General features: G+C 71.2%; 97 protein-coding genes and 1 tRNA gene (2 of these 98 cut by a window edge). 59 read left to right on the forward strand and 39 right to left on the reverse strand.

The features are described from left to right. The 5 genes in view from KAF39_RS14825 to KAF39_RS14845 are tightly spaced (at most 40 nt apart) and all read left to right on the forward strand, a layout consistent with a single transcriptional unit that may run on beyond the window. On the forward strand, positions 1-1,132 hold the 3' portion of the coding sequence (locus KAF39_RS14825; RefSeq protein WP_210678155.1) for an ABC transporter ATP-binding protein. The gene continues 497 nt to the left of window position 1, outside the view; only the last 1,132 of its 1,629 coding nucleotides appear in the window; its start codon lies off the left edge, out of view; its stop codon occupies positions 1,130-1,132. After that, on the forward strand, positions 1,129-2,202 hold the full coding sequence (locus KAF39_RS14830; protein ID WP_210678157.1) for a putative FMN-dependent luciferase-like monooxygenase: 1,074 nt from the start codon (positions 1,129-1,131) through the stop codon (positions 2,200-2,202). Before KAF39_RS14825 ends, KAF39_RS14830 begins: the two co-directional genes overlap by 4 nt. Beyond that, positions 2,199-2,891: a CMD domain protein gene (locus KAF39_RS14835; RefSeq protein WP_210678159.1), complete on the forward strand. Its 693-nt coding sequence runs from the start codon at positions 2,199-2,201 to the stop codon at positions 2,889-2,891. The genes KAF39_RS14830 and KAF39_RS14835 overlap by 4 nt, the downstream gene beginning before the upstream one ends. Further along, positions 2,888-3,496, forward strand: coding sequence for an alkylhydroperoxidase domain protein (locus KAF39_RS14840; RefSeq protein WP_210678161.1), 609 nt, complete (start codon positions 2,888-2,890; stop codon positions 3,494-3,496). Before KAF39_RS14835 ends, KAF39_RS14840 begins: the two co-directional genes overlap by 4 nt. 40 nt (positions 3,497-3,536) lie before the next feature. Continuing rightward, positions 3,537-4,103 carry a hypothetical protein gene (locus KAF39_RS14845; protein ID WP_210678163.1) on the forward strand — a complete coding sequence of 189 codons (567 nt, stop codon included), beginning with the start codon at positions 3,537-3,539 and terminating at the stop codon, positions 4,101-4,103. Positions 4,104-4,160: 57 nt separating this feature from the next. On the opposite strand, the gene KAF39_RS14850 is transcribed toward KAF39_RS14845, so the two are convergent. Then, positions 4,161-5,105 carry an NADP-dependent oxidoreductase gene (locus KAF39_RS14850; protein ID WP_210678164.1) on the reverse strand — a complete coding sequence of 315 codons (945 nt, stop codon included), beginning with the start codon at positions 5,103-5,105 and terminating at the stop codon, positions 4,161-4,163. A gap of 23 nt (positions 5,106-5,128) precedes the next feature. After that, entirely contained in the window at positions 5,129-9,124 is a 3,996-nt protein-coding gene (gene hrpA, locus KAF39_RS14855) for an ATP-dependent RNA helicase HrpA (protein ID WP_210678166.1), read from the reverse strand. Between the two features lie 66 nt (positions 9,125-9,190). Here hrpA and KAF39_RS14860 point away from each other — a divergent pair, with 66 nt between their 5' ends. The 8 genes from KAF39_RS14860 (at position 9,191) to KAF39_RS14895 (ending at position 20,575) form a co-directional block, all read left to right on the forward strand. Then, positions 9,191-10,396, forward strand: coding sequence for a heparan-alpha-glucosaminide N-acetyltransferase domain-containing protein (locus KAF39_RS14860; protein ID WP_246878774.1), 1,206 nt, complete (start codon positions 9,191-9,193; stop codon positions 10,394-10,396). 229 nt (positions 10,397-10,625) lie between these two features. After that, positions 10,626-13,883, forward strand: coding sequence for a LamG-like jellyroll fold domain-containing protein (locus tag KAF39_RS14865; RefSeq protein WP_307805228.1), 3,258 nt, complete (start codon positions 10,626-10,628; stop codon positions 13,881-13,883). 94 nt (positions 13,884-13,977) lie between these two features. Continuing rightward, on the forward strand, positions 13,978-14,814 hold the full coding sequence (locus KAF39_RS14870; protein ID WP_210678170.1) for an aldo/keto reductase: 837 nt from the start codon (positions 13,978-13,980) through the stop codon (positions 14,812-14,814). A gap of 107 nt (positions 14,815-14,921) precedes the next feature. Further along, positions 14,922-15,491, forward strand: coding sequence for an FMN reductase (gene msuE / locus KAF39_RS14875; RefSeq protein WP_210678172.1), 570 nt, complete (start codon positions 14,922-14,924; stop codon positions 15,489-15,491). Positions 15,492-15,634: 143 nt separating this feature from the next. Continuing rightward, positions 15,635-17,437: a thioredoxin domain-containing protein gene (locus KAF39_RS14880; protein ID WP_210678174.1), complete on the forward strand. Its 1,803-nt coding sequence runs from the start codon at positions 15,635-15,637 to the stop codon at positions 17,435-17,437. 165 nt (positions 17,438-17,602) lie between these two features. Then, the gene (hisC, locus tag KAF39_RS14885) at positions 17,603-18,706 is read left to right on the forward strand and encodes a histidinol-phosphate transaminase (protein WP_210678176.1); all 1,104 of its coding nucleotides are present in this window, start codon (positions 17,603-17,605) and stop codon (positions 18,704-18,706) included. Continuing rightward, positions 18,703-20,094 (forward strand): amino acid permease, encoded by a 1,392-nt coding sequence (locus KAF39_RS14890; RefSeq protein WP_210678178.1) that lies wholly within the window; start codon positions 18,703-18,705, stop codon positions 20,092-20,094. Before hisC ends, KAF39_RS14890 begins: the two co-directional genes overlap by 4 nt. Position 20,095: 1 nt before the next feature. After that, on the forward strand, positions 20,096-20,575 hold the full coding sequence (locus tag KAF39_RS14895; RefSeq protein ID WP_210678180.1) for an Lrp/AsnC family transcriptional regulator: 480 nt from the start codon (positions 20,096-20,098) through the stop codon (positions 20,573-20,575). Between the two features lie 37 nt (positions 20,576-20,612). Here KAF39_RS14895 and KAF39_RS14900 read toward each other — a convergent pair whose 3' ends face one another. Beyond that, on the reverse strand, positions 20,613-22,166 hold the full coding sequence (locus KAF39_RS14900) for a dolichyl-phosphate-mannose--protein mannosyltransferase (protein WP_210678182.1): 1,554 nt from the start codon (positions 22,164-22,166) through the stop codon (positions 20,613-20,615). 176 nt (positions 22,167-22,342) lie between these two features. Between KAF39_RS14900 and KAF39_RS14905 the strand changes: the two genes are divergently transcribed. From KAF39_RS14905 to KAF39_RS14955, 11 genes are all read left to right on the forward strand, one after another. Then, positions 22,343-22,657, forward strand: coding sequence for a hypothetical protein (locus tag KAF39_RS14905; RefSeq protein WP_210678184.1), 315 nt, complete (start codon positions 22,343-22,345; stop codon positions 22,655-22,657). A gap of 275 nt (positions 22,658-22,932) precedes the next feature. Beyond that, positions 22,933-23,754: a 16S rRNA (cytidine(1402)-2'-O)-methyltransferase gene (gene rsmI / locus KAF39_RS14910; protein WP_210678185.1), complete on the forward strand. Its 822-nt coding sequence runs from the start codon at positions 22,933-22,935 to the stop codon at positions 23,752-23,754. Beyond that, entirely contained in the window at positions 23,751-24,464 is a 714-nt protein-coding gene (locus KAF39_RS14915; RefSeq protein ID WP_210678188.1) for a class I SAM-dependent methyltransferase, read from the forward strand. The genes rsmI and KAF39_RS14915 overlap by 4 nt, the downstream gene beginning before the upstream one ends. Before the next feature lie 156 nt (positions 24,465-24,620). After that, the gene (locus tag KAF39_RS14920) at positions 24,621-25,721 is read left to right on the forward strand and encodes a LacI family DNA-binding transcriptional regulator (protein WP_210678190.1); all 1,101 of its coding nucleotides are present in this window, start codon (positions 24,621-24,623) and stop codon (positions 25,719-25,721) included. A gap of 155 nt (positions 25,722-25,876) precedes the next feature. Then, entirely contained in the window at positions 25,877-27,541 is a 1,665-nt protein-coding gene (locus KAF39_RS14925) for an ABC transporter substrate-binding protein (protein ID WP_210678192.1), read from the forward strand. Continuing rightward, the gene (locus KAF39_RS14930; RefSeq protein ID WP_210678194.1) at positions 27,538-28,518 is read left to right on the forward strand and encodes an ABC transporter permease; all 981 of its coding nucleotides are present in this window, start codon (positions 27,538-27,540) and stop codon (positions 28,516-28,518) included. The genes KAF39_RS14925 and KAF39_RS14930 overlap by 4 nt, the downstream gene beginning before the upstream one ends. Beyond that, positions 28,515-29,429, forward strand: a complete 915-nt coding sequence (locus KAF39_RS14935) for an ABC transporter permease (RefSeq protein ID WP_210678196.1) — start codon at positions 28,515-28,517, stop codon at positions 29,427-29,429. The genes KAF39_RS14930 and KAF39_RS14935 overlap by 4 nt, the downstream gene beginning before the upstream one ends. A 5-nt stretch (positions 29,430-29,434) precedes the next feature. Then, positions 29,435-31,135: an ABC transporter ATP-binding protein gene (locus tag KAF39_RS14940; protein WP_210678488.1), complete on the forward strand. Its 1,701-nt coding sequence runs from the start codon at positions 29,435-29,437 to the stop codon at positions 31,133-31,135. Between the two features lie 41 nt (positions 31,136-31,176). Further along, on the forward strand, positions 31,177-32,346 hold the full coding sequence (locus KAF39_RS14945; RefSeq protein ID WP_210678198.1) for a glycoside hydrolase family 1 protein: 1,170 nt from the start codon (positions 31,177-31,179) through the stop codon (positions 32,344-32,346). 49 nt (positions 32,347-32,395) lie between these two features. Then, positions 32,396-33,973, forward strand: a complete 1,578-nt coding sequence (metG, locus tag KAF39_RS14950) for a methionine--tRNA ligase (RefSeq protein ID WP_085606099.1) — start codon at positions 32,396-32,398, stop codon at positions 33,971-33,973. A gap of 17 nt (positions 33,974-33,990) precedes the next feature. Continuing rightward, complete coding sequence (locus KAF39_RS14955; RefSeq protein ID WP_210678200.1) at positions 33,991-34,869, forward strand: TatD family hydrolase; 879 nt, start codon at positions 33,991-33,993, stop codon at positions 34,867-34,869. On the opposite strand, the gene KAF39_RS14960 is transcribed toward KAF39_RS14955, so the two are convergent. Next, positions 34,848-36,134 (reverse strand): MFS transporter, encoded by a 1,287-nt coding sequence (locus KAF39_RS14960; protein ID WP_210678201.1) that lies wholly within the window; start codon positions 36,132-36,134, stop codon positions 34,848-34,850. The two genes, KAF39_RS14955 and KAF39_RS14960, sit on opposite strands and share 22 nt — an antisense overlap. Before the next feature lie 98 nt (positions 36,135-36,232). Between KAF39_RS14960 and rsmA the strand changes: the two genes are divergently transcribed. The 3 genes from rsmA to KAF39_RS14975 are packed head-to-tail and all read left to right on the forward strand — an operon-like array spanning position 36,233 to position 39,119. Then, positions 36,233-37,102 (forward strand): 16S rRNA (adenine(1518)-N(6)/adenine(1519)-N(6))-dimethyltransferase RsmA, encoded by an 870-nt coding sequence (rsmA, locus tag KAF39_RS14965; RefSeq protein ID WP_210678203.1) that lies wholly within the window; start codon positions 36,233-36,235, stop codon positions 37,100-37,102. Between the two features lie 9 nt (positions 37,103-37,111). Next, the gene (gene mgrA / locus KAF39_RS14970) at positions 37,112-38,179 is read left to right on the forward strand and encodes an L-glyceraldehyde 3-phosphate reductase (RefSeq protein ID WP_210678205.1); all 1,068 of its coding nucleotides are present in this window, start codon (positions 37,112-37,114) and stop codon (positions 38,177-38,179) included. A gap of 7 nt (positions 38,180-38,186) precedes the next feature. Next, positions 38,187-39,119 (forward strand): 4-(cytidine 5'-diphospho)-2-C-methyl-D-erythritol kinase, encoded by a 933-nt coding sequence (locus KAF39_RS14975; RefSeq protein ID WP_210678207.1) that lies wholly within the window; start codon positions 38,187-38,189, stop codon positions 39,117-39,119. A 30-nt stretch (positions 39,120-39,149) separates the two neighbouring features. On the opposite strand, the gene KAF39_RS14980 is transcribed toward KAF39_RS14975, so the two are convergent. The 13 genes from KAF39_RS14980 to KAF39_RS15040 form a co-directional block, all read right to left on the reverse strand. After that, positions 39,150-39,614, reverse strand: a complete 465-nt coding sequence (locus KAF39_RS14980; RefSeq protein ID WP_210678490.1) for an Lrp/AsnC family transcriptional regulator — start codon at positions 39,612-39,614, stop codon at positions 39,150-39,152. A gap of 268 nt (positions 39,615-39,882) precedes the next feature. Further along, positions 39,883-41,547: a helix-turn-helix domain-containing protein gene (locus KAF39_RS14985; protein ID WP_246878805.1), complete on the reverse strand. Its 1,665-nt coding sequence runs from the start codon at positions 41,545-41,547 to the stop codon at positions 39,883-39,885. Between the two features lie 111 nt (positions 41,548-41,658). Then, complete coding sequence (gene menC, locus KAF39_RS14990) at positions 41,659-42,765, reverse strand: o-succinylbenzoate synthase (protein ID WP_210678211.1); 1,107 nt, start codon at positions 42,763-42,765, stop codon at positions 41,659-41,661. Continuing rightward, the gene (locus KAF39_RS14995; RefSeq protein ID WP_210678213.1) at positions 42,762-43,670 is read right to left on the reverse strand and encodes a GNAT family N-acetyltransferase; all 909 of its coding nucleotides are present in this window, start codon (positions 43,668-43,670) and stop codon (positions 42,762-42,764) included. The genes menC and KAF39_RS14995 overlap by 4 nt, the downstream gene beginning before the upstream one ends. A gap of 2 nt (positions 43,671-43,672) precedes the next feature. Then, positions 43,673-44,806 carry a M20/M25/M40 family metallo-hydrolase gene (locus tag KAF39_RS15000; protein WP_210678214.1) on the reverse strand — a complete coding sequence of 378 codons (1,134 nt, stop codon included), beginning with the start codon at positions 44,804-44,806 and terminating at the stop codon, positions 43,673-43,675. Continuing rightward, on the reverse strand, positions 44,806-48,141 hold the full coding sequence (locus tag KAF39_RS15005; protein ID WP_210678216.1) for a serine hydrolase: 3,336 nt from the start codon (positions 48,139-48,141) through the stop codon (positions 44,806-44,808). The genes KAF39_RS15000 and KAF39_RS15005 overlap by 1 nt, the downstream gene beginning before the upstream one ends. Positions 48,142-48,160: 19 nt before the next feature. Further along, the gene (locus tag KAF39_RS15010; RefSeq protein WP_210678218.1) at positions 48,161-49,180 is read right to left on the reverse strand and encodes an ABC transporter ATP-binding protein; all 1,020 of its coding nucleotides are present in this window, start codon (positions 49,178-49,180) and stop codon (positions 48,161-48,163) included. Next, entirely contained in the window at positions 49,177-51,099 is a 1,923-nt protein-coding gene (locus KAF39_RS15015) for a dipeptide/oligopeptide/nickel ABC transporter permease/ATP-binding protein (protein WP_210678220.1), read from the reverse strand. Before KAF39_RS15015 ends, KAF39_RS15010 begins: the two co-directional genes overlap by 4 nt. Beyond that, positions 51,096-52,094 (reverse strand): ABC transporter permease, encoded by a 999-nt coding sequence (locus KAF39_RS15020; protein ID WP_210678222.1) that lies wholly within the window; start codon positions 52,092-52,094, stop codon positions 51,096-51,098. The genes KAF39_RS15015 and KAF39_RS15020 overlap by 4 nt, the downstream gene beginning before the upstream one ends. A gap of 12 nt (positions 52,095-52,106) precedes the next feature. Then, a complete protein-coding gene (locus KAF39_RS15025) occupies positions 52,107-53,699 on the reverse strand; it encodes an ABC transporter substrate-binding protein (protein WP_210678224.1) in 1,593 nt (530 codons plus the stop codon). Positions 53,700-53,898: 199 nt separating this feature from the next. Next, positions 53,899-54,825 carry a serine hydrolase gene (locus KAF39_RS15030; RefSeq protein WP_210678226.1) on the reverse strand — a complete coding sequence of 309 codons (927 nt, stop codon included), beginning with the start codon at positions 54,823-54,825 and terminating at the stop codon, positions 53,899-53,901. Beyond that, entirely contained in the window at positions 54,822-56,210 is a 1,389-nt protein-coding gene (locus KAF39_RS15035) for a serine hydrolase (RefSeq protein WP_210678227.1), read from the reverse strand. Before KAF39_RS15035 ends, KAF39_RS15030 begins: the two co-directional genes overlap by 4 nt. A gap of 157 nt (positions 56,211-56,367) precedes the next feature. Beyond that, a complete protein-coding gene (locus tag KAF39_RS15040) occupies positions 56,368-57,852 on the reverse strand; it encodes an amidohydrolase family protein (RefSeq protein WP_210678229.1) in 1,485 nt (494 codons plus the stop codon). A gap of 166 nt (positions 57,853-58,018) precedes the next feature. Between KAF39_RS15040 and KAF39_RS15045 the strand changes: the two genes are divergently transcribed. From KAF39_RS15045 to KAF39_RS15060, 4 genes are all read left to right on the forward strand, one after another. Beyond that, positions 58,019-59,032 (forward strand): LacI family DNA-binding transcriptional regulator, encoded by a 1,014-nt coding sequence (locus tag KAF39_RS15045; RefSeq protein ID WP_210678231.1) that lies wholly within the window; start codon positions 58,019-58,021, stop codon positions 59,030-59,032. Between the two features lie 153 nt (positions 59,033-59,185). After that, the gene (mmsA, locus tag KAF39_RS15050; protein ID WP_246878808.1) at positions 59,186-60,706 is read left to right on the forward strand and encodes a multiple monosaccharide ABC transporter ATP-binding protein; all 1,521 of its coding nucleotides are present in this window, start codon (positions 59,186-59,188) and stop codon (positions 60,704-60,706) included. Next, positions 60,703-62,076 carry a multiple monosaccharide ABC transporter permease gene (gene mmsB / locus KAF39_RS15055; protein WP_210678233.1) on the forward strand — a complete coding sequence of 458 codons (1,374 nt, stop codon included), beginning with the start codon at positions 60,703-60,705 and terminating at the stop codon, positions 62,074-62,076. Before mmsA ends, mmsB begins: the two co-directional genes overlap by 4 nt. Before the next feature lie 59 nt (positions 62,077-62,135). Continuing rightward, on the forward strand, positions 62,136-63,254 hold the full coding sequence (locus KAF39_RS15060) for a sugar-binding protein (RefSeq protein ID WP_210678235.1): 1,119 nt from the start codon (positions 62,136-62,138) through the stop codon (positions 63,252-63,254). Positions 63,255-63,413: 159 nt separating this feature from the next. Here KAF39_RS15060 and KAF39_RS15065 read toward each other — a convergent pair whose 3' ends face one another. Both KAF39_RS15065 and KAF39_RS15070 read right to left on the reverse strand, forming a co-directional pair. Next, the gene (locus KAF39_RS15065) at positions 63,414-64,673 is read right to left on the reverse strand and encodes a Cmx/CmrA family chloramphenicol efflux MFS transporter (protein WP_210678237.1); all 1,260 of its coding nucleotides are present in this window, start codon (positions 64,671-64,673) and stop codon (positions 63,414-63,416) included. Positions 64,674-65,056: 383 nt separating this feature from the next. Then, positions 65,057-66,574 (reverse strand): HNH endonuclease signature motif containing protein, encoded by a 1,518-nt coding sequence (locus KAF39_RS15070; RefSeq protein ID WP_210678239.1) that lies wholly within the window; start codon positions 66,572-66,574, stop codon positions 65,057-65,059. 102 nt (positions 66,575-66,676) lie between these two features. Here KAF39_RS15070 and KAF39_RS15075 point away from each other — a divergent pair, with 102 nt between their 5' ends. The 6 genes from KAF39_RS15075 to KAF39_RS15100 all read left to right on the forward strand — a co-directional run bounded on the left by KAF39_RS15075 (position 66,677) and on the right by KAF39_RS15100 (position 73,969). Continuing rightward, positions 66,677-67,432: an alpha/beta fold hydrolase gene (locus KAF39_RS15075; protein ID WP_210678240.1), complete on the forward strand. Its 756-nt coding sequence runs from the start codon at positions 66,677-66,679 to the stop codon at positions 67,430-67,432. A 42-nt stretch (positions 67,433-67,474) separates the two neighbouring features. Then, positions 67,475-69,352: an ABC-F family ATP-binding cassette domain-containing protein gene (locus tag KAF39_RS15080; protein ID WP_210678242.1), complete on the forward strand. Its 1,878-nt coding sequence runs from the start codon at positions 67,475-67,477 to the stop codon at positions 69,350-69,352. A 40-nt stretch (positions 69,353-69,392) separates the two neighbouring features. Continuing rightward, a complete protein-coding gene (locus tag KAF39_RS15085) occupies positions 69,393-71,165 on the forward strand; it encodes a Na+/H+ antiporter (RefSeq protein WP_210678244.1) in 1,773 nt (590 codons plus the stop codon). 103 nt (positions 71,166-71,268) lie between these two features. Continuing rightward, entirely contained in the window at positions 71,269-72,162 is an 894-nt protein-coding gene (locus tag KAF39_RS15090) for a MetQ/NlpA family ABC transporter substrate-binding protein (protein ID WP_210678246.1), read from the forward strand. 104 nt (positions 72,163-72,266) lie between these two features. Then, on the forward strand, positions 72,267-73,310 hold the full coding sequence (locus KAF39_RS15095) for a methionine ABC transporter ATP-binding protein (RefSeq protein ID WP_210678247.1): 1,044 nt from the start codon (positions 72,267-72,269) through the stop codon (positions 73,308-73,310). Further along, complete coding sequence (locus KAF39_RS15100) at positions 73,310-73,969, forward strand: methionine ABC transporter permease (protein ID WP_210678249.1); 660 nt, start codon at positions 73,310-73,312, stop codon at positions 73,967-73,969. The genes KAF39_RS15095 and KAF39_RS15100 overlap by 1 nt, the downstream gene beginning before the upstream one ends. On the opposite strand, the gene KAF39_RS15105 is transcribed toward KAF39_RS15100, so the two are convergent. The 3 genes from KAF39_RS15105 to KAF39_RS15115 all read right to left on the reverse strand — a co-directional run bounded on the left by KAF39_RS15105 (position 73,956) and on the right by KAF39_RS15115 (position 76,097). Next, positions 73,956-74,897: a pseudouridine synthase gene (locus tag KAF39_RS15105; RefSeq protein WP_246878776.1), complete on the reverse strand. Its 942-nt coding sequence runs from the start codon at positions 74,895-74,897 to the stop codon at positions 73,956-73,958. The two genes, KAF39_RS15100 and KAF39_RS15105, sit on opposite strands and share 14 nt — an antisense overlap. 199 nt (positions 74,898-75,096) lie before the next feature. Continuing rightward, the gene (locus tag KAF39_RS15110) at positions 75,097-75,591 is read right to left on the reverse strand and encodes a MarR family winged helix-turn-helix transcriptional regulator (protein WP_210678251.1); all 495 of its coding nucleotides are present in this window, start codon (positions 75,589-75,591) and stop codon (positions 75,097-75,099) included. Beyond that, positions 75,588-76,097: a GNAT family N-acetyltransferase gene (locus KAF39_RS15115; protein WP_210678252.1), complete on the reverse strand. Its 510-nt coding sequence runs from the start codon at positions 76,095-76,097 to the stop codon at positions 75,588-75,590. Before KAF39_RS15115 ends, KAF39_RS15110 begins: the two co-directional genes overlap by 4 nt. 113 nt (positions 76,098-76,210) lie before the next feature. Between KAF39_RS15115 and KAF39_RS15120 the strand changes: the two genes are divergently transcribed. The 6 genes from KAF39_RS15120 to KAF39_RS15145 all read left to right on the forward strand — a co-directional run bounded on the left by KAF39_RS15120 (position 76,211) and on the right by KAF39_RS15145 (position 81,800). Continuing rightward, positions 76,211-76,282 (forward strand) — tRNA-Gln (locus tag KAF39_RS15120). A gap of 1 nt (position 76,283) precedes the next feature. Next, the gene (gene glmU / locus KAF39_RS15125; protein ID WP_210678254.1) at positions 76,284-77,714 is read left to right on the forward strand and encodes a bifunctional UDP-N-acetylglucosamine diphosphorylase/glucosamine-1-phosphate N-acetyltransferase GlmU; all 1,431 of its coding nucleotides are present in this window, start codon (positions 76,284-76,286) and stop codon (positions 77,712-77,714) included. 7 nt (positions 77,715-77,721) lie between these two features. Next, positions 77,722-78,756 (forward strand): ribose-phosphate diphosphokinase, encoded by a 1,035-nt coding sequence (locus KAF39_RS15130; RefSeq protein WP_210678256.1) that lies wholly within the window; start codon positions 77,722-77,724, stop codon positions 78,754-78,756. 93 nt (positions 78,757-78,849) lie between these two features. Next, the gene (locus KAF39_RS15135; RefSeq protein ID WP_210678258.1) at positions 78,850-79,323 is read left to right on the forward strand and encodes an FMN-binding protein; all 474 of its coding nucleotides are present in this window, start codon (positions 78,850-78,852) and stop codon (positions 79,321-79,323) included. 15 nt (positions 79,324-79,338) lie between these two features. After that, entirely contained in the window at positions 79,339-80,229 is an 891-nt protein-coding gene (locus KAF39_RS15140; protein ID WP_210678260.1) for an FAD:protein FMN transferase, read from the forward strand. Continuing rightward, on the forward strand, positions 80,226-81,800 hold the full coding sequence (locus KAF39_RS15145) for an FAD-dependent oxidoreductase (RefSeq protein WP_210678262.1): 1,575 nt from the start codon (positions 80,226-80,228) through the stop codon (positions 81,798-81,800). The genes KAF39_RS15140 and KAF39_RS15145 overlap by 4 nt, the downstream gene beginning before the upstream one ends. A 532-nt stretch (positions 81,801-82,332) precedes the next feature. Here KAF39_RS15145 and KAF39_RS15150 read toward each other — a convergent pair. Then, positions 82,333-83,826, reverse strand: coding sequence for a cell wall metabolism sensor histidine kinase WalK (locus KAF39_RS15150; protein WP_210678264.1), 1,494 nt, complete (start codon positions 83,824-83,826; stop codon positions 82,333-82,335). Between the two features lie 26 nt (positions 83,827-83,852). Beyond that, positions 83,853-84,581, reverse strand: a complete 729-nt coding sequence (locus KAF39_RS15155) for a response regulator transcription factor (RefSeq protein WP_210678266.1) — start codon at positions 84,579-84,581, stop codon at positions 83,853-83,855. A gap of 103 nt (positions 84,582-84,684) precedes the next feature. Between KAF39_RS15155 and KAF39_RS15160 the strand changes: the two genes are divergently transcribed. After that, complete coding sequence (locus KAF39_RS15160) at positions 84,685-85,935, forward strand: FAD-binding oxidoreductase (protein ID WP_210678268.1); 1,251 nt, start codon at positions 84,685-84,687, stop codon at positions 85,933-85,935. A 55-nt stretch (positions 85,936-85,990) separates the two neighbouring features. On the opposite strand, the gene gndA is transcribed toward KAF39_RS15160, so the two are convergent. Beyond that, on the reverse strand, positions 85,991-87,445 hold the full coding sequence (gene gndA / locus KAF39_RS15165; RefSeq protein WP_210678270.1) for an NADP-dependent phosphogluconate dehydrogenase: 1,455 nt from the start codon (positions 87,443-87,445) through the stop codon (positions 85,991-85,993). 162 nt (positions 87,446-87,607) lie between these two features. Between gndA and KAF39_RS15170 the strand changes: the two genes are divergently transcribed. Then, the gene (locus KAF39_RS15170) at positions 87,608-88,666 is read left to right on the forward strand and encodes a D-2-hydroxyacid dehydrogenase (RefSeq protein ID WP_210678271.1); all 1,059 of its coding nucleotides are present in this window, start codon (positions 87,608-87,610) and stop codon (positions 88,664-88,666) included. 19 nt (positions 88,667-88,685) lie between these two features. After that, positions 88,686-89,210, forward strand: coding sequence for a gluconokinase (locus tag KAF39_RS15175; RefSeq protein WP_210678273.1), 525 nt, complete (start codon positions 88,686-88,688; stop codon positions 89,208-89,210). Here the strand turns inward: KAF39_RS15175 and KAF39_RS16195 are convergent. After that, entirely contained in the window at positions 89,195-89,320 is a 126-nt protein-coding gene (locus tag KAF39_RS16195) for a hypothetical protein (protein ID WP_282595539.1), read from the reverse strand. The genes KAF39_RS15175 and KAF39_RS16195 overlap by 16 nt on opposite strands. A 225-nt stretch (positions 89,321-89,545) precedes the next feature. Here KAF39_RS16195 and KAF39_RS15180 point away from each other — a divergent pair, with 225 nt between their 5' ends. Next, a complete protein-coding gene (locus tag KAF39_RS15180) occupies positions 89,546-90,157 on the forward strand; it encodes a 50S ribosomal protein L25/general stress protein Ctc (protein WP_210678275.1) in 612 nt (203 codons plus the stop codon). Between the two features lie 96 nt (positions 90,158-90,253). After that, positions 90,254-90,835 carry an aminoacyl-tRNA hydrolase gene (gene pth, locus KAF39_RS15185; RefSeq protein WP_210678277.1) on the forward strand — a complete coding sequence of 194 codons (582 nt, stop codon included), beginning with the start codon at positions 90,254-90,256 and terminating at the stop codon, positions 90,833-90,835. Positions 90,836-90,854: 19 nt separating this feature from the next. Here the strand turns inward: pth and KAF39_RS15190 are convergent, their stop codons facing one another. Both KAF39_RS15190 and trpS read right to left on the reverse strand, forming a co-directional pair. After that, complete coding sequence (locus KAF39_RS15190) at positions 90,855-91,487, reverse strand: hypothetical protein (RefSeq protein ID WP_210678278.1); 633 nt, start codon at positions 91,485-91,487, stop codon at positions 90,855-90,857. Positions 91,488-91,513: 26 nt separating this feature from the next. Continuing rightward, positions 91,514-92,518, reverse strand: a complete 1,005-nt coding sequence (trpS, locus tag KAF39_RS15195) for a tryptophan--tRNA ligase (RefSeq protein WP_210678280.1) — start codon at positions 92,516-92,518, stop codon at positions 91,514-91,516. Positions 92,519-92,580: 62 nt separating this feature from the next. Between trpS and KAF39_RS15200 the strand changes: the two genes are divergently transcribed. Continuing rightward, positions 92,581-93,246 (forward strand): DUF4166 domain-containing protein, encoded by a 666-nt coding sequence (locus KAF39_RS15200; RefSeq protein WP_246878777.1) that lies wholly within the window; start codon positions 92,581-92,583, stop codon positions 93,244-93,246. Here KAF39_RS15200 and KAF39_RS15205 read toward each other — a convergent pair. The 7 genes from KAF39_RS15205 to KAF39_RS15235 form a co-directional block, all read right to left on the reverse strand. Further along, on the reverse strand, positions 93,240-94,079 hold the full coding sequence (locus tag KAF39_RS15205; protein WP_210678285.1) for an exodeoxyribonuclease III: 840 nt from the start codon (positions 94,077-94,079) through the stop codon (positions 93,240-93,242). The two genes, KAF39_RS15200 and KAF39_RS15205, sit on opposite strands and share 7 nt — an antisense overlap. Before the next feature lie 9 nt (positions 94,080-94,088). Next, positions 94,089-95,294, reverse strand: coding sequence for a YihY/virulence factor BrkB family protein (locus KAF39_RS15210; RefSeq protein WP_210678286.1), 1,206 nt, complete (start codon positions 95,292-95,294; stop codon positions 94,089-94,091). Positions 95,295-95,453: 159 nt separating this feature from the next. Further along, positions 95,454-96,221 carry a succinate dehydrogenase iron-sulfur subunit gene (locus tag KAF39_RS15215; protein WP_210678288.1) on the reverse strand — a complete coding sequence of 256 codons (768 nt, stop codon included), beginning with the start codon at positions 96,219-96,221 and terminating at the stop codon, positions 95,454-95,456. Between the two features lie 2 nt (positions 96,222-96,223). Continuing rightward, a complete protein-coding gene (sdhA, locus tag KAF39_RS15220) occupies positions 96,224-98,050 on the reverse strand; it encodes a succinate dehydrogenase flavoprotein subunit (protein ID WP_210678290.1) in 1,827 nt (608 codons plus the stop codon). 19 nt (positions 98,051-98,069) lie between these two features. After that, positions 98,070-98,510 carry a succinate dehydrogenase hydrophobic membrane anchor subunit gene (locus tag KAF39_RS15225; RefSeq protein ID WP_210678292.1) on the reverse strand — a complete coding sequence of 147 codons (441 nt, stop codon included), beginning with the start codon at positions 98,508-98,510 and terminating at the stop codon, positions 98,070-98,072. After that, positions 98,510-98,944 (reverse strand): succinate dehydrogenase, cytochrome b556 subunit, encoded by a 435-nt coding sequence (sdhC, locus tag KAF39_RS15230; RefSeq protein ID WP_149085819.1) that lies wholly within the window; start codon positions 98,942-98,944, stop codon positions 98,510-98,512. The genes KAF39_RS15225 and sdhC overlap by 1 nt, the downstream gene beginning before the upstream one ends. 153 nt (positions 98,945-99,097) lie before the next feature. Beyond that, entirely contained in the window at positions 99,098-100,357 is a 1,260-nt protein-coding gene (locus KAF39_RS15235; protein ID WP_210678294.1) for an FG-GAP-like repeat-containing protein, read from the reverse strand. Positions 100,358-100,392: 35 nt separating this feature from the next. Between KAF39_RS15235 and KAF39_RS15240 the strand changes: the two genes are divergently transcribed. The 10 genes from KAF39_RS15240 (at position 100,393) to KAF39_RS15285 (ending at position 111,896) form a co-directional block, all read left to right on the forward strand. Next, positions 100,393-101,508 carry a mannose-1-phosphate guanylyltransferase gene (locus KAF39_RS15240; protein WP_210678296.1) on the forward strand — a complete coding sequence of 372 codons (1,116 nt, stop codon included), beginning with the start codon at positions 100,393-100,395 and terminating at the stop codon, positions 101,506-101,508. A 147-nt stretch (positions 101,509-101,655) separates the two neighbouring features. Continuing rightward, entirely contained in the window at positions 101,656-102,774 is a 1,119-nt protein-coding gene (locus KAF39_RS15245) for a BMP family protein (protein WP_210678298.1), read from the forward strand. Positions 102,775-102,879: 105 nt separating this feature from the next. Then, positions 102,880-104,394 carry an ABC transporter ATP-binding protein gene (locus KAF39_RS15250; protein WP_210678300.1) on the forward strand — a complete coding sequence of 505 codons (1,515 nt, stop codon included), beginning with the start codon at positions 102,880-102,882 and terminating at the stop codon, positions 104,392-104,394. Then, on the forward strand, positions 104,391-105,698 hold the full coding sequence (locus KAF39_RS15255; RefSeq protein ID WP_210678302.1) for an ABC transporter permease: 1,308 nt from the start codon (positions 104,391-104,393) through the stop codon (positions 105,696-105,698). Before KAF39_RS15250 ends, KAF39_RS15255 begins: the two co-directional genes overlap by 4 nt. After that, positions 105,698-106,981, forward strand: a complete 1,284-nt coding sequence (locus KAF39_RS15260) for an ABC transporter permease (protein WP_210678496.1) — start codon at positions 105,698-105,700, stop codon at positions 106,979-106,981. The genes KAF39_RS15255 and KAF39_RS15260 overlap by 1 nt, the downstream gene beginning before the upstream one ends. Positions 106,982-107,009: 28 nt before the next feature. Further along, positions 107,010-107,429 (forward strand): cytidine deaminase, encoded by a 420-nt coding sequence (locus KAF39_RS15265; protein WP_210678304.1) that lies wholly within the window; start codon positions 107,010-107,012, stop codon positions 107,427-107,429. Beyond that, positions 107,426-108,718: a thymidine phosphorylase gene (locus tag KAF39_RS15270; protein WP_210678306.1), complete on the forward strand. Its 1,293-nt coding sequence runs from the start codon at positions 107,426-107,428 to the stop codon at positions 108,716-108,718. Before KAF39_RS15265 ends, KAF39_RS15270 begins: the two co-directional genes overlap by 4 nt. A gap of 48 nt (positions 108,719-108,766) precedes the next feature. Continuing rightward, positions 108,767-109,882: an adenosine deaminase gene (locus KAF39_RS15275; RefSeq protein WP_210678308.1), complete on the forward strand. Its 1,116-nt coding sequence runs from the start codon at positions 108,767-108,769 to the stop codon at positions 109,880-109,882. A 46-nt stretch (positions 109,883-109,928) separates the two neighbouring features. Beyond that, positions 109,929-110,999, forward strand: coding sequence for a polysaccharide deacetylase family protein (locus tag KAF39_RS15280; RefSeq protein WP_307805229.1), 1,071 nt, complete (start codon positions 109,929-109,931; stop codon positions 110,997-110,999). A 27-nt stretch (positions 111,000-111,026) separates the two neighbouring features. Continuing rightward, a complete protein-coding gene (locus tag KAF39_RS15285; RefSeq protein WP_210678310.1) occupies positions 111,027-111,896 on the forward strand; it encodes a carbohydrate kinase family protein in 870 nt (289 codons plus the stop codon). On the opposite strand, the gene KAF39_RS15290 is transcribed toward KAF39_RS15285, so the two are convergent. The 4 genes in view from KAF39_RS15290 to KAF39_RS15305 are tightly spaced (at most 37 nt apart) and all read right to left on the reverse strand, a layout consistent with a single transcriptional unit that may run on beyond the window. Further along, positions 111,893-112,639: an alpha/beta hydrolase gene (locus KAF39_RS15290; protein WP_210678312.1), complete on the reverse strand. Its 747-nt coding sequence runs from the start codon at positions 112,637-112,639 to the stop codon at positions 111,893-111,895. The genes KAF39_RS15285 and KAF39_RS15290 overlap by 4 nt on opposite strands. Positions 112,640-112,676: 37 nt before the next feature. Beyond that, positions 112,677-113,831 (reverse strand): mannitol-1-phosphate 5-dehydrogenase, encoded by a 1,155-nt coding sequence (locus tag KAF39_RS15295; RefSeq protein WP_210678314.1) that lies wholly within the window; start codon positions 113,829-113,831, stop codon positions 112,677-112,679. After that, positions 113,828-114,262: a PTS sugar transporter subunit IIA gene (locus KAF39_RS15300; protein WP_210678316.1), complete on the reverse strand. Its 435-nt coding sequence runs from the start codon at positions 114,260-114,262 to the stop codon at positions 113,828-113,830. The genes KAF39_RS15295 and KAF39_RS15300 overlap by 4 nt, the downstream gene beginning before the upstream one ends. Beyond that, a protein-coding gene (locus KAF39_RS15305; protein ID WP_210678318.1) for a PTS mannitol transporter subunit IICB crosses the window boundary here: on the reverse strand, positions 114,259-115,343 show its 3' portion. Its footprint extends 541 nt past the window's final position; the window shows 1,085 of its 1,626 coding nt (coding positions 542-1,626); its start codon lies beyond the right edge, outside the window; its stop codon occupies positions 114,259-114,261. Before KAF39_RS15305 ends, KAF39_RS15300 begins: the two co-directional genes overlap by 4 nt.

Genomic DNA, 115,343 nt, shown 5'->3' on the forward strand with positions numbered 1-115,343 from the left:
CGCGATCGCGCTCCGCCCCCGGCTGCTCATCGCCGACGAGCCCACCAGCGCTCTCGACGCCACCGTGCAGCGCCGGGTGCTCGATCTGCTGGACGAGCTGCAGCGCGAGGACGGCACGAGCATTTTGCTCGTCACCCACGACCTCGGCGTGGCCGCGGACCGCGCGGCACGGATCGCGGTCCTCAAGGACGGCCGGATCGTGGAGGAGGGGCCGAGCGCCCGGGTGCTCTCCGACCCGGCGGACCCGTACACGCGGCAGCTGCTCGCCGATGCGCCCGCGTTCACGACGGGCTTCCGCCGTCCGGACGCCCCGCCGTTCCTGCGGGACGCCGCGGCGGTGGCCGCCGAGAAGCCGTACGAGATCGTCGCCACGGGACTCGTGAAGGAGTTCCGGGTGGCCGGGCGTGAGCGCTTCCGGGCGGTCGACGACGTCTCCTTCCGGGTGCGGCGCGGGACGACCCATGCGCTGGTCGGCGAGTCCGGATCGGGCAAGTCCACGACCGCGCGCCTGGTCACCCGCTTCCTGCGTCCGGACGCCGGTGCCGTGGAGCTCGCGGGCGAGGACGCCACCGCTGTCGAGGGCGCCCGGCTCCGCGCGTTGCGCCGGCGGATCCAGCTCGTGTACCAGAACCCCTTCGCCTCCCTGGACCCGCGGCAGCGGATCGCCGACATCGTGGCCGAGCCGCTGCACAACTTCCGTATCGGTGGCCGGTCCGAGCGTCGGGATCGTGCGGTCGCCCTGCTCGAGCGCGTGGCGCTGCCCGCGGACGTCGCCCGTCGCACGCCCGGTGAGCTGTCCGGCGGGCAGCGGCAGCGGGTCGCGATCGCGCGGGCGCTCGCCGTCGATCCCGAGATCCTCGTGCTCGACGAGGCCGTGTCGGCGCTGGATGTGACGGTGCAGGCGCGCATCCTCGAACTGCTCACGGGGCTGCAGGCCGAACTCGGCCTCACCTACCTCTTCATCTCGCACGACCTCGCCGTGGTGCGCCGCATCAGCCACACCGTCTCGGTCATGCACCGCGGACGCGTCGTGGAGGACGGGCCGACCGAAGAGCTGTTCCACGACCCGCAGCACGAGAACACCCGGGAGCTGCTGGCCGCGGTCCCCGGCCGAACGGAGATCATCGCATGACCACGCCCACCGCCGCTCGTCCCACCGTCGCGTTCTTCACCCGGCTCCTCGACGACGCCTCCCCGGCGGACCGCTACCGCCTCGCGCTGGCGCAGATCCAGCACGCCGAGGTGCACGGCGTGGGGAGGGCCTGGGTGGCGCAGCACCACTTCCGGGCGGCGGAAGGCGGGCTGCCCTCGCCGCTCGTCTTCCTCGCGCACGCGGCGGCCCGCACGGCGCGGATCCGCCTCGGCACCGGGATCATCACCCTGCCTCTCGAAGACCCGGTCCGCGTGGCCGAGGACGCGGTGGTGGCCGATCTGCTCGCGGACGGGCGGATCGACCTCGGGCTCGGCAGCGGCGGCACCCCGTCATCCTTCGCGCCCTTCGGGGCGGACGTGCGCGACAAGGGGCCCACCTACGACCGCAAGCTCGGCGTCCTGCTGGACGCTCTCGCAGGCCGGGACATCGGGGCGGGGAACACGCTGTATCCCGATGCGGGGACGCTGGCCTCGCGCATCTGGCAGGCGACGTTCTCGGCACCCGGCGGTCATCGGGCGGGCATCCACGGTCACGGGCTGCTGCTGTCCCGCACGCAGCCTCGCCCCGCCGACCGCCTGCACGCGCCGCTGTCCGCGCTGCAGGACCCCGTCATCGACGCCTACCTCGACGCGCTGCCCGCCGGCGCGACGCCGCGCATCACCGCCTCCCGCACGGTGTTCGTGGCGGACGACCGCGCCGAGGCGCTCCGGTTCGCCGAGGTCGGGTTGCGGCGAGCGGCCGAGGGCTTCCGCCGGCAGGGTCAGACGATCCCCGGCGACGGCCTCGACGACCTCATCGCCGCGCTCGACACGCACGTCGGCACCCCCGACGAGGTCGTCGCCTCGCTCGCCGCCGACACGACCCTGCACCGTGCGACCGAAGTGGCGTTCCAGGTGCACTCGGTCGATGCGCCGCACGCCCACGTCCTGCGGTCGATCGAGCTGTTCGCGACGGAGGTCGCTCCGGCCCTCGGCTACGCGCTGACCCCGCACGACCCCGAGGACACCCGTACGTCCGCCACCACCCCCACCGTGAAGGAGAACGCATGACCGCCGACATCGTCGACCAGCTGACGGGGGTGACGCCGAAGCTGGATGCGCTGCGGCGCCGCCGTCCCGTGACCAGGGAGCAGCTCCAGGCGAGCTTCGATGCGCTGTTCCACCCGGTCTCCGCGGAGGACGTGTCGCTCGCGGAGCGCGCGCTCATCGCCGCGTTCGCGACCGCGCTCGCCGGTGCCGACGACCCGACGGCGGCGTTCTGCGCCGGGAGGGCCGGCGAGATCGACCCGGGGCGCGCCGCGATCGTCGCCCGGGAGGCCGGAGCCGCCGCGACCACGGGACCGTTCGGCGCCTACACCGAGCGCGGGCTGGAGGCCGAGAGCACCGACGGGACCCGCTACCTTCCGGACGAGGCGGCGTCGACGGCCCTGGGGGAGCGCCTCGCGGCCGCTCTCGCACACACGCACCTGCTGGTGTTCCGCCCCCGCGAGGCATCCGGCGCCGACCTCGGTCGCCTGCACGACGCCGGCTGGTCGACGGACGGCATCGTGACACTGTCGCAGCTCGTGTCGTTCCTCGCCTTTCAGCAGCGGGTGGTCACCGGCCTGCGGGTGCTCCAGGACGCCGGACTCACCAGCAGTACCACCACCACGGACACCGCCACCACCACCACGGACACCGCCACCACCATAACCACGGACACAACCACCACCACAACCACCGACGAGGAAGCCGCATGACCGCCGCCGACACCGTGCTCCGCCACGACGACGCCCCCTATCCGGACGCCTTCACCCGCGCGGAGGTCGGCTGGACGCCGCACCTCGCGCCGCTGGCGGAGGAGGATCTCACCCCGCGGCACCTCGAGGGCCTCGTCGACGCCGCCCGCGCGAAGAACGAGTATTTCCGGCTGCTCGCCCGCGACCCGGAGGTGCTCCGCGCCCGCACCCTCGTCGACAAGGACATCTTCTACAACACCGCGGAGGGGCTGCCCCGCGCGGAGCGGGAGCTCGCGGCCACCGCCGCCTCCCGCCGCAACGGCTGCGTGTTCTGCGCGTCGGTGCACTCCCGGTTCGCGGCGCACCACGGCAAGCGGCCGGAGGACGTCGACGCGCTCCTCGCCGAGGGCGTGGACGCGGACCTCGGGGAGCGCTGGAACGCGATCGTCGCCGCCGCGGTCGCGCTGACCGACACGCCTCGCGCGTTCGGTCCCGCGCACATCGCGCGCCTCCGTGCGGCCGGACTGGACGACCTCGAGATCGCGGACGTCGTGCACGGCGCGGCCTTCTTCAACTGGGCGAACCGGCTGATGCTCTCGCTCGGCCGCCCCGTCGCTCCCGCCTGACCGACAGGGAGGTCGTCATCGGATGCGCTACGGTCGCATCATGACAAGCCGTCTGCGGCGCCGAAGCCTCCCTGTCGTCGGCTTCGTCGCTGCGGCCGTCATGCTCGTCGGGTGCGCGCCGAGCATCGAGAACCTCGTGCGGGTGAGCCTCGCGGATTCCATCGAAGACGCGCAGGACGACATGTGGGAGCACCGCGGCAAGATCGTCACGGACCCGGAAACGACCATCGCCGAACTCTCCCTCGCCTCCGACCTCCGGGACGGAACCGACGAGCTCGACGGCAACCCCCTCAAGCTCCTCGACCTCGACAAGAGGGGCGACGGCACCACCCTGACACTCCTCGCATTCGGTGGCGCGCAGACGGGCGGTGGCTGGTGGTACGAGCAGCGTCAGGGGGCGGTGTGCTTCACCCTGACCTTTCCGCGAGGCGAAGAGATCGTGGAGACCGGCCCCGCGGACTGCCCGGACATCCCGGAACTGGACGGCATCGAGGACATCGTCCCGCTCGAAGACCTCGACGTCAGACTCACCGCCACCAAGGCCGACTACCCCGACTCGGTGTGCCAGTGCTACAGCGGCAGTGAGTGCGACTGCCCCGGAGGGTAGGCGCTCGGGTCGGAGCCCGTCGCGGCCGCGACTCCGCTCCGGTGCCACCCTGATCCCTCAGGGGACGAGAATGATCTTCCCCGTGGCCCCGCCGGTCTCCATGAGTTCGTGGGCCCGTGCCGCCTCGGCGAGGGGCAGCTCCGGGCCGAGCTCGATGGTGAAGTCGCCCGCGGCCAGGAGGTCCACGGTCTTCTGCAGCGCCTCGGCGCGCCACTCCAGCTCCTGCGGCGTGAGCGGCTCGGGGGACCCGCCGGAGAACGCCCGGATGCCGAAGTCGGCGGCGTCGGGACCGCGGACGATGGTCGCGATGCGGTCGCGGTCGGCGACCAGGGCGACGGAGGTCTCGATCGCCTCGTCGGTGCCCGCGCAGTCCAGGGCGACCGTCACGGGGGAGGGGGCCGCCGCGCGGACGCGGTCGAGCAGGCCGTCGCCGTAGGCCACGGGGATCGCACCGAGCTCGCGGAGCTGATCGTGCCGGGCGGGGCTCGCGGTGGCGATCACGGTCGCGCCCCAGGCGACCGCGAACTGCACGGCGGCCTGACCGACCGCGCCGGAGCCCGCGTGCACGAGGAGCACGTCGTCGGCCGTCACGGCGAGCGAGCGGAGGGACTGATACGCGGTACCGGCCGGGATGCCGATCGCCGCGCCCTCGGCCGCGGTGACCGCGTCCGGCAGCTTCACGAGCTTGTCGGCCTCGACCGCGCGCGCGGAGGCGTAGGTTCCGAGCGTGTCGCGGATCGCGACGCGGTCGCCGACCTCGAACCCGTCCACGCCCTCGCCCAGCACCTCGATCACCCCGGCGCCGTCGAATCCGACCGGACGCGGCTCGGTGATCGGCGCGGACGGGCGCTTGCCGCTGCGGAGCTTCGCGTCGATGGGGTTGGCGCCGGCCGCCTCGATGCGCACCAGCGCCTCGCCGCGGACGGGCACGGGGTCGGGCACCTCCATGAGGTGGAGGACAGCGGGGGATCCGAACTCGGTGTAGACGATCGCGCGGGCCATGCCCTCAGGCTACCCGGCGGGGGTCACTTCCCTGCGAGCGCCTTGGTGATCCGCTGCGGCGACACCGGCTGCGCGGTGCCGAGGCGCTGGGCGAAGACGCTGACCCGGTACTCCTCCAGCAGCCAGCGCACCTCGACGATCGCGGGGGAAGCGTCGGGCGCGAGGGGGATCGTGCCCCCGGCGTCCGCGAACAGCACCGCCATCCGCTCGAACTCGGTCATCCGCGCGCGGTCCTTGCCCGGCTCGTTCGCGAGGGTCTTCAGCCGGTCGATCATGCCGTCGAGGTAGCGGGGGAAGTGGGCGAGCCGGTCGACTCCCGCCGCCGCGACGAATCCGGGGTGCAGCAGCCCGGAGAGCTGGGTGCGGATGTCGTTGAGCGGGCCGAGCAGCGCCAGCGAGTTCTGCGCCTTGATGCCCCGCTCCACCTCCCGCGCCTTCGTGAGGATGCGGGCGACGAGCGAGACGCAGGCGAAGAGATCGTCGACGAGCACGGCCGAGACGGCGTCGCGCACCCGGGCGAACTCGGCCTCGGTGCGCACGACGCCGCGGTCGCGGCCGTCGGCACCTCCGGTCGCGGCATCGATGACGCGGCGGGCGACGGCGGCCCGGCAGTCCTCGATGAGCGCGGCCGCCGACGGGTACGGCGAGGCGGCGAGCGCGAGCTTCTCCTGGCTGGTGAGGTGCTGCTGCACGTACGAGGACGGCGACGGCACCGCGAGCAGGACGAGACGCAGCACGCCGTCGCGTGTGGCGGCGGCTGCGGCGTCGGGGGTCGCCTCGACCCGCACCGACACGCTCTTGCCGGCATCGATGATCGCCGGATACCCGCGGACGACGCCGCCGGCGACCTTCGTGTCGATGACCGCCGGGAGGTCGCCGAACGTCCACCCCGTCAGGCCGGTCTGCTCGACGGGCGCGGCGGCCACGCGCTCCGCGCCGCGCGGTCCCGGTGCCTCCGCGCGCCCGGGGCGGGCGATGGAGCGGGCGACGCTGGTGCGCGCCCGGTCGGAGAGCTCGGCCTGCAGCGCCCGGAGATCGCGCCCGGACCCGACGACGCGTCCGCGCTCGTCCACGGCGCGGAAGTTCATGCGCAGGTGCGCCGGCACCCGGTCGTCGTCGAAGTCGGCGGCCGTGACCACCTGGTTCGCGAGCGGCTGCACGAGCCGTGCGAGCGCCTCCTTGAGGGTGCGCGGGGGGAGGCCGCCGTGCGCCTCCGGTCCCTCGTCGGCCAGCGCCGCGCCGAACTTCTCGGCCCAGTCGGCGGCGGGGACGACGTGGCGCCGGATGGCCTTGGGCAGCGCACGCAGCAGCCCGGTGACGAGCTCGGCACGGAGCCCCGGCACCTGCCAGTCGAAACCGCGGTCCTCGATCTGGGCGAGCAGCGGCAGCGGGACCACGACGCTCACGCCGTCGTCGGGGGCACCCGGCTCGAACCGGTACGCGAGGCCGAGCAGCTGGTCGCCCTGGGTCCACCGGGTCGGGAACTCGCGCTGGTCGGCGCGGTCCTCGTCGTCGATGAGGTCGCTCTCGCGCATCACGAGCAGCTTCGGCGTCGCGGTCAGCGCCTCGCGCCACCACTTCTCGAACGAGCGCACGTCGAAAACGTCGGCGGGGATGCGCTCGTCGTAGAAGCGGAAGACGGCCTCGTCGCCGGCCAGGATGTCGCGGCGCCGCTCGCGCTCCTCGAGCTTCTCCAGGCGGCGGCGGAGCTCGGCGTTGCTGCGCCAGAACGCGCTGACCCGCTTGTCGATGCGGGACGGGTCCCATTCGCCCTCGACGAGCGCATGACGCACGAAGAGCTCGCGCGAGGCGGCCCGGTCGATGCGGGCGAACTGCACCCGGCGGCGCGGGATGATCTCGACCCCGAACAGGGTGACCTTCTCGAACGCCACGGCGGCGCCGGCGTCCTTGGACCAGTGCGGCTCGGTGACCTGCCGCTTCGCGAGGTCGCCGGCGAGGGGTTCGGCCCAGGCCGGGTCGATGGCGGCGACCGTGCGAGCGAATGTGCGGGAGGTCTCCACGATCTCGGCGGCCATGACCGCCCGGGGGCTCTTCTTGCGCAGGCCCGATCCCGGGAAGATCGAGAAGCGGATGCCGCGCGCGCCTCGGTACTCGGTGATCCGGCGGCGGGCGTCCTTCGCGGGGGCGTGGTTCTTGCCCGCGGGGGCGGTGCGCTCGTCGAGGACGCCGATCTGCGACAGCAGTCCGGACAGCAGCGCGCGGTGGATGGCGTCCGGGTCCGCCGCGCCGCCCGGCTCCGCGCCCCGGTCGTTGGTCTTCACGAGCGTCCGCAGCTGGCGGTGCACGTCGAACCACTCGCGGACGCGGACGTAGTTGAGGTGCTCGCTGCGGCACAGCCGGCGGAACGCGCTGGAGCCCAGTTCGCGCTGCTGCTCGCGTAGGTGGTTCCAGAGATTCAGGAGGGTGAGGAAGTCGCTCGTCGGGTCGACGAAGCGCGCGTGTAGCCGGTCGGCCTCCTCGCGGCGCTCCTCGGGTCGCTCCCGCACGTCCTGGATCGACAGCCCCGCGACGATGGCGAGCACGTCCCGCAGCACCGCCTGGGTCCCTGAGCCCCGCTGGGTCCCTGAGCCTGTCGAAGGGCCCGACCCCCGCTGGGTCCCTGAGCCTGTCGAAGGGCTCGCCTCGATGAGCATCCGCGCGAACCGCGGGTCCATCGGCATCCGGGCGATGTCGCGCCCGATGCGGGTGAGCCGGGGGCTGTCATCCGGCCCCTGCGCGGATCGGAGGGCGCCGAGTTCGGTGAGCAGGTCGAACGCGGCCTTCACGCCTCGGGAGTCGGGTGGGGTGAGGAAGGGGAACGCCGTGATGTCGCCGAAGCCGAGCGCGAGCATCTGCAGGATGACGGAGGCGAGCGAGGTGCGCAGGATCTCGGGTTCGGTGAACTCGGGACGCCGTGCGTAGTCCTCCTCGGAGTACAGGCGGATGGCGATGCCGTCACTCGTACGGCCGGCGCGCCCGGAGCGCTGATTCGCCGAGGCCTGGGAGATGGCCTCGATGGGCAGCCGCTGCACCTTCGAGCGGTTGCTGTACCGGGAGATGCGCGCGGTGCCGGTGTCGATGACGTATTTGATGCCGGGCACCGTGAGGCTCGTCTCGGCCACGTTCGTCGCGAGCACGACCCGGCGACGGACGCCGGCCACGGTGCTGCGCTCGAACACCCGGTGCTGCTCCGCGGCGGAGAGCCGGCCGAACAGGGGGAGGACCTCGGTGGGCGAACGGTCCTTCGCGTAGGCGGCGCGCACGGCGTCGGCCGCGTCGCGGATCTCCGCCTCACCCGGCAGGAACACGAGCACATCGCCGGGCGCTTCGCGGTCGAGTTCGCGGAGCGCCGTGACGATCGCGCTCACCTCGTCCTCCGGGTCGCCGGAGGCGGCATCCTCCTCCGTCCCCTCCTCGACGAGGGGCCGGTAGCGGATCTCGACGGGGTAGGTGCGCCCGGAGACCTCGATGACGGGCGCGGGAGTGCCGTCCGCCGTGGCGAAGTGCCGTGCGAAGCTCTCGGGGTCGATCGTGGCGGAGGTGATGATCACCTTCAGATCGGGGCGTTCCGGGAGGATGCGGGCGAGGTAGCCGAGCAGGAAGTCGACGTTGAGGGAGCGCTCGTGCGCCTCGTCGATGATGATCGTGTCGTAGCGCGTCAGCAGACGATCGCGGTGGATCTCGTTGAGGAGGATCCCGTCGGTCATCAGCGCGATGCGGGTCGCGTCGGAGACCTTGTCGGTGAAGCGCACCTTGTAGCCGACGAGCGTGCCGAGCTCGACCTGCAGCTCCTCGGCGACGCGCTCGGCGATCGTGCGGGCGGCCAGTCGCCGCGGCTGGGTGTGGGCGATGCGCTCGCGGCCCAGCTCCAGGGCGATCTTGGGCAGCTGCGTGGTCTTCCCCGACCCGGTCGCCCCGGCGACGATCACGACCTGGTGGTCGCGGACGGCGTCGGCGATCTCGTCCCGGGCGGCGCTGACGGGCAGCTCCGGGGGATAGGAGATCACGGGGGAGGACATAGCCCTCCATCGTATGCCGGGATGCGTGCGGAGGCCGCCGTGATCGACGCATACGATCATCGGGTGATGACTGCTCTGCGTCCCGTGCGCTGGTTCCACGAGTTCGGCCGGCCGCCGCGCATCCTCGGGCTCGACGTCGCGCGGGGGATCGCGATCCTCGGCATGGCCGCGGCCCACATCGCGGTGACGGACGCTTTCGAGTGGGGCGACCCCGGCACGTGGACCGACCTCGTGAACGGTCGCTCGTCGATCCTCTTCGCTCTGCTCGCCGGGGTGTCGATCGCCCTCATGACCGGACGGCACGTGCTCCCGGCGCCGGAGCGCGTGCCGAGCCTCCGGCTCGCGCTCGTCGGTCGCGGCGCGGTGATCTTCCTGATCGGTCTGGTGCTGGAGCTGCTCAACACGCCCATCGCCGTGATCCTGACGCTCTACGGTCTCCTCTACATCGCCGTCATCCCGGTGCTGCGGTGGCGTCCGCGCCGGCTGCTCATCGCCGCGGCCGTCCTCGCCCTGGTCGGTCCGGCGCTGCTGGCCCTCCTGCACGCGATCGCGCTGCAGCCGTACGGGGCGGGGATCGGCTTCGTGCTGTACGGCACCTATCCCCTCACCGTGTGGCTGGCCCTCGTCCTCGCCGGCATGGCCCTCGGCCGCCTCCGGGTGGACCAGGTGCGCACGGCCGTGGTGGCCCTCGTCGTGGGGGTGCTGTTGGCCGTGGTCGGGTACGGGCTGGGCGCCGTCGGCTGTGCCATCGACGGCGGTGCCGACGGTGGCGTCGGCGTTTCCGGATCGAGTGCCTCCTCGTGGAGCGACACCGCTGATTCCTCGTCCTTCCTCCCGGAGGACGTGAGCGTTCCCGCGGGGTGGGAGAACTACCCGGAGGCTCTCGCCGCGACGGATCCGCTCGGCTCCGCGGTCCGCGCCGTGCTCGCCGCGGGCCCGCACAGCGGCGGGACGGCCGAGGTCCTCGGCTCCGGTGGCTTCGCGCTCGCCGTGATCGCGCTGTGTCTGCTGCTCAGCCGTCCGCTCCGCTGGGTGCTGCTGCCGCTCGGTGCCCTCGGCTCCATGCCGCTGACGGCATACACGGCGCACGTCCTCTCGGTCGTGCTGGTCGCCGGCCCCGGAGGGTTCGTCGCGAGCAACGCCCTGTGGGTGGCGACGGCCCTCGGATTGCTGCTCGTGACGACGCTCTGGTCGATGTTCGTCGGACGCGGGCCCCTCGAGCGCCTGGTCGGACGGGGCGCAGCAGCCATGGCGGCGGTCCCGCGGCGCTGATCCCGGGGGTGCCGAGCGCGGCTCCGGAGCGGGGGACACGATGTGTTAGCGTGGGGGCGCGGCGCTTGTCTGGCGTCCGCACCTGTCCGGCACGGCCGGACGGACTGGGGAGTTCCGAACTGGGGAGTTCGCACCACCGCGTCACGGCGATCCGTCGCCGTCTCGATGTCGTCGAGCGCGCGGAGGGTGACGACGCGGAGTTCGGAACGACATCGGCTGGGGAGTCATGGTGGGGAACACGAATTTCGGGCGACGGGCGCGCGCTGCCGTCGCATCAGTGCTGACGGCCGGCCTGCTGGTCGCGGGTCTGTCGGGCGTGGGAGCAGCGGGGGCCGCGGCGGCGGATGTGCCGCCGACGGTGCCGCCGCAGCTGCAGCGCGATGAGAACGTGGTGACGTCGGATCCGATTCCGACCGTCCAGATCGACAACGGGTACGTCTGGGCGCAGACCACGATCGGCACGACGGTGTACGCGGTGGGCAAGTTCGACAACGCGCGTGAGCCGAAGGCCGCGCCCGGCACGGCCCTGACCACCCGCTCGAACGTGCTGGCGTACGACATCGTCTCCGGCGCCCTGTCCTCGTTCGCGCCTACGGTCAACGGCGTCATCAAGGCCGTCGCGGCATCGCCCGACGGGTCCCGCATCTACATTGGCGGCACCTTCAACAAGGTCAACGGCAAGGACCGCTGGAACTTCGCGGCGCTCGACGCCAAGACCGGGGAGCTGGTCCCGCAGTTCGCGCCGTCGATCGGCGGCAGCGGTGTGTACGCGATCACGACCGACGGATCGAATATCTACCTCGGCGGTCTGTTCACCCAGGCCAACGGCGTCGCCCGGAAGAACCTCGCCGCCTTCGACCAGAAGAACGGGGCGCTGCTGAGCTGGGCTCCGCAGGCGGACCGTCAGGTCGATGCGCTCGTGATGGACCCGGCGGGAGCCAAGGTCATCGTCGGCGGGCGCTTCTCCACGGTGAACGGCAGCACCCTGCGCGGCACCGCGGCCGTCGACAAGTCCACGGGGGCGGTCGACACCGCCTGGGGCATCTCCCAGGTCGTGAAGAACAGCGGCAGCAACAGCAACTCCGGCATCTTCGCGCTCGCGACGGACGCGAACACCGTCTACGGCACCGGCTGGAGCTGGGCCGGCGGCGGCAACCTCGAGGGCACGTTCGCGGCGGAGGCCGGCACGGGGGCGGTGCGGTGGATCGCCGACTGCCACGGCGACCATTACGGCGTGTACTCGACCGGCGCGGTGGTCTACACCACCAGCCACATGCACTCCTGCAACACGATGGGTCTCCAGCCGCAGAAGAACCCGGCGGTATACCAGTACGCCGAGGCCTACACGACCGACGCGCGCGGAACCCTCTCCGCGAACACCTACTCCGGGTACGCCAACTGGGCGGGCACTCCCGCGCCGTCGCCGTATCAGTGGGCGCCGGACTTCGCGGTCGGCACCACGAGCGGCCTCGGCCAGGCGGGCCTGTCGATCACGGGTGCCGGCGACATGATCTCGATCGGCGGAGAGTTCCGCTCGGTCAACAACGGGCAGTTCGAGGGGCTGGTGCGTTTCTCCACGAACCCCCCGGGCGGCGCGAAGGACGGCCCCCGGCTGTCCGATGCGGCGTGGAAGCCCACGGCGGGGACGTCGCCCGTCCCCGGCACCGCGCGGGTGTCGATCCCCACGAACTGGGATCGGGACGACCTGACCCTCACCTACGAACTGCACCGGGCCGGTGCGGCGGAGCCGGTGGCCACCGCGACGGCAAGCGGCACATGGTGGAAGCAGTCGACGGTCACCCTCGACGACCCGACGGCGACCCCGGGGGCCACGCAGAGCTACACGGTGGTCGCGAAGGACCGCGACGGCAACATCGCCACGAGCGCGAGCGTGAACGCGAAGGCCACGGCGGGCACCGCCTCGGCCTACACGAAGAGGATCCTCGCGGACAAGCCGTCGCTGTACTACCCGATGGGCACCGTCTCGAAGGACTGGGCCGGATCGAACAACCCGGTGAGCGGCACGGGGGCCACCTCCTCGTCGTCGGGCATCGAGAACAGCGGCACCGGTTCGACCACCTTCACCGGCACCACGACCGGGCGGGTGTCGTCCGATGCGAAGGCGCCGGTGTCGAGCGAGTTCTCCTCGGAGATCTGGTTCCGGACCACCACGAAGACCGGTGGTCTGCTCATCGGCTCCGGAGCGGCCAAGACGGGCAGCTCCGCGAGCGTCGACCGGCTGCTGTACATGACCAACAGCGGCACCCTGACCTTCGGCGTCTCCGCGGGGAAGACCCGCGCCACGATCGCCGGACGCACGGCGCTGAACGATGGCGTCTGGCATCACGCGGTCGTGTCGCAGGGGGCATCCGGGATGACGCTGTACGTCGACGGCGAGCTCGTTGCGTCGGACGCCGCGGTCACGACGGCCAAGACCGACCCCGCGTACCTCCGCATCGGCGGCGACGCGCTGACCGGCTGGCCCTCGGCTCCCTCGTCGAACTACTTCAAGGGGTCGCTGGACGAGGCCGCGGTGTACCCGTTCACGCTGCACGCGGACCAGGTGCGCGCGCACTTCCAGCTGGGCGCGGGCCTGAAGGCGCCGACCGCGGCCTTCACGGCCCAGGCGACCGACCTGACCGTCGCGGTCGACGGGTCGGGCTCGACGGCCGACGGCGCGGCGTCCCTCAGCGGCTACGCGTGGGACTTCGGCGACGGTTCGTCGGCGACGGGCGCCACGGCGACGCATGACTATGCGGCGGCCGGGACCTACACCGTGCGGCTGACCGTGACCGACAGCAGCGGACTGTCGGCGTCGACCGAGAAGCAGGTCGTGGTGACCGCGCCCGTCGTGGCCGATGTCGTGGTGGCATCCGACGCGTTCGACCGTGCGGTGGAATCCGGCTGGGGCACCGCCGAGGTCGGCGGCGCGTGGACGCCCCTGCAGGGCAAGTCGACGGCGCTCTCCGTGGCGGACGGCGCCGGGGTGATCGACCTCGTCGCCGGGCAGACCCGCGAGATGCTGCTGGACGATGCGTCGGTGCGGGACTCCGCCACCACCATGACGTACACGCTCTCCGGCGGCCCGGAGTCGGGCACCGTCTATGTCGGCGCGGGTTCCCGTCGCAACGCGGACGCCGGATACCGCGCCCTGGCGTGGCACCGCGCCGACGGGGCGACGTGGGTCGTGATCCAGCGCAACGGGACGGCCGTCGCGAGCGCCGCCGTGCCGGGACTGACCTGGAGCGCCGGCACCGTGTTCCACCTGTCGACGGAGACGACCGGATCGGCGTCGACGACCATCCGCGCCAAGGTGTGGGCCGACGGGCAGCCGGAACCGGCGACGTGGCAGGTGTCCACCACCGACGCGACTCCGGCGCTGCAGGGCGAGGGCTCGCCCTCGGTGTTCGCCTACCGGGGCGGCACCGCGACCGGCACCAACGTCGTGCGGGTGAACGAGGTCAAGACCGTCCGGATCGGAGAGTGAGCAGCCGGGCGGCGGAGCGGCGGCGGCCCGCGTCCCCGTGACGCGGTCCGCGCACCGCTGTGCCACTTGTCATCACAGGTCCTAGGCTGGGGGGATGACCATTCCTGCACTCGAACTGAACGACGGCAACTCCATCCCCCAGCTGGGCTACGGCGTCTTCAAGGTGCCGCCGGCAGAGACCGAGAAGGCGGTGAGCGAGGCCCTCGAGATCGGGTACCGCCACATCGACACCGCCGCGATCTACGGCAACGAGGAGGGCGTCGGCGCGGCCATCGCGTCCTCGGGCATCCCGCGCGAGGAGCTGTTCGTCACCACCAAGCTGTGGAACGACCGGCACCACGACGACGAGCCCCGCGCCGCGATCGGCGAGAGCCTCGAGAAGCTCGGCCTGGAGCAGGTCGACCTCTACCTCGTGCACTGGCCCACGCCGGCGAAGGACGACTACGTCCACGCGTTCGCGAAGCTCATCGAACTGCGCGACGCGGGCCTGACCCGCAGCATCGGCGTCTCGAACTTCCTCGTCCCGCACCTGGAGCGCACGGTGAAGGAGACCGGTGTCGTCCCCGCCGTGAACCAGATCGAGCTGCACCCGGCGTACCAGCGCCGCGAGGAGGTCGCCTGGGCTGACGCGAACGGCGTCCGCATCGAGGCGTGGGGTCCGCTGGGTCAGGGCAAGTACGACCTCTTCGGCACCCCGGCGGTCGCCGACGCGGCCGCGGCCCACGGCGTCACCCCGGCGCAGGCCGTCCTGCGCTGGCACCTGCAGAAGGGCATCATCGTCTTCCCGAAGTCGGTGCGCCCCGAGCGCCTGCGGGAGAACCTCGACGTGTTCGGCTTCGAGCTGACCGACGCCGAGATCGCCGCGATCGACGCCCTCGACCCGCTCGACGGCTCCGGCCGGGTGGGCTCGCACCCCGACGAGGTCAACTGACCGGAGCCGTGCTCCCGAGCCCGCGGCCCGCGGCTCGTCTCCGTTCCACATGACGCCCCGTGTCGCTTCGCGCGACACGGGGCGTCCGCGTCGGTACCGTCGAGCCCATGACAGCCCCGCTCCGTGTCGTCGCCGTCTCGGGCTCCCTGCACGAGCCGAGCAAGACCACCGCCCTCCTGCGCGCGATCACCGCCGCGGTCGCCGAGCGTGCCCCGGTCGAGGCGCAGCTGATCGAGCTCACGCAGATCGGCCCCTCGCTCGCGGGTGCTCTCACCCGTGACCAGCTCCCGCCGGAGGTGGAGGCGCTCCTGCAGGCGATCGAGACCGCCGACCTCCTCATCGTGGGCAGCCCGGTGTATCGCGCCTCGTTCACGGGGCTGTTCAAGCACCTGTTCGATTTCGTCGACCAGTACGCCCTCGTCGGCACGCCGGTGCTCCTCGCGGCGACCGGAGGCGGCGAGCGGCACGCCCTCATGATCGAGCACCAGCTGCGCCCGCTGTTCGCGTTCTTCCAGGCCCTGACGCTGCCGCTCGGCGTGTACGCGAGCACCACCGACTTCGACGGCTACGACGTGGCGACCGACGTGCTGCGCTCGCGCATCGCCCTGGCGGCCGAGCGGGCCCTCCCGCTCGTCGGCTACACCGCCTCCCGCCCCGCGGAGCTGCTCGTCGGCTGATCCGGGGCCACCGGTCCGCCAGAGCTGCTCGACGGTTGGGCCTGTCCCGCCACGCGGAGCTGCTCGTCGGCTGATCCTGGTCCGGAGCCGGAGCCGGAGCCGGAGCCGGAGCCGGAGCCGGGGCCGCGGCGTAGCGTGGACGCATGACGAACCGTCTCGCCGACACCCTCAGCCCGTATCTGCGGGCGCATGCCGACAACCCCATCGACTGGTATCCGTGGGGGGAGGAGGCGTTCGCCGAGGCCCGCCGCCGCGACGTCCCGATGCTCATCTCGATCGGCTACTCGACCTGTCACTGGTGCCACGTGATGGCACGCGAGTCGTTCGCCGACCCGGCGACGGCGGCTCTGATCAACGACGGCTTCGTGGCGGTGAAGGTCGACCGCGAGGAGCATCCGCACGTCGACGGCGCCTACATGGCTGCGGCGTCGGCGTTCACGCAGAACCTCGGCTGGCCGTTGACGGTGTTCACGACTCCCGCCGGCCGGGCGTTCTACGCGGGCACGTACTGGCCGCCCGCGGCGCGCCCGCCGATGCCGGCGTTCCGCGACGTCCTGGCCGCCGTCCGCGAGGCGTGGACGACGCGGCGCGCCGAGGCCGAGGAGTCGGCGGATGCGGTGACCGCGGCCCTCGCCGACGCGGCGCGGGCCACTCCCTCCGACCTCCCGGACCCGGCTGCGCTCGCGGAGGCCGCCCGTGGTCTCGCCGCCAGGGAGGACGGCGAGTTCGGCGGCTTCGGCGGAGCGCCGAAGTTCCCGGTCGCGACCACGTTGCGCTTCCTGCAGGAGCCGCTCATCCGCGAGACCGCGCCGGAGGCGGCGGCCGCTGCCGAGCGCGCGCTCGCGGCGATGGCGGGCTCGGATCTGCACGATGCCGACGGCGGGTTCTTCCGCTACGCGACCCGGCGCGACTGGACCGTGCCGCATTACGAGCGCATGCTGACCGACAACGCCCAGCTGCTCGAGGTCGCCCTCGACGCCGGCGACGAGGAGACCGCTCGCGGCGTCGCCCGCTTCCTGCTCGGCACGCTGCGACGGGCGGGCGGGGGCTTCGGTGCCGCGCAGGACTCCGAGTCGTGGATCGACGGGGCGCGCAGCGAGGGCGGCTACTACCTGCGTCCCGTCGCGGAGCGCGCCACGCTGGAGCCGCCGGCGGTGGACGGCAAGGTGCTCACCGGATGGAACGGCCTCGCGATCGCGGCACTCGCCCGGGCGGGTGCGGCTCTGGGCGAGGACGCGTGGATCGCCGCCGCCGCGGATGCCGCCGCTGCCGTGCTCGGCGCCAATCGCGGGCCAGACGGTGCGCTCGTGCGGGCATCGCTGGACGGGAAGCCTTCCGCCGCCGTGGCCACCACGGCCGATGTCGCCCTCCTCGCCGAGGGGCTGTTGGCGCTCGCGGCGGCCACCGGCGACGTCGCTTGGGCGGTCACGGCCCGCGACCTGCTCGACGGGGCGTTGGACGGCACCGCGGGGGACGACCCGCTGCTCCGCGCGCAGGGCATCGCCGTCTCACCCGACCACACCGACGGCGACCTCCCCTCCGACACGGCCGCGGTCGCGCAGGCCGCGCTGACCGCGTGGCGGCTCGGAGCGGGCGACCGCTATCGCGCGGCTGCGGCCGCGCGCGTCGAGGCCCTCGCCTCCCGGGCGCTCGCGCAGCCCTTCGCGCACGGGAGCCTGCTCCGGGTCGCGGCCGGTCTCGCCGCCGCGCCCCGTCAGCTCGTCGTGGTGACGGAAGACCGTGATGGGGCGCTCGGCACCGCGGCCCGCGGAGCCGATGCCGAGGTCATCGCCGTCGTCACCCCGGCGCAGGCCGCGGCGTTCGCCGCCGCGGGGTTCGAGCTGTTCGAGGGCAAGGAGTCGACCGCCGAGCGCGCCTACGACTGCCGCGCCTTCGTCTGCCGTCTGCCGGTGAGTGACCCGGCCGAGGTGTCGCGCGCACGGTGAGCGCCCTTCTCCGGCGCAGCGCTGTGCATTCTGCCTACCGTGCGGCGTCCTTCTGCCCGTCGAGTGCGCGCGATGCGCAGCTTCGGGTGCACGGTTTGCCCAGCGCCCGCGATCCGTTCTAGGGTGACGCGACCCCTCTCGGATCACAGCAAGGATGCTCTGACGATGCCCCTCTCCGCTCGCGCCGGCCTCGACGCCGTTCCCGCCTACCGACAGGGGCGCTCCGCCCCGGCCGGTGCCTCCAAGCTCTCCTCGAACGAGTCGCCGCATCCGCCGCTGCCCTCCGTCGTGCACGCGGTGCAGGAGCGGCTCGCCGGCATCCACCGCTATCCCGACATGAGCGCCTCCGCGGTGCGGGAGGCGCTCGCCGCCCGGTACGCCGTGGACGTGGATCAGGTGACCGTCGGGGCGGGGTCGGTGGAGATCGCCGCCCAGCTCATCCACGCGGTCGCCGGGGACGGTGACGAGGTGGTCTTCGCGTGGCGGTCGTTCGAGGCGTATCCCTCGCTCGTCCGGATCGCCGGGGCGACGCCCGTCGCCGTGCCGCTGGATGCCGACCACGGACACGATCTCGACGCGATGCGCGCGGCGATCACGCCGCGCACGCGCCTGGTGTTCGTGTGCAACCCCAACAACCCGACCGGCACGGTCGTCGACGCCGAGGCCCTGGAGCGCTTCGTCGCCGCGGTGCCGCACGACGTCCTCGTTGTCATCGACGAGGCCTACGTGCACTTCGACCGCACGGACAGCCGTGGTGCGGGCATCGAGCTGTTCCGCCGCCACCCGCACGTGGCGGTGCTGCACACGTTCTCCAAGGCGTACGGGCTCGCCGGACTCCGCATCGGCTACGCGATCGCCCCCACCGCGATCGCCGAGGCGCAGCGCAAGGTGGCCGTGCCGTTCGGGGTCACCGACCTCGCGCAGGCCGCGGCCCTGGCCTCGCTCGCCGCGGAGGACGAGCTCGCCGTCCGCATCGACGAGGTCGTGGCGCAGCGCGATCGGCTGTACACCGTGCTCACCGCAGCCGGCTGGCCCGCCGTCCGCTCGCAGGCCAACTTCGTCTGGGTGCCGGCGGGGGAGCGCACCGCTGAGCTCGACGCGCTTCTGCACGCCGGGGGCGTGGTCGCCCGCGCCTTCCCCGGCGAGGGCGTGCGCATCTCGTCCGGCTCCGCCGCCGACATCGACCGGGTCGAAGCCGCGCTCGCGGCCTCCGGCGATTCCGCCCACGATTCCGACCACGATTCCGACCTGATGGAGGTGGGCGCATGACCACCGAGGTCCCCGTCACGACGACGACCACGAAGGGCCTGCACCCGGGCCTCACCCGCCGCCAGATCTCCATGATGGGGCTCGGCGGCGCGATCGGCGCGGGGCTGTTCGTCGGCTCCGGTCAGGCGATCAGCATCGCCGGGCCCGCCGTCCTCATCTCGTACCTCGTCGCGGGCGGCATCGTCGTGCTCGTGATGGCGATGCTCGCCGAGATGGTGGCGGCCCGCCCGAGCTCCGGTGCCTTCAGCTCCTACGCCCAGAAGGCGATGGGACGCAGTGCGGGAAGCGCCGTCGGCTGGCTGTACTGGATCCAGCTCGTCGTCGTGATCGCGGCCGAGGCGACCGGCGCGGCAGGGATCGTGGCGAACTGGGTGCCCGGGATCCCCGCGTGGGTCTGGGTGCTGCTCTTCGTGGTGGCCCTCACCGCGGTCAACCTGTTCGGCGTGCGCAACTACGGCAACTTCGAGTTCTGGTTCGCGGCGATCAAGGTGGCCGCGATCATCGCGTTCCTCGTCGTCGGCGTGTGCGCGATCGTCGGGTTGATCCCCGGTGTGCCGGCGACCGGCATCTCGAACCTCGTGGACCAGGGCGGCTTCGCGCCGCACGGGATCACCGGCATCGCCGCGGCGCTGCTCATCGTCGTGTTCGCGTTCGGCGGCACGGAGGTCGTGGCGATCGCGGCCGCCGAGTCCGACGACCCCTCGCGCAACATCCGCCGGATTGTGCGCGAGGTGCTCGTCCGGATCCTCATCTTCTACGTGGGGTCGATCTTCGTCATCGTCGCGGTGCTGCCGTGGGACGACCCCGCGGTGCAGGCCGGTCCGTTCTCCGCCGTGCTCGACACGCTGAACGTGCCGGGTGTCGGCCTCGTCATGGACCTCATCGTGGTGATCGCCCTGTTGTCGGCCATGAACGCCAACATCTACGGGGCCTCCCGGATGGCGTACTCGCTGGGGGAGCGCGGGCTCGCGCCGATGGTCGTCACCCGGACGAGCCTCAAGGGCGTGCCGTTCGTCGCCGTGCTGGCGTCGGTGGCGTTCGGCTTCGTCACGGTGGGGCTCAACTGGGCGTTCCCCGACGTCGTCCTCCCCGCCCTGCTCAACGTCGTGGGCTCCACGCTGCTGGTGATCTGGACGGCGACGGCGATCTCGCAGATCGTGCTGCGGCGGCGGGCCGACCGTGCCGCGGAGGCGATGCCCATGCGGCTCTGGGGGTTCCCGTGGGTGTCGTGGCTGTGCCTGGTGCTGCTGGCCGCGGTCATCGCGCTCGCGATGATCGACCCGGCCGCGCGCACCCAGTTGCTGCTGACGCTCGGTCTCACCGCCGTGCTGCTGATCGTGGCGCGTCTGACGCGCGGCGTCTCCCGTCCGGGCATCGTCAAGGAGTGACGTGCGGATCGATCGTCTCGACGCCGAGCTGATCCGGCTGCTGACCGAGTCGCCGCAACTGCCGATCCTGGAGTGCGCGCGGCGGCTCGGGATCGCGCGGGGGACCGCGACCAGCCGGGTCGCCCGGCTGCACGAGGGCGGGGTGATCGAGGCGATCGTGCCGCGAATCGACCCGGCCGGGTTCGGGTACGGCGTCGTCGCGTTCTGTCTTGTCGAGATCGACCAGAAGGTCGGGCACGACGACGTGGCGACCGCGCTGGCGGATGCGGTGCCGGAGATCGTCGACATGCACACGGTCACCGGGGCGAGCGACATGCAGCTCCGGCTCGTGGCGCGGGACGCCACGCGGCTCCAGGAGGTGCTGGACCGGGTGGCGCTGGTGCCCGGCGTCGCGCGGACGGCGTCGTCGATCGCGATGCGGACCCATCTCTCCGGGCGGGTGCTTCCGCTCGTGGAGCACGTGGCCGACGAGGGGGCCTGAGCCGGCGCAGGACTCCGGGGCAGGAGTCCGGGCGCGGTCAGACCCAGCCGGGCAGCCAGTTGTGCAGCCGCCAGAAGTCGTACGGCACGCTCATCCCGGTCCACAGCGGCAGGAAGAACGCCGAGACGAGCACGACGGCGGCGAGGAAGATCAGCACGGTGCGCTCGCCGGACTGCCGGCGCGGCAGCGGATCGTCGCGGCGGCCGGCGATGATGCGCAGCGTGACGGTGAGGGCGAGCACGAGGAACGGCATCATCACCACCGTGTAGAACTGGAAGATCGTGCGCTCCGGGAACATCAGCCAGGGCAGGTAGGTCACCGCGAGTCCGACGAGCGGGAGGCTGAGGGCGGGGCCGACCGGCTGCCGGGTGATCCAGCCGCGCACGAGGCGGTACAGCAGGTAGACGCTCGCCGCCACGCCGCCGTACCAGATGAGCGGGTTGGGGATCGCGGAGATCACGCCGATGCAATGATCGACGCCGCAGCCGGAGGGGTCGCTGTCGACCCATACCGCCGTGGGGCGCAGCAGGAGGGGCCATTCCCAGGCCGGGCTGGCGTAGGGGTGTCCGCGGGTGAGGCCCACGTGGAAGCCGAGCATCGCCTGGTGATAGTTCCAGAGGGCGACGAGGGGGTTCGGGTCGCTGCCGCGGTCGTAGCCGTTCGCCGTGACCAGCCAGCCGGTCCAGCTCGCGAGGTACACCGCGAGGGCGGGGACGACGAGGAGCACGAACGACACCGGCCCCTGGCGGAAGACCGCGGACGCGGGCCAGACGACGACCCCGCCGCGTCGTCGGGCGAGGGCGTCGGTGATGACGACGTAGAGGCCGAAGCCTGCGAGCACGTAGAGGCCCGACCACTTCACCGCCGAGGCCGCCCCGAGCGCGAGACCGGCGGCGACGAGCCACGGGCGGCGCCACAGGATCGGCCCCCAGAGCGGGTCGTCGGTGTCCGGGTCCCGGCGCTCGAGCAGCGGGATCGTGCGCTGTCGGTCGATGAGCACGAACAGCACGCCGAGCAGCACGAAGAACGTGAGGATGCCGTCGAGCAGGGCGATCCGGCTCATGACGATGCTGAGGCCGTCGATCGCGAGGAGCGTCCCCGCCACCGTCGCCGCCACGACGGAGCCGGTCAGCCGACGCGCGATGAGGAAGACCAGCAGCACCGAGCCCGCCCCGAGCAGGGCGGTCGCGAGGCGCCATCCCGCGCTGTTGTCGGGTCCGCCGATCGCCATGCCCAGCGCGATGAGCCATTTCCCCAGCGGCGGGTGCACGATGAAGGCGCCCTTGTTCGTCAGGGGGAGCTCCTGCAGCGTGAGGAAGGCGCCGTCCGCGTTCTCGCCCCACACGCCCTCGTAGCCGAGACTCCACAGCGACCAGGCGTCCTTGACGTAGTAGGTCTCATCGAAGGCGAGCTGATGCGGGTGGCCGACGTTCGCCAGGCGCAGCACCGCGGCCAGGGCGGTGAGGAGCAGCGGCGCCAGCCAGCCGATCGCGCGCCCCCAGTCCGGAGCGCCCAGCACGCGGTCGCGCAGCCGCTCGTAGCGCGTGAGCCGCTCCTCGGGGAGGGGCAGGAGGGGCTCGGGCGCGGTCACCGGTCCAGCCTAGACAACCGTGCTCCGCACCCGCCGATTCGCGAGGCGGCTTCCGGCCTCGTCGATGCCATGGATGTATCCCGATATCTCAGCAGTCTGGTGGTCGCGCGTCTAGGCATCACCGTCCAGCACACCTAGCCTTGCTGTCGTCAAACGACGACAGAAAGGTGTCGTTCATGAACAGAAGGCGCTCGAGAGCGGTGCTCCTCGTCGCCCCCATCACGGTGGCCCTGATCCTGCTCACCCCGGCGGTCGCCTCCGCCGCTCCCGAACCTCGTGTGCGAGGAGCCGCCGTGGAGACTTCCGTCCTGCGGGTGCCGGCGCGAGATCTGGGTCCGTGCTGGGCGCAGGCGGGGCGAGTCGTCGGCGGGTTCTTCGGCTCGATCGGTGCGACGATCGCCAGTCCGGGATGGGGTGCGGCAGCGTGGGCCGGCTACCTCGGCCAGATGGCGCAGGAGAAGCGCACCCGCAGCGGGAACTTCGCATGCTGAGCCGGGTCGGCGCCGGGGAGGACGGCCGGCCGGTCGCGTCTCGAGGTGCGACGCGGCCTTCCGGAGCACGCATCGCCGGATGGGTGGCGACGTTGTTCTGCGCCTTCCTCGCATTCATCAACGCGGGTCTCGCCTCAGAGATCGGCTTCCGGGTCTTCTTCCTCGCATGCGGGTCGCTTCTGGTGTTGGGGGTGATCTCGATGGTCAGTCGCTGGTTTCGGGAGGCGCGGGCAGGTGACCGAATGTCTCCGCACCCGCCCGCCTAAGCTGGGCGGGTGATCATCCTCGCCGCGACCCCCATCGGAAATCTGGGCGATGCGTCGCGGCGACTGGTGGAGGTGCTGGAGAACGCCGAGGTCGTCCTCGCCGAGGACACCCGCACCACGCAGCGGCTCCTGCAGGCGCTGAAGATCGAGAATCGACCGCGACTGATCGCGTTGCACGATCACAACGAGAAGCAGAAGGCGGGGGAGCTCGCCGCGCTGGCCGCGGAGACCGACATCGTGGTCCTGAGTGATGCCGGGATGCCGACCGTGAGCGACCCCGGGTACGGGCTCGTCGCCGAGGCGGTGGCGCAGGGGGTCACGGTGACCGCGATCCCGGGGCCCAGCGCGGTGCTCATGGCCCTGGCGATCTCGGGGCTGCCGACGGACCGCTTCACCTTCGAGGGGTTCCTGCCGCGGAAGCCGGGGGAGCGTCGGGCGACCCTTTCCGCCCTCGCCGCCGAGCCGCGCACGATGGTGTTCTTCGAGTCGCCCTCGCGCCTGGCGACGACCCTCACCGATATGGGCGCCGCGTTCGGTGCGGACCGCCGCATCGCCGTGTGCCGTGAGCTGACCAAGTTGTACGAGGAGGTCCGGCGGGGCACGGCGACCGAGCTGGCCGCCTGGGCGGCGGAGGGGCTGAGGGGCGAGATCGTCGTGGTCGTCGAAGGAGCGCCGCGGCGGGAGGCCTCGCCGGAGGACGCCCTCGCCCAGGTGCAGGCGCTGGTCGCGGACGGCACGCGGTTGAAGGACGCCGCCTCCGAGGTCGCGTCGCTGACGGGCTTGTCCTCCCGGGACCTCTATCAGGCCGCGCTCGCCGCACGGTCGCGATGAGCGCCGCCGCAGACTCCCACCCCGGTCGCAGGGGTGCGGGGGAGAGTGGCGAGACGGCGGCGGATCCGCGACCTCCCGCCGGGCAGGACTCCGTCGCCCGCGCGTACGACGAGAGGGCCGCGGAGTACCGGGAACTCGCGGGAGACCTGGGTCTCATGGACCCGCGCGACCGCGCACTCATCGGCTGCTGGCGCGATGAGACCCCGGGGATGCTGCTCGACGCGGGATGCGGTCCCGGTCACTGGACGGCCTTCCTGCACGGGGACGGCGGCGCGGAGCCCGGGGCTGGACGAGATGTCGCGGGTGTCGACCTCTCCGCCGCCTTCATCCGCGGAGCGATGGTGCAGTATCCGCACCTCTCGTTCCATCACGGGTCGTTCCGGACGCTGCCGCAGGCATCGGGCGCGGTCGGCGGCGTCCTCGCGTGGTACTCGGTGATCCACACGCCGCCCGCCGACCTCCCGGAGGTCTTCGCCGAGTTCGCGCGGGTGCTCGCCCCCGGCGGGAGCCTGCTCCTCGGGTACTTCGTCGGCGAACCCCGGGTGGTCTTCCCCCATGCCGTCGCACCCGCCTTCTTCTGGACCGTCGAGGCGCTGTCCCCACCGCTCGCCGCGGCCGGTCTGGAGGTGCAGTGGTCCGAGACCCGTGAGCGCGAACCCGGCGAGATCAGCTCCCGCCCCCACGGTGCGCTCCGCGCCCGGCGCTCCTGATCCGCAGGCCGTTCGCTCCCCGTCGCGGATCCGCGCCCGCGCGAGGGGCGCGGAAGGGGGGAAAGGTCGGACTGTCCTACGCTGTCCAGACAGAGTCAGAACTCGAACCAGACCAGAACCAGACAAGAACCATCCCGCGCCCGGAAGGAGTCACGCGTGAGCAAGGCCGCGACGGTGTACGACGTCGCCGACCGGGCGGGCGTATCGATCGCGACCGTGTCGCGCGTGCTGCGCTCGCCGGAGGCCGTCCGTCCGGCGACCCGGGAGCGGGTGCTCGACGCGGTCTCCGCGCTGGGGTACGTCCCCAGTGGGAGCGCGCGGGGTCTCGCGGAACGCCGGACCGGGGTGCTCGGGCTGTACTTCCCCGGGTTCGATGCGGCGGAGGACGCCCCGCCGCTCGATGTGCTGTCGGCCGCCGACCGCCCGCCGTTCACGGTGGTGGCGGAGGACGCCGAGGCCCCGGCTCCGCACACGTCGATGCTGTTCCTGGACGAGGTTCTCCGCGGCGCGGAGCTGGAGGCGTGGAAGCAGGGTTTCGTGCTCATGGTGGGCGTCGGTCGCGACGATCCCGACCGGTCGACGGTGCGCGACATGGCCGGGCGCGTGGACGGCCTGATGGTGCTGGCGCGCAGCGTGCCGGACGAGGTGCTCGCGCGGCTGGCACGTCGCATCCCCGTGGTGGTGCTGTCGGGGCCGCCGCGGGGCGACGACTACGACCACGTCACGGTGAGCAACGCCGAGGCGATGGGGGAGCTGACCCGGCATGTGCTGGCGGCGGTCGGCGAGGGGGAGATCGCCTTCCTCGCGGGACCGGCCGACTCGCCCGATGCCGAGGAGCGGTGGGCGGGGGTGTCGGCGGCGCTCGCCGCCGCGGGCCGCGATCCGGCGTCGGTGCGACTGCTGCGGGGAGACTTCACCCGGGCCTCCGGCCGGCGCGCGGGGGAGCAGGTGTGCCGTGACGGGGCGCCCGCCGCGCTCATCGCGGCCAACGACCAGATGGCTCTGGGGGCCATGGATGTCTTCCGGGCCCGCGGACTCCGGGTGCCGGAGGACGTGCGGGTGACCGGGTTCGACGGCATCGAGGCGGCGGCGCTCGCCGCCCCGCCGCTGACGACGATCCGGCAGCCGATGATCGAGCTGGGGCGCGCCGCGGTGCAGGTCCTCGCGCGCCGCCTGGAGCAGCCGGATGCGCCGCCGCTGACCACCCGCCTGCCACTGCAGATCCTCCTGCGCGAGAGCTCGACGCGCCCCGCGTGACCCGGGGCACCGCCGCCGGGCGGGGCGCAGGTCCGGGGGCGGCAGGGGTTGCCGATTAAAAATGTATGCGCTTACAATCGGGGGACGGCTTCGGCCGGCAGGACTCCCCACCCCCCGGGGCGCCCTTCATGACAGAGACGACATGAGGTCATCCAGTGGCAGAGACGCACACCTTCCGACGCTGGCGCCGCGCCGCCGTCGTGGGGCTCGCGGCCGCAGCGGTCGCGCTCAGCGGCTGCAGCATCCAGATCAGCTCGCAGCCCGACCCCTCGATCGGCGAGGACACGATGCTCATCAACGCCGACAAGGGCAACCCGTTCTTCACACGGAACTTCAATCCGTACCTCACGAACACCCGGGCGGCGTCGCGCTGGATCTACGAGCCGCTCATCCTCGTGAACCCGCTCGACGGCGAGCTCACGCCGTGGCTCGCCGAGGAGTGGACCCAGCCCGACGCCCGCACCATCGTCATGACGGTCCGCGACGGCGTGGAGTGGAGTGACGGCGAGCCCCTCACCCCGGAAGACGTCGCCTTCACGTTCCAGCTCATCCAGGACGAGCCCTCGCTCGACATCAAGGGCGCGTGGCAGCACATCGACCGCATCGAGGTCGACGGCGACGACGTGATCTTCCACCTGCAGAGCGACGACGCCCCCTCGCTGTCGATCATCGGGCAGACGATGATCGTTCCCGAGCACCGGTGGGCGGACGTGAAGGACCCCGCCACCTGGCGCAACGAGGAGCCCGTCGGCACCGGGCCGTTCGTGCTCGGCAACTACAACGACCAGCAGTACTCGATGGACCGCAACCCGGAGTACTGGCAGGCGGACAAGATCGAGATCGAGCACATCATCCTGCCCGCGACGAACAACCAGCTCGACACCGTGACCCGCGGCTACGACTGGGCGTACTCGTTCATCTCCGACGTCGAGGGCACCTGGGGTGCGGCGAGTCCCGACAACACCTGGTGGTTCCCGCCGGGCGGCGTGATCTCGCTCGTGCCCAACCTCGAGGTCGCCCCGTTCGACGACGTCAACGTCCGTCGCGGCATCGCGCTCGCGCTCGACCGCGGGGAGATCGCCGAGACGGCGTCCGAGGGGTACATGGAGCCGGCGGGGCAGACGGGCCTCATCCTGCCCAACCAGGAGCAGTACCTCGACCCGGACATCCCCGACCAGGGGCTGCTGACGCAGGATCGCGACGCCGCGCTGGCGGCGTTCGCCGAGTCCGGGTACACGCTCCAGGGCGATCGGCTGGTCGGCCCCGACGGGGAGCAGCTCGCGTTCTCGCTGACCACGGCCAACGGGTTCTCCGACTGGACGAGGGCCGCCCAGACGGTGCAGCGCCAGCTCGCCGAGATCGGCGTGAAGGTGTCGCTGAAGCTCCCGCAGCCGGCCGGGTATCAGAGCGCGATCGGCAACGGCGACTTCGAGATGGCGATCGGGGGCATGGGCAACGGCGACGTGTACCAGGCGTTCAACAGCCTCCTCTCCAGCGACTTCTACGTGCCCGTCGGCGAGGTCACCACGAACAACTTCGAGCGCTACCGCTCGGCGGAGGCCGATGCCCTGCTGAAGGAGTACCGCTCGACGATCGACCCCGCGCAGCAGACCGAGATCGTGCACGAGCTGCAGAACCTCGTCTATGAGGAGGTTCCGGTGATCGGGCTCTACTACGGCGGCATCTGGGGTCTGTTCAACGACGCGAAGTTCACCGGGTGGCCGTCCGCGGACGACCCGTACATGATCCCGCAGAATTACGACTCGGCACCGCTGGGCATCTTCACCCACCTGACGCGCGTGGACGGGGGAGACCGATGAAGTACGTCCTCCAGAAGATCGGCCTGTTCCTGCTCACCCTGTGGGCCGCGATCACCCTGAACTTCTTCCTCCCGCGGCTGATGCCCGGCTCGCCCGCCGACGCCGCGATCGCCAAGCTCTCCCAGAACGGACCGGTCTCCGACGCCACCCGCGCCGCGATCGAGGCGCAGCTCGGCGTGCCGACCGGCTCGGTGTGGGACCAGTACGTGGCGTATCTCGGCCAGGTCGTCCGCCTCGACTTCGGGGTCTCCTACACGTTCTACCCGCAGACCGTGTCGAGCATGGTCTCCACCGCGCTGCCGTACACGCTGGGTCTGGTGGGCATCGTCACGATCCTCGCGTTCGTGATCGGCACGCTGATCGGGGTCATGGCCGCCTGGCGCCGCGGCACCTGGCTCGACACGCTGCCGACGCTCACGGGCTCGTTCCTCAGCACCTTCCCGTACTTCTGGACGGCGTTGCTGCTGCTGTTCTTCCTCGGCTACGTGCTGCACTGGTTCCCGACCACCGGCGCCTACGCCGCGACGACCACCCCCGGGTTCACCTGGGACTTCATCGTCGACCTCGTCCGCCACGCGTTCCTCCCCGCGCTGACGATCCTGCTCACGTCGCTCGGCGGCTGGATCATCGGCATGCGCAACGCGATGATCAACACGCTCGGCGAGGACTACATCACCTTCGGCGAGGCGAACGGCCTCCGCGGCCGCACCATCGCCCTCCGCTACGCGGCCCGCAACGCGATCCTGCCGAACCTCACCGGCTTCGGGCTCACGCTCGGCGGCGTGGTGGGCGGCTCGATCCTCGTCGAGCAGGTGTTCGGCTACCCGGGCATTGGCTACCTGCTCTTCAACGCCGTGATCGGGCAGGACTACCCGCTCATGCAGGCGCTCTTCCTGATGATCACCGTGAGCGTGCTCATCGCCAACTTCCTCGTAGACATCCTGTATGGGGTGCTGGACCCAAGGACCCGCCGATGACTTCCACCATGAACGTCAAGATCCCGGCGCCCCGCATCGCGGCGCCCAGCCCGTGGCGTGCCTTCGGCCGCATGGTCGGCACGCTGTGGTCCAACGGCAAGGCGCGCATCGGGCTCTGCCTGCTCGCGTTCTTCGTGCTCGTCGCGGCGTTCGCCCCGCTGCTGGCCCCCTACGGCCCGAAGGAGAACGGATTCCCGCGCAACGCCGACGCCTCGTGGGAGCATTGGCTCGGCACGACCGCCGCGGGGGAGGACGTGCTCAGCCAGCTCATCTACGGCGCGCAGGTCAGCCTCCTCGTGGGTTTCGCGGCAGGACTGCTGTCCACGATCGTCGCCGTGCTGATCGGTCTGAGCTGGGGCTACATGCGCGGCTTCGCGGGCGAGGTCGTCGGGTTCATCGTGAACCTCTTCCTCGTGATCCCCGGCCTTCCGCTGATGATCGTCATCGCCGCCTACCTGCAGAACGGCGGCATCCTCATGATCATCGCCGTGATCGTCGTGACCGGCTGGGCGTGGGGCGCCCGCGTGCTGCGCAGCCAGACCCAGTCCCTCCGCGGCAACGACTTCGTCACCTCGGCGCAGTTCTCCGGCGACAGCAGGGCGCGAATCGTCTTCCGGGAGATCCTGCCGAACATGACGTCGATCATCGCCGGCACCCTCTTCGGGGCGGCGACAGCGGCGATCCTCGCGGAGGCGGGACTGGAGTTCCTCGGCCTCGGCGACTCCAGCATCGTCAGCTGGGGCACGATGCTCTACTGGGCGCAGAACTCCAACTCCCTGCTCACCGGCCAGTGGCTGCTGCTGTTCGCCCCGGGTCTGTGCATCGCGCTGCTCGCCCTCAGCCTCACACTCATCAACTTCGGTGTGGACGGCATCTCCAATCCGCGCCTCCGCGAAGGAAAGGGCCGATGAGCGCCATGGAGCACGACGACATCCTCCTCGACGTCCAGTCGCTGTCGGTGGAGTACGCCTCCCCGGGGCAGGCGCCGGTGCCGGCGGTCCGCGACGTGTCGTTCGCGCTGCGGCGCGGCGAGTTCGTCGGCCTCGTCGGCGAGTCCGGGTCGGGCAAGTCCACGCTCGGCTTCGCGCTCACGCGGCTGCAGAAGCCGCCGGCGCGCATCAGCGGCGGACGCATCCTCTTCGGCGGGCGGGACATCCGCGAACTCGACGCCGAGGAGCTGCGGCGTCAGCGACAGGGCGGCTTCGCGATGGTGCTGCAGTCCGGCATGAACGCGCTGAACCCCGTGCGGACCGTGGGCAACCACTTCCGCGACATCTTCGCCGCGCACGGTCACGTGCCCGCCGAGCAGCGCCAGGCCAGGGCCCGGGAGCTCGTCGGCAAGGTGGGGCTGCAGCCGGAGGTGCTCGACCGCTACCCGGGGGAGCTCTCCGGCGGCATGCGGCAGCGCGCCTCGATCGCCCTCGCGCTCTCGCTCGAACCCCAGCTGATGGTGTTCGACGAGCCGACGACGGCGCTCGACGTGCTCGTCCAGCACGCCGTGATGGACACGATCCAGGAGCTGCAGCGGTCCGAGCGCTTCACGGCGATCCTCATCAGTCACGACCTCGGCATCGTCCTCGAGGCGACCGACCGGGTGATGGTCATGCACGAGGGCCGCATCGTGGAGGACGCGCCCAGCCAGGACATCCTGCACCGTCCGCAGGACGAGTACACCCGGATGCTGCTCAGCCACTACGCAGACCCGCGCGCGGAGAAGATCGAGATCCCCGGATTCGTCGACCTCGGCACCCGTCGCCGCGAGGGGCGGAGCCGGACCGACGTGACGGAGACCCTGCCGACCGTGTCGCCGCGGGACGCCCGCCGGGCGGATGCCGCCATCGTCGTGGACGGCGTGACCAAGCGCTATCCGGCACCGCGCCGCGGGCAGGATCCGGTCGTCGCGGTCGACGACGTGTCCTTCCGCCTGGAGCCGGGAGAGGCGCTCGCGCTGGTCGGGGCGTCCGGATCGGGGAAGTCGACGATCGCGAAGATGCTCACCGGGGTGGAGAAGCCGACCGCGGGCACGATCCGCTTCGGGGACACGGACGTCGCCGCCCTGAAGCGGCGGGGTCTGCGCGACCTCCGCAAGGACGTGCAGATGGTGTTCCAGGATCCGTACGCCGCCCTGAACCCGCTGCACACCGTCGAGTACGCCCTCACCCGCCCAGTGGTGAACTACACGCGGCTGCGCGGGGCCGAGGCCAGAGCCCGTGTGCTCGAACTGCTGGAGACGGTGGGTCTGACACCCGTCGAGCAGTTCGCCGCCAAGCTGCCGCACCAGCTGTCCGGCGGGCAGCGGCAGCGGGTGGTCATCGCCCGCGCGCTCGCGAGCGACCCGCAGGTGCTCATCGCGGACGAGCCGGTGTCGATGCTCGACGTCTCGCTGCGCGCCGGCGTGCTCGCGCTGCTGGAGGACCTCCGCGAACGGTGGGGCATCAGCATGCTCTACATCACCCACGATCTGCTCAGCGCGCGCCTCGTGACCGAGAACATCCTCGTGCTCCACGACGGGCGGGTGGTCGAGCGCGGCGAGACGTCGCAGGTGCTGCAGCATCCGGACGACCCGTACACGGTTGCGCTGCTCGACGCCGTGCCGAACCCCGCTCGCGCCCGCTGACGCGCGACGAACGACTGCAAGTAAGAGAGAGGAGCGCATCCGTGCTCGCATTCCCCGACGGCTTCCTCTGGGGCGCCGCCACCGCCGCCCATCAGGTGGAGGGCAACAACACCACCAGCAACTGGTGGGCGATGGAACACGCCCCCGGCTCGACCATGGTCGAGCCCTCCGGTGACGCCGCCGACCACTTCCACCGCTACCCGGAGGACATGCGGCTGCTGGCCGAGGCCGGACTGAACTCCTACCGCTTCTCGGTGGAGTGGGCGCGGATCGAGCCGGAGCGCGGCTTCGTCTCCCGGGCGATGCTCGACCACTACCGCCGCATGATCGACACCGCGCGGGAGAACGGGCTGGACCCGACGGTCACCCTCATGCACTTCACGGTGCCGCAGTGGTTCCAGAAGGACGGCTTCTGGCGCGCGGATGACGCGGTCGACCTGTTCTCCCGCTACGTCGAGACGGTGCTGCCGATCCTCGACGGCGTGCGCTACGTGTGCACGATCAACGAACCGAACATCGCGGCGATGCTCGCCGGGGGAGAGGATGCGTCGAACCTCGTCGCGTACGGTCTGCCGAACCCCGACCTGGGCGTCGCGGACACCCTGCTGACGGCGCACCACCGGGCCTCCGAGATCCTGCACACCCTGCCCGGGGTGCAGGCGGGGTGGACCATCGCCACCCAGGCGTTCCACTCCACGGGCGAGCCCGGTGCGGACGAGATGCTCGCGACGTACGGCGACCCGCGCGACCACTGGTACCTGGAGCAGTCCGCCGGAGACGACTTCGTCGGCGTGCAGGCCTACACGCGCACGTTCATCGGCCCGGAGGGGCCGCTGCCGGTGTCGCCGGATGTGGAGACGACGCTGACCGGCTGGGAGTTCTTCCCGGAGGCCCTGGAGCTGGGCGTGCGCAGCGCGTGGGAGCGCAGCGGCGGCGTGCCGGTGCTCGTCACGGAGAACGGCATCGCCACCGCCGACGACTCCCGCCGTATCGCCTACACGCAGGGAGCGCTGGAGGGGCTGCATCGGGCCATCAGCGACGGCGTCGACGTCCGTGCGTACCAGCACTGGAGCGCGCTCGACAACTACGAATGGGCGAGCGGGTTCCGGCCGACGTTCGGCCTCATCGGCTTCGACCACGAGACCTTCGAGCGGTTCCCGAAGCCCTCGCTGGCCTGGCTCGGCGAGGTCGCCCGCCGCAATGGGCTCTGACGAGCCGCACGGCGTAACCACGGGCATGGGGGCACCTAGAATTGTCCCCATGCCCGCTGGCGACTCCTTCTACATCACCACGCCCATCTACTACCCCTCCGATGTGCCGCACATCGGCCACGGGTACACGACTGTGGCCGTCGACACCCTCGCGCGGTGGCACCGCCAGGCGGGCGACGACACGTGGATGCTCACCGGCACGGACGAGCACGGTCAGAAGATGCTGCGGGCCGCGGCCGCCAACGGCGTCACCCCGCAGGAGTGGGTCGACAAGCTCGTCAGCGAGAGCTGGTTCCCGCTGCTGAAGACCCTCGACGTCGCCAACGACGACTTCATCCGCACCACGCAGGAGCGGCACGAGACCAACGTGCAGACGTTCTTCCAGCGGCTCTACGACCGCGGGTACATCTACGCGGGCGAGTACGAGGCGCTCTACTGTGTGGGCTGCGAGGAGTTCAAGCCGGAGTCCGAGATCGTCGACGGCACCGGTCCCTTCGAGGGGCTGAAGGTGTGCGCCATCCACTCCAAGCCGCTCGAGCTGCTGCAGGAGAAGAACTACTTCTTCAAGCTCAGCGAGTTCCAGGACCGCCTGCTCGAGCTCTACAAGACCGAGCCCGACTTCGTGCGGCCCGACTCGGCGCGCAACGAGGTCGTGTCGTTCGTGAGCCAGGGGCTCAAGGACCTCTCGATCTCCCGCTCGACCTTCGACTGGGGCATCCCGCTGCCGTGGGACGAGTCGCACGTCATCTACGTCTGGGTCGACGCGCTGCTCAACTACGCCACGGCCGTCGGCTATGGCTCCGACGAGGAGACCTTCGCGCGCCGCTGGCCCGCCTACCACGTGGTCGGCAAGGACATCCTCCGCTTCCACGCCGTCATCTGGCCGGCGCTGCTGATGGCGGCAGGGCTCGACGTGCCGAAGGGCGTCTTCGCGCACGGCTGGCTTCTCGTGGGCGGCGAGAAGATGTCGAAGTCGAAGCTCACCGGCATCGCGCCGACCGAGATCACCGACGTCTTCGGCTCCGACGCGTACCGCTTCTACTTCCTGTCGGCGATCGCGTTCGGCCAGGACGGCTCGTTCTCCTGGGAGGACCTCTCGGCGCGGTATCAGGCCGAGCTCGCGAACGGCTTCGGCAACCTCGCCTCCCGCACGACGGCGATGATCGAGAAGTACTTCGAGGGCATCGTGCCGCCGGCGGCCGACTACACGGAGGCCGACCTCGCGATCCAGCGGATCGTCGCCGACGCCGCGACGAAGGCGGACGCCGCGATCGGCCAGTTCCGCATCGACGAGGCGATCTCCGCGATCTGGACCATCGTCGACGCGCTCAACGGGTACATCACCGAGAACGAGCCGTGGGCGCTCGCCCGCGACGAGGACCAGCGGGAGCGTCTGGGCACCGTGCTCTACACGTGTGCCGAAGGGCTGCGTGCGCTCGCCGTGCTGCTGTCACCGGTGATGCCGCAGTCCACCGAGAAGCTGTGGATCGCGCTCGGCGCCGCCGAGACCCTCGGTCGCCTGCAGGATCAGCCCATCCGCGAGGCGGGAGCCTGGGGCGTGCTGAAGCCGGGCACGAGCGTCAACGGTCTCGCGCCGCTGTTCCCGCGCGTGGAGTCCACGGCCTGACATCCGGGCAGGACACCATGGCGGAGACCTACGTGCGCGAACGCTCGGGCGACGGGCGCAAGGATCGAACGTACCCGGCGGCCCCGGAGCCCCTCGCGGTGCCCGTCTACGACAACCACGCGCACCTCGAGATCGCTGATGGTGACCAGCCCTTGACGCTCAAGACCCAGCTCGACCGGGCCGAGGCCGTCGGCGTCGTCGGCGTCGTGCAGGCGTCCGGCGACATCGAGTCGTCGCGCTGGGCGGTCGAGGCGGCCGCCTCCGACCCGCGCGTGCTCGCCGCGGTCGCCATCCACCCGAACGACGCCCCGACGTACGCGGAGGAGGGCCACCTCGACGAGGCGCTCGCCGTGATCGACGAGCTCGCCTCGCATCCGCGCACGCGCGCGATCGGCGAGACGGGACTCGACTTCTTCCGCACCGAACCGGAGCGCCGGGGGGCGCAGTTTGCCTCGTTCGAGGCGCACATCGCCCTCGCGAAGAAGCACGGGATCGCGATGCAGATCCACGACCGGGACGCGCACGAGGCCGTGCTGGAGACGCTGACGCGGGTCGGCGCCCCCGAGCGCACCGTGTTCCACTGCTTCTCGGGCGACGAGGCGATGGCCCGGGCGTGCGCGGACGCCGGGTACTACCTGTCGTTCGCCGGGAACGTGACGTTCAAGAACGCGCAGAACCTGCGGGACGCGCTGAAGGTCACCCCGCGGGACCGCCTCCTGGTCGAGACGGACGCGCCGTTCCTCACGCCGGTCCCGCTGCGGGGCCGTCCGAACGCGCCGTACCTCGTGCCGATCACGGTGCGCTTCCTCGCCGCGGAGCTCGACCTCGACGTGGATGAGCTGAGCGCGCAGCTCGCCGAGAACACCCTGCGGGTCTACGGCTCGTTCGCGGACTGAGCTTCCGGCTCGACGTCCTCCGGCCCCGTCTCGGCGACGGGCTTCGCGCTGACGATGTGCGAGATCGGCTTCCACACGAGCACCAGCGTGAGCGCCGCGCCGCCGAAGGCGAACCACCAGGGCGCGGTCAGTCCCCAGGTCTGCGCGATGACGCCCCCGAGGGCCTGGCCGACGATCATGCCGCCGAACACGCCGACCATGTTGACCGAGGCCACCCGACCCTGCAGGGCGGCGGGAACGAGGCGCTGCCGGACGGTCGTCGAGATCGTGCCCCACACGAAGGCGTAGGCGCCGAAGAAGAACATGATGACGAGGGCGACCGTGCCCGTCGTCGTCAGGGCGAACGCGAGGTGCATGAGCACTTCGAGCGAGAGGACGATGCGCATCAGGGTCGCGAAGGACACATGGCGTTCCAGCCAGCCGAAGCTCAGCGTCGCGAGGATGCCGCCCGCCGCGGAGGCCGTGGTGAGGGCGCCGTAGCCCACGGGGCCCATCTGCAGGTGCTCGGTGGCGTAGAGCACGAGCACGCCCCACGGCGCGGCCCAGGTCACGTTGAAGACGAGGATGATGAGCACGAGCATCCGCACCGGCGGGTTGCGCCACAGCCAGCGCAGGCCTTCGGCGATGTCGGTGTGCACCGGCGCGTGTGTCTCGGTGTCCCGCGGCGGGACGGGGGTACGCGCCATCCGGGAGATCAGGACGATGGCGAGCGTCACGCACAGCACTTCGACGAGGAACGGCCACGCGCTCCCGGCGGCGAACAGGAACGCGCCGAGCGGCGGTCCTGCGAACTGGTTCGCCACGAGGTACCCCGCCTGCAGACGGGCGTTCCCGATGCCGAGGTCGGCCGGCTTCACGAGCATCGGCAGCAGCGTGCTCCCCGCGGTGTCGACGAAGACCTCGGCGGTGCCGTAGAGGAACGCGACGGCCAGCACGATCCCGATGTTCGCGGTGCCCGTCACGAGGAAGACGCAGAGCGCGGCGAGGACGACCGCGCGCACGGCGTTGGCGGTCATGACCAGGCGCCGCCGGTCGAAGCGGTCGGCGATCGCCCCCGCATGCAACCCGAAGAGCAGCCACGGCAGGAACTGCAGGATGGCGCCGGAGGCCACGAGGAGGGGGGACGACGTCATCGACGCGATGAGCAGGGGAGCGGCGGCCAGCGCCACGCCGTCTCCGATGTTGCTCGTCCACGATGACGCGAGCAGCCAGCGGAAGTCCCTGCCCAGGCGCCGCGGAGCGATCAGTTCACCGAGGGAGGGCACCTCCGAAGGATAGCGATGATCCCGGACATCGCCGAGGGATCCCCCGGGATCCCGGCCCCCGCTCCGGAGAACCTCCGTCATCCGGGAGAATGGACCCCATGACCGTCACCTTGCTCGGGGCCACCGAGATCCGCCGTCTGGCCGCCGAGCTCGACGTCACGCCGACGAAGAAGCTCGGACAGAACTTCGTCGTCGACGCGAACACCGTCCGCAAGATCGTGCAGGCCGCCCGCGTGCAGCCGGGGGAGCGGGTGGTCGAGGTCGGGCCGGGACTCGGCTCGCTCACCCTCGCGATCCTCGAGGCGGGGGCCGCGGTCACGGCGGTCGAGATCGACCACCGCCTGGCCGCGCGTCTGCCGCAGACGGCCGCGGAGCACGGCGTCCCCGACGGGATGCTGACCGTGGTGGATGCCGACGCCCTCCGGGTGACGGCGCTGCCGGGGGAGCCGACGGTCCTCGTCGCGAACCTGCCGTACAACGTGTCGGTGCCGGTCCTGCTGCACTTCCTGGAGACGTTCTCGTACCTGCAGCGCGGCGTCGTGATGGTGCAGGCCGAGGTGGCCGAGCGCCTGGCCGCGAAGCCCGGGTCGAAGATCTACGGCTCGCCCAGCGTCAAGGCCGCCTGGTACGGCGAATGGAAGCTCACGGGGAACGTCTCGCGACAGGTGTTCTGGCCGGTGCCGAACGTGGACAGCCTCCTCGTGGGCTTCGATCGCTCCGAGGGGGAGCGGGGCTCGGAGGAGGAGCGTCGCCGCACCTTCGCGATCGTCGATGCGGCGTTCAACCAGCGCCGCAAGATGCTGCGGCAGGCCCTCTCCGGGATCTTCGGCAGCTCCGCCGCGGCGACGGAGGTGCTGACCGCCGCCGGGGTCGCGCCGACCGCCCGCGGGGAGGACCTCACCGTCGACGACTACCAGCGGATCGCGCAACGCGCAACGGCGATCGAGGGTGGGGGTGTCAGCGGCTAATCTGGCACGGTGACCGACTCCCCCCGCTTCCGCCCCGATGTCCCCGAGTTGCACCGTCCGTATGCCGCCGATGAGGGCCGCTACGGACGGTTCGCCTACCGTCAGGTGGGCTCGTCCGGCCTCTACCTGCCCCCGATCTCGCTCGGGCTCTGGTGGAACTTCGGCGACAACATCCCCCTCGACAACCAGCGGGCGCTCCTGCGCCACGCGTTCGACAACGGGATCACGCACTTCGACCTCGCCAACAACTACGGCCCGCCGTACGGCTCGGCCGAGAAGAACTTCGGGCGCATCTTCGCGGAGGACCTGCGTCCGTACCGCGACGAGCTGATCATCTCGTCGAAGGCCGGGTGGGACATGTGGCCCGGCCCGTACGGCGACTACGCGAGCCGGAAGTACATCCTCGCCAGCGCCGAGCAGTCCCTCACCCGCATGGGGCTGGACTACGTCGACATCTTCTACTCGCACCGGGTCGACCCGGTCACCCCGATCGCGGAGACCGTCGGCGCGCTCGACACCCTGGTGCGCCAGGGCAAGGCGCTGTACGTCGGCATCTCCTCGTACAGCGCGGAGCGCACGGCCGAGGCCGTCGCGGTCGCGAAGGAGCTGGGCACGCCCCTGGTCATCCATCAGCCCGCGTACTCGATCCTCAACCGCTGGATCGAGGACGGCCTCACCCAGACGCTGGAGGAGTCGGGCCTCGGCGCCATCGCCTTCACCCCGCTCGCCCAGGGCCTCCTCACCGACAAGTACCTCGGCGACGGCACGGCGGAGCGGGCGCAGCAGCGCGGTTCGCTGCCGAAGGGCAAGCTGACCGACGACGCCGTCCAGACGCTCCGCGCGCTGAACGAGGTCGCGCAGGGTCGCGGCCAGTCGCTCGCGCAGCTCGCGCTGCAGTGGACGCTGCGCACCCCGGTCGTCGCCTCGGCGCTGATCGGCGCGTCGCGGACGGAACAGCTCGACGAGAACCTCGCGGCGCTCGACGGCCCCGCCTTCACGGACGAGGAGCTCCGCCGGATCGACGAGCTCGCCGGGGCCATCGACGTGAACCTGTGGGCGACGTCCTCGGACCTGTGACCCGCTGATGAGCCTCGCCGCGTCCTCCGGGTCCGTGCACGTGCGCGCCCCGGGGAAGATCAACGTCTACCTCGGGGTCGGCGGGCGCCACGACGACGGGTACCACGCCCTGGCGACGGTCTTCCAGGCCGTCTCGCTGTACGAGGACGTGATCGCCCGGGAGGCCGACGACTTCTCGGTCACGGTGACAGGGGTCGAGGACGACGGCTCGGTGCCGCTGGACGACCGCAACCTCGCGATGCGCGCCGCCAAGCTGCTGGCGACGGCGACCGATCATCCCGGCGGGGTCGCGCTGCAGATCCGCAAGAGCGTCCCGGTCGCCGGCGGCATGGGCGGCGGGTCGGCGGATGCCGCCGCGGCGCTCGTGGCGTGCGACGCGCTGTGGGGAACGGGTCTCCCGGCCGCTCGACTGCACGACCTCGCGGCGCGGCTGGGCGCCGATGTGCCGTTCGCCCTCCACGGGGGCACGGCCGTCGGCACCGGGCGGGGGGATCAGCTCAATCCGGCTCTCGCGCGTGGGCGTTTCGATTGGCTCCTCGTGACCAGCGACGAGGGGCTCTCCACCCCCGCCGTGTACGGCCGCCTCGACGAGCTGCGCGAGGAGGAGGGGGCGCTGGCCGACGATCCGCCGCTGTCGCTCGACGTGCCGATCCCGGTGCTGCAGGCGCTGCGGACGGGCGACGCCTGGCAGCTGGCCGACGCCCTGCACAACGATCTGCAGGCGGCGGCGCTGGATCTGCGTCCCGATCTCGCGGCGACCATCGAGCGCGGGGTCGCCGCCGGGGCGCTGCACGGTCTCGTCTCGGGGTCGGGTCCGACGGTGGCGCTGCTCTGCGCCGACCCCGAGACCGCGCAGTCGGTGCAGACGACCCTCCGCGACGAGGGCCTCGACCCGCTGCACGTGCACGGTGCGGTGCCCGGGGCGCGCATCATCGGCTGACACCGCCGTCCCTGTCACACCGCCGGTGCGTCAGTCCGCGTGGAGGAGCGCGCTGACCCGATACGGGATCACCTCGCGCAGGAACAGGCTGGTCGACGTCCGCAGGATCCCGGGGCAGAGGCGCACGACCTCCGCGACCCGGTAGAGGTCGTCGGGGCTGGTGGCCACGACCCGCAGCAGCAGGTCGGTGTCCCCGGCGGGCGCGAAGCACTCCAGCACCTCCGGGATGCGGCTGAGGGCGTCGATCGCCGCGGTGATCTGGTGCTGGTCGAGCTCGACGAGGATCGACGCGGCGACCCCGCGGCCGAGCGCCGCCGGAAGCACCCGCGCGCTGTGGGGTCGGAGCTGCCCGCTGTTCTCCAGGCGCTCGAGGCGCGCGTGCACGGTGCCGCGGGCGAGGCCGAGGTCCTGCGCGATGAGCGCGACCGGCCGGCGCGGGTCGGTGTCGAGCACGGCGAGGATGCGCCGGTCGGTCGCGTCGAGGAGAGTGGCCATATCGTTCACCGTCGCCTTCTCCGCCGAGGGCGGATTGGTCAGATCGATCAATGGGAAGTGAAGCTCTGGTCTGATCGACCGTCGTCTGTTCAACTGATTGTCACATACGCAGGGTGTCGGTCACGAGCGGATACCCACGGCGTCCCCACCGCCGGTCACGAGCCGCGCGGGAGGACGAACGGCGACGGGGCCACGAGCCCTCCGGCCGCCCCGCCCGGGTCCGCGCCCGGGCGGGCGGGCTCCGGGCGCCGAGCACCGGGCGGCGTCCTCAGGATTCCGGTGCGAGCAGCCGCAGCTGCACCATCGCGGAGAAGCGGGCGTCGGGGTCGGAGAGGTCGATCCCCCCGATCTCGGCCAGCCGCCGCAGCCGGTAGCGGAACGTGTTCGGGTGCGTGTAGACGCGGGCGGAGGCCTCCGCGACGTCCCCGAAGGCGTCCAGCCAGGCACGCAGGGTCTCCACGAGGTGCGTCCCGCGCTCCCGGTCCTGGGCGAGCAGGCGGGCGACGGGCCCGGTCGGCTGGTCGCCTCGGGCGCGGACCAGGTCGCCCAGCTCGACGAGGAGTGCCTCCATCTGGACGGCCGTGAACAGGGCGACGGGCTCCGCGGACGAGGCCTGGCGCACCACGCGCAGCGCGCGGTCGGCGTTCGCCCGGGAGGAGGGGATCCCCGCCGCATCGTGCGCCACGGTGCCGACGCCGACCCGGATGTCCCCGGCGGCGCCGAGCCGCCCGAGGAAGTCGGTCGCCACCCGTGCGGCCCGCGCGTCCGCATCGCTCGCGGTGTCCTCCGCCTCCCCGGTCTCGGGGCGCAGGGCGACGACGGCGTAGACGGTGTCGCCGATCGGGGCGACCGCCGACCGCAGATACACGGCGCCGAGGTGCACGGCGAAGGCGTCGGCGACGCGGTGGCGCTCGGCGATGCTGCGCGCCCCCGCCGACGGGTCGTCGTCCGGCTCCTCGACCGCGGACAGGGCGAGGACGACGCAGCGGTGGTCGTCCAGGCGCAGGCGGGAGACGGCGTCCGCCGCGCCGGGGCCGCCTTCCAGGATCGTGGCGAGGAGGTCGGCGCGGAGCCGGCGCTCCACATCCGCTCCCGCGCGCAGCCGCAGCATGTGCAGGGCGACCAGCCCCGCGGAGTCCTTGAGGGCACGGGCCCGGTCCGGAGCGAGCGGCTCCTGCACGGCGGCCCAGATCGATCCGAGGATCTCGTCGCCGGCGCGGACGGCGAGGGCCACCCGCGGGTACGACGGCAGACCATCGGTGGTCTCCACGGGGCCGACGTGGATGGGATCCTCACTGCGGTAGAGCTCCTGGAACACGCCCCGCTCCTCGAGCTGCCGCGCGAACCGCTCCGGCACCTGGCGGCCGAGGACGGTCTCGATGCGCGCGGGGTCGGCCTCGTCCTGACGGCCCGAGAACGCCACCACCCGGGAGCTGCGGTCCTCGATCGTGACCGGGGCGTTGAGGAGGGTGGCGATCGCGTTGGCGAGCGCGAACAGGTCGCCGGACGGCATGCCGCCGAGGGTCGTGGCCGCCTGATCGCCGACGTCGCCCTCCGCGATGAGCGACCGCAGCATCGCGGTCAGCTGCGCCCACGACGCGCCACGGGTGAGCGCGAGCACGGGGACGCCGGCCGCGGTGGCGGCCTCCCGGAGCACGGGGTCGGTGCGGACAGGGGCCCGGAGGACGAGGGCGGCGGCTCCCTGGCGACCCAGCGTCTCCCGCAGCTGAGCGACCTCGTGCGGGTCGCTCAGCCCGACGCCCAGCACGAGCGCCCCGCGCATCGGCATCGCGTCGTCGAGGACGTCGTGGATGACGACGGTCTCGATCACGGCGTCGTCATCGACGGCACCGCTGACGACCTCGAGCAGCGTGGTGCCGAGGTCTTCGATCACGCGGCCGAGGCTGGCACGCGGACGTGTCGTCACGGACATGAGCACGAGGCCCAGGCTAGGGGCCGTGCACCGGCCGCGGATCTGTGGGGCACGACGAAAGAGTAGCGACTCTTCGTCGGCGCGAACAGATCCGCGGTCGTCGCGCCGGGGCTAGAACGTGATCCACTCCGTGCGCACGGTGACGGCGTCCAGCGCGTCGGGGTGCGGGGTCACGCCGATCCCCGGCCCGGTCGGGACGGCGAGCGTGCCGTCTTCGACGACGAACGGGTCGGTGATGTCGCGCGCGTAGTACCGGCCGGAGCCGGACGTGTCCCCGGGGAGGGTGAACCCGGGGAGTGCCGCGAGTGCCACGTTCGCTGCTCGTCCGATTCCGGTCTCGAGCATGCCTCCGCACCACACCGGGATGTCGTTCGCCGCGCACACGTCGTGGATGCGGCGGGCCTCGAGGTAGCCGCCGACCCGACCCGGCTTGATGTTCACGATCGAGCACGCGCCGAGGGCGATGGCGTCGGCAGCGGCCCGCGCCGAGACGATCGACTCATCGAGGCAGATCGGCGTCGTCATGCTCTTCGCGAGCTGGGCGTGCCCGAGCAGATCCTCCTCGTCCAGGGGCTGCTCGATGAGGAGCAGGTCGAACGGGTCGAGGCGGGCGAGGTGACGGGCGTCGCCGCGGTGGTACGCGGTGTTCGCGTCGACCTGCAGCAGGACGTCGTCGCCGAAGCGCTCGCGCACCGCGCGCACGGGCTCGATGTCCCACCCCGGCTCGATCTTCAGCTTGATGCGCACGTAGCCCTCGTCGAGGTATCCGGCCACGGCGTCCAGCAGCGCGGGGATCGAGTCCATGATGCCCACCGACACCCCGCACTCGACGCGGTCCCTGACCGCCCCGAGCTCCCGGGACAACGGCACGCCCCGCGCGCGCAGCTCGGCGTCGAGCACCGCGAGCTCGACCGCGGCCTTCGACATCCGGTGACCCTTGAACGGCGCGAGGGCGGGAGCGACCCCGGCCGCGTCCAGGTCGGGGACCCGGGCGAGGGCGGGGAGGAGGAAGCGGGTGATGACGTCGACGCTGGCCTCGACGTACTCGGACGAGTAGAGCGGGTCGTTCATCGCGACGCCCTCGCCCCAGCCCTCCGCCTCGTCGGACACGGCCCGCACGATCACCGCCTCCCGCACGGTCTGGACGCCGAACGACGTGCGGAACGGCGACACCAGCGGCATCTCGATCACGCGCAGTTCGAACCCGGTGAGCTTCATCCCTGTTCTCCTCTGTCGATGGTGTAGGCCCCCGAGCGGTCGAACGAGAGCACGCGCCCCCGGGCGTCCAGGAGGTCGCCGAGCGTTTCCCGGAGGGCGAGCCGCCACCGGGTCGCACGGTCCGGGTCGCTGATCCGCAGCGCCTCGATGTCGCGGGGGAGGGCGACCCGCACCCGTCGCGCATCGGTGGGGGTCAGCTGCGGGGAGAGGTCGTCGCCCACGGACAGCAGCGGCACCGCGTCGCGCGCGGCGGGATCCGGAGGACACGGGGTGCCGTCGCTGGCCGCGACGACCCGCGGGTCGCGCAGCGACCAGGTGACGAGCATCCGGTCGGTGTCGTCCGCGCCGTTGAGGGCGTCGGCCATGTGCCCGTAGAAGTTGCGGTGGTACGAGGTCGGCTCCGCCGCGAGCTTCACGAGGTTGAAATGCGCGTTCCGGCTGATGAGCGGGTCGAACGTCCAGGAGATCTCGTCGAGCCCCTCCGCGAGCGCCCAGGCGCGCTGATGCACCTTGAGCGCGAATCCGACGCTGCGTCCCCGCATCCGTCCCGACACGCCGGCGATGTGGCTGTGCAGCGCGCGGCGGCCGGGCGAGGCGAAGAACCCGAAGCAGGCGCCCACGAGCTCCGTGCCGTCGAAGGCCCCGCCGACGTAGCTGCCCGCCTTGGACAGCGCGCGCAGCGTCTCGACGTTCACGGGCGACGCCTCGCCCTGCTTCGTCCAGATGCTCTGGAACAGCTCCGAGACCCGCGTGAAGTCGTCGACGTCATCGAGGAGCCGGATCGAGACGCCCGCCGCGGCAGCAGCCCGCGTGGCGCTCACCGCAGCAGCGCTCACCGCAGCAGCACTCACGCCACCCGTACCCGTACCCGTGCCGGCGCCTGTGCCGGTGTCGGCATCCGCCATGGTCATCGTCCTTCCCCCGGCGTCGCGGCGGCCAGCTGCTCCTGCAGCAGCCGTTCCAGGAGCAGCAGGCGCTCCGGGATCAACGCGACCAGTACGTGCTCGTCGTCGGCATGCGCGCCGCCGCCCACGGCGCCGAGGCCGTCGAGGGTCGGCACGCCGATGCCGGCGGTGAAGTTGCCGTCCGAGGCGCCGCCGACCGCCACCCCGTCGAACGGGGTCAGACCCGCGCTCGCGGCGATCGCGGAGGCCCGGGCGAACAGCTCCGCCGAGAGGGCCGCCTCGAGCGGGGGCCGGTTCGGGCCGCCCTCGATCCGGACGGTGGCGCCGTCCCGCCGGGGGGTCAGCGCGTGCAGCGCGGCGTCCACGCGCTGCTGCTCCGCGACGGTCCACGCCCGCACGTCCACCGCGAACTCCGCCGCGGCGGGCACCGTGTTCGTCGTGGTCCCGGCCGTCAGCAGGGTCGGGGTGACGCTCGTGCCCCGGCCGGGGTCGTCGAGCGCGGCGACCGCGAGGAGCAGCTGCGCCGCCTCCACCGCCGCGTTCACGCCCCGCTCCGGCTCCAGCCCCGCATGCGCCGCTCGTCCCGAGACATGCACGCGGTAGAGGGAGACGCCCTTGCGGGCGGTCTTGAGATGCCCGCCGTCGGCGGCCGCCTCGAGCACGAAGGCCGCACGGCAGCCCCGCGCCTCGTCCTCGATGAGCTGTCGCGAGCTCGGCGAACCGAGCTCCTCGTCGCCCGTGAGGAGGATGGTCACCCCGGCACGGTCGGGGAGGGCGGCGACGGCGTGCAGCGCCATCACCACACCGGTCTTCATGTCGAAGCAGCCCGGGCCGCGCAGCACACCGTCCCCGACCCCGGACGGCAGCCGTCCGAGGGTGCCGATCGGCCAGACGGTGTCGTGGTGCCCGAGCACCAGCACCGCGGCCGGTCCGTCGCCGAGACGCCACCGCAGGTGGGTGCGTCCGTCGATCACGACCCGCTCGGGGGCGACCCCCAGGAGACGTTCGCCGAGGGCGGCCACGGCGTCGGCGCTCCGGGCCACCGCGGCGCGGTCGTCGGAGGGCGACTCGCAGGCCACGAGGCGCTCGATGTCGGCCAGGACCACCGCGAGCTCCGGGGCCGCCTGCACCGGCATCACGACACCTTCGGTGCGGCGCGGACGCCGTGGTGCAGGTACTGCTCGCCGGTGGGCAGGGAGTAGAAGACGACGGGATGCCACGCCTGCTCGCCCTCGGCGCGCATCACGAACTCGTTGCGGCGCACGGGGACGAGGGCGTGCTCCTCCACCGGATCGGGCAGCAGCGCCGCCAGCGGTCCGTTGAGCGTGGTGCGCATGCGGAGGCCGTCGCCGTCCCGGAAGATCTCGGTGCGGACGCCGGACCGGTCGTACACGCCCTCGAACGCCGAGAAGTCGTCGACGTACGGTTCCGCGGGCGGGGTGAGGCCGGCGGGCAGGTGGAGGGCGGCGAGCTCCGCGAAGATCTCGTCGAACAGCTCGTCGTACAGGTCACGGGTGTTGCCGCCGTTCGTCAGCAGCGTGACCGCGATCTGCTCGTCGAGGAGGATCCGCAGGAACGACGACTGCCCGATCGTGTTGCCGTCGTGGCCGATGAGCTTGCGCCCGTCCCAGTCGAAGAGGATCCAGCCGATGCCCCAGCTGTCACCGAGGGAGTACGGGTCGGGCACGTCCACCTCGTGCTGCTGCATGCGGCGCACGCTCTCCTCCGACAGCACCCGCGTGCCGTCGGCGGCGAGGCCGTTCTCGAGGTGCATGCGGGCGAAGGCGAGCACGTCGGCCGTCGTGGAGTTGATGAGCCCGGCCGGCCCCATCGACCGCGGCAGCATCCATGCCGGGGCGAGCACGGGGCCGTCGTCGCCGATCTCCGTATGCCCGGTGGCGGTGCGGAACATGACCGCCTCCTCCGGCAGCGTGCAGGAGTGGGTGAGGCCGAGCGGTTCGTAGAGCAGGTCGCGCATGGCCTGGTCCCACGTCGTGCCGGTGATCTTCTCCATCACCCGACCGGCGAGGACGAAGCCCGCGTTGCAGTACGACATCGTGGCCCCGAGGGGGTGGTTCTGTGCGACGCCGTCCAGGTGGGCGACGTACTTCTCCAGGGTGTCGTCGCCGCGGCCGGTGTCGGTGAACACGTCGCCGTCGATGCCGCTGGTGTGACTGAGCAGGTGCCGCATCGTGACGGTGCGGGTGACCTCCGGGTCCGAGGAGGCGAACTCCGGCACGTACTCGACGATCGGGGTGTCGAGGTCGAGCCGGCCCTGGTCGACGAGGCGCATGAGCGCGGAGGCGGTCCACACCTTGCCCATCGATCCGATCTGGAACAGCGAGTCGTCGGTCGTCTCGATGCCGGTGCGCACGTTGAGGATGCCGTGGTGGGCGTACACCGGCTCCTCGCCCAGGCGGAGGATGCCCAGCGTCGCGCCGGGCACCTTGTGCGCGGCGGCCAGCGCGCTCAGCCGCTGCTGCCAGTGCCGGGCGTCCAGCCGCGGTCGGATGGGCTTTCCGGCGGCGGGCGCGTACTGCTCGACCCAGTCGATCACCCGCTGGGAGTAGTCGGCCCGATGCGAGGGCGGCCCCGACAGGAGGAACAGGTGCGACCCTCCCGGGTAGAGCACCATGCGGGTGGGGACGCCGCGCTCGCGCAGCGCCGTGAACCACTGCTCCGCCTGACCGACGGGGCAGCGGTCGTCCGCGGCGCCCTGCAGGATCAGCGTCGGCGTCTGCACGCGGTCCACGTGCGTGTAGGGGGACTGGGCGGCGAGCTTCTCCCGGTCGCGCCAGGGGAGCCCGCCGTTCTCCTTGGCGGAGAGATAGTGGCCGTAGTCGGACGTGCCGCCCATCGAGAGCAGGTCCGTGACGACGCCGCCGGCGACCGCGGCCGCGAAGCGGTCGTCGCGCGAGGTGAGGAAGCAGGTCATGAACCCGCCGTAGCTGTAGCCGGTCACCGCCAGGCGCGCCGGGTCGGCGACGCCCTCGGCGACCAGCTCGTCGATCGGCTCCAGGAAGTCCTTGGCGTCGCTGACGCCCCAGCCGCCGGAGACCGCGGAGAAGAACGCGTCGCCGTACCCGTCGCTGCCGCGGGGGTTGAGGGTGAGGATCGCCCAGCCGCGCTGCGCGAGGATCTGGTGGTACGGGTGGATGAGGTCCGCGGCGCCGTTCCAGGCGTTGTGCGGGCCGCCGTGCACGTCGAGCAGCAGCGGCAGCGGCCCCTCGGCGGCGGGGTCGCGCCGCAGCCAGCCTGTGACGACGGTGCCGTCCGAGATCGTGAACCGGCGCTCCTCGGCGGGGAGGAGGGCGAGCTCGGGGGTGCCGTACTCCGTGCGCACCGCGGTCGTGCCGTCCGTGAGGTCGAGCACCGCGACGTCGCCGAAGGAGTCGGGGGTGGCGAGCACGACGGCCGCGGTGCTGCCGGCGACGGACAGCCCCGAGACGTTCGCCGTCCCGGCGAGCAGCGGCTCGGGGGCGCCACCGTCGAGGGAGACGGCGTACACGTGCGAGGAGCCGTTGTCGCGGAGGCAGAAGACGAGCCGTCCGTCCGCGGCGAACTGCGGCATGCCGCCGGGATAGCCGGGGCCGCCGGGCATGACGTTCCGGTCCGCCGCCGCGGTGAGGTTCCGCGGTGCGCCGCCGCCGTCCGCGGGGAACAGCAGCAGGTCGGCGTTCCCGACCTCCGTGTCCAGGCGTCCCGCCGCGATCACCTGCGCGCCGTCCGGCGTCCATCCGACGGCGGCGGCCTGCACGTCCGGCGGGCTCACGCGCACGGGGGCGCGGTTCGGGTCGGTCGCGGAGGCGACGAACACGGGGATGCGCATCGTGAGGTCGGCGTCGTCCTCGTCGGCAGTGGAGAACGCGAGGCGGGTGCCGTCCGGCGACCAGAACGGGTCGGAGGCGTGGGCACGCCCTCGGGTGAGGACCGTGACGGCGCCGGAGTCGACGTCCACGACGTGGAGCTGCTGCACGAGCGTGCCCAGCACACCGGCCCCGTCGGCCTTGTAGCCGAGCCGGTCCGTCGCGGTGGGCGCCGAGCGGCGGGCGAGGATCGTCGCCGTGTCGTCACCGGGGAGCGCCGCGGTGTCCACGGGGGCGGTGAAGGCCAGGCGGGTGCCGTCGGGGCTCCACGCGGGCGCGCCCGCTCCCAACGGCAGGCTCGTGAGTGCGCGCGCCTCGCCGCCGGACGCGGGGAGGAGCCACACCTGCGCCGGGCCGTCCTCGGCGCGGAGGAAGGCGAGCTGCGTACCGTCCGGACTCCACACCGGCGTGGAGTCGGCCGAGCCCTGGGTGAGGGGCACCGGGGTGCCGCCGGCGGCCGGCACCTGCCACAGCGCGCGGGTCTCGCGGTCTTCCTCCCGGTCGTTGCCGCGCAGCGCGTACACGATGCGACTGCCATCGGGGGAGAGCGCCGGTTGCTCCGGGGTGCGGAGGGCGAGCAGGTCGTCGACGGTGACGTGGGTCATGAGGACTCCAATCCGATGGTCAGTTCAGCGTGTCGGCTGCGGGCGCTGCCGGTGTTGTGGCGGCGACCGAAAGCAGGACCGCGCTTTGGGGCGGCGGCACAGATCCGGCGAAGTGGCAGGCCGCACCGATCGGACCCGTGGGACGGGCGGGCTCCGTCTGCACGCAGATCTGCCGGTCGGGGCGGGAGACGGGGCCGATGGGGCACCGCGGGTGGAAGCGGCACCCGGCGGGCGGCGCGTGCGGGTCGGCGGGCTCCACGGCGATCGGGGCGAGCGGGTCGACCGCCAGCAGGTCGCCGTGGCGGGTGGGGGCGGCCTGCAGCAGCTCGCGCGTGTAGGGGTGCTGCGGGTCGGCGAGCACCTGCGCGGTGGGGCCGACCTCGACGATCCGGCCGAGGTACATCACGGCGATGTGGTCGCTGAGGTAGCGCACGACGGAGAGGTTGTGGGAGATGAAGAGCATCGTGAGGTCGAGCTCGGCCCGGAGGTCCCGGACGAGGTTCAGCACGGACCCCTGCACGGACACGTCCAGCGCGGACGTGATCTCGTCGGCGATGACGACCTCGGGACGGGCGGCGAGCGCCCGGGCGAGGGCGATCCGCTGCCGTTGTCCTCCGGAGAGGGCGGCGGGGAGGGCCTCGGCCCGGTCGGCGTCGAGGCTCACGAGATCGAGCAGCCGGGCGACCTCGGCGCGGCGGGCCCGGCCCCCTCGGAGGTCGCGGGGCAGCGCCTCGGCGATCGACTCGCCGATCGTCATCCGCGGGTCGAGCGAGGAGAACGGGTCCTGGAACACCATCTGGATGGGACGACGGCGACGGAAGGAGCGCACGTCCACGCCGTCGAGCGTGATGGCGCCCTCGCTGATCGGTGCGAGGCCGATGGCGGCGCGCGCGAGGGTCGACTTGCCCGAGCCGGATTCGCCGACCAGGCCGACGACGGAACCGGAGGGCACGGTCAGCGTCGCGTCGTCCACGGCGGTGAGTCCGGAACGGTGCGAGCCGTAGCGCACGCTCACGTGGTCGAAGCGCAGTTCGCTCATCGGACGGCCTCCTCTTCGCGCTGCGATGCGGTGGTCGCGGTCACCGGGTGCCAGCACGCGACCCGGCGGCCGGCGTCGTCGGCGACGAGCGCGGGGTCCTTCTCGCGGCAGACGTCGGTCGCGAGCGGGCAGCGGTCGGCGTAGGCGCAACCGGCGGGGAACGCGCCCGGTGCCGGCGGGCGCCCGGGGATCGTCCGCAGCGGGACGCTCCGGTCGGTGTCCAGCTCCGGGACGACCTCCAGCAGGGCCCGGGTGTACGGGTGCCGCGCGGCCGTGTGCAGGTCGGCGGCGGGGAGGTCCTCGACGATGCGGCCGGCGTACATCACGAGCACGCGGTCACAGGTCTGGGAGACCACGGCGATGTCGTGGCTGATGAGGAGGATCGCCGCGTCGGTGTCGCGCCGGACTCCGGCCAGCAGCTGCAGCACCTGTCGCTGCACCGTGACGTCGAGGGCCGTCGTCGGCTCGTCCGCGATGATGAGGCGCGGGTGGTTCATCAGCCCCATCGCGATCATGGCGCGCTGGCGCATGCCGCCGGAGAACTCGTGCGGGTACTGGTGGGCGCGCCGGGCCGCGGCGGGCACCCGCACGGACTGCAGACGTTCGACCGCCCGCTCCATGGCGGCGCGGCGGGTGATGTCCTGATGCTCGGAGGCGGCCTCGGCGAGCTGCGAGCCGATGCGGCGCGTCGGGTTGAACGAGGTCATGGGGTCCTGGAACACCATCGCCAACGAGGTGCCCAGCAGCGGTCGCAGGGCGCGCTCCGCGGTGGTGAGCACCGGGACGCCGCAGAAGTCGAGCCGGGCCGCGGACACGTGTCCCGGCTGTTCGATGAGGCGGGCGACGGCGAGTGCGGTGAGGCTCTTCCCGGAGCCGGATTCGCCGACCACCCCGATCGCCTCCCCGCGGCCGACGCTGAAGGACACCCCGCGGACGGGGGTGACCCAGCCGTCGGCGGTGGGGAAGGAGACGCGCAGGTCGTCGACAAGGAGCACCACGTCGTCGCCGCCGACCTGCGCGGGCACGGTGTCGGTCTCGCGCGGCGCGGACTGCGCGACCGCGGGAAGCCGCCGGCGGCGGCGACCCGAGCGTCCGCCGAGCGCCGCGGCCGCGGTCTCGCCCAGGAGGTTGAAGGCGAGGCCGGCGATGATCACGGCCACCGCGGGACCGAGGGCCGCGGCGGGATTGAGGTAGATGCGGTTGAGGCCCTCCCCGAGCAGGCGGCCCCAGTCGTATTCGGGCACCTGGACGCCGAGTCCGAGGAACGACAGCCCCGCGAATGCGAGGAGCGCGGAGCCGGCGGCGACGGTGGCGTTGACGATCAGCGGCTCGCCGATGTTCGGCAGGATGTGGCGGAACAGGATGCGGAACCGCGACACTCCCGCGACCTGGGCGGCGGCGATGAAGTCGCGTCCCGCGATCGCGGCCGACAGCGTCTGCGTCAGGCGGGCGAACTGCGGCGCCATCGCGAAGCCGATCGCGAGGACCGATCCGGTGGTGCCGACGCCGAAGATCACGGCGAAGAACAGGGCGAGCAGCAGACCGGGGAAGGCGACGGCGATGTTGACGAATCCCGCGATGGGGCGCCCGGCCCAGCGGGGGAGGACGGAGGGGGCCATGCCGAGCAGCGCCCCGGCGATCACGCCGATGAGGACGGCGATGACGGCAAGGACCACGGAGAGGCGCGTGGCGACGAGCACGCGGGCGAGCACGTCGCGGCCGAGCGTGTCGGTGCCGAGCAGATGGGCGGCGCTCGGTCCCTGCGTGATGGCGGTCGGGTCGACCTGTTCGGCCTGCGTCCCCCAGATGACCGGTCCGAGGATCGCGGTGAGCGCGACGAGGGTCATGAGGGTGAGGGCGGTGGCGCCGAGCGGGGAACGGACGATCGCCCCCCAGGCGCGTCGGGTGTTCGTCATCATGCCTCCCTGATGGTCGAGCGCGGATCGAGGAGGGCGAGCACCACGTCGATGACGAGGTTCACCAGCAGGACGCCGATGCCGTACACGAGCACGATGCCCTGCACGACGGAGTAGTCCTTGGTCAGGATGGACTGCACGATCATGGTGCCCAGGCCCGGCCACGCGAAGACGTTCTCCACGAGGACGGTGCCGGCGACCATGCCCGTCAGCAGCAGACCGGTGAGGGTGAGGGTGGCCGTCATGGCGTTGGGGACGGCGTGCCGGGCGTAGATGCGACGCGGCGCGAGCCGCTTGGCACGGGCGGTGCGGATGAAGTCCTGTCCGAGCACCGAGAGCACCTCGACCCGGATGATCCGGGAGAAGACCGCGATCGGTCCGACCGCGAGCGCGAGCACGGGGAGCACGAGGGCGAACGGGGCGGTGTTGCCCGCGACGGGGAACCAGCCGAGGGAGACCGCGAAGACGTAGACGAGGCCCACCGCGAGGAGGAACTCGGGGATCGCGGCGAGGATCACCGTGACGGTGGCGAAGCCCAGTTCGAGGCCGCGCCGGCGGCCGCCGCGGGTGGCGACGGCCATGGTGACACCCAGCGGCACCGACACCAGCAGCACCAGCAGCACCGCGAGCAGCGCGAGCTGGAGCGTGGCGGGGAGCCGGGTCGCGATCAGCTCGGAGACGGGCTGGCTCGTGATCATCGACGTTCCCATGTCGCCGGTGAAGAGCCCGCCGATGTACCGGAAGTACTGCACGAGCAGCGGCTGGTCGAGTCCGAGCGCGGCGCGTCGGGACTCCACGAGCTCCGCCGGGGCGTTCATCCCGAGAGCGGCCCGGACGGGGTCGCCCGGGACGAGGTGGATCATGAGGAAGGCCGCCGTGACCAGCACCCACACCGAGAGGACGAACTGTCCGCCGCGGCGGAGGAGGAACGACACCCAGGGGTTGTCCTTCCGGGCCGATCTGATCAGGATCGCCTGCGTGGCGGTGGTGCTGGCCATCGGCTGCCTCCGTTACTCGAACATCCGGATCGACGTCGGGTCGATGCCGTCGTTCTCGGTGAACTCCGCCTTGTGGGCGAAGGTCGAGCGCACGATGTTCGCGTAGGGCACGACGCTGGTCGTCTCGAAGAGGGCGACCTCCGCCGCGCTCCAGTCGTCGCAGCCCTCGTTGCCGGCCTTCTGCGAGGCGGCGGTGACCGCGGCGGTGTAGTCGGGGTTGTCGATGCCGGCGAAGTTGGTGCCCGCGGGCGGGGTCGGGCCCGAGTAGAACGGCACGAGCATGCTCGGCAGGGAGACCGTGAGCGGAGCGGCCGAGATGTCCCAGTCGCCGGTCGAGAACAGCACCTCGCTGAGGGTGGGGGAGTCCACGGCGGTGACGGTGATGTCGACGCCGAGGTCCTTCCAGGCGGACTGGGCGAGTTCGGCGGCCGCGTTGCCGGCGTCCCCGAGCTGGGAGGCGTAGACCATCTTCAGCGCGAGTCGTTCCCCGTCCTTGGCGCGGACGCCGTCGGAGCCGGCGGTCCAGCCGGCGTCGTCGAGGGCGGCGGCCGCCGCGTCGACGTCGAGTTCCGGCAGGTGCCCGTCGACGGTGTCGGCCCGGCAGGGGTTCGGCGAGACGGTGACGAGTCCGGTGGGGACGGTGGCCTTCCCGCTGCCGATGACCTGCCGCATCTGCTCGAGGTCCACCGCCTGCATGAGCGCGGTGCGGACGGCCTGGTCGGCGGTCGGACGGCCCTCGGCCTGGTTGAAGGTGAAGGAGCCGCCGGGGGTCTGGACGTCGGTGTGGAAGAGCCCGGCCTCCTCCATGCGGGTGCTGTCCGGGCCGATCACGAGCGCGGCATTGACCTCGCCGGAGAGCAGGAGGTTGGCCGCGGTGGTCTCATTCGGGATCACGCGGAAGACGACGGTGTCGGGGAGGCCCTTCTGCTCGGGATCCCAGTCCCCGGGCCCCCAGGTGAAGTCGTCGCGGCGGGTGAGCGTGTACTGACTGTTGGGCACGATCTCGGTCATGGTGAACATGCCGGTCGCGCCCTCGCCCTTGGCCAGCGCGTCCGGGTCGTCGATCACGGTGCCGCAGACGATCGAGATGCTGCCGACGTTCTCCAGCAGGAACGAGTCGGGGCGGCCGCTGGTGACGGTGACCGTGCGGGCCGCATCGTCTCCGACCGCGGACGTGCCGGGCTGCACCTGGAGGCCCACGAGGGGGGAGCCGTTCGCCGGGTCGCCGATGTGGGTGATGTTCGCGGCCACGTCGGTCGCGGTCAGCGGCGTGCCGTCCTCGCAGGTGAGGCCGTCGCGCAGGGTGAAGGTCGCGGTGGTGGTGTCGGCGTCCCATTCCTCGGCGAGCCCGGAGACGACGCTGCCGTCGTCGAGCACCTCGACGAGGCGGGCGTAGAGGAAGCGGTCGACCGAGCGGGCGACCGACATCACGGTCACGAACGGGTCGAGGCTGCCCGGGTCGGTCGAGATGACCGAGGTGAACGTCTTGCCGTCGGCGAGCACGCCGTCCGGCGCGTCGCCGCCGGGAGCGGCGCCCCCGGCGCACGATGTCAGGGCGAGCGCCGTGGCGCCGAGCAGGGCGAGCAGCGGGGTACGGGAACGCATCAGGAGCCTCCAGCGGTGTTCGGGCGGTGCGGATCGGGTCGTGCGAGCGATGGTGCGGTGGTGCAAGCGATGGTGCGGTCGTGCAGTGGATGGTGCGGTCGTGCGAGAGATGGTGCGGTGGATGGTGCGGTCGTGCGAGCGATGGTGTGTTCGTGCGAGGGTGGTGTGAGACATGCGTGCGTGCGTCGGGGCACGCGGGTCAGGAGCCGGGGCCCCTGCCCGGTGTCGCCGCGCGCAGGTGCTCGACGGCGAGGGAGGCGGCGGCGCCGATGGCGGCGTCGACCCGCGGCTGCCGCTCGGCGAGGGAGGCGGCGCGGGTGAACACGGCGACGGCGAACCGGCGGCCGTCCGGGTAGGTCACCACCCCGGCCTCGTTGCGCCAGGTGGGGAGCGTGCCGGTCTTCGCGGCGATCCGCACCTCGGAGGGGAAGGCGGACGCCAGGCGGTGCGGCCAGATCTGCCGGGCCATGATGTCGCGCGCCTGGCGGCAGGCGGAGGCGGGTGCCGCGGTGTCGGTCCAGAGGGCGTTCAGGAGGGTCGTGATCTCACGCGGGGTGGAGCGGGTGGTCCGTTCCGGGGCGAGGGCGTCGAGCGCGAGCACCCGGTCCGGCGTCGCGCCCTCCAGCAGGGCGTCCAGGTCGCTGTCGGGGGTGCCGCCGAGGTCGGCGACGATCGAGGCGAACAGGTCCTCGCAGCAGCCGACGAGATGCGTGTGCTCCAGGCCGAGGTCGGCGATCACCCGGTCGACGGCGGCGGCCCCCAGGCGATGGAAGAGGACGTCGGTGGCGGCGTTGTCGCTCATCGACATCATGTTCAGGGCGAGGTCGCGCCAGCTCACCTCGGTGTCGTCGGCGAACCCGGCCGTGCCGACGCCGCCGATCCGGTACCGGGCGGTGACGGTGGTCCGTTCCCGTTCGTCGAGCTCGCCCGCCGCGACGGCTCGGACGAACGCGGTGAGCACGAGGATCTTGAAGACCGACGCGAGCACCACCGGCTCGTCGGCGCCGACCGCGACCTCCGGCCCGTCGGTGCCGACGCCGACCTCCCGTGCATGCAGGAATCCGACGGCGCCGGCGTCGGCGAACACCTCCGCGAGGCGCGGGGCGGTCGCCGTCGCGATCGTCATGCGTCCACCCGGCGGTCGGCCCGGCCCGTGTGCAGGTAGAGCGCGCGGCCGGTGCCGTCGTCGCCGACGAACGCGTGCGGCATGTGGATGCCGTTCTGCGCTTCGCGGGGGAGGAGGGTGTCGCCTGCCCAGCCGACGAGCTCCACCGGCTCGGGCGCCGGGCCGAGGTCGGCGAAGATCCCCTTCATAGTGCGCTCCAGCCAGACGCGGCCGTCGTCGTCGACCCGCACGGTGGAGTCGGACACCGAGGACGAGTAGGTTCCGAGGATGCGGTGGAGGTCGACCTCGGCGGGGGCGTCGGGGATCGCGGGCAACCCGGGCATGCGGACGTCGGCGAGGGCGGCGAGCACGCGGGAGGTGATGGCCTGGTAGACGTCGAAGGCATGACCGCCGTTGGTGAGGATGGCCACGGCCACCCCGGCCCCGGGGACCATCCGCAGGAACGCGTTCTGGCCGATCGTGCCGCCATCGTGACCGATCACCGGCCCGCCCTCCCAGTCGAAGAGCTCCCAGCCGACGCCCCACGCATTGCCCATGAGGCCGAGGTCGGGAAGCTCGACCTGGCGCTCCTGCATGGCCTGCACGCTCGCGTCGGAGAGCACGCGGGTGCCGTCGGCGGCGACGCCCCCGTCGAGGTGCATCCGGGCGTAGGTCACCAGGTCGCGCGCGGTCATCGCGAGCATCGAGCCGGCGGGGGCGTTCGAGCGCACGAGGCTCCACACCGGGGCGGGCACGGGCTCGTCGCCGTCCTCCGTCGGGATGTGGCCGAGGGCGGCGCGGAACATGATCGCCTCCGCGGCCGAGGTGGCCACGTGCGTCAGCCCCAACGGGGTCGCGAGGTGCGTGCGCAGCGCCTGGTCGAAGGTCGTCCCGCGGAGCACCTCGATGATCCGGCCGAGCACCACGAAGGCGGCGTTGTTGTACGAGAAGCGCTCGCCGGGGGTGAAGAGCTGCGGGGCGTCGGCGATCGTCGCGAGGTACTTCTCCACCGCGTCGTCGCCCACTCCGGTGTCGTTGAACAGGTCGCCCTCGAAGCCGCTCACGTGGCTGAGGAGCTGGCGCGGGGTGATGACGCGTGCGGCGGCATCGTCGGCGATGGCGAACGCGGGGACGACATCCCGCACCGGGGCGTCGAGGTCCAGCAGTCCCTCGTCGACGAGCTGCATGATGAGGGTCGCCGTCCAGGTCTTGGTGATGGACCCGATCTGGAAGACCGAGTCCTCGTCGGCCTCGACGCCGGTGTTGCGGTTCAGGATGCCGGCGGCGGCGGTGACGATCTCGCCGCCGGACAGGATCGCGACGGATGCCGCGGGGACGTGCGCGTCGGCGAGCAGCGCGGGGAGTTCGTCCCGCACCCGGTTGCCGATCTCGTTCAGGTCTGACACGTGCGCTCCTCTTCCTCGAGTGGGCCGTCCGCGGGGAGGGGGACGGCGATGCGCCGAGACTATTCGCGCGTTCCGTCCGTCCGTTGGTGCCGGAGGACGAGATGTCCGCGCTGCTTGGTGCGGACGGACGAACAGGTCACGCTCCCGACCCGGTCCCTCATGCATCGCCGCGCACGGCGCGACCGGGCAGGGCGTCCGGCACGATGTCGCCGTCGCGCACCACCGCGGTGCCGTGCACGAAGAGGTGCCGCACGCCCTGCGAGGGGCGGGTCGGGTCGGCGTAGGTGGCGCGATCGGTGACGCTCGCGGGGTCGAGCACGACGAGGTCGGCGTCGGCGCCGACGTCGAGCCGGCCCTTCCTCCGCATCCCGGAGGCGACCTCGTCGAGCACGCGGGCGGGCAGGGTGGAGCAGCGGCGGAACGCCTCCATCCAGGTCCATTCCCCGCTCTCGCGCACCATGAGGCGCAGGGACTTCAGGAAGGTCCCGGCGGTGCGGGGGTGCGTGTGCCCGCCGGGCGGCAGGGGCCAGTCGCGCTGCTCGTACCGGGCGGAGCCGTCCGGCTGGGTCCACGACACCGGCATGGCGTCGCTAGCGACGATCGCGTCGGGGTACGCGAGTGCGCGGTGCAGGTGGGCGCGATCGAACGGGTCGGCTTCGTCGAGGAAGGTCACGATGCACGTGGCGCCGGGGTCGGTCGCCCGCAGTTCGCGCAGCCGAGCCTCGTCGGCGATGCGCTCGCCGGTCTCGACGAGGAGGAGGGACTGCGGCGTGATGCCGAGCCCCGGCAGCTTCTCGGGGGCGAGGAAGAACGCACCGATGGCGGTGCTGCCCGCCCCGTATGGGTAGGCCTCCACCGTCACCCGGGAGCCCGCCGCGCGGCTGCGGTCGAGGAGGGCGAGAACGCGGTCGACGTGCCGGAGCGAGGTGCTGTTCACGTGGCAGTGGTGCATTGCGGCGCCGGTCTCGGCGGCCGCCCGCACGAGCTCTTCGGAGCCGTCGATCGGGGTGCGCGGGTCGGCTTCGATCAGCTCGCGGACGTGCGTGAAGGTCGGGGCGTGCGCGGCGGCGGCGATGCGGGCGAGGTCGAGGTACTCCTCCGGGTCGGACCTCGGGGCGTACCCCATGAGCACGCCGATGCCGAGGGCGCCGGCCGACAGCTCGTCCTCAAGGAGGCGCAGCCATTGCCGGCGCTCGACGGGGGAGGACGAGCGCTGCCAGTCGCTGATGCCGAGCAGGTCCATCGAGGCGGTGAAGTCGGCGATCGGCACGCGGTGGAGGTGGGCGAGGGCGCGCGCCTGCGCCCAGGACGCGGAGAACCCGTAGTTCAGCGGTCGTCCGTCGGCAGCCGCGCGGCAGAGGGCCTCGGCGATCGGCATGAGTCCGGCTTCGAGGTCGAGTGCGGTGGTCACCCCGTCCAGGGCCTGGAGTCGCTGGCCCGCGATCGAGTGCACGTGGCTGTGCAGGTCGACGAAACCCGGCCCGACGATCAGCCCGTCGGCGTCGATCACGTCGGCGCCGGCCGGAGCGTCGAGATCCGGGCCGACGGCACGCACCCGGCCGTCCGCGATCAGCAGGTCGGCGACCTGGTCCGTCTCCGTCATCGGGTCGATCACGCGCCCGCCGCGCAGCAGAGTCTCCACGCCGCCACCCTCGCACGACCGTTCCCGGTGATCCCGTGCCGCCGCACGAAACCCACCGGGTGTTCCGGTGCGATCCCACAAGTCGGTCGCGCGCGGAACGTGCACGGAGCCGGGACGGCAGACATAATGTAGAGGTCATGTGACCGTGCACACGCGAGGAGGCTCGATGTCGACCTCCTCCGAGCGTGCCCGCATGCCGAGCATCCGGGACGTCGCGCGGCTGGCCGGAGTCTCGCATCAGACGGTCTCCCGCGTGCTGAACGATCACCCGAGCATCCGGCCCGAGACCAAGGCCAAGGTGCTCGACGCGATCGCCGTCCTCGACTACCGGCCCAATCTCGCGGCGCGGGCGCTGGTGACCAGCAAGTCGAACGTGCTCGGCATCCTGTCGGCGACGATCGGGGAGTTCGGGCCGACGTCGTCGATCGCGGGGATCGAGGACGCGGCGCGCGAGGAGGGCTACTCGGTCTCCACCCTCAACCTCCCGGCGACCACGCCGGAGGCGATCGGCAACGCCGTGCGCCAGCTCGAGCGCGAGCAGGTGGACGGCATTGTCGTGCTGGCGCCGCAGGTGCGCGTCTTCCATGTCCTGCGCGGCATGAACGTCACGATGCCGTTCGTGAGCCTGCAGACGGCGTCCGGCTCCGACGGCGTGAGCCTCTCGGCCGACCAGGTGGCGGGGGCCAAGGCGGCCACCGAGCACCTCATCGCGCTCGGCCACAGCGACATCCTCCATCTCGCCGGACCGCAGGACTGGATCGAGGCGGAGTCGCGGATGCGCGGCTATCTCGATGCGCTCCGGGACGCCGATCTGCCCACCTTCCCGCCGATCCGGGGTGATTGGACCGCCGACTTCGGCTATTTCGCGGGCAAGGAGCTCTCCGTGCGCCGGGACTTCACCGCCGTCTTCGCGGCGAACGACCTCATGGCGATCGGGCTCTTGCACGGCTTCCGCGATGCGGGCGTGCGCGTGCCGCACGACGTGAGCGTGATCGGCTTCGACGACATCCCGGTCGCGGCGCACGTCGCGCCGACGCTGAGCACCGTGCACCAGGACTTCCCCGAGCTCGGGCGGCGCGCCGTGCGCATCCTGCTCGCCGAGATCCGCGGCGAGAAGGTCCCCGCGTTCGGCCCCTTGCAGACGCTCCTGCGGGCCCGCGAATCCGCTGCATCACGGTAGCGACACGAAAACACGCCGCGGACTTGACACCGCTGTCCCGGAAGACGACGATATACCGATGTGAACGGTCACATCGAAGGTGACCGCACGTCGCGAGGAAGATCCGTGAGCACCACAGCAACGTTGCCGACCGTGTCAGGCCCGATCCTGGAGATGCGCCGCATCACCAAGGAGTTCCCGGGAGTCAAGGCGCTCGCCGACGTCTCGATCACCGTCCGCGCCGGCGAGATCCACGCGATCTGCGGCGAGAACGGCGCCGGGAAGTCGACGCTGATGAAGGTCCTGTCGGGGGTGTACCCGTACGGCACCTACGACGGCGAAATCCTCCTGTACGGCCAGGAGCAGCGTTTCAAGGACATCGCGGCGAGCGAGCAGGCCGGCATCGTCATCATCCACCAGGAGCTCGCGCTGATCCCGGAGCTGTCGGTCACCGAGAACATCTTCCTCGGCAACGAGATCCGCCGCTTCGGGCGCATCGACTGGCAGGCGCAGAAGGAGCGCACGATCGAGCTGCTGGCCCGCGTCGGGCTGGATGAGGACCCGGACGTGCCGATCAAGACCCTCGGCGTCGGCAAGCAGCAGCTCATCGAGATCGCCAAGGCGCTCAACAAGGACGTCAAGCTCCTCATCCTCGACGAGCCGACCGCGGCGCTCAACGAGAACGACTCGCAGCACCTCCTCGACCTGATCCTCGGCCTCAAGGCCAAGGGCATCGCGTCGATCATGATCAGCCACAAGCTCAACGAGATCGAGCAGATCGCCGACGAGATCACGATCATCCGCGACGGCCGCACGGTGGAGACGCTGGACATCTCGCGCGGCGAGATCAACGAGGACCGCATCATCCGCGGCATGGTCGGCCGCTCGCTGGAGAGCCGGTACCCGGACCGCACGCCGGAGATCGGCGAGGTGTTCTTCGAGGTCAAGGACTGGTGGGTGCAGCACCCCACCGTGCCGGAGCGCATGGTCGTGAAGGGGTCGAGCATCGACGTCCGTCGCGGCGAGGTGGTCGGCATCGCCGGCCTCATGGGCGCGGGGCGCACCGAGCTCGCGATGAGCATCTTCGGCCGCTCCTACGGCACGTTCCTCTCGGGCACCATCGTCAAGGACGGTGAGGAGATCGAGCTCCCCGACGTCGCCGCCGCGATCAAGCACGGCCTCGCCTATGTCAGCGAGGATCGCAAGGTGCTGGGGCTGAACCTGCTCGACACGATCAAGCGGTCGATCGTCGCGGCGAAGCTGTCCAAGATCGCCCACAACGGCGTCGTCGACTCCCGCGAGGAGTTCTCGGTGGCGGAGCGCTACCGCAAGGCGCTGCGCATCAAGACCCCGTCGGTCGAGGAGGGCGTCGGCAAGCTCTCCGGCGGCAACCAGCAGAAGGTCGTCCTCGCGAAGTGGATGTTCACCGACCCCGACCTGCTGATCCTCGATGAGCCCACCCGCGGCATCGACGTGGGCGCGAAGTACGAGATCTACGCGATCATCAACGAGCTCGCCGCGCAGGGCAAGGGCGTGATCGTCATCTCCAGCGAGCTGCCCGAGCTGCTCGGCATCTCCGACCGCATCTACACCGTGTTCGAAGGCCGGGTCACCGACTGCATCCCGGCCGACCAGGCGACCCCCGAGGACCTCATGCGCAGCATGACCTCCGCGACCCAGAAAGCATCCGCATGACCACCGACTCGACCACCGCGAAGCGCGGCTTCCACTTCAAGGACATCACGAAGATGTTCGGAGGCGGCGGCACCTCCACGCTGCGCCAGTTCGGCATCCTCGGCAGCCTCGTCGTCATCCTCGTCGTCTTCCAGGTGCTGACCTGGATCGTGAAGGGCACGGGCCTGACGCTGTCGTCGGGCAACCTCATCAACGTCGTCAACCAGTACTCGTACATCCTGATCCTGGCGATCGGCATGGTGATGGTCATCATCATGGGGCACATCGACCTCTCGGTCGGCTCGGTGGCGGCGTTCACGGGCATCGTGGTGGCCAAGGCCATGCAGGACTGGAACCTCCCCTGGCCGCTCGGCGTGCTGCTGGGCCTGGGGGTGGGCGTCCTCGTCGGCGCCTGGCAGGGCTTCTGGGTCGCCTATGTCGGGGTCCCGGCGTTCATCGTGACTCTCGCCGGCATGCTGTTCTTCCGCGGCGCGAACCAGTGGGTCGGCGACTCGCAGTCCGTGCCCGTGCCGGAGGGCTTCAAGATCATCGGTGCCGGCTACCTCCCGGAGATCGCGCTCCCGCTGCCGTTCAACATCCCGACCATGCTGCTGGCGCTCGCCGGCGTCGCGTGGATCGTGTTCTGGGAGATCCGCACCCGGCGCATCCAGCGCAAGATGGGGTCGGACATGGCGCCGCTCTGGGTGAGCGTGACGAAGGTCGTCCTCATCTCGGCGGTCATCCTCGTCGCCGGCTGGCTGTTCGCCACGGGACGCGAGGGCACGAGCTTCCCGATCTCGGGCGTCATCCTCCTCGCTCTCGTCATCCTCTACTCGTTCATCACGAACAACACCGTCTTCGGCCGTCACATCTACGCGGTCGGCGGCAACCGGCAGGCGGCCCGCCTCTCGGGCGTGAAGGACCGCTGGGTCGACTTCTTCGTGATGATGAACATGTCGGTCCTGGCCTCGCTCGCCGGCATGATCTACGTCGCCAGGGCGACCGCCTCGGGGCCGCAGGACGGCAACGGGTGGGAGCTCGACGCGATCGCCTCCGTGTTCATCGGTGGCGCGGCCGTCTCCGGCGGTATCGGCACGGTGATCGGGTCGATCATCGGTGGTCTGGTGATGGCGTTCCTGAACAACGGCCTCGCGCTCCTCGGCGCCGGCGCCGACGTCGTCTCGATGATCAAGGGCCTCGTGCTGCTCTTCGCCGTCGGTGTCGACGTGTGGAACAAGCAGCAGGGCCGGCCGTCGATCATCGGCTTCCTCACGCGCCGTCTCGGCCGCAAGCAGGATCCGGCCACCGACACGTTCGATCCCACGAAGACGAACTACCCCACCAGTCAGAAGTACGAAGCCCCCGCCGTCGAGGAGACGCGCGGAAAGTAAGGGCCGCGTCGCGCAACGCAGGCGCGACGGGACCTGCACACACCAGAGAAAGAGATCACATGAAGAAGATTCTTCTGTCGGCGACAGCGCTTGTCGTCGCGGGCGCATTCGCCCTCACCGGCTGCTCCTCGGAGCGCGGCGGTGACTCGGGTTCGGGGTCGGGCGAGGAGGCCGCCAAGGGCTTCGCCGCCGACTCCACGATCGGTGTCGCCCTGCCCGACAAGACCTCGGAGAACTGGGTCCTGGCCGGTCAGCTGTTCACCGACGGTCTCGAAGAGGCCGGCTTCAAGGCGGACGTGCAGTACGCGCCCGCCAGCAACACGGTCGCCGAGCAGCAGAACCAGATCCAGGCGATGGTCACCGGTGGCGCGAAGGTCATCATCATCGGCGCCAAGGACGGCAAGCAGCTCACCACGCAGGTGGAGGCCGCTCGCGACGCCGGTGTCGCCGTCATCGCCTACGACCGTCTGATCGAGAACACCGACGCCGTGGACTACTACGTCGCCTTCGACAACTTCGAGGTCGGCAAGCTCCAGGGGCAGGCGCTGCTCGACGGGCTGGCCGAGCGCGCGGGTCACGAGGCGCCGTACAACATCGAGCTGTTCTCGGGCTCGCCGGACGACGCCAACTCGGCGGTGTTCTTCAACGGGGCGATGGAGGTGCTGCAGCCGAAGATCGACGACGGCACGCTGAACGTCGTCTCCGGGCAGACCGAGATCTCCCAGACGGCGACCGAGGGCTGGAAGCCGGAGAACGCCCAGCGCCGGATGGACTCGATCCTCACGTCGAGCTACGGCTCGGAGACGCTCGACGGCGTCCTGTCCCCGAACGACACCCTCGCCCGCGCCATCATCACCTCGGCGCAGCAGGCCGGAAAGCCCGTGCCGGTGGTCACCGGTCAGGACTCCGAGGTCGAGTCGGTGAAGTCGATCATGGAGGGCGTGCAGTACTCCACGATCAACAAGGACACCGCGCTGCTCGTGGAGCAGGCCATCAAGATGGTCGGTCAGCTCCAGAAGGGCGAGGAGGTCGACGTCAACGACACCGACCAGTACGACAACGGCAAGAAGGTCGTCCCGGCCTACCTGCTTCCGCCGGTCATCGTGACCAAGGAGAACGCGGCCGAGGCCTACGCCAACGTGCCGAGCCTCCTCGAGATCGTGAAGTCGTACGAGTAAGCCAGAGCACCGACGTCACGGATTCGCGTGACCCCGTCGTTCCCCGCGAATGACGCACAGGACGAGCCGTCCGGACCTTCGGGTCCGGGCGGCTCGTCCTCGTTCTGGGGCGTGGTCCTGCGTGGCCCTGTGCGATCGCTCCGCCACCGCCCGGGCGACTCAGCGGCGAGGACGAGGGCGAGAGCGAGGGCGCCGGCGAGAGCGACGGCGGAGGCGGACGGCCAGGCTCAGCGTCCGTCGGAGGGACAGGCCGAGGGCGAGCGCCGCCGCCGTCAGGACTGCGGCCACCGCGACGGGGGAGAGGGGACCGGCGCCGCTGGCGAGAGCGACTGCTCCCCACGCCGGCCCGATCACGGCGCCGATGTTCAGCGCGGCGGTCGCGTACGACCCTCCCATGGTCGGAGCTCCGGAGGCGGCGTACAGCACCCGGGTGATCAGCGTGCTGCCGACGCCGAACGACAGCACGCCCTGCACGAAGACGAGGGCCAGCAGTGCGATCGGCTGCGTCGCGACCGTCGCCAGGACGATCCAGCCGCCGAGCAGCAGCGGGGTGCCGATGGCGAGCAGTGCGGCGGCGTGGCGGTCCGCGAGGCGGCCTGCGATCGTCACTCCCGCGAACGAGCCGACGCCGAACAGCACCAGCGACACCGACACCGCCGCCGGGGGCAGGCCGGCGGTGTCGGTGACGACCGGTGCGAGGAAGGTGAAGACCGCGAACGTGCCCGCGTTGACCAGCGCCGCCAGGATCATCGTGAGCGCGAGGCGGGGTGTCGCGAGCAGAGCGAGTTCCGCCCGCAGGGACGGGGGTGTGGTCTCTCCGGCGCTGTCCCGAACGGTGTCTCGCCCGGCGGGCGTCGCGGTCGTCTGCGCGGCGATCGTGGCCGGGACGCCGCGGAGGACGCCGAGGAACGCGACGACGCAGAGGAGAGCCACGGCGGCGAAGGGTGCCCGCCAGGTCAGCGCGGTGCCGAGCAGGGCGCCGGCGGGGACGCCGACGATGGTCGCGATGGTCGTTCCCGAGAGCAGGACGGCGAGCGCGCGCCCGGTTCGCTCCCGGGGCACGAGGAGGGTGGCGGTGCGCAGGGCGACGGCGAGGAACCCCGCGTTCGCCAGAGCGCTGAGCACGCGGGTGGCGAGCAGGAGGTCGAACACCGAGGTCAGCGCGCCGACGATGTGGCAGAGGCCGAAGACGGCGAGGCAGGCGAGGAGGGTGCGGCGGGGCGGCCAGCTGCGGGCGAAGGCAGCCATCGTCGGGGCCCCGACGACCATGCCGACGGCGAAGGCGGACGTGAGCAGGCCGACCGTGCCGACAGGGATGTCGAGATCGGCGGACATCGCGGGGATGAGCCCCGCGAGCATGAATTCCGACGTGCCCATGACGAAGACCGCCAGGGCAAGGGCGTAGAGAGCGAACGGCATCGAGTTCTCCGAGGTGAGAGGGAAGAGGGACTTCTCGTCACCACGGTCAGCGCCCGTGTCACGGCGCGCGTCGGCCAGGACGGCGGACGGGGATCAGCGGAGCACGGGGCTGACGGTGTGACCGGCAGCCCCCGACCTGTCTGATTCGGGACTCGACATGTCTCCACTCTATGGGACGGTGCAGGTGCGGGTGCAGGTGCAGGTGCAGCCGGAGACACGCCCCGGGCCCGGGCGAGGGAACCGGCCTCACGGATTCCAGCTCTCGGGAAGGGGAGTCGTCGCCGGGAGAGCCGCACCCGGGCGGACGTCACCGGGCAGGCGCCAGCGGGGTAGACGTGACAAGAGAGTGGCATCGCCAGGGTGAGACATCGCCGGGGAAGCCGTCACCAATCGGGATCGTCGCCCGGGAGGCGCGACGGCACCCGGGGGTCACCCCCGGTCGAATCGGTGAACGTGACCGTGTGCGGCACCGGCGGCCGGTCGATGTACGTCCGTCCGGTCGGGCTCGTCCATTCGAGCACCCCGCCCGGGCGCTGTTCGACGTGCCACGGCGAGTGGTGTTTGAGCATGTGATGCCGTCGGCAGAAGGTCGCGAGGTTGTCGTGCGCGGTCTCGCCGCCGAGGGCGGCGTCGTGATTATGATCGAGGTCGCATTTCCGCGGCATCAGGCCGCAGCCGGGGAACCGGCATCGCTGATCGCGGGCCCGCAGGTGCCGGCGGAGGTCTTCGCTCGGCCGGTAGCGGTCGACGGCCAGCAGTGCACCGCTGATCGGGTGGGTGAGCACGCGGTCCCAGCCGCTCGCCGCTCCGGCGAGTCGGCGGGCCGTGGCCGGGTCGATGGGGACCACTCCGTCGAGTTCCGCGGGAAGCACCGGAGTCTCGGCCGACCCGCCGATCCGGTCGTCGTGCATGAGGCTGAGCACCGGCACCGTGACCTCGATCCGAGCCCGAAGCTCCGAGAGAAGCCCCGCTTCCGAATCGTGCCCCGCCGGAGCTCCCGTGAGGACGAGGTCAGCGAGCAGATCCGCGCGAAGCTGATCGATCGTCCTCTCATCGGAGGCGGAACCGGAAGCGGAAGCGGAGGCGGAGGCGGAACCGGAATCGGAGGCAGAACCGGAGCCGGAACCGGAACCGGAACCGGCGGCGGAGGCGGAACAAGAGCCAGACGCGCCGGCGTCAGCGTCCGCGGCGGTCGAGAGGGCGGCGCCACCCTCGGCGAGGGCCTGGCGCGCCGCGTGCCGCCGTGCCCGCGCGTTCTCCTCACGAACGGCATGCGCCATCTGCGAGAGCCGGTCGTACATGCCGTGCACGAGGGCAGCCGGTCCGCGGGCTCCGAGCTCGGCCATCCCGTCGTCGAGATCGGTCACCCAGATCCGCCGCAGCTCCCTGGCATCGCGGTGACGTTCGACGAGCGTGCGCTCCTGGAACCGGTCGGCCAGTCGCCGCACCTGGCGACGCACCCGGTTCGGCGACTCGACCGCGGCCACTTCGATCGCTTCGTCCGCGAAGCGGGCACGATCGTCGGGGTCTGTGAGGTGCGCCCCCGCCTCGACGATCACGCGCGCGTGTGCCCCGCTGATCCGCCCGGCGCCCTGCGCCTGCCACACCGCGGGAAACCGCTCGACCAGCCAGGAGGCATCGGACATCTTGCGCTCGATGGTGCGGTCGCTCACGCGTTGCGCGGCGCCGATCTCGGCCGCGACCGTGCGGATCGCCATGTCGCCGCCGTCCGGGTGCCGGGCCTGCCGCGCGATGTCGACCGCGAGGCGCCCCGCCATCGCGAGCAGCCCGTCCCGCGCGGCCTGCATGCTGCTCAGGGTCTTCTCCGCCGCCTCCAGTCCGGCCACCAGATCGGCGAGGATCGCGATCTGGGAGTCTGTGGCATCGAGCAGTGCGGGCATGACCTCAGTCCATCACCCACCACCGACATTCGAACGAAGATTCGAAGGAGTCTGGCCGAAAGTCTGATCACGAAAAGGTAACGAACGTGATTGACTGGCCCGGTGCTCCTGAACGTCATCGAAGCCGGGGAGGGCGACCGTGTCGCCGTGCTGCTGCACGGGATGATGGGGTCTGCCGAGAGTTGGCACCGCGTGGTCCCGCTGCTCGTGGAGCGGGGCTTCCGCGTGCTCGCCCTCGACCTGCCCGGCCACGGTCTCTCACCGCGTGATCCGGACCTCACGATCGAGTCGGCGGCGGATGCCGTCGTCGAGACCCTCGCGCAGCACCGGAGCCGCGCGGACGTGCACGCGGCGGACGGCCGCGCCCCGCTCGCCGTGGCCGTCGGCCACTCCTTCGGTGCCACGGTCCTGGCCGCCGCCGCACCTCGACTCGACCCGGCTCTCGCGGTCTACGTCGACGCGCCCCTGGCCCTCCAGGGCGGCCAGGAACGCGCCGCTCTCGTCGCGCGGTACGAACACGACCGCCGCACGCGGATGTCGCCCGCCGAACTGCGCCGGCTCCGTCCCTTCTATTCGGTGGACGACGCCGCGGTCGAGGCGCGCGCCGCCGCGCGGTTCGACCCCGCGACGGCCGCATCCGTCTCCTGCGGGGCGGACGGGCAGTGGTCCGCGGCACCCGGCTCCATCGTCGTCCGCGCGGAGCCCAGCGCCTGGGTCACCGACGAGGACGCGCGACGGTTCGAGCACGGCGGGGTGACGGTGCGCAGCATCCCCGGCGCCGCGCACACCGTGTGGCACAGCCACTTCGAGGTCTTCACCGCGGCGCTTCCGGAGATCTTCGCCCCATCGCTCGTCTGACCGGGAGACCGCGCGACGTGGCGCGACTACCCTGGAGAGGACATGGCACATCTTCTCGGGGCCGAAGCCCTGCACCTCGAATACCCGACCCGCGTCGTCTTCGACGCCGTGACCCTCGGCATCGAGGAGGGTGACCGCATCGGCATCGTCGGCCGCAACGGCGACGGCAAGTCGAGCCTGCTCGCCATGCTCGCCGGCCGGAAGGAGCCCGATTCCGGACGTGTGACGGTCCGGGGCGGCACCCGCATCGGGGTGCTCGACCAGGCCGACACGCTCCCCGACGACATCACCGTCGGTGCCGCGGTCGTCGGCGATCTCCCCGAGCACGAGTGGGCCGGCGATGCCCGCGTCCGCGACGTCATCGAGGGGCTGCTAACCGATCTGCCGTGGGACGCGGAGGTCGGCTCCCTTTCCGGCGGTCAGCGGCGTCGGGTGTCGCTCGCGAAGCTGCTGACCGGCGACTGGGACGTCATCGCGCTCGACGAGCCGACCAACCACCTCGACGTCGAGGCGATCACCTGGCTCGCCGGGCACCTCAAGAAGCGCTGGCCCGCGAACGCCGGCGCCCTCCTCGTCGTGACCCACGACCGGTGGTTCCTCGACGAGATCTGCACCGAGACGTGGGAGGTGCACGACCGCATCGTCGAGCCCTTCGAGGGCGGCTACGCGGCTTACATCCTGCAGCGGGTGGAGCGCGACCGGATGGCGGCGGCGACCGAGGCGAAGCGACAGAACCTCGCCCGCAAGGAGCTCGCCTGGCTGCGTCGCGGTGCTCCCGCCCGCACGAGCAAGCCGAAGTTCCGCATCGACGCGGCCAACGAACTCATCGCCGACGTGCCCGAGATCCGCGACAAGGTCTCCCTGCAGTCGCTCGCTGTCTCGCGGCTGGGCAAGGACGTCGTCGACCTCCTCGATGTCGGGGTGACGTACCCTTCGACAGGCTCAGGGACCCAGGCTTCGACAGGCTCAGGGACCCAGGCTTCGACGGGCTCAGGGGCCCAGCCGGGCAAGACGGTGCTGAAGGACGTCGAGTGGCGCATCGCGCCGGGGGAGCGCACCGGCATCCTCGGCGTGAACGGCGCGGGGAAGTCGACTCTCCTCGGCCTCATCTCGGGCACCGTCGAGCCGACGGAGGGGCGGATCAAGCGAGGGAAGACCGTGCAGGTGCGCACGCTCACCCAGCGCCTGGACGAACTCCTGCCGCACTGGAACGACCCGGTGCGCGTGGTCATCTCCGGTCTGCGCACGTCGTACACGCTCGGTGCGGGATCGAAGGCGCAGGACCTCACGCCCGGCCAGCTCCTGGAGCGGCTCGGATTCTCGTCCGCCCAGCTCTCCACCCCGGTGAAGGATCTGTCCGGTGGGCAGCAGCGGCGGCTGCAACTCCTGCTCGTCCTGCTCGACCAGCCGAACGTGCTCATCCTCGACGAGCCGACGAACGACATGGACACCGACATGCTCGCCGCGATCGAGGATCTCCTCGACTCCTGGTCGGGCACGCTCCTCGTCGTCAGCCACGACCGGTACTTCCTGGAGCGGGTGACGGATCAGCAGTATGCGATCCTTCCCGGTCCGGACGGCGCGGGGCGCCTCCGGCACCTCCCCGGCGGCGTCGACGAGTACCTGCGTCTGCGGCAGCGCGTCGAGAGCGGCCCCACCAAGTCGGCCGTCGCCGAGGCTCCGACGCCGAGCGGTCTCGACGGCGCGGCTCTCCGGGCGGCGCAGAAGGAGGCCGCCGCCCTCGAGCGCCGCATCCAGAAGCTCACCCAGCAGGTCGACGCGGCCAAGCACGCCCTCGCCGACCACGACCAGTCCGATTACGAGGGCCTTGGCGAGCGGATGAAGGCGATCACGGCACAGGAGGCCGAGATCGAAGAGCTGGAGCTGCGCTGGTTCGAGCTCACGGAGGAGATCGGCTGACGGAGGAATATCCTTCTCCCATGACTGTTGGGAGGTAGCGATGGAAGGCCTCGAAGTAACCGTCCTGCTCGGACTCACGATCCTCGTCGGAACCCTGATCGCCCCGCGCGTGCGTCTCGCGCTGCCCCTCGTCCTCGTCATCCTCGGTCTGCTGCTGGGGTTCATCCCGCCGCTGCGCGAGGTGCAGCTGCCACCGGAGACCGTGCTGCTGCTGTTCCTGCCGGTGATGCTCTTCTGGGAGAGTCTCACCACGTCGCTCCGGTCGATCCGGCGCGACTTCCGCTACATCGTTCCGATGAGCACCCTGCTCGTCGTGGCCTCCGCGTTCGCCGTCGCCGGCATCGGGGTGCTGTTCGGCATGCCCTGGGAGATCGCGCTGCTCCTCGGCGCTGCGGTCGCTCCTCCGGACGCCACGGCGGTCGCCGCGCTGGGGCGGCTGCTCCCGAGACGCATGTTCATGAAGCTCAAGGCGGAGAGCCTCACCAACGACGGCACGGCGCTGGTGCTCTACGCGATCGCCGTGTCGCTGGCACTCGGCGGCCAGGTCACTCCGCTCTCGGTGACGTGGGACGTACTGGTGTCGTATGTGGGCGGGATCGCCGCGGGCATCGTGGTCGCGGCCCTCGCCACCCTGCTGCTGCGCCGCGTCTCCTCGACGATCGTCATCAACGTGACCCTCCTGCTCGTACCGTTCTCGGCGTTCCTCCTCGCGGAACTGGTCCATGCGTCGGGCGTGCTCGCCGTGGTCGTCGGCGGCCTCATCGTCGCCTGGGTGTCGCCCCGGGTGACCACCGCGGCCTCGCGCCGGCAGGCGGACGCCGCCTGGCCGTTCGGGGTGTTCCTCCTCAACGGGGCGCTGTTCGTGCTGATCGGCCTCGAGGTGCAGTTCGTCGCGCACGAGATCTCCGCCGCCGCCATCGGCCGCCTCCTCCTCGTGACGCTCGCCGTGTGGGCGACCCTGTTCGTCGTGCGCTACGTGTTCCAGCTCCTCAACGTGCTGTTCCAGCGTCGCACGGCCGAACGCCCGCCCCGCGGCGCGCGCTCCCGCGCCCGACTCGTGTCCACGGTCGCCGGCATGCGCGGCGCCGTGTCGCTCGCCATCGCGCTGTCCGTGCCGGCGGGCGTCTCCGACGGGGCCATCGTGGGCGGCCGCGACGAGATCGTCTTCGTGACCGCCGGGGTGATCCTGCTCAGCCTCCTCGTGCAGGCTCCGCTCCTGCCCGCGCTCGTGCGCTGGGCGCGGTTCCCCGCCGACCACGCGGAGGACGAGGAGTACGAGCTCGCCGAGCGGGCGATCTCCGGCGCCGCCCTCGCCGCCCTGGACGACCTGGCGGAGGAGCACGGGATCGGGCAGGAGGTGCGCGACCGGGTGCGCGCCGAGGGCTACCAGGCGCTCGAGTTCGCGAATGCGCGCACGCTCGCCCGGGAGCAGGCGCTGATCGACGCCGAGGCGGACGTGCTCGATGAGATGCTCGGCGAACCGGACCCCTATGGCACCGGGGGAGAGGAGCGAGGCGAGGAAGAGCCCGGCGACGTCGCCGTTTCCGCCGGCACCGCTCCCGACCCGGACGGGACGGAGGGGACGACGCTGCGGATGATCGCGACCTCCGCCGACGTCGACCTCGCCCAGCGCTCGCCGCTCGTGCGCCACGAGGAGCACACGCGCCTCAAGCTCGCGCTGCTCGACCGCAAGCGCGAGGTGCTGCTGGGCCTCCGTGGTGCCGGCACCGTGGACGACATGGTCGTCCGCCGCATCTCCGCGCGTCTCGACCTCGAACAGGTGCGGCTGCAGGGCATCGAAGAGCTCGACTGACCCGCCACTCGCGCGGCTGTGACGCCGTGTGACATCCCGATTCCACGACAGCGCACGCGCCTGCCTAACGTTGTCGAGTCCCGCCAGGAAGGAACCCCTCATCATGTCTCGCCGCACCACCTCCGTTCTCGCCGCGCTCGCCGCGGTTCCGCTGTTCGTCGCCCTCGCCGGGTGCGCAACGTCGTCGGACGCCGGCTCCGGCTCCGAGGACGAGACCGTCAAGATCGGCGTCGTCGGCAAGGGCGACGCGCAGTGGGCGCCGTTCGTCGAAGCGGCCGCCGAGGAGGGCATCACGGTCGAGCTCGTCGACTTCGGCTCGTACGAGCAGCCGAACCCGGCGCTGACCGAGGGCGAGATCGACCTCAACCAGTTCCAGCACATCGTGTACCTCGCGGAGTACAACAACGCCTCCGGGTCCGACCTCACGCCCATCGGCTCGACTGCGATCTACCCGCTCGGCCTGTACTCGACGAAGTACGACGACGTCGACGACATCAAGAAGGGCGACACGGTCGCCGTCCCCGACGACGCCTCGAACCAGGCGCGCGCGCTCAACGTGCTCCAGCAGGCGGGCCTGCTCGAGCTGAAGAGCGGCGGCACCCCGTACTCCGACCTCGCCGACATCGACACCGACAAGTCCAAGGTCACGGTGACCGCGCTGGAGGGTGCGCTCATCCCGACCTCCCTCCCGGACGTCGCGGCCGCGATCATCAACAACGACTTCGTCCAGGACGCGGGACTCACGTTCGACGACGCGATCGCGCAGGACGACCCGGAAGACCCGAACGCCCTTCCGTACGTGAACATCTTCGCGGCACGCGCCGAGGACGCTGACAACGAGACGTACCGGAAGCTCGTCGAGATCTTCCAGACGAACGAGGACGTCCAGGCGGGCCTGCGGGAGTCGTCCGGCGACACCGCTGTGCCGCTGCAGACCCCGGTCGACGACCTGGTGGCGTCGCTGGAGAAGGTCCAGAAGGACGCCGAGGAGAAGTGACGGACGACGGGGTGCGAACCGCCCCCGTCCGATGAGGGAGAATCGGGTGGCGCCTCCTGCGCCGCCCGATTCTCCGTTTCCCGAGAAGCAGACCGGAGCAGCACATGCCGATCGTCACCCTGACGAACGTCTCCAAGACCTATCCCGCCCGCAACCGCGGCGATCGCGAGATCGTCGCCGTCGACGACGTCACCCTCTCCATCGACAAGGGCGACGTGTTCGGCATCATCGGTTACTCCGGTGCGGGCAAGTCGACCCTGGTACGCCTCATCAACGCCCTGGAGCCCGCGACGCGCGGGACGATCACGGTCGACGGCGTCGACATCACGGCGCTCAAGGAGAGCGAGCTGCGCGCCGTGCGCGGCGGCATCGGGATGATCTTCCAGCAGTTCAACCTCTTCTCGTCGCGCAGTGTCCGGGCCAACATCGCGTATCCGCTCAAGCTGGCCGGCTGGTCGAAGCCCGACATCGAGGCGCGCGTCGAGGAGCTGCTGTCGTTCGTCGGCCTCTCCGACAAGGCGAAGGCGTACCCGGAGCAGCTGTCCGGGGGGCAGAAGCAGCGCGTCGGCATCGCCCGCGCCCTCGCCACGAAACCCGCCATCCTGCTTGCGGACGAGGCCACGAGCGCACTCGACCCGCAGACGACGCACGAGGTCCTCGACCTCCTGAAGCGCGTGAACGAGGAGCAGGGGGTGACGATCGTGGTGATCACGCACGAGATGGACGTGATCCAGACCATCGCCACCCGCGTCGCCGTCATGGAGAACGGCCGCGTCATCGAGCAGGGCGATGTGTTCGACGTCTTCTCCGCCCCGCAGAACCCGGCATCGCAGCGGTTCGTCGGAACCGTGGTCAAGGGCGTGCCGTCGCCGTCGGAACTCGCGGTCCTGCGGGACCGGCACACGGGACGCCTGGTGACCCTGTCGTTCCGTGACGGCGATTCCTCTCAGGCCCAGGTGTTCCTCGATCTCGCATCGGCGGGCCTCGACTTCGAACTGGTCTACGGCGGGATCAACGACATCCGGGGCCGTGCCTTCGGCCACCTCACGCTCGCGATCCGGGGTGATGCCCGCGCGATCGACGAGGCTCTCGCGCGGATCGCGGAACGCGTCGAAGTCACCGTCATCGCCGGAGAGGAGGCCCGCTGATGGATCGTCTGAACGAACTGTGGCCGGAGTTCTGGCAGGCCGCGCTCGAGACCCTCTACATGACGTCGTTCGCCCTCGTCCTCGGCGGGGTGCTCGGACTGGCCGTCGGCGTCCTGCTGTACGTCACGCGCCCGGGTGGCCTGCTGCCGAACCGGGTGGTCTCGGGGCTCGTCAACTTCGCGGTGAACTTCTTCCGCCCGATCCCGTTCGTCATCTTCATGGCGGTCGCGCAGCCGTTCGCCCGGCTCGTCGTCGGCGTCGGCATCGGCACCACCGCCGGCGCCTTCATCATCGGTCTCGCCGCGGCGTTCGCGATCGGCCGCATCGTCGAGCAGCATCTCGTGTCGGTGTCGCCCGGTGTCATCGAGGCGGCGCGGGCGATGGGTGCCGGTCCCTGGCGGATCCTGTTCACCGTCGCGATCCCCGAGTCACTCGGACCCCTCATCCTCGGATACACGTTCATCGTCGTCGCGCTGATCGACATGACGGCGATGGCCGGTCTGATCGGCGGCGGCGGGCTCGGCGCGTTCGCGCAGATCTACGGTTTCCGGCAGTTCGAGCCGCTCGTGATGTGGGCGGCCATCATCCTGATCGTCGTGTTCGTGCACCTCGTGCAGCTTCTCGGCGCACGACTCGCGCGGAAGGTCATGCGCCGCTGAGCGTTCCGCGCGCCGGGGCCTCCTGCAGGCTCCGGCGCGTGCGGAACATCCGCTCCCGTCCCGTGAGCGGGTCGGTGAAGCGGAGCTCGCGGGCGAGGAGCTGGAGCGGACGGGTGAAGTCGTCCGGGCGCTCCGGCTGCAGCACGGGGTAGAAGCCGTCGTGCAGGATGCCGAGTCCGAGTGCGGCGAGGTGCACGCGGAGCTGGTGCATCTTCCCGCTGTGCGGCCGCAGGAGCGTGTGCACGACGCGATCGTCGGCGGCGATGACCTCGATGAGCGTCTCGGAGTTCGGCTCGCCCTCCTCGTCCACCTGCACGCAGACCTGGCCGCGGAGCTTCTCGATGCGGTTGCGATAGACGAGGGGGAACCGATCCGGGTCCCAGTCAGCCGAACGCGCGGAGACCGCCTCGTACACCTTCTCCACCCGGCGGTCCTCGAACAGCAGCTGATACGCACCCCGGGTGGCCGGGCGTGCCGAGAACATCAGCAGCCCCGCGGTGGCCCGGTCGAGGCGGTGGATCGGAGTGAGGTCCGGATTGCCGAGACGGTTGCGCAGCCGGACGAGGGCGGAGTTCTGCAGGTACTTCCCACCCGGGGTGGTGGGCAGGAAGTGCGGCTTGTCGACGACCACCAGGTGCTCGTCCTGGTGGAGGATCTCCTCGGTGAACGGGATCACCTTCTCCACCGGAGGCTCGCGGTAGTACCAGACGAACTCCTCGGCGCCGAGAGGCGTGTCCCGGGTGAGCGGGCGGCCGTCGCGGGCGACGATCTCCCCGCGGTCGAAGCGGACGAGCAGGCGCTCCGGGTCCAGGTGGAAGAACCGTTCGACCATGTACGCGGCGACGGTGGGCCAGGCGCCCGTCAGGGGCACGTGGAGCCGCGTCGCGCCGACACCGTCGCGCACGGGGAGCGGGGAGGGCATGCCCATGTGTCGGCCTTCGGAGCAGGGGTCGCGGGGCCGCGACCGGGTCCTCCCAGCCTAGGCGACCGGTCGTGACCCACCCTCGGTCCGGGTGCACGATCCGGTTCCGGTCGCACGATCAGGTGACGCCCATCGTCCGGCATCCGTGTCCGGATCGTGCAGGTGAAACAGGACACCGGACCGGACGGAGCGGGACGGGACCGGGTCAAGTGTCGAAGCTGAGGCTCAGCTTGCGCAGCAGCGCGGCGAGGCGGTCGCGGTCGGCGCGCGAGAGCGCCCGCAGCAGCTCCGCCTCCGCATCCACGAGGCGGGTGATCGCCGCGTCCACCCGCACCCGTCCGTCGTCGGTCAGGGTCACGAGCACGCTGCGGCCATCCGCGGGGTCGGCCTCCCGGCGCACGAAGCGTCGGCCCACGAGGCGGTCGATCCGGTTGGTCATGGTGCCGCTCGACACCAGGGTCTGCTGGAGGAGCTGCTTGGGGGAGAGCTGGAACGGGGAGCCCGCCCGGCGGAGAGCCGACAGCACGTCCCACTCCCAGGGCTCCAGATCGCTGCGACGGAAGACCTCGCGGCGGGCCCGGTCGAGGTGCCGGGAGAGGCGGTCCATCCGGGACAGCACCTCGAGGGGGGAGAAGTCGAGGTCGGGACGCTGCGTGTTCCACGCGCCGACGATCCGATCGACCTCATCCGCCTCGCTCATCCGTTCATTATCGCGCGCGAGGGCGCCGCCTGCGGCGGCGACGCGGGCAGGAGCCGGGTGAGGAAGACGCTGTGGGGGTCGGGCAGGTAGGTGCCGAAGGCGGCACCTTCCCGGAAGCCCGCGTTCGTGTACATCGCCCGTGCGGGGGCGAAGAAAGCGTCCCTTCCGGTCTCCAGGGAGACCCGGCGGACGCCGCGCGCGGCGGCGTCGGCGAGGAGATGATCCAGCATGGCCCGTCCGATACCGCGCCCGCGGAACGCCGGGTCGGTGCGCATCGACTTCAGCTCCTCGTGCCCGTCCTCGACGACCGCCAGCGCTCCGGTCGCGGCGAGACGGCCCTCGACGATCCCGGCGAAGAGGCGGATGCGAGGAGTGAGCAGACGGTCGAGAGGGAGCGCATGCTGGCTCTCCGGCGGGGCGGTGCCCTCCATCTCCGCGTGGTGCGCGCCGATGAAGGCGGCGATCTCCGGGGTGGCGGCGGTGACGCGCTCGATCACGATGCTCATCCGGCCAGCATTCCAGAACGGTGTTTCCTCCGGATGACGGGCGCGCGCCGCGCGCACAGGAACCGGCGCGCGGACGTGGCAGACTTATCGGGCGGTGCCCCGGGGCGCCGCGGTCCGCCGTGGTGTAATGGCAGCACGACAGCCTTTGGAGCTGTGAGGTCTAGGTTCGAGTCCTGGCGGCGGAGCATGACTGGGAACAACCTCGCCATCATCGTCCTCGCCGCAGGCCAGGGCACCCGTATGAAGTCGCGCCTGCCGAAAGTGCTGCATCCGATCAGCGGACGTCCGCTCGTCGGGCACGTGCTGACGACGGCGACGCGCCTCCAGGCCGCGCACATCGAGGTGGTCGTGCGCCACGAGCGCGACCAGGTGGTCGCCGCGCTGCGCGAGGACTACCCGGACGCCGTCTTCGTCGACCAGGACGACGTGCCGGGCACCGGCCGGGCCGTCCAGGTGGCGGTCGACGCCCTGCCCGCCGACTTCGACGGCGACGTGCTCGTGCTGTCCGGGGACTGCCCGCTGGCCGATGTCGACACGCTCTCCGCCTTCCTCGCCGAGCACCGCGCCTCCGGTGCCCCGGCGACCCTCATGACCGCCCTCGTCGACGACCCCACCGGCTACGGCCGGGTCATCCGCGACGCCGACGGCGATGTGGACCGCATCGTCGAGCAGAAGGACGCGACCCCGGAGGAGGCGGAGGTCCGCGAGATCAACGCGGGCATGTATGTCTTCCGTGCGGCGACGCTGCGCACCTACCTGCCGAGGATCGGCGTGGACAACGCCCAGGGCGAGATGTACCTCACCGACGTCCCCGGTCTCGTCCGTCGCGACGGCGACCGCGTCGCGGCGTCGATCGTCGCCGACGTCGAGGTCACGTTCGGCGTCAACGACCGCGCCCAGCTGGCCGAGGTCGGTCGCCGGCTGAACGCCCGCATCGTGCGCCGGTGGCAGCTCGAGGGCGTCACGATCGTCGATCCCGCCACCACGTGGATCGACGACGACGCCACCCTCGCGCCCGACGTCACGATCCTGCCGAACACCCAGATCCTGCGCGCCACGACGATCGCCGCCGGCGCGACGATCGGCCCGGACACCACGCTCGTCGACTGCGAGGTGGGGGAGGACGCGGTCGTGCGCCGCACCGACGCGACCCTCGCCGTGATCGGCGCGGAGGCCACGGTCGGACCGTTCTCCTACCTCCGCCCCGGCACCGTGCTCGGCGCGAAGGGGAAGATCGGCGCCTACGTCGAGACGAAGAACGCCGAGATCGGCGAGGGCAGCAAGGTCCCGCACCTGTCGTACGTCGGCGACGCGACGATCGGCCGCGGTGTGAACCTCGGCGCGAGCACCATCACCGCCAACTACGACGACGTCAACAAGCACCGCACCGAGATCGGCGACGAGGTGCACACCGGCTCGCACACGGTGCTGGTCGCGCCCGTTAGGCTGGGAGCAGGTGCGAAGACCGGCGCCGGCGCCGTCGTCCGCAAGGACGTCCCGGCCGGTGCCCTGGCCATGAGCGTCGCCCCCCAGCGCAACGTCGAGGGGTGGGTCGAGAAGAACAGAGCAGGCACGGGAGCGGCGGATGCCGCGGCCCGGGAGAATTCGGCGGAATAGGCGGAGCATGGCCCGGAAGAAGAAGACGGTCGACCTGGATCGCGACAACGGGGTGGCCCCCGGCATCATCGCGAAGACCAAGAAGCGACTCGTCGTCGCCGGCGGACGTTCGCATCCCGAGCTCACCGCCGCCGTCGCCGCCTCGCTCGGCACCGAGATCGCTCCGGTCGAGCATCGCACCTTCGCCTCCGGTGAGATCTACGCGCGCTTCGAGGTCTCCATCCGCGGCGTCGACCTCTTCCTCGTCCAGACGTTCGGCGAACCGGTCAACGAGTGGCTCATGGAGACGCTCATCATGATCGACGCCGCCAAGCGCGCCTCGGCGAAGCGCATCACCGTCGTCGCCCCGTACTACCCGTATTCGCGTCAGGACAAGAAGGGCCGCGGCCGCGAGCCGATCAGTGCCCGGCTCGTCGCCGACCTGCTGAAGACGGCGGGTGCCGACCGGGTCATGAGCGTCGACCTGCACGCGGCGCAGATCCAGGGCTTCTTCGACGGTCCCGTCGACCACCTGTTCGCCAAGCCGGTGCTCCTGGAGCACTTCGAGCGCACGCTGAGCCCGGAGGACCGCGAGATCCTCACGGTCGTCTCCCCGGACATGGGACGCGTCCGCGTGGCCGACACCTGGTCGGACAGCCTCGGCGCCCCGCTCGCCATCATCCACAAGCGCCGCGACCCGAAGGTGGCCAACCAGGTCTCGGTCCACGAGATCGTCGGCACCGTCGAGGGCCGGACGTGCCTGCTCGTCGACGACATGATCGACACGGGCGGCACGATCGTGAAGGCCGCACAGGCACTGAAGGCGAACGGTGCGCACCGTGTGATCGTCGCGGCGACCCACGCGATCTTCAGCGACCCGGCCTCGGAGCGTCTGCAGGACGCGGCGATCGACGAGGTCGTCGTCACCGACACGATCCCGCTGTCGGCCTCGCGTCGCTGGGAGACGCTGACGGTCCTGCCGATCGCGCCGCTGCTCGCGCGCGCCATCCACGAGGTCTTCGAGGACGGTTCCGTCACGAGCATGTTCGGCGGGGACGCGTAACGCATCGGAACGGCACAGCCCGCGCATAGCCGGGTTGCCTACGGTCGTGATCATCGACGGAAGAGTCGACCGACGCCGACCACGGAGGACATCATGATCCGCACCACCGTTCCGACCTCTGTCCGCACGGGCTCCGCGCTCCTCGGGATCGCAGGGCTGTTCGTCCTCGCCGGATGCTCGTCCACCGGCGGCACCGCCGACGCGCCGGCGGGGGCCGACCAGACCACCGGGTCGAACTCCTCCTCCTCGAGCGGCGGCGACGCGTCCGGCACGTACAAGGACGGCACCTACACCGCCGACGGCTCGTACCAGACGCCCGAGACGGTCGAGGAGATCAGCGTCACGCTCACTCTCGCGGATGGGGTCGTGACCGATGTCGAGGTGACCGGCGATCCGAAGGCGCCCGAGACGGAGCGCTACCAGGGCGAATTCATCGACGGAATCGCCGATGAGGTCGTGGGCAAGCCGATCGACGAGCTGAAGGTCAGCCGGGTGGCCGGCTCGTCGCTGACGAGCGGCGGATTCAACGACGCCGTCGCCGCCATCAAGGAGCAGGCCGCCGCGTAGGCGCGAGGCGTCGTCATGGCGGGCTGGCGTTTCGAGGCGATCGGCACCGGGTGGGAGATCGAGACCGGTGCACCGCTTCCAGATGACGTCCGGGCAGCGGTGACCGCGGAGATCGAGCGGTTCGACCGGGCTTGGTCCCGGTTCCGGGACGACTCGGACGTGACCCGACTCGGACGGTCCGGGGGCCTGCTGGCGTCACCGGATGCGGCCGCGATGCTCGACGCCTACCGCGAGCTCGACGCGGCGACGGCCGGGGCGGTCAACCCCCTGGTCGCGGACAGCCTCGCGGCGCTCGGCTATGACGCCGCGTACTCGCTGACGGCGGGGGACCCGCGCCCGGCACCGGCGGCCTGGGCCGATCGGCTGACCTGGTCGGAGGACGCGGTGGCCGCGGCGGCCCCGGCGCTGCTGGACGTGGGTGCCCTCGGCAAGGGCCGTCTCGTCGACCGGGTCATGCAGGTGCTGAGCGGCATGCCCGGCGATGTGGTCGTGGACGCCGGTGGCGACATCCGCGTGCGCGGCGCCGCCGTGCGGATCGCTCTGGAACACCCGTACGACGCGCGGAAGGCGATCGGGGTGGTCGAGCTCCGGGACGGCGCGCTCTGCGCCTCGGCCGTCAACCGTCGCGCCTGGGGCGACGGGCTCCACCACGTGCTCGACGCGCGCACCGGGCAGCCCGTGCGCACGTGGGCCGCGACGTGGGCGCTCGCCCCCGAGGCGATGACGGCCGATGCCATCGCCACCGCGCTGTTCTTCGACGGCGGCCCCGCCCTCGCCGAACGGTGGCGCACCGAGTGGGTGCGCATGACGACCGACGGTCGGGTGCAGCGCTCGCCCGGCTGTCCCGCCGAACTCTTCACCGCGGCCGCCGCCGCGACCGGAACCGGGGGAGACAGGACACCATGACCACCGCTTTCACCGCTGTCCGCCAGCGCGTCCTCGCCGTGCTGGGGGCGCTGTCGATGTACCGCCTCGTCCTGTTCGCGCTCGCCGCGCTCGCACTCGTCGCCCTCGTGCTCTCGCTGCTCGGTGTGATCGTGTCGCCGACCCCGCTCGAGCTGGTGGTCTCGTTCGCGGTCCTCGCGGTGGTCATCTCCGCGGTGGACGCCGTCGCGCAGCGGATCGTCCGGCTGCCGTGGCGCGTCGAGTCGTCGCTGGTGACGGCCCTCATCCTGCTGTTCGTGCTGCGACCGGGGGTCGAGCCTGCGGCGCTGCTTGGCCTCGCCATCACGGGCGCGGTGGCGAGCGCGTCCAAGTACCTCCTCGCCTGGCGCGGCCGGCACATCTTCAACCCTGCCGCGTTCGGCGCCGCCGTCGTGTCGATCCTTGGGGCCTTCGGCAGCCTCGACTGGCTGGGGACGTCGTCGTCGTGGTGGGTCGGCACCCCCGTGCTCGCGGTCCCGGTCGTGCTCCTCGGGCTCGCCGTCCTGTGGCGCACGGAGAAGGTGCGGGTGGTCCTGCTCTTCCTCGTGGTCGCCGTGGCCACCTCGATCGTGCGGCAGGCCGTGCAGGCCGTGCAGTTCGACGTGTCGTTCGACCTCGCGACGGCGCTGTCGTTCGCGGTGCTGCAGTCACCCTTCCTCTTCCTGGGCGCGTTCATGCTGTCGGAACCGCTCACCCTCCCGCCCCGACGTCGCCAGCAGCTCGTCGTCGCCGTGGTGGTCGGCGTCCTCGCCGGCTGGCCGATCTCGGTGGCGGGCCTCTTCACCCTCGGGCAGGAGCGCGCGCTGCTCATCGGCAACCTCGTCGCCTTCGCGTTCGCGCTCCGCGGGTCGGTGCGTCTCGTGCTCGAGCGGCGGGCGTTCGTGACTCCCACCGCGCAGGAGCTCACCTTCCGGGCACAGGGGCCGGTCCGGTTCCTTCCCGGTCAGTACCTCGAGCTGGATGTACCCCACCGGCGACCGGACGCGCGGGGCACTCGTCGCGAGTTCAGCATCGTCTCGGCGCCGGCCGATCTGCCGACCCTCCGGATCGCGTACAAGAACGGCGACCAGCAGCGTCCGTCGAGCTACAAGCGGGCGCTCGCGGCCGCCGAGCCCGGCGCGACCTTCGCCGTGACGGGAACCTGGGGCGACTTCGTCCTCCCGCGCGGCGACGAACCCGTGCTCATGGTGGCGGCGGGCATCGGGGTGACGCCGTTCGTGTCGCAGCTCCGGCAGCTCCGGGCGACGGGGGAGCAGCGCGACATCGTCCTCGTCTACGTGGCCGCATCGGCGGAGGAGCTCGCGTTCCGCGACGAGCTCGCGGAGACGGGCGTCCGCACGGTCGTGTTCACCCGGGACGAGCCCGCCGACCTGCCGGCCCACTGGACCTGGGCGCAGGGGGCCCGACTCGACGCCGACACCCTTGAGCGTGCGGTCGGAGACCTGTCCGCCCGCCACGCGTTCATCTCCGGGCCGCCCCGCCTCATCGCCGACCTCGCGCCCGCGCTCCAGAAGGCCCGGTCGCTCACGACCGACGCCTTCGCCGGCTACTGACCCGCCTCGCCCTCGCCCCGCCCAGGCCCTCGCCCCGCCCGGGCCCTCGCCCCGCCCCCCATCCTCCAAGGCCCCCATCCTCCAAGGCCCCGCCCCTGGCACCGCCTGCACGATCCCGCCCCGCCCGCGCGACCTCTTCCCCAGTCTCGTCGTGCATCCGTTCTCCGATCGTGCAGGTGTGCCCAGTCGCCGTGGAGATACCGGTGCACGACCGGGGTGCGGGTGCACGACGGGCTGCCGGGTCTCGTCGTGCGTCCGCCTTCTGATCGTGCAGGCGGGGCCGATCACTGTGTGGAGACGGGGGCACGACCGGGGTGCGGGTGCACGACGGGCTGCCGGGTCTGTTCGTGCGTCCGTCTTCCGATCGTGCAGGCGCGGCCGATCACTGTGTGGAGACGGGGGCACGACCGGGGTGCGGGTGCACGACTCTTCTCGGGTCTCGTCGCGCGTCCGTTTTCCGATCGTGCAGGCGGGGCGGGGCGTGCAGCGGGGCGGGGCGTGCGGGTGGGGCGGGGGGTCCGGAAGGGGCGCGTCAGGCGTCGGGGGGAGTGTCCCCCTCGGGCGGGCTCAGCGGGAGCCGGACCGTGAAGGTCGTGTCACCGGGCTCGCTCTCCACGGAGATCCGCCCGTGATGGCCTTCCACGATGGCCTTGACGATCGCCAGGCCGAGGCCCGTCCCGCCGGTCTGGCGGGCGCGGGAGCTGTCGCCGCGCGCGAACCGGGCGAACAGCTCGTCGCGGAGGGCCGGGTCGATCCCCGGACCGTCGTCGTGCACGCGCAGCATGGCGTCGCCGTCCTCCTGCGTCACCGTCAGTGTGACGGTCGTCCCGGCAGGAGTGTGGGTGCGGGCGTTGGCGAGGAGGTTCGCGACGACCTGGTGCAGTCGTCCCGCATCGCCCACGACCGTGACCGGCTCGTCCGGGACCTCGATGTTCCAGTGGTGGTCCACCGCGGTGGGACGGGCGTCCGAGAGCCCCTCGAGCGCGAGCTGCGCGAGGTCGACGGTGCCGTACACGAGCTCTCGGCCCTCGTCGAGGCGCGCGAGGAGCAGGAGATCCTCGACGAGGCGCGTCATCCGCAGCGACTGGGCCTGGATACGCTCCAACGAGGATGTCGTGCTCTCGACGACCTGGTCCTCCCTGGTGGATTCCGGGGCCTGGCGCAGGGCGCGCAGCGACAGCTCCGAGTACCCGCGGATGGAGGCGAGCGGCGTGCGCAGCTCGTGGCTGGCGTCCGCGACGAATCGCCGCATCTGTTCCTCGTTCCGCTGGCGTGCCGCGAGCGACGTGTCGACGTGGTCGAGCAGTTTGTTGAGGGCCGCCCCGACGAGACCGGTCTCCGTCCGCGGGTCTGCCTCGCTCGCCGGCACGCGCTCCGTGATGCTGACCTCGCCGCGGTCGAGCTGCTGATTGGCGACCCTCGTCGCGGTCGCCGCGACCGCCCGCAGCGGCCGCAGCCCGACGCGGATCGTGACCGCCGTGGTGAGGGCGAGGAGGATGAGCCCGCCCGCCGTCGCGAGCAGGATCACGGTGAGGAGCTGGGCGAGCTGATTCTGGACGTCGTCGCGGGGGAGTCCGGTTATGACGACGACGCCGTTGCTCGCGGTCGTGGCGTAGACGCGGTACGAGCCGAGTCCGTCGAAGGAGACGGTGGCGGGGGTGCCGAGGGCCACCGTGCCGTAGAGCTTCTGCAGCTGTTCGGTCGTCAGCGTCTGCGGCGTGCTGTTCAGTGCCCCGCGGGTGTCTTCGAAGGTGACGCCGCTGGGTCCGGCGATGGGGCTGCCGATCGACAGCAGCAGTCCGGGGACGGGATCGAGGCGGGACAGGATGTTGTCGACGGTCGCCTCCGTCGGGGCCGTGCCCTCGACGATCCGGTCGCTGATCGTCATGGCGTAACTCTTGACCTTGTTGTCGAGCTGGTCTTCGAGCGTGCTGCCCAGGGTGGCACTGGTGATGACGGCGACGATGACGAGGATCAGCGACACGAACCCGATCACGGCGGTCATCAGCCGGGTCTGCAGGCTCATGGGCCGTCGCGTCATCGTCGCTCCGCTCACTGCGGGGCCTTGATCATGTAGCCGACGCCGCGCACGGTGTGCAGGAGGGGCGTGCGGCCGGCGTCGATCTTCTTCCGGAGGTAGGAGATGTAGAGCTCGACGACGGAGGACTTCCCGCCGAAGTCGTAGCTCCAGACCCGGTCGAGGATCTGTGCCTTGGACAGCACCCGGCGCTCGTTGCGCATGAGGTAGCGCAGCAGTTCGAACTCGGTCGCCGTGAGGTCGATCTCCACCCCATCGCGGACGACCTCGTGGCTGTCCTCGTTGAGGGTGAGGTCGGCGACGCGGAGGATCGACTGCCCGTCATCGGCGCTCACGTGTCCGGTGCGCCGGATGATCGCGCGCAGCCGGGCGATCACCTCTTCCAGGCTGAACGGCTTCGTCACGTAGTCGTCGCCGCCCGCCGTGAGCCCGGCCACGCGGTCGCCCACGGCGTCCTTCGCGGTGAGGAAGAGGACGGGGACGAGGTTGCCGGCTTCACGGAGCCGCTTCAGGACGGCCATGCCGTCGAGGTCGGGCATCATGATGTCGAGCACGAGGGCGTCCGGCTCGAACTCCTTCGCGACCTGGATCGCCTCGAGACCCGAGGAGGCGGTGCGCACCTCCCAGCCCTCCATGCGCAGGGCCATCGCGAGCAGATCGGTGAGCATCTGCTCGTCGTCCACGGCGAGGATGCGCAGAGGGGAGCCGTCCGGGCGGCGCAGTTCGGGCAGGTCGCTGGTCATGTCTCTATTCTGCGGAATCTCCTATGTGATTTCTATGGAACCGGTTATGGGTTCTCTGAGAGCGGGACTGCCGAATGTCCGTCCCCGGGTCTACCGTGTGCTCATGGTCGACCACGTCGAATCCGCCCCACCCACCGTCCACCGTCCCGCCACCGCCGCTGAGGTCGCCGCACTCGTCCGTGCAGCCGCCGAGGGGGCCGTCCCGCTGACCGTCGTCTCCGGCGGACACGGTCCCTGGTCGCATGAGCCCGCTGCCGGGCTCCGCCTCGAGCTGGGGGAGCTCGCCGCGATCGAGATCGAGGGCACCTCCGTCCGTGTCGGCGGCGGGGCGGTCTGGGGCGACGTCGCGTCGGCGCTCGCCGCCCACGGACTCGCCCTCAGCTCGGGCGACACGGCCAGCGTCGGCGTCGGCGGTCTCACGCTCGGCGGTGGCACCGGCTGGATGGTGCGCGCCTGGGGGCTCGCTGTCGATCAGCTCGTCGGGGCCCAGGTCGTCACCGCGGCCGGTGAGATCGTCGAGGTATCCGTGGATCAGCACCCCGAGCTGTTCTGGGCGCTCCGCGGCGGGGGCGGCAACTTCGGCATCGTCACCCGCTTCGACTTCGCGGCGCACCGCCTCCCCGGGATCGCCCTGGCCGAGTCCGTCGTCGACGGCGACGCGACGGCGGTGCTGCGCGCGGCGCGCGAGCTCCTCCGTGACGCGCCCCGGGAGCTCACGGTCACGTACATGGACGTGCCGCCGATGGACCCGAGCGCCCCTGCGGGAGCCCGGTTGACCGCGGTCTGGGCGGGCCCCGATCCGGACGCGCTGCGCGTCGAGCTCGCGCCGATCTCCGCGCTCGACGGGGTCAGGACCGAGATCACCGAGCCGGCGTATCGCGACATCCTTCTGGAGATGCCGCAGCCCGACGGTGCCGAGGCACCCGCGCCGCCCGGTTTCATCGGCGGGAACGGTCTGGTCGAGGAGCTCGACGACGAGCTCATCGATCGCCTCGTCGCGTTCCGACGCGACTTCCCGGCTTCCGTCGTCTTCCTGCGTTCGCTGGGGGGTGCGTTCGGGGAGGTCCCGCAGGAGGAGACCGCCTTCCCAGCGCGCTCCGCCCGCTGGTTCGTGATGGCGGGAGCGTTCGACGTGCCGGGGCTGCTGGACGATGCGGGGCGGGCACAGGCCGCGACCGACACGGAACGGATCGTCGCGGGGCGTCTCGCGGAATACAGCAACTTCGTCGATTCGGAGCGACCTGACACGGTGCCGGGGATGTACGACGCGGCGGCCTTCGAGCGCCTCCGGGCCGTCAAGGCCCAGTGGGATCCGCGCAACGTGTTCCGCCGCAACCACAACATCCTCGTGTGACGCACGAAGGGCCGGGCGCCTGTGCGGCGCCCGGCCCTCCAGGGACGTGATGTCGTCAGTGCGTGTCTTCCGCCTCGATCTCGGAGCGGTCGCCCGACCACAGCGTGTGGAAGGTGCCTTCCTTGTCGATGCGCTTGTAGGTGTGCGCGCCGAAGAAGTCGCGCTGCCCCTGCACGAGCGCCGCCGGGAGGCGGTCGGCGCGGATGCCGTCGTAGTACGACAGCGACGACGAGAACGCGGGGGCGGGGATGCCGGACTGCGCAGCGGTCACCACTACGCGCCGCCAGGCCGCCTGGCCGCGCGTCAGCGCCTCGGCGAAGTAGGGCGCCGTCATCAGCACGGGAAGGTCGGGCGTCTCCGCGTAGGCGTCGGCGATCCGGTTGAGGAACTGGGCGCGGATGATGCAGCCGCCGCGCCAGATCTTGGAGATCGCGCCGAGGTCGATGTTCCAGCCGTACTCGGCCGCGCCGGCGCGGATCTCGTCGAAGCCCTGCGAGTACGCGACGATCTTCGAGGCGTAGAGGGCCAGGCGCACGTCCTCGATGAACGCGTCCACCTCGTCGGCCGGAACGGTGAACTCCTCGTCCGGGCCCGGAAGCGACGCCGCGACCGCGCGCTGCTCGGGGTGCGACGAGAGCGAGCGGGCGAAGGTCGCCTCGGCGATGCCGGAGACCGGGACGCCGAGCGAGAGCGCCGTCTGCACGGTCCAGGCGCCGGTGCCCTTGGCGCCGGCCTGGTCCAGGATGATGTCGACGAGCGGCTTGCCGGTCGCGGCGTCGACCTGGCGCAGCACCTCGGCGGTGATCTCGATGAGGTACGACTCGAGCTCACCGCGGTTCCACTCGGCGAAGATCTCGGCGATCTCCGCAGGCGCCTTGCCGGTGCCGCGGCGGATGAGGTCGTAGGCCTCGGCGATGAGCTGCATGTCGGCGTACTCGATGCCGTTGTGCACCATCTTGACGAAGTGGCCGGCGCCGTCGTGGCCGACGTGCGTCACGCACGGCTCGCCCTCGGCGACGGCGGCGATGGACTTCAGGATCGGTCCGAGCGTGACCCACGACTCATCCGAACCGCCCGGCATGATCGAGGGTCCGGTGAGGGCGCCCTCCTCGCCGCCGGAGATGCCGGCGCCCACGAAGTTGATGCCGGTCTCGCGGACCGCCTTCTCGCGGCGGATGGTGTCGGGGAAGTACGCGTTGCCGCCGTCGACGATGATGTCGCCCGGTTCGAAGACCTCGACGAGCGAGTCGATCACGGCGTCGGTGGGGGCACCGGCCTTGACCATGATGATCGCGGTGCGCGGCTTCTGCAGGGAGTCGGCAAACTCCTGGTAGGTCGTGGCCGGGATGAAGCCCGCCTCGGGATGCTCGTCCAGGAGCGTCTGCGTCTTCTCGTAGCTGCGGTTGAAGATCGCCACGGTGTTGCCCTCGCGGCTCGCGAGGTTGCGGGCGAGGTTCGACCCCATGACGGCGAGTCCGACGACTCCGATGTTCGCTGATGCTTCGGGCACAGGAGGCTCCTCGATCTGAAGAAGGGTTGTCTTCAGCGTATCGCTGTGCGGTCGATGGAGGCGCACCCGTGACGCATCGCCGTCATCGACCGCCGCGTCCCGGGGTCCGTGGCCTCCCGCCCTCTACGCTGAGGGGAGCACAGGAGCTGGAGGGAGTCGGTCGTGACGGAGTCCGAGAAGAAGGTCCGCGCCGTGGTCGCGGTGCCGTTGGCGGCGGAGCTGGGGCGCCTCATCGAGGAGCTCGAGCCGCGACTCGAGGTGGTCCAGGATGCCTCGCTCGTCCCCCCGATGCGCGGCCCCGCCGATTGGTCGGGAGACCCCGACTTCGTGCGCACGCCGGAGCAGCAGCGGGCGTTCGACGACCTCGTCGATTCCGCGGACGTGCTCTTCGGCATCCCCGATGTGGATCCGCGCGCGCTCGCGCGCACGGTCGCCGCGAATCCGCGGCTCCGGTGGGTCATGACCACGGCGGCCGGCGGTGGCAGCACCGTCCAGGCGGCGGGGCTCGATCGGGCCGACCTCGACCGCGTCGTCTTCACCACCAGCGCGGGGGTCCACGGCGGAACCCTCGCCGAGTTCGCGCTGTTCGCGGTCCTCGCGGGGGCGAAGGACCTCCCGCGGCTGCTCGCCGATCAGCGCGAGCGCTCCTGGCCCGACCGCTGGGAGATGCGGCAGCTGGACGAGATGACCGTGCTCGTCGTGGGGCTCGGCGGCATCGGCACCGAATGCGCGCGGCGCTTCCACGCCCTCGGCGCTCGCGTGTGGGGGACGAGCCGTTCAGGCCGCCCTGTCGACGGTGTCGACCGTCTCATCGCGCCCGACGACCTGGTGGACGCGGTCGGCGAGGTCGATGCGATCGTCGTCACGCTTCCGGGCACGGAGCAGACCCGGCACCTCATCGGCGAGGAGGTGCTGCGGGCGGTGAAGCCCGGGGTCATCCTCACCAACGTCGGCCGCGGCAGCGTGGTGGATGAGACGGCGCTGCGGGCGGCGCTCGACGACGGCCGGGTCGCCTTCGCCGGCCTCGACGTGTTCGAGCAGGAGCCCTTGCCGAGCACCTCTCCGCTGTGGGGGCACCCGCGGGTGCTGGTGAGCCCGCACACCGCGGCGCTCAGCTCGAAGGAGGAGGAGCGCATCGCGCGGCGCTTCGCCGAGAATGCCACCCGGCTCCTCGACGGGCGCGAGCTGCGTGCGGTGGTCGACACCGTCGAGTTCTATTGAGGCACGGAGGAGGCCGCCCATGAGCGTGCGCGTCGTCGTGATGGGGCCGAGCGGGTCCGGCAAGTCGACGGTCGGGGCGGCGCTGGCCGCACGGCTCGGGGCGCGTTTCGTGGACGGCGACGATCTGCACCCGCTCACCAACGTCGACAAGATGGCCGCGGGCGTCCCTCTCGACGACGAGGATCGGCTGCCGTGGCTGCGGCAGGTCGGGCGCACGCTCCGAGAAGAGGAGCGCATCGTCATCGCCTGCTCGGCGCTCCGGCGGCGCTACCGGGATGCGATCCGCGCGGAGGCGGGCGATGCGTTCTTCGCGGAGCTCGTGGGGGAGCGGGAGACCCTCGCCGTGCGATTGGACGGGCGGGCCGACCACTTCATGCCGTCCTCGCTCCTGGACTCCCAGCTCGAGACACTGGAACCGTTGGCGGCCGAGGAGACCGGAGTCCGTGTCGCGGCGTCGCTCCCGCTGGACCGGGAGGTGGAGGAGATCGCGGCGGCGCACGCCGCCGCGGCGGAGAGGCCCGGGGGCGCTCAGTCCTTGCGGTAGCCCGAGCGTCCGAGCGAGATCAGCGCGGCACCCGTTGCGACCGCCGCGCACACCGACATGGCGCCGATCAGCCAGAGGAGGACGTGGGAGAGGAACGCGGCGTCGAACATGGGGGTACTCCGAAATTCTGCAGAGGGGACCGGTGTCCTCAGCCTATCGGGTCATCCGGTACCATGGAGGCGTACCTCGGCGAGGGACGCTTCTGCGCGTGCGCGGACGTCCGTGATCGACGCGGCGAAGCAAGCCCGGTGGCTTTCCTCACGCGTCCGCGTTCGAGTCCACAATTCCAAGACCACCGCGCGGCGCCTTCGCTGCGTGCCCCGAAGGAGAACGTCATGTCTGAAGACACCACGGTCCACGCCGAGCTGCGCAGCAGCTTCGGCAAGGGCTTCGCCCGCCGTCTGCGCGCCGCCGGCAAGATCCCCGCGGTCATCTACGGCCACGGCACCGACCCGGTGCACGTCGCGCTGCCCGGTCACCAGGTCTCGCTGATCATCCGCCGCGCCAACGCGCTGCTCGACCTCGACATCGAGGGCACCTCGCAGCTCGCGCTCGTCAAGGACGTGCAGAAGGACCCGGTGCACCAGATCATCGAGCACATCGACCTCCTGGTCGTGAAGAAGGGCGAGAAGGTCGCCATCGACGTGCCCGTCGTCGTGACCGGCGAGCCGGCCCCCGGCACCATCGTCAACCTCGACGCGACGACCATCCAGGTCGAGGCCGAGGCGACGCACATCCCGGAGAACATCGAGGTCTCGGTCGAGGGTCTCGAGGAGGGCGCGCACATCACCGCCGCCGACGTCACCCTCCCCAAGGGCTCGACGCTGCTCACCGACGGCGAGGTCCTCGTGGTCGCCATCTCCGTCCCGGCCGCTCCGGTCGAGGACGAGGAGACCGAGGGCGAGTCCGCTGAGGGCGAGCCGGCCGAGGAGGCCGCCGCGGAGTGATCTCCGCCTGTTTCATCACGGAGGGGACGCGATCGGATCGCGTCCCCTCCGTCGTATCCTGACCGGGGCGGACGCCCCGACGAGAGAGGACGAGGAATGGCAGCGACCTGGCTCGTGGTCGGTCTCGGCAACCCGGGTCCCCGCTACGAGACGACCCGGCACAACATCGGCCAGATGGTCGTCGACGAGCTCGCGGCGCGCCGCGGCGAGAGCTTCCGGGAGCACAAGGGCGGCGCACGTGTCGTCGAGACGTGGCTGCGTCCCGGCGGCGACAAGCTCGTGCTGGCGAAGCCGAACACGTTCATGAACGTCTCGGGCACGCCGGTCGCGGCCCTCACACGGTTCTATTCCGTCCCCCTGGATCACGTGATCGTCGTGCACGATGAGCTCGACATCCCGTTCGACACGGTCAAGCTCAAGACCGGAGGAGGCCACGGCGGTCACAACGGCGTACGAGACATCGCGCGGGCGCTCACCAGCCCGGACTTCCCCCGGGTGCGCGTCGGCATCGGGCGGCCAGTGGGTCGCCAGGATCCCGCGGACTGGGTGCTGTCGCCCTTCGGAAAGGACGAGCGCGCGAACCTGCCCCTGCTCGTCGGTGACGCCGCAGACGCCGTCGAGCTCCTCGTCGGCGAGGGACTGCTGGCCGCCCAGCAGAAGCACCACGCGCCCCGCTGACGCCGGGCGCGGCGGGGCGTCAGCTGGTGAAGGTGGCGTACCCGGCCGCTCCGCCGATGGCGAAGGCGGTGAAGACGGCGACGAAGAAGATCACGGCGCCGAGCACGGCAACGATCAGCGCGGCGATGCCGGCCCCGCGTCCCTGCCGCTTCCGGATGGCGATGATTCCGAGCACGATCGCGGCGATGCCCAGTACCGTGCCGCCCCAGAACGACAGCTCGGCCCACAGCACCTGATCGCGTGCCGGAGAGAAGATGCGGAGGTCGGAGGCGGTGCTGATGCCCTGCGGGATGCGGCGGCCGATCTCGAACGCGTTCACCCCGCCGATGACCGGCATCACGACGGCGGCCAGGAGCGACAGCCCGAGCGCCAGGAAACCGAGCACCCCGGAGGGCTTCGACGCGGTCTCGGGAACCGCGTACGCACCGGACGGTGCCGCATAGCCGCCGACCGGCACCTGGTACGCGCCGGGAGGGGCGGCCGGAGGCGCCGTCTGTCCGTATCCGCCCGCGGGGCCGGCGGGTGCCGGAGCTGCCGGGTACGCGGGCGGGGGCGGCGGGACCGCTCCGGACGTCGACTGCGGCGACACCGGGGTCGCCGGGGGGACCGGCGGGACGGCGCCGGGGGGAGGAGGCAGCTGCGGATCGGTCACGATGTCATCCTAGGCGGGGTCGATGCTCAGACCCGGCGCAGCAGTCCGACGCGGTCGTACACGTCGGAGAGGGTGCGGTCGGCGACGGCGTCGGCGCGGGCGGCGTTCTCGGCGAGGATCCGGTCCAGCTCCGCCGGGTCGTCGAGGAGCTCGAGGGCGCGCGTGCGCACCGGGCCGAACTCCTCGACCACGACCTCGGCGAGGCCCTTCTTGAAGTCGCCGTAGCCGCGGCCCGCGTACTCGTCTTCGATGGCGGGGATCTGGCGTCCGGTCAGTGCCGCGTAGATCGTCAGCAGGTTGGAGACGCCGGGCTTCCCGGTGCGGTCGAAGCGCACGGATCCCTCGTTGTCGGTCACCGCCCTCATGATCTTCTTCGCGGACTTCGCCGGGTCGTCGAGCATCCACAGCACCCCGGCGTCGCTCTCCGCGGACTTCGACATCTTCGCCGTCGGGTTCTGCAGGTCGTAGATGCGCGCGGTCTCCTTCTGGATGACGGGGACCGGCACGGTGAAGGTCTCTCCGAAGCGCGAGTTGAACCGCTCAGCGAGGTCACGCGTCAGCTCGACGTGCTGCTTCTGGTCGTCGCCGACGGGCACCACGTCGGTCTGGTAGAGGAGGATGTCGGCGGCCATCAGCACCGGGTAGGTGAAGAGTCCGACGCTGGTGGCATCGGCGCCGTACCGGGCCGACTTGTCCTTGAACTGGGTCATGCGGCCGGCTTCGCCGAAGCCCGTGATGGTGCTGAGGATCCAGGCGAGCTCGGCGTGGGCGCGGACATGCGACTGCACGTACAGCGTCGACTGCGACGGCTCGATGCCCGCGGCGATGTACTGTGCGGCGGTCCGACGGGTCTTCTCGCGCAGCTCCGCGGGGTCCTGGGCGACGGTGAGGGCGTGGAGGTCAACGACGGAGAAGAAGGCGTCGTAGGAGGTCTGGAGGTCCCGCCACTGGAGGAGTGCGCCGATGTAGTTGCCGATCTGGAGGGAGTCGGCGGAGGGCTGCATTCCGGAGTAGAGACGAGGCTTGTTCACCCGTCAATCCTATGCGCCCGCGCCGCGGTGCCCGGCGCCGTCGCGTCCCCTACGCTGACGTCATGACGGACGGCATGCCTCTGAGACGCGGACAGGTGTTCCTCGACGCCCTGGGCGCGGAGGCGGAGCGCCTCCATCCGGAGATCCTCGCGCAGTACCGTGCTCCCGTCTCGGCGGGGCACGCGGAGGGGGTGTTCGCGGTCGCGGGGAGCCGGTTCGGCCGCTGGGCGGCCGTCGCGCGTCCGATCGTGGGACCGGGTCTGTTGGTGCCGACGTCGGGGCGGGACGTGCCGTTCGTGCTGCGCACGACGAGCGGGCGCGCGGCGACGGGCCGCGCGACGCTGGATTCCACGAGGGAGTTCCTCTTCCCCGGTCGGACCGCGCGGATCGTGGACCGGCTGACGGTGAGCGTGCGACCGGGGCTGGTGCGGAATCTCCTCGGTGCCCGTGGCCGCGTGGAGCTCATCGAGGAGTGCAGCGTGACGGCGGAGGGCTTCCTGCGGATGCGTACCGTCCGGGTCGCCCTGCGGCTGTTCGGGCGGCGGTTCTCTCTGCCCGGACCGCTCGGCGTGCACGTGGACCTCGTCGACGGCTGGGACGCGGAGCACCGCCGACGCACGATCGACATGAAAGCGGTCAACCCGGTGCTCGGCACCGTGCTGGAGTACCGAGGGTGGTACCGGGAGTCCCCGCCGGCGGCCTCCCAACGACCGGACGACGATCAGTAGCGGTAGTCGACGACCACCGGCGCGTGATCGCTCCAGCGCTGGTCGTAGGCCGCGGCCCGGGCGACGTGGTAGGCCTCGACACGCTCGGCGAGAGCCGGCGTCGCCAGGTGGTAGTCGATGCGCCACCCGGAGTCGTTGTCGAACGCCTTCCCGCGCATGGACCACCACGTGTACGGCCCGTCCACCTCGCCGTGGAACCGACGCCCGACGTCCACCCAGCCCAGGCCGGTGCCGACCGAGCCGTCCACACCGGTGACCGTCGTGCCCGGCTCGCCGAGGAAGCGGTCGAAGTACGCGCGCTCCCGGGGAAGGAAGCCGGCCTTGGTGCGATTGCCGCGCCAGTTCTTGATGTCGAGCTCGCGGTGACCGACGTTGAGGTCGCCCGTCACGAGAGCGAGGGCGTCGTCAGCATTCAGGGTCGCGAGTCGTGCCTCGAACGCGTCGAGGAACTTCCACTTCTCGTCCTGCTTCGGGGTGTCGGCCTCGCCGGAGTGCACGTAGGCGCTCACGACGGTCAGCGGCCGATCGCCGATGAGGAAGTCGGCTTCGATCCACCGGCCCTTGGAGTCGAAGTCCTCCGGGCCGAAGTCCACGCGTGAGGCGAGCGCGGGCATGCGGCTCGCGATCGCGACACCGGCCCTGCCCTTCGCGGTCGCCTCGTCGTGGACGAAGGTCCAGCCGGGAAGGGCGGCTTCGATGTGCTCGTCCTGACCCCGCACCTCCTGCAGGGTGAGGATGTCGATGTCGGCGGCATCCAGCCACGTGCTCATCCCGTTGCGGGCCGCCGCCCGGATCCCGTTGACATTGACCGAGGCGATACGCAGGTGAGGCATTCCTCCAGCCTAACCAGCACCGCCGACATCACGGTTCTGGCGGTGGTTGAGCTCGGAGAGCAGGCGCTGGGCGAGCGGGGAGGACGCGGGAGCAGGCGGGGGAGCGGACGCCTCCAGGCGGGCCACCTCGTCTTCGGCCTGCCGCACGGCGTGCCCCGCCGCCCAGCTGCGGTACCACGGGGCTGCGTCGCGAGCGGCGCGGGCATCGCGCAGCCGGATCCGGGCCGCGGTCAGCAGCGCGGCGTGCTCCGCGACCCGGCGCTCCGCCTCGGTCGGCATCAGCAGGGGAAGGTCGCGGTCGTGCGCGGCGACGGCGATCCAGGAGGCGGCGACCAGCATGACGACCCCGTTCACCCGGAACCACAGCAGCAGCCCGATGAAGATCGCGAAGGTCGCCAGCAGCGGATTCGTCGGCGTGTAGCTGAGCAGGAACCCCACCCCGAACTGGAGGATCGTCATCGCGGCCCCGCCGAGGAGCGCACCCGGCCAGATGGTCCCCCAGCGCAGCGACGTGCCGGTGAGGAAGCGCACCATCGCCGCGAGCGCCCCGGTCAGCAGCACGAACGACACGAGCACGGTGCCGATGCGGATGAAGACGTTGAGGGCGTCCGAACCGGCGTCCCACCCGAGGAGGGAGAGCACCCAGCGCAACACGGCGGCGCTGGCCGAGCTGAGCGCCGAGCCGACGATGAGCGAGACGCCGAAGATCAGGGCCGCGAGGAGGTCGCGTGCTTTGAGCAGCACGTAGCTGCGGCGGTCGGGCTCGAGCCCGAAGATGTCGCGCACGGCCCGCCGCGAGAACGTCACCCAGCCGATGGCGGTCCAGATGACGGTGCCGAGCGCGATGAGGCCGGTCACGCCCAGGACCCCGGCCGTGTTGGAGGCGATCTCCTGCACCTGTGCCGGCGTGAAGACGCCGCCCTCGTCGAGGATGAGGTTCGGGATGTAGCTGTTGATGATGCTGATGAGCCCGTTGACCGCGTCCTCGCTGCCGCCGAGCCAGAGACCGGTGATGGCGAAGGCGAGGTAGATCGCCGCGAAGATGGCGAACAGGGCCTGGTAGCTCACGCCCGCTGCGAGCAGGAAACCGTTGTGCTGGAGGAAGTGCCGCCAGACGCGCACCGGGAACAGACCCAGGGTGCGCTGCGTGAGCGCGGTCGCGCGCTCGACGGCGGCATCGAGGCGACCGTCGGTCGCCGAACCCGGCTGAGACACGCCCCCACCCTATCCAAGCGCTGTCCGTGCTCCCGCTCCACGCTCACCTGCACGCCTCACCCGTGCTGCCCGTGGCGTCCAGGAGGACAGGGGCACACACGAGAACAGGCGGCCCCGTCCGGGACCGCCTGTTCTCGCGTGAATGCCTGTGTCGGCGCGTCAGGGACGGCCGCGGAGGACCGCCTGCTTGACCTCGGCGATGGCCTTGGTGACCTCGATGCCGCGGGGGCAGGCCTCGGAGCAGTTGAAGGTCGTGCGGCAGCGCCAGACGCCTTCCTTGTCGTTCAGGATGTCCAGACGCACAGCGGCGTTGTCGTCGCGCGAGTCGAAGATGAAGCGGTGCGCGTTGACGATCGCCGCCGGGCCGAAGTACTGGCCGTCGGTCCAGAACACGGGGCACGACGAGGTGCAGGCCGCACAGAGGATGCACTTGGTGGTGTCGTCGAAGATCTCGCGGTCGGCGATGGTCTGCAGGCGCTCCTTGCCCTTCTCCGGCACGGAGTTGGCGACCAGGAACGGCTGCACCTCGCGGTACGACGCGAAGAACGGCTCCATGTCGACGACGAGGTCCTTCTCCAGCGGCAGACCCTTGATGGCCTCGACGTAGATGGGCTTCGAGATGTCGAGGTCCTTGATCAGCGTCTTGCAGGCCAGGCGGTTGCGGCCGTTGATGCGCATGGCGTCGGAGCCGCAGATGCCGTGGGCGCAGGAACGACGGAAGGTCAGCGACCCGTCGACCTCCCACTTGATCTTGTGAAGGGCGTCGAGCACGCGGTCGGTGGAGTAGAGCTCCACGTCGTAGTCGACCCAGTGCGGCTCGGCGTCGACCTCGGGATCGAACCGGCGGATGTTGAAGGTGACGATGAAGGACTGGATCCCGGTGTCTTCGGTCGTCTCGGCCGGCGCTTCGGCGATGGCGTTCGACATGCTCAGTACTTCCTCTCCATCGGCGGGTAGTTCAACTCGCCCTTGTCGTTCTTGGTGAAGACGACCGGCTTCCAGTCGAGCTTGATGTGGTCGCTCGGGTCGGAGGAGTGCGGGTCGCCCGTGAGGTACGCCATGGTGTGCTTCATGTAGTTCTCGTCGTCGCGCTTCGGGAAGTCGTCGCGCATGTGGCCGCCGCGGCTCTCCTCGCGGTTCTGCGCGGCGTAGACGACGACCTCGGCGATGTCGAGCAGGAAGCCCAGTTCGACGGCCTCGAGCAGGTCGGTGTTGAACCGCTGGCCCTTGTCGTCGACGTGGACGTTCTTGTAGCGCTCGCGCAGTTCGGCGATCACGCCGAGGACGTGCTGGAGGGACTCGTGGGTGCGGAACACCTGGGCGCCCTTGTCCATCTCGTCCTGCAGCGTCTTGCGGAGCACGGCGATCCGCTCGGTGCCCTGGTTGTTGCGCAGGCCCTCGAGCATGTCGGAGACGAAGGCGGCGGGGTTCTCCGGCAGCGGGACGAACTCGGCCGTCTTGACGTACTCGACCGCGTTGCGGCCAGACCGCTTGCCGAACACGTTGATGTCCAGCAGCGAGTTGGTGCCGAGACGGTTGGCGCCGTGCACGGAGACGCAGGCGCACTCGCCGGCGGCGTAGAGGCCGGGGACGACGGTGTCGTTGTCCGCGAGCACCTCGCCGTTGTTGTTCGTGGGGATGCCGCCCATGGCGTAGTGCGCGGTCGGCATCACGGGAACGGGCTCGACGACCGGGTCCACGCCCAGGTACGTGCGCGCGAACTCGGTGATGTCGGGCAGCTTGGTCTCGAGCACCTCGGCGCCCAGGTGCGTGCAGTCGAGCAGCACGTAGTCCTTGTGCGGTCCGGCACCGCGTCCTTCCGCGACCTCCTGGACCATGCAGCGCGCGACGATGTCACGGGGGGCGAGGTCCTTGATGGTCGGGGCGTAGCGCTCCATGAAGCGCTCACCCGAGGCGTTGCGCAGGATCGCGCCCTCACCGCGGGCACCCTCGGTGAGGAGGATGCCGAGCCCGGCGAGGCCGGTCGGGTGGAACTGGAAGAACTCGAGGTCTTCGAGGGGGAGGCCCTTGCGCCACACGATGCCCACGCCGTCACCCGTGAGGGTGTGCGCGTTGGAGGTGGTCTTGAAGATCTTCCCGAAGCCGCCGGTCGCGAAGATCACGGCCTTGGACTGGAAGACGTGCAGCTCGCCGGTGGCGAGGTCGTACGCCACCACACCCGCGATCTGGGTCTTCCCGGCGTCGTCCTTCACCGTGATGAGGTCGAGGACGTAGAACTCGTTGAAGAAGTTGATGCCGAGCTTGACGCAGTTCTGGAACAGCGTCTGCAGGATCATGTGGCCGGTGCGGTCGGCCGCGTAGCAGGCGCGGCGGACCGGGGTCTTGCCGTGCTCGGCCGTGTGACCGCCGAAGCGACGCTGGTCGATCTTGCCCTCGGGCGTGCGGTTGAAGGGGAGGCCCATGTTCTCGAGGTCGATGACCGCGTCGATGGCCTCCTTCGCGAGGATCTCCGCCGCGTCCTGGTCGACGAGGTAGTCGCCGCCCTTGACGGTGTCGAAGGTGTGCCACTCCCAGGAGTCCTCCTCGACGTTGGCGAGGGCCGCCGCCATGCCGCCCTGCGCGGCACCGGTGTGCGACCGCGTCGGGTAGAGCTTGGAGATCACCGCGGTCCGTGCGCCGGGGCCGGCCTCGATGGCCGCCCGCATGCCGGCGCCGCCGGCGCCCACGATGACGATGTCGAACTGGTGGTAGTGCACGCCGTCACGGACGACGGAATCCTGCGTCTGGGTAGTCACTTCTCGTTTGCCTCTTCTTCTAGCCCTGCGCCTGGCAGGTCTCCCACAGCGTGCTCGACTCGGTCACACCCAGGCACGGGTCGAACGTGAAGACGACCAGGGTGCCGAGGAGGATGAGCAGGCCAGCGGCCAAGCCGAGGGCCCAGACGAGTGCCTTGCGAGCGGTGGGGTTGGTCACGTAGTCGTTCACGATCGTGCGCATGCCGTTGGCGCCGTGGATGAGGGCGAGCCAGAGCATCAGCACGTCCCACCACTGCCAGAACGGGGTGGCGAACTTGCCGGCGATGAAGGCGAAGTCGAGGGCGTGGATGCCCTCGCCGACCATCAGGTTGACGAAGAGGTGGCCGAAGATCAGCACGACGAGCACGACGCCCGAGACGCGCATGAAGACCCAGCCCCACTTCTCCAGGTTCACGCCGCGCTGACGACGGGCGGGGGCGGCGACGGTCTGAGCGCTCATCAGTGTCCTCCTCCGAAGCCGGCGAATGCGAGCATCAGGTGGCGCGGCACGAAGCCCGCCATGATGATGCCCCACACCAGCAGCACGCCCCAGAAGAGCTGGCGCTGGTACTTGGCGCCCTTGGACCAGAAGTCGACGGCGATGATCCGCAGGCCGTTCATCGCGTGGAACACGATGCCGGCGACGAGCACGACCTCGCCGACCGCCATGACCGGGTTCTTGTATGTGCCGATGACCGCGTCGTACGCCTCCGGCGACACCCTGATCAGCGCCGTGTCGAGCACGTGCACCAACAGGAAGAAGAAGATGGCGACTCCGGTGATGCGGTGAAGCACCCACGACCACATGCCTTCGCGACCCCGGTAGAGGGTGCCGCGGGGGGTCTTGGACGTGGTTTCCGAAATCGACGGTGTCAAGCGAGCGCTTGTGGACACGGTCGTCCTCCCTGGATCGATGTGTTTCGGTCGCGTGCGCTGCTTCGTCCACATCCGGCCTGGAGGAGGGTCAGGCACGCCCGATCGGTGTCCATCCTATTCCCGTGCGAAGGCCCCGGGCGACGAAGGGGACCCTAAGTCGTGCGCGCCGGCTCAGCCGAGCTGCGCGATGCCATTCCATCCGCTCCCGACGGTCCGCGGCGCGAGGAATCCGCCGCGGCCGGTCCCGCCATAGAGCAGGAGCGCGCCGGAGGCGTTCCTGGCGAGGACGTCCTGGGTGCCGTCACCGTCGAAGTCACCGGCCCCGGCCAGGGCTGTGAAGGCGTTCCACCCGCGTCCGATCTGTCGCCCGGCGGACCAGGAGCCCGTGCCGGTGGTGGAGTAGAGCCAGAGCGTGCCGTCGCTGCGCCGGCCGATCAGGTCGCTGCGGGAGTCGCCGGTGAAGTCTCCGGCCGCGAACACCGCGGTGAAGCTCTGCCATCCCGAGCCGATGCGGGCGCCTCCCCCGGCGAGCCAGCCGCCGCGTCCGTTGCCGCGATAGAGAAGGAGCTCTCCCGCCGTCGTCCGCGCGATCACGTCGGGGAGGCGGTCGCCGTCGAAGTCCATCCCTCCGATCAGCTGCGTGAAGCGCGCCCACCCGGAGCCGATCGCGGTCGGCGTGCCGAACCCGCCACGCCCGTTGCCCGCGTAGAGCATCAGCCGGCCGTCCGCCTCGACGCGGGCGATGTCGGGAAGACGGTCGCCGGTGAAGTCGCCCAGAGAGGTGAAGGGACGGCTGCCCCAACCGGGGATGACGGTCGTCGCGGCTCCGAACCGTCCCGTCCCGGTGCCGGCATAGAGGCGGAGTTCGCCGGACGCGGTCCGCGCGAGCACGTCGGCCGATCGATCCCCGTTGAGGTCGCCGGCCCCGCCCGGAAGGGTCTTCACGGGGGAACCGACACCGAAGATCTGCACCCAGTAGGTGCGATAGCAGGAGCCGGTGGCGTAACCGACGCCCAGTCCCGTGTACCGGCGATCCAGGATGTTCGCCTTGTGGCCGGGGGAGCCCATCCAGCTCGCGACCACGGCAGCGGCGTCCGGCTGACCGGCAGCGATGTTCTCGCCGCTGGCCGTCCAGCCGAAGGCCGCGATGCGGGTGCTGCGCCAGGAGGACGAGCTGTGCGCGAACGTGCAGGAGGACGCCAGGTGCCGTGCCCACTCCGCGGCGGCAGCGTCGAGGCCCGGATCGGAGACGAGTGCGGGAAGACCGGCGGCCGTGCGTTGCGCGTTCGTCCGCGCGAACACGTCGCCCGCCGGGCCGCCGGCCGCGGACGCGGTGGCAGGCACGAGGACGATCGCGGCCAGGACGCCGGCGAGGACCGCGGCGGCGAGGCGGCGGACACGGGAGGTGAGGGGTCTGCGGGGCCGGCTCATGGGTCGACGATAGCGCCGCCGGTACGCTGGCCTGCATGAGCGAGCCGATCGAAGACTTCTACGCGGTCATCCCCGCCGGCGGCATCGGCAGTCGGCTGTGGCCGTTGTCCCGCGCGGATGCGCCGAAGTTCCTGCACGACCTCACCGGATCCGGGCATTCGCTGCTCCGGGACACATGGGATCGTCTGGAGCCGCTCGCCGGCCCCGATCGGATCGCCGTCGTCACCGGGCGTGCCCACCGGGCCGCCGTGGAGGCGGAGCTTCCCGGGATCGCCGATCTCAACGTCTTCCTGGAGTCCGAGCCGCGGGAGTCCGCCGCGGCGATCGGGCTCGCCGCAGCGGTGCTGCACCGTCGCAACCCGGACGTCATCATCGGCTCGTTCAGCGCGGACCACGTCATCCGCGGGACGCGCGTCTTCGAGTTCGCGGTGCGCGACGCGGTCGAGGTCGCCAGGGAAGGGTACATCTGCACGATCGGCATCGCCCCGACGGAGCCCGCCGTCGGCTTCGGCTACATCAAGAAGGGTCCGGAGCTCGTCGTCGAGCGCGCGCGGGAGGCGGCGCTGGTCGAGAGCTTCGTCGAGAAGCCGGACCTGGAGACCGCCAAGGCGTATCTCGCCGAGCGGACGTATCTCTGGAACGCCGGCATGTTCATCGCGAAGGCGAGCGTCCTGCTGGACGAACTCGCCGCCAACGAGCCGGCGCTGCATGCCGGCCTCCTCGAGCTCGCCGAGGCGTGGGACGACCGTGCGCTGCGCGGCCCGGCCGTCGACCGCATCTGGCCGCGGCTGAAGAAGATCGCCATCGACTACGCGGTCGCCGAGCCGGCGGCGCGCCGCGGGCGCCTGGCCGTGGTGCCGGGGCACTTCGACTGGGATGACGTGGGGGACTTCGCCTCGCTCACGAAGCTCATCACGAACGGCCGCAAGAACGACCTGGCGGTCCTCGGGCCGCGGGCGCGTGTGCTGACCGATGCCGCGAGCGGCATCCTCGTCAGCCAGACCACGCGGGTCATCAGCCTGGTCGGCGTGCAGGACATCGTGGTGGTCGACACCCCCGACGCCCTCCTCGTCACGACGGTCGAGAACGCGCAGCGGGTGAAGGGCGTGGTCGAGTCGTTGAAACTCAACGGCCAGGGCGACGTGCTCTGATGAGCACGATCTGCTGCTCATCGGCGGGGTTGGTTTCAGGTTTGTAACCATTGCCTCGGCCGCCCGGGGCCGACGTGCACGAAGGTCGAAACACTAGGTAACTTTGATCGATCCGCGATGGCCGCGGGTTCGTTGAGGGAGGCATCCGTGACCATCTCCACCACCAAGAAGCTGCTCGGCGCGACGGTCGCCGCCGGTGTCGTCTTCGCTCTTGCCGGCTGCGGTCAGGCGCCGACCGACGAGTCCAAGGGCGGCTCCGCCCCCGTCGACTCCGACTTCAAGCCCTGCCTCATCTCCGACGCCGGCGGCTGGAACGACAAGTCGTTCAACCAGTCCGCCAAGGAGGGTATGGACAGCGCCGCCGACGAGCTCGGCATCAAGCCGCTCGAGTTCGAGTCGGCGAACGACAACGACTACGCGCCGAACCTGGAGACCGCGGTCTCCGAGGGCTGCACGCTCATCGTCTCGGTCGGCTTCAAGCTGTCGGCCGCCACGGTCGAGTCCGCGCTCGCGAACCCCGAGATCGACTACGCGATCATCGACGACTGGGCCGACAACGACTTCGACGGCACCACCGACGCACCGAACATCAAGCCCCTGGTCTTCGACACCGCTCAGGCTGCCTACCTCGGCGGCTACGCCGCGGCCGCCTGGTCCGCGGAGAGCGGCGTGAACAAGGTCGGCACCTTCGGCGGCATGCAGATCCCGTCGGTCGCCGTCTTCATGGACGGCTACCAGCTCGGTGTCGAGAAGTACAACGAGGACAAGTCGGCCGACGTCGAGGTCTTCGGTTGGGACGCCGCCACCCAGAAGGGCTCCTTCACGGGCGGCTTCGACGCCAACGACACGGCCAAGCAGACCGCCCAGGGCGTGCTCGACCAGGGTGTCGACGTCATCCTCCCCGTCGGCGGCCCGGTCTACCAGAGCGCCGCAGCGGCGATCAACGACAGCGGCAAGGACACGCTGATGCTCGGTGTCGACAGCGACCTCGCCGTGGCCGACCCCAGCGTCGCCGACATCACGCTCGTCTCGATCATGAAGGCCATCGACGTGGCCGTCCGCGACGCGACGCTCGCGGCCGCCGCCGGCGAGTTCGACCCGGAGCCCTACATCGGCACGCTCGAGAACGAGGGCGTCAAGCTCTCCGGCTTCGGCGACTTCGAGGCTGACCTGCCCGAGGGCCTCATGGACGAGCTGTCCGCTCTGCAGGAGCAGATCATCTCCGGCGACATCACGGTGGAGTCCGAGAACTCTCCCACCCGCTGAGTCGGAGCCGTACCCAGCACGGGGCGAGTGGCGCAGGCTGCCACTCGCCCCGCACTGTGGGCGGCGACGATTCTCCTCGGTGACTCTTCTGGATAAGGTGCAGATATGAAGCTCGAACTTCGCGGCATCACCAAGCGATTCGGCAGCCTCGTGGCGAACGACCACATCGATCTCGTGGTCGAACCCGGTCAGATCCACGCTCTTCTCGGTGAGAACGGTGCCGGCAAGTCGACGCTGATGAACGTGCTCTACGGTCTCTACCAGGCTGACGAGGGCGAGATCCTCCTCGACGACGTCGTGCAGCACTTCCGCGGCCCCGGCGATGCGATGGCCGCCGGGATCGGGATGGTGCATCAGCACTTCATGCTCGTCCCGGTGTTCACGGTCGCCGAGAACGTCATGCTCGGGCACGAGCAGACCAAGGGCGTCGGCACGCTCGACATCGCGAAGGCGCGGGAGCACGTGCGGGCGGTCGCTGCGCGGTTCGGGTTCGACATCGATCCGGACGCCGTCGTGGGCGATCTGCCGGTCGGTGTGCAGCAGCGCGTCGAGATCATCAAGGCGCTCTCCAGTGACGCGAAGGTCCTCGTCTTCGACGAGCCGACCGCGGTGCTCACCCCGCAGGAGACCGACGAGCTGATGGCCATCATGCGCCAGCTCCGCGACGAGGGCACCGCCATCGTCTTCATCACGCACAAGCTGCGCGAGGTGCGCGAGGTCGCCGACCGCATCACGATCGTGCGCCTCGGCCGGGTGGTGGGGGAGGCCTCGCCGACGGCGACCAACGCCGAGCTGGCGTCGCTCATGGTCGGCCGTGCCGTCGAGCTCACCGTGCACAAGGAGGCTCCGCGTCTCGGCGAGGGCGGCCTGGAGGTCCGGAACCTCCGCGTGCTCACCCCGACCGGCGCCATCGTCGTCGATGACGTCGACTTCACGGTGCGCCCGGGCGAGGTCCTCGCCGTCGCGGGGGTGCAGGGCAACGGGCAGACCGAGCTCGTGGAGGCCATCGTCGGCCTCGCCGCGCGTGTCGAGGGCAGCGTCGTCCTCGACGGCGTCGAACTCGTCGGCAAGAGCGTGCGCGGCATCCTCGACGCGGGGGTCGGCTTCGTCCCGGAGGACCGCACGGAGGACGGGCTCGTCGCCGAGTTCTCGGTCGCCGAGAACCTCATCCTCGACCGCTCCGACGATCCCGCCTTCAGCCGGTTCGGCACTCTGCGCCGCGGCGCGCTCGAAGAGTTCGCGAAGGAGCGCATCGCCGAGTACGACATCCGCACGCAGGGTCCGGAGACCGCCGCGGGCACCCTCTCCGGAGGAAACCAGCAGAAGGTCGTCATCGCGCGTGAGATGAGCCGGGAGCTGCGGCTCTTCGTGGCGGCCCAGCCGACCCGCGGAGTCGACGTCGGCTCGATCGAGTTCATCCACAAGCGGATCATCGAGACGCGCGACGCGGGCATCCCGGTGATCGTCATCTCGACCGAGCTCGACGAGGTCGCCGCCCTCGCCGACCGGATCGCGGTCATGTACCGCGGCACCATCGTCGGCATCGTCCCCGGTGACACCCCCCGGGAGACACTCGGACTCATGATGGCCGGAGCGGCCGATGCGGAGGTGACCGCGTGAGCGGCGCGACACCCGGTGCAGGAGACATCACGACGGGCCTGCCCCCCGAGCAGCTGCCGCCCAGCCGGGGCCTCGCGGAGGAGGTGCCGCCGATTCCGCGCGGCAACGCCATCCTCAAGGAGATCCTGCGCGGCAGCATGGTCACGACGATCCTGGCGATCGTCCTCGCGCTGATCGTGGGCGGCGTCCTCATCGCCTTCACGAACGAGGACGTGCTGGAAGCGTCCGGCTACTTCTTCAACAAGCCGAGCGACACGTTCGCCGCGGCCTGGAACGCCGTTTACAACGGCTACGAGGCGCTGTTCCGCGGGGCGTTCTTCAACGCGCGCGGGGCCGACTTCGCCGCGCAGATCCGCCCGCTGACGAACACGCTGGGCTTCGCCGCGCCGCTGATCGCCGCGGGTCTGGGCGTCGCGCTCGCCTTCCGCGTCGGCCTGTTCAACATCGGTGCCCGCGGTCAGATGCTCGTCGGCGTCGCGGTCGCGGCCCTGCTGACGTTCAACCTCGACCTGCCGATCTGGTTCCACCTCCCCGTCACGCTGCTCGCCGGCATCGCCGGCGGTGCGCTCTGGGGCGGCATCGCCGGTCTCATCAAGGCGCGCACGGGAGCGCACGAGGTGATCCTCACGATCATGCTCAACTACATCGCGTACTACCTGCTGCTGTGGATGATCCGGACGCCCGGGCTCCTGCAGAAGCCGGGGACCAACCAGGCGCTCGGCTCGGCCACGCCGGAGAGCGCGCAGTTCCCGACCCTCCTCGGCCCGCAGTTCCCGCTGCTCGACCTCGGGTTCGTGATCGTGGTGATCGCGACGGTCTTCGTGTGGTGGCTCATCGAGCGCTCCTCGCTGGGCATGCGCATGCGCGCGGTGGGGGAGAACCCGTCCGCCGCCCGCGCCGCGGGCATCAGCGTCAAGCGCGTGTACGTCTACGCGATGCTCTTCGCGGGCGGCCTGGCCGGCCTGGCGGGTATGAACCAGCTCCAGGGCGCGGTCACCACCGGCGTCACGGAGACCATCGACGCCGGCATCGGGTTCGATGCCATCACGGTGGCGCTCCTCGGGCGCAGCCGGGCGTGGGGGACGTTCGCCGCCGGAATCCTGTTCGGCGCCCTCAAAGCCGGCTCGTTCTCGATGCAGGCGCAGGACATCCCGGTCGACATCGTGCTCGTCGTGCAGTCGCTCGTCGTGCTGTTCATCGCGGCGCCGCCGCTGCTGCGCGCGGTGTTCTTCCTCCCCAAGTCCGATGCAGAGAAGGCGGCCAAGGCGAGAGCCAAGGCCGCGAAGAAGGCGGTGACGGCATGATGTCGCTCGTGCAGACCGAAGCCGCCGACGGCACGGTGCAGCTCGCCACCGTCCGGGAGCGCCACCTGAAGGCGCCGATCAGTCTCGCGGTCGTCACCGCCCTCCTGGCGGTGCTGTTCCTCGCCGTGCCGCGCAGCGGCATCAGCACCTTCCGCCTGGGCGACCGCACCTCGGCGTTCGAGCTCCCCGACGTCGGGCTGCCCACGGCGCCGACTTTCTGGGTCGTCTTCGCCGTGCTCGTCGTCCTCACGGTCGGGGCGTTCCTCCGGGCATGGACCTACCGTGCCCCCTCGGTCTGGCTGATCGTGGCGTACGGCGTGCTCGCCGTCTTCGCGTTCCTCGTCTGGGCCGCGGCCGGCGGTCTCGTCCCCGTCACGAGCCTGCTCTTCGGTGCGGTCTCGCTGTCGGTACCCCTCGTGTTCGGCGCGCTCGGCGGCGTGATCGGCGAGCGGGCGGGCGTGGTCAACGTCGCGATCGAGGGACAGCTGCTGCTCGGAGCCTTCTCGGCGGCGCTGCTGTCGAGCATCACGGGCAATGCCTTCGTCGGCCTGATCGGTGCGATGATCGGCGGGGTACTCGTCGCGAGCGTCCTGGCGGCGTTCGCCATCAAGTACCTCGTCGAGCAGGTCATCGTCGGTGTGGTCCTCAACGTCCTCGTCACCGGCCTCACCGGCTTCCTCTACGGCGCGCTCCTCGCCCCGAACGAGGCCGAGCTGAACACTCCGGTGCGCTTCTCGCGCATCGAGATCCCACTGCTGAGCGACATCCCGATCATCGGCCCCGTGCTCTTCAACCAGACCTTCATCGTGTACCTGATGTTCATCACGGTGGCCGTCGTAGCCTGGGGTCTGTACCGCACGAAGTGGGGCCTCCGGCTGCGCGCCGTGGGCGAGCACCCGCAGGCGGCGGACACGGTCGGAATCCGGGTCAACCCGACGCGCTTCTGGAACGTGCTGCTCGCGGGCGCGATCGCCGGCATCGGCGGCGCGTACTTCACCCTCGTCTCGGTCCCGCAGTTCGGCAAGGAGATGACCGCCGGACTCGGCTTCATCGCCCTCGCCGCCGTGATCTTCGGCCGCTGGGACCCGATCCGCGCCACGCTCGCCGCCCTGCTCTTCGGATTCGCGACGAACCTGCAGAACCTGCTGTCGATCCTGAAGACGCCGATCCCCGGCGAGTTCATGCTCATGCTGCCGTACGTCGTCACACTGCTGGCGGTCGCCGGCTTCGCGGGTCAGATCCGCGGCCCGGCCGCGAGCGGCAAGCCGTACATCAAGTCGTAGACCCCGTAGGGAAGAAGGAACCATCACCATGACGGACATCGACTGGGACGAGCTGCGTCAGGTCGCCGCCGATGCCATGACCAAGGCGTACGCCCCGTACTCCCGCTACCGGGTGGGGGCGGCGGCGCTCGTGAGCGACGGGCGCATCGTCGCCGGCTGCAACGTCGAGAACGCCTCCTACGGCGTCACGCTGTGCGCCGAGTGCGCGCTCGTGGGCGACCTGCACATGTCGGGCGGCGGCCAGCTCGTCGCCTTCGTGTGCGTCAACAACGACGGCGAGACGATCATGCCGTGCGGACGGTGCCGGCAGCTGCTGTCCGAGCATGCCGTCCCCGGCATGCTGCTGGAGACGGTCTCCGGCATCCGCACGATCGACGAAGTACTGCCCGACGCGTTCGGGCCGCGGGCCCTTCGCCAGGCCCAGGGACCGGACGGAGAAGGACGATGAGTGTGGAGCCGTTCGACGCGGTCGATGTGATCCGTGCCAAGCGCGACGGGGGTGTCGTTCCCGAGCCGGCGCTGCGCTGGATGGTAGACGCCTACACCCGCGGGTACGTGTCCGACGCGCAGATGGCCTCGTTCGCGATGGCGATCTTCCAGCGTGGCATGGAGCGGGACGAGATCCGTGTGCTCACCGATGCGATGATCGCGTCCGGAGAGCGGATGAGCTTCGCGACCCTCGGCAAGAAGACCGTCGACAAGCACTCGACGGGCGGCGTCGGCGACAAGATCACGCTTCCGCTGGCTCCGCTGGTGGCCTCGTTCGGGGTGGCGGTGCCGCAGCTCAGCGGCCGCGGCCTGGGCCACACCGGTGGCACGCTCGACAAGCTGGAGTCGATCCCCGGCTGGCGCGCGGCGCTCAGCAACGAGGAGATGTTCGCCCAGATGCAGGGCGACGTCGGTGCCGTCATCTGCGCCGCCGGTTCCGGGCTCGCGCCCGCCGACGAGAAGCTGTACGCCCTGCGGGACGTGACGGGCACGGTGGAGGCCATCCCGCTGATCGCGTCCAGCATCATGTCGAAGAAGATCGCGGAGGGAACGGATGCGCTCGTCCTCGACGTGAAGTTCGGCTCCGGGGCCTTCATGCAGGACATCGATCGTGCTCGGGAGCTCGCCCGCACGATGGTCGCGCTCGGCACCGACTCCGGTGTCGCCACCACCGCGCTGCTGACGGACATGAACGTCCCGCTCGGGCGGGCGATCGGCAACGCGAACGAGGTCCGCGAGTCGGTGGAGATCCTCGCCGGCGGGGGACCAGCCGATGTCCGCGAGCTGACCGTCGCGCTCGCCAGGGAGATGCTCGCGCTGGCCGGGCAGCCCGACGCGGACGTGGAGGCGGCGCTCGACGGCGGCCGCGCGATGGACACCTGGAAGGCGATGATCCGCGCGCAGGACGGCGACCCCGATGCGGCCCTGCCGACCGCACGCGAGACGCACGTCGTCACCGCCCCCGCCGACGGCGTCGTGACCCGCATGGATGCGCTGCCCTTCGGGATCGCGGCGTGGCGCCTGGGCGCGGGCCGCGCCCGCGCCGAGGATCCCGTGATCTTCGAGGCGGGCATCGACCTGCACGCCAAGCCCGGCGACCGCGTGGCAGCGGGACAGCCGCTCTTCACGTTGTCGGCCGCCGACGAGGCGCGGTTCCCGCGGGCCATCGAGGCGCTGGAGGGTGCCTGGGAACTCGGCGACGACGCCCCCGCCGTGGGGCCGATCGTCCGGGAGCGCATCACGGCGTGAGGCGCGGGCGATAGCCTGAACGAACACCCCGCGACCGAGAGGATCCCCATGTCGATCGATGCGAACGGCGACGTCGCCATCCAGGGCGTCTCCCTGCGGAGCCTGCCGAAGGTGTCGCTGCACGACCACCTGGACGGTGCCGTGCGCCCGGCCACGATCATCGAACTCGCCGACGCGATCGGCCTCGACGTCCCCGCCTCCGACCCGGCGGCGCTCACGTCCTGGTTCGCGAAGAAGAGCGACTCGGGTTCTCTGGTGGAGTACCTGAAGACGTTCGACCTCACCACCGCCGTCATGCAGACGCGCGAGGGCCTGACCAGGGTCGCGCGGGAGTTCGTACAGGACCTCGCCGCCGACGGCGTCATCTACGGGGAGGTTCGCTGGGCGCCGGAGCAGCACCAGGGCCGCGGTCTCTCGCTGGCGGAGGCGGTCGAGGCCGTGCAGCAGGGGATCGAAGAGGGCGAGGATGCGGCGGACCGGAGCGGTCGCAGCATCCGCGTGGGCCAGCTCCTCACGGCGATGCGACACACGGATCGCGCGCAGGAGATCGCCGAGCTCGCGGTCGACTTCCGAGGGCGCGGTGCGGTCGGCTTCGACATCGCCGGCCCCGAGGACGGCTTCCTGCCGTCGAACCACCGGGCGGCCTTCGACTACCTCGCCGAGAACTTCTTCCCGGTCACCGTGCACGCGGGAGAGGCGGCGGGACTCGCGTCGATCCGTTCGGCGCTGCTCGACGGCCGTGCACTCCGGCTCGGACACGGCGTCCGCATCGCCGAGGACCTCGAGATCGTCACCCAGGAAGGCGACGAGGTGCAGGTGCGCTTCGGCGACCTCGCCCGGTGGGTCCGGGATCGCGAGATCCCTCTGGAGCTCTCGCCCTCGTCCAATCTGCAGACGGGGGCGGTCGCCGCGTGGGGCAACACCCTGGCCGACCATCCGTTCGACCTGCTGTACCAGCTCGGTTTCGCCGTGACGGTGAACGTCGACAACCGCACCATGAGCGGGACCTCGCTGACGCGGGAGCTGGCGTTGCTGGTGCAGACCTTCGAGTACGACCTCGACGACCTCGAAGCCTTCCAGTTCAACGCGGCCGCGGCTGCCTTCCTCCCCGTAGAGGAGCGTGAAGAGCTCGTGGAGATGATCGCCGAGGGATTCGACGCCTGACGTGCGCTCCGGGGGGAGAGGGCGCAGGGGGATCGCGCTGATCGTCGTGACCGGCGTCGCGCTGCTCGCCGGCGCTGCGGTCACCGGTGTGGTGCTGTGGCAGCGGGCGGCATCGGCGGAGCAGGAGAGCCGGCCGGCTCGTGCGGCCGGTTCGGCGATCCCGCGACCGCTGACCGCCGCGGAGCAGCTGGTGGCGGACGCGGACGACCCGCGGGCGTGCGCGGTCACCTTCTCCGGTGAGGGTGCGCCAGCGGAGCCGCAGCTCCAGCAGGAGGGGAGCCTCTATGCCGGCCTTCCCCTCCCGACGCAGGACGGGCGGGTCTTCGCGGGCTGGTATCCCACGGCCGCCGACGCCGCGGCCGTCGACGCCACCGCCCGCGTGAACGGTGCGGAGGTCGTGGCGTGCATCGATCATCAGGTCGAGCTGTTCGCCGCGTGGATGACACCGGAGGCGAACGCCGCCGCGGGGACGAGGGTGCCGATCCTCATGTACCACCAGTTCACCGCGAATCCCGAGGGGGAGAGCGGGTGGCTGCGCGGTAACTACGCGTACATCGGCGATTTCGACGCCCACATGGAGCACATCGCCACGACCGGCTTCTATCTTCCGACGTGGGACGAGCTCAGCGCCTTCATCGACGGCCGGCTGTACCTGCCGACGCGGTCGGTGATCATCACGGATGACGACGCGGACCAGTCCTGGTTCGACCTGGCCGCACCGGTCGTCGAGAAGCATCAGGTGCTGACGACGTCGTTCATGGTGACCGCGTACCGCACCGATCCGCCGCCGTCGCTCTGGGTGCTCCGGCGCTCGCACACGCACGACATGCACCAGGCGGGGGAGAACGGCCGGGGGCGGATGGTCAACGCGACGCCGGAGGAGATCGCCGCCGACCTCACCGTCTCGGGCGATCTGCTCGGCGCCCGTGAGGTCGTCGCCTACCCGTTCGGTCATCACGACGACACCGCGAAGGAGGGCGTCCGGCAGGCCGGCTTCGAGCTCGCACGCACCATCGAGCCGGGGGTCGTCGAGATCGGGACCGACAAGCTCGCGCTCCCGGTCGTGCGCATCGACTACGGGTTGGGCCTCGACGCCCTGGTGTCGCGCATCGGCTGAGGCCAGGTGCCAGGGGAGGATGAGCGCATGACCGCTTCCGTCTTCCTCGCCGGTCCCGCCTCCTGGAACCGCATGGTGCTCCTCGACCGCCTGCCCGAACCGGTGCCGCACATGCAGTTCGCTGAAGCGAGCTGGGAGACGGTCGGCGGCACGAGCGCGGGGAAGGCGCTGGCGCTGTCCGCACTCGGCCGCTCGGCCGTGCTGCACGCCGTCGCCGGGCCGGACGAAGACGGCCGACGGGTGCGTGCGGCGCTGGAGGCGGCCGGGGTGGTCGCGCAGTGGACGGACGGAACCACGGAGCGGCACCTCAACCTGATGACCCGGAAGGGCGAGCGCGTGTCGCTGTACCTCTCCGCGCCGGCGGAGACCGCGGGCGCGGGGGACTCCGTCCGGGCGGCGGAGATGGCCGCCGCCGATGCCGTCGTCCTCGATCTGGCCGCCGAGCCGCGGCGGCTGCTGCCGCTCGCGGCGGCGAGCGGCACGCCGCTCTGGGTCGACGTGCACGACTACGACGGCGTCGACGGGTATCACCGGCCATTCCTGGACGCGGCCGCGGCGGTCTTCTGCAATGCGGACCGGCTGAGTGCGCCGGTGGAGTTCCTCCGCGCCGTCATCGCCGGCGGAGCGGCGTTCGCCGTCTGCACGCTCGGCGCCGCGGGGGCGGTCGCGGTGGGGACGGACGGGATCGAGCTGCGGGTACCGGCTCTGCCGGCCACCGTCGTCGACACCAACGGCGCGGGCGATGCGTTCTTCGCCGGAGTCCTCGACGCGCGGCTCCGGGGCGCCGACCTGGCATCGGCGCTCTCGGCGGGCGCGCGATCGGCAGCCGGCGTGCTGGGCACGCGGCACCTGCATCCGCTGCTCGACGCCGTCCTCGGGGATCCTCGGGTGTCCTAGGGCTCGACCTGCTTCCAGAACCCGCCGACGGTCTCGGTCACCTCGGCATGCATCTCATCGTCGGCGATGGTCGGGGTGCCGTCTCCGGACTGGGGCCCGTAGTCGCCGAAAGAGGCATGGGAGGCACCGTCGATCTCGACGAACTCCGCGTCCGCGGGGAGCTCGGCGCGGGCGTCCGCGATCTTCTCGGGCGTGGAGAGGCCGTCCTCGCTGCCGGAGACGCTGAGCACCGGAAGGTCGGAATCGGAGAGGTCGGTCGCGCAGTAGGAGGCGAAGAGCACGAGGGCGTCGGCGTCCGCCGCGAGCTGACAGGCGCGCACGCCGCCGAGGGAGTGGCCGCCCACGGCCCAGGTGCCGACGTCGGGCGCGGCGCTCGTGAAGGAGCCGAGGCCCCGCGGGTCGAAGAAGGCGAGGTTGAGCCAGGGGCGCGTGATGATGACCGTGGTGCCCTCCTCTGCGAGTCCCTGGAGGATCGACGCGTACGCCCACGGATCGACCTTCGCGCCCGGGATGAACACGAGTCCGCGGTCGGAGCCCCCGTCCGCCGGTTCCAGGACGATCCCTTCCTCGGCGTCGGTCACCGTGATCGCCGGGTTCTCCCGGACGGCGGCGAGCGGCTCGGGCTCTGCGGCCATGACGCCGATCTGGCTCCAGACGAGGATCCCGCCGATGGCGAGGAGGAGGACGACCGCCACACTCCACAGGACCCGTCTCAGGACGCGGCGTCCGGGCTTCTTCTGCACAGCAGCAACGCTACTCCCGCCCGGACGTCGCGTCCCGTCAGCCGGCCAGCGCCGCCTGACGGAGAGCCACGGCGTCGCGGATCGCCGGGAACAGCGGGTGCTCCGGATCCAGCCCCGTGGTGCGGACGGTGAAGCCCGCGGGGTCCTCGGTGCGCAGGAGCGTCTGCAGCTCCACGGCCTGCTCGTCTGCGGCGTCATCGAACTCGAGGGCCGCGGCGACGGCGGCCACCAGAGCGTCCGTCGACAGGCCGTGCTCGGCCGCCATGGCCGCCGGGCCGATGAAGCGTTCATGCCGGGAGATCTTCCGCAGGGGCTGGCGTCCCACCCGCTGCACGGTGTCCACGAGCGCGGGGTTGCGGAAGCGTTCCAGGATGGTCGCCCGGTACTGCGCGAGCTCGGCCGGGTCCAGGCCGTGCTCGACGACCAGCACCGCCGAGGTCTCCTCCAGGGCGGCGGCGACCTGCGCGGCGATGGACTCGTCCGCCAGCGCGTCCGAGATCCGCTCGATGCCGGCTCGCGCCCCGAAGTACGCGGTGGCAGCGTGACCGGTGTTCACCGTGAAGAGCTTGCGCTCGATGTACGGGGCGAGGTCCGCGACGAAATGGGCACCGGGAATCCGCGGCGGGGTGTCGCCGAAGGGTGCCGACTCGATGGCCCACTCGAAGTACGGCTCGACCGTGACGTCGATGCCGCCGCCCGCCGGCTGCGCCGGCACGATGCGGTCCACAGCGGTGTTCGCGAAGACGGCGCGGGAGAGCAGCGTCTCGGCGTCCGTACCGGCCGCGGCGACGATCTCCTGCCGCAGCTGGTCGGTCGCGCCGATGGCGTTCTCGCAGGCCATCACCTGCAGAGGCGCGGTCTCGGGGGAGCGCAGGGCGAGACCGGCGACGATCGACGGAGCCACGAACCGCAGGACGGTCGGGCCGACGGCCGTGGTGACGACGTCGGCCGTCGCCACCTCCTCCGCCACCGCCGCCGGGTCCGTGCGGCTGTTCACCGCACGGAACCCGGTGACGATGTGGTCGGTCCCTCCGGGGCCGGCTTCGTGGACGGTGTAGGAGCCGGCCTGATCGATCGCCTCCACGAGCGCGTCAGCGACGTCGGAGAAGACGACCTCGTACCCGCCCTCGTGCAGGAGCAGGCCGACGAATCCGCGCCCGATGTTGCCCGCCCCGAAGTGGACCGCCTTCATCCCTCGTTCACCTCCGAGAGCAGGGCGAACAGCTCGTCCGGCGTGGTCGCCGCCGCCAGCCGGGCGACGTCGTCCTCCTCCGAGAACAGGATCGCGATGCGGGACAGGATGTCGAGGTGCTCGTCGCCGACTCCGGCGATGCCGATCACGAACGTCGCCTGCTCGCCGTCCCAGTCGACCCCACCGTCATAGCGGACGACGGACAGGGCGGAGGCGAGGATGGCGTCCTTCGCGTCGTTCGTGCCGTGCGGGATCGCCAGCCCGTTGCCCATGTACGTCGACACCGTCTCCTCGCGCTGGCGCATCGCGTCGACGTACGCCGGGGTCACCGCGCCGGCGGCGACCAGGATGCCGGTCGCCTCCTGCAGGGCCTCGTCGCGCGAGGCCCCTCCTGGGTGGATGCGGACCTGCTCGGCAGTGAGAACGCTCATTCTTCGTCCTTTCGCTGTTCCTTGACCATCTCGACGACCTCGTCGTACTTCGGCGAGTTCATGAAGTTGTCCACCGACACGTGCACCGAGTCCGGCGACTTCGCCGTGGCCCGGTCGGTGAGTTGCTGCTGGGTGATGACCACATCGGCCGTCCCGTCGAGGTTCGCGATGGCGGCATTCGTGACGGTGACGCCTTCGATACCGGCCTTCTTGATCTTGTTGCGCAGCACGCTCGCTCCCATCGCGGAGGAGCCCATGCCGGCGTCGCACGCGAACACGATCGTCGAGATCGGACGGTCGACGACCGTGGTGGTCGCCTCAGCAGGGGCGGCGGCCGTGCCGGTGGAGGAGCGCAGCGCATCCATCGCGGCGGACGACTTGCCCTTGTTGGCCTCGGTCTGCGCGATCGCCGCGCCGAAGGTGTCGCTCTCCGCTTCGAGGTCGCGCTTGCGGGAGGCGCGCAGGATCACGGCGGTGAGCAGGAACGTGACGGTCGCGGCCAGGATGACCGACAGGTACACGACCAGGAGGTTGGCGACGCCGGGGCCGATGGCCGCGGCAGTCACGGCGATGATGCTGCCGGGGGCCGCCGGGAAGGCCAGGCCGCCGCCGAGGACCATGTTCGTCGTCACTCCGGTCGCGCCACCCGCGATGAGCGCGAGGATCGTGGCGGGCTTGCTGAGCGCGTACGGGAAGTAGATCTCGTGGATGCCGCCGAAGAACTGGATGATGGCGGCACCGGGAGCGGAGGCCTTGGCCGCGCCGACCCCGAAGAAGCTGAACGCCAGCAGCAGTCCGATGCCGGGCCCGGGGTTCGCCTCGATGAGGAAGAGGATCGACTTGCCGGTCTCGGCGGCCTGATCGATGCCGAGCGGGGTGAACACGCCGTGGTTGATGGCATTGTTGAGGAAGAGCACCTTGGCCGGCTCGACGATGATCGACACCAGGGGCAGGAGGTTCAGGTCGACGAGACCGTCGACCGCGGCGCCCAGCGCGGTGCTGACACCGAGGATGACCGGACCGAACGCGAAGAATCCGAGGATCGCGAGGACCATGCCGAGGATGCCGGCCGAGAAGTTGT

The sequence above is a fragment of the Microbacterium sp. BLY genome, from assembly GCF_017939615.1.
Taxonomy (GTDB): Bacteria; Actinomycetota; Actinomycetes; order Actinomycetales; family Microbacteriaceae; genus Microbacterium.

What these genes read in the sequence shown, in the direction of transcription:
- KAF39_RS14830 (WP_210678157.1), top strand. Translation starts at nt 1,129, where the DNA reads ATGACCACGCCCACCGCCGCTCGTCCCACCGTCGCGTTCTTCACCCGG.
- KAF39_RS14835 (WP_210678159.1), top strand. Translation starts at nt 2,199, where the DNA reads ATGACCGCCGACATCGTCGACCAGCTGACGGGGGTGACGCCGAAGCTG.
- KAF39_RS14840 (WP_210678161.1), top strand. Translation starts at nt 2,888, where the DNA reads ATGACCGCCGCCGACACCGTGCTCCGCCACGACGACGCCCCCTATCCG.
- KAF39_RS14845 (WP_210678163.1), top strand. Translation starts at nt 3,537, where the DNA reads ATGACAAGCCGTCTGCGGCGCCGAAGCCTCCCTGTCGTCGGCTTCGTC.
- KAF39_RS14850 (WP_210678164.1), bottom strand. Translation starts at nt 5,105, where the DNA reads ATGGCCCGCGCGATCGTCTACACCGAGTTCGGATCCCCCGCTGTCCTC.
- hrpA (WP_210678166.1), bottom strand. Translation starts at nt 9,124, where the DNA reads ATGTCCTCCCCCGTGATCTCCTATCCCCCGGAGCTGCCCGTCAGCGCC.
- KAF39_RS14860 (WP_246878774.1), top strand. Translation starts at nt 9,191, where the DNA reads ATGACTGCTCTGCGTCCCGTGCGCTGGTTCCACGAGTTCGGCCGGCCG.
- KAF39_RS14870 (WP_210678170.1), top strand. Translation starts at nt 13,978, where the DNA reads ATGACCATTCCTGCACTCGAACTGAACGACGGCAACTCCATCCCCCAG.
- msuE (WP_210678172.1), top strand. Translation starts at nt 14,922, where the DNA reads ATGACAGCCCCGCTCCGTGTCGTCGCCGTCTCGGGCTCCCTGCACGAG.
- KAF39_RS14880 (WP_210678174.1), top strand. Translation starts at nt 15,635, where the DNA reads ATGACGAACCGTCTCGCCGACACCCTCAGCCCGTATCTGCGGGCGCAT.
- hisC (WP_210678176.1), top strand. Translation starts at nt 17,603, where the DNA reads ATGCCCCTCTCCGCTCGCGCCGGCCTCGACGCCGTTCCCGCCTACCGA.
- KAF39_RS14890 (WP_210678178.1), top strand. Translation starts at nt 18,703, where the DNA reads ATGACCACCGAGGTCCCCGTCACGACGACGACCACGAAGGGCCTGCAC.
- KAF39_RS14905 (WP_210678184.1), top strand. Translation starts at nt 22,343, where the DNA reads ATGAACAGAAGGCGCTCGAGAGCGGTGCTCCTCGTCGCCCCCATCACG.
- KAF39_RS14915 (WP_210678188.1), top strand. Translation starts at nt 23,751, where the DNA reads ATGAGCGCCGCCGCAGACTCCCACCCCGGTCGCAGGGGTGCGGGGGAG.
- KAF39_RS14930 (WP_210678194.1), top strand. Translation starts at nt 27,538, where the DNA reads ATGAAGTACGTCCTCCAGAAGATCGGCCTGTTCCTGCTCACCCTGTGG.
- KAF39_RS14935 (WP_210678196.1), top strand. Translation starts at nt 28,515, where the DNA reads ATGACTTCCACCATGAACGTCAAGATCCCGGCGCCCCGCATCGCGGCG.
- KAF39_RS14940 (WP_210678488.1), top strand. Translation starts at nt 29,435, where the DNA reads ATGGAGCACGACGACATCCTCCTCGACGTCCAGTCGCTGTCGGTGGAG.
- metG (WP_085606099.1), top strand. Translation starts at nt 32,396, where the DNA reads ATGCCCGCTGGCGACTCCTTCTACATCACCACGCCCATCTACTACCCC.
- KAF39_RS14955 (WP_210678200.1), top strand. Translation starts at nt 33,991, where the DNA reads ATGGCGGAGACCTACGTGCGCGAACGCTCGGGCGACGGGCGCAAGGAT.
- rsmA (WP_210678203.1), top strand. Translation starts at nt 36,233, where the DNA reads ATGACCGTCACCTTGCTCGGGGCCACCGAGATCCGCCGTCTGGCCGCC.
- KAF39_RS14975 (WP_210678207.1), top strand. Translation starts at nt 38,187, where the DNA reads ATGAGCCTCGCCGCGTCCTCCGGGTCCGTGCACGTGCGCGCCCCGGGG.
- KAF39_RS14980 (WP_210678490.1), bottom strand. Translation starts at nt 39,614, where the DNA reads ATGGCCACTCTCCTCGACGCGACCGACCGGCGCATCCTCGCCGTGCTC.
- KAF39_RS14985 (WP_246878805.1), bottom strand. Translation starts at nt 41,547, where the DNA reads ATGTCCGTGACGACACGTCCGCGTGCCAGCCTCGGCCGCGTGATCGAA.
- menC (WP_210678211.1), bottom strand. Translation starts at nt 42,765, where the DNA reads ATGAAGCTCACCGGGTTCGAACTGCGCGTGATCGAGATGCCGCTGGTG.
- KAF39_RS14995 (WP_210678213.1), bottom strand. Translation starts at nt 43,670, where the DNA reads ATGGCGGATGCCGACACCGGCACAGGCGCCGGCACGGGTACGGGTACG.
- KAF39_RS15000 (WP_210678214.1), bottom strand. Translation starts at nt 44,806, where the DNA reads ATGCCGGTGCAGGCGGCCCCGGAGCTCGCGGTGGTCCTGGCCGACATC.
- KAF39_RS15005 (WP_210678216.1), bottom strand. Translation starts at nt 48,141, where the DNA reads ATGACCCACGTCACCGTCGACGACCTGCTCGCCCTCCGCACCCCGGAG.
- KAF39_RS15010 (WP_210678218.1), bottom strand. Translation starts at nt 49,180, where the DNA reads ATGAGCGAACTGCGCTTCGACCACGTGAGCGTGCGCTACGGCTCGCAC.
- KAF39_RS15015 (WP_210678220.1), bottom strand. Translation starts at nt 51,099, where the DNA reads ATGATGACGAACACCCGACGCGCCTGGGGGGCGATCGTCCGTTCCCCG.
- KAF39_RS15020 (WP_210678222.1), bottom strand. Translation starts at nt 52,094, where the DNA reads ATGGCCAGCACCACCGCCACGCAGGCGATCCTGATCAGATCGGCCCGG.
- KAF39_RS15025 (WP_210678224.1), bottom strand. Translation starts at nt 53,699, where the DNA reads ATGCGTTCCCGTACCCCGCTGCTCGCCCTGCTCGGCGCCACGGCGCTC.
- KAF39_RS15030 (WP_210678226.1), bottom strand. Translation starts at nt 54,825, where the DNA reads ATGACGATCGCGACGGCGACCGCCCCGCGCCTCGCGGAGGTGTTCGCC.
- KAF39_RS15045 (WP_210678231.1), top strand. Translation starts at nt 58,019, where the DNA reads ATGTCGACCTCCTCCGAGCGTGCCCGCATGCCGAGCATCCGGGACGTC.
- mmsA (WP_246878808.1), top strand. Translation starts at nt 59,186, where the DNA reads ATGCGCCGCATCACCAAGGAGTTCCCGGGAGTCAAGGCGCTCGCCGAC.
- mmsB (WP_210678233.1), top strand. Translation starts at nt 60,703, where the DNA reads ATGACCACCGACTCGACCACCGCGAAGCGCGGCTTCCACTTCAAGGAC.
- KAF39_RS15060 (WP_210678235.1), top strand. Translation starts at nt 62,136, where the DNA reads ATGAAGAAGATTCTTCTGTCGGCGACAGCGCTTGTCGTCGCGGGCGCA.
- KAF39_RS15065 (WP_210678237.1), bottom strand. Translation starts at nt 64,673, where the DNA reads ATGCCGTTCGCTCTCTACGCCCTTGCCCTGGCGGTCTTCGTCATGGGC.
- KAF39_RS15070 (WP_210678239.1), bottom strand. Translation starts at nt 66,574, where the DNA reads ATGCCCGCACTGCTCGATGCCACAGACTCCCAGATCGCGATCCTCGCC.
- KAF39_RS15080 (WP_210678242.1), top strand. Translation starts at nt 67,475, where the DNA reads ATGGCACATCTTCTCGGGGCCGAAGCCCTGCACCTCGAATACCCGACC.
- KAF39_RS15085 (WP_210678244.1), top strand. Translation starts at nt 69,393, where the DNA reads ATGGAAGGCCTCGAAGTAACCGTCCTGCTCGGACTCACGATCCTCGTC.
- KAF39_RS15090 (WP_210678246.1), top strand. Translation starts at nt 71,269, where the DNA reads ATGTCTCGCCGCACCACCTCCGTTCTCGCCGCGCTCGCCGCGGTTCCG.
- KAF39_RS15095 (WP_210678247.1), top strand. Translation starts at nt 72,267, where the DNA reads ATGCCGATCGTCACCCTGACGAACGTCTCCAAGACCTATCCCGCCCGC.
- KAF39_RS15100 (WP_210678249.1), top strand. Translation starts at nt 73,310, where the DNA reads ATGGATCGTCTGAACGAACTGTGGCCGGAGTTCTGGCAGGCCGCGCTC.
- KAF39_RS15105 (WP_246878776.1), bottom strand. Translation starts at nt 74,897, where the DNA reads ATGGGCATGCCCTCCCCGCTCCCCGTGCGCGACGGTGTCGGCGCGACG.
- KAF39_RS15110 (WP_210678251.1), bottom strand. Translation starts at nt 75,591, where the DNA reads ATGAGCGAGGCGGATGAGGTCGATCGGATCGTCGGCGCGTGGAACACG.
- KAF39_RS15115 (WP_210678252.1), bottom strand. Translation starts at nt 76,097, where the DNA reads ATGAGCATCGTGATCGAGCGCGTCACCGCCGCCACCCCGGAGATCGCC.
- glmU (WP_210678254.1), top strand. Translation starts at nt 76,284, where the DNA reads ATGACTGGGAACAACCTCGCCATCATCGTCCTCGCCGCAGGCCAGGGC.
- KAF39_RS15130 (WP_210678256.1), top strand. Translation starts at nt 77,722, where the DNA reads ATGGCCCGGAAGAAGAAGACGGTCGACCTGGATCGCGACAACGGGGTG.
- KAF39_RS15135 (WP_210678258.1), top strand. Translation starts at nt 78,850, where the DNA reads ATGATCCGCACCACCGTTCCGACCTCTGTCCGCACGGGCTCCGCGCTC.
- KAF39_RS15140 (WP_210678260.1), top strand. Translation starts at nt 79,339, where the DNA reads ATGGCGGGCTGGCGTTTCGAGGCGATCGGCACCGGGTGGGAGATCGAG.
- KAF39_RS15145 (WP_210678262.1), top strand. Translation starts at nt 80,226, where the DNA reads ATGACCACCGCTTTCACCGCTGTCCGCCAGCGCGTCCTCGCCGTGCTG.
- KAF39_RS15150 (WP_210678264.1), bottom strand. Translation starts at nt 83,826, where the DNA reads ATGAGCCTGCAGACCCGGCTGATGACCGCCGTGATCGGGTTCGTGTCG.
- KAF39_RS15155 (WP_210678266.1), bottom strand. Translation starts at nt 84,581, where the DNA reads ATGACCAGCGACCTGCCCGAACTGCGCCGCCCGGACGGCTCCCCTCTG.
- KAF39_RS15160 (WP_210678268.1), top strand. Translation starts at nt 84,685, where the DNA reads ATGGTCGACCACGTCGAATCCGCCCCACCCACCGTCCACCGTCCCGCC.
- KAF39_RS15175 (WP_210678273.1), top strand. Translation starts at nt 88,686, where the DNA reads ATGAGCGTGCGCGTCGTCGTGATGGGGCCGAGCGGGTCCGGCAAGTCG.
- KAF39_RS16195 (WP_282595539.1), bottom strand. Translation starts at nt 89,320, where the DNA reads ATGTTCGACGCCGCGTTCCTCTCCCACGTCCTCCTCTGGCTGATCGGC.
- KAF39_RS15180 (WP_210678275.1), top strand. Translation starts at nt 89,546, where the DNA reads ATGTCTGAAGACACCACGGTCCACGCCGAGCTGCGCAGCAGCTTCGGC.
- pth (WP_210678277.1), top strand. Translation starts at nt 90,254, where the DNA reads ATGGCAGCGACCTGGCTCGTGGTCGGTCTCGGCAACCCGGGTCCCCGC.
- KAF39_RS15200 (WP_246878777.1), top strand. Translation starts at nt 92,581, where the DNA reads ATGACGGACGGCATGCCTCTGAGACGCGGACAGGTGTTCCTCGACGCC.
- KAF39_RS15205 (WP_210678285.1), bottom strand. Translation starts at nt 94,079, where the DNA reads ATGCCTCACCTGCGTATCGCCTCGGTCAATGTCAACGGGATCCGGGCG.
- KAF39_RS15215 (WP_210678288.1), bottom strand. Translation starts at nt 96,221, where the DNA reads ATGTCGAACGCCATCGCCGAAGCGCCGGCCGAGACGACCGAAGACACC.
- KAF39_RS15225 (WP_210678292.1), bottom strand. Translation starts at nt 98,510, where the DNA reads ATGAGCGCTCAGACCGTCGCCGCCCCCGCCCGTCGTCAGCGCGGCGTG.
- KAF39_RS15235 (WP_210678294.1), bottom strand. Translation starts at nt 100,357, where the DNA reads ATGAGCCGGCCCCGCAGACCCCTCACCTCCCGTGTCCGCCGCCTCGCC.
- KAF39_RS15240 (WP_210678296.1), top strand. Translation starts at nt 100,393, where the DNA reads ATGAGCGAGCCGATCGAAGACTTCTACGCGGTCATCCCCGCCGGCGGC.
- KAF39_RS15250 (WP_210678300.1), top strand. Translation starts at nt 102,880, where the DNA reads ATGAAGCTCGAACTTCGCGGCATCACCAAGCGATTCGGCAGCCTCGTG.
- KAF39_RS15260 (WP_210678496.1), top strand. Translation starts at nt 105,698, where the DNA reads ATGTCGCTCGTGCAGACCGAAGCCGCCGACGGCACGGTGCAGCTCGCC.
- KAF39_RS15265 (WP_210678304.1), top strand. Translation starts at nt 107,010, where the DNA reads ATGACGGACATCGACTGGGACGAGCTGCGTCAGGTCGCCGCCGATGCC.
- KAF39_RS15270 (WP_210678306.1), top strand. Translation starts at nt 107,426, where the DNA reads ATGAGTGTGGAGCCGTTCGACGCGGTCGATGTGATCCGTGCCAAGCGC.
- KAF39_RS15275 (WP_210678308.1), top strand. Translation starts at nt 108,767, where the DNA reads ATGTCGATCGATGCGAACGGCGACGTCGCCATCCAGGGCGTCTCCCTG.
- KAF39_RS15285 (WP_210678310.1), top strand. Translation starts at nt 111,027, where the DNA reads ATGACCGCTTCCGTCTTCCTCGCCGGTCCCGCCTCCTGGAACCGCATG.
- KAF39_RS15295 (WP_210678314.1), bottom strand. Translation starts at nt 113,831, where the DNA reads ATGAAGGCGGTCCACTTCGGGGCGGGCAACATCGGGCGCGGATTCGTC.
- KAF39_RS15300 (WP_210678316.1), bottom strand. Translation starts at nt 114,262, where the DNA reads ATGAGCGTTCTCACTGCCGAGCAGGTCCGCATCCACCCAGGAGGGGCC.